At 44.8% G+C, this 115343-nt stretch carries 118 protein-coding genes and 2 pseudogenes (2 of these 120 running past the window's edge); 88 read left to right on the top strand and 32 right to left on the bottom strand.

The genetic code is table 11. The features are described from left to right. The 3 genes from BTA30_RS03945 to BTA30_RS03935 form a co-directional block, all read right to left on the bottom strand. Window positions 1-254 carry the beginning of a solute symporter family protein gene (locus BTA30_RS03945; protein WP_076759545.1) on the bottom strand. The gene continues 1285 nt to the left of window position 1, outside the view, so the window shows 254 of its 1539 coding nt (coding positions 1-254); it begins with the start codon at window positions 252-254; the stop codon falls past the left edge of the window. Beyond that, entirely contained in the window at window positions 251-565 is a 315-nt protein-coding gene (locus tag BTA30_RS03940) for a DUF485 domain-containing protein (protein WP_076759543.1), read from the bottom strand. Before BTA30_RS03940 ends, BTA30_RS03945 begins: the two co-directional genes overlap by 4 nt. 174 nt (window positions 566-739) lie before the next feature. Next, entirely contained in the window at window positions 740-1303 is a 564-nt protein-coding gene (locus tag BTA30_RS03935) for a flavodoxin family protein (RefSeq protein ID WP_076760250.1), read from the bottom strand. Window positions 1304-1536: 233 nt separating this feature from the next. Here BTA30_RS03935 and BTA30_RS24070 point away from each other — a divergent pair, with 233 nt between their 5' ends. Next, window positions 1537-1659, top strand: coding sequence for a hypothetical protein (locus BTA30_RS24070; protein WP_275666916.1), 123 nt, complete (start codon window positions 1537-1539; stop codon window positions 1657-1659). 251 nt (window positions 1660-1910) lie between these two features. On the opposite strand, the gene BTA30_RS03930 is transcribed toward BTA30_RS24070, so the two are convergent. Continuing rightward, on the bottom strand, window positions 1911-2060 hold the full coding sequence (locus BTA30_RS03930) for an anti-repressor SinI family protein (protein WP_076759541.1): 150 nt from the start codon (window positions 2058-2060) through the stop codon (window positions 1911-1913). An 853-nt stretch (window positions 2061-2913) separates the two neighbouring features. Between BTA30_RS03930 and galE the strand changes: the two genes are divergently transcribed. From galE to qoxD, 5 genes are all read left to right on the top strand, one after another. After that, the gene (galE, locus tag BTA30_RS03925) at window positions 2914-3903 is read left to right on the top strand and encodes a UDP-glucose 4-epimerase GalE (RefSeq protein ID WP_076759539.1); all 990 of its coding nucleotides are present in this window, start codon (window positions 2914-2916) and stop codon (window positions 3901-3903) included. A gap of 480 nt (window positions 3904-4383) precedes the next feature. Further along, window positions 4384-5361, top strand: coding sequence for a cytochrome aa3 quinol oxidase subunit II (gene qoxA / locus BTA30_RS03920; protein WP_094777295.1), 978 nt, complete (start codon window positions 4384-4386; stop codon window positions 5359-5361). Between the two features lie 17 nt (window positions 5362-5378). Beyond that, a complete protein-coding gene (gene qoxB / locus BTA30_RS03915) occupies window positions 5379-7328 on the top strand; it encodes a cytochrome aa3 quinol oxidase subunit I (RefSeq protein ID WP_076759535.1) in 1950 nt (649 codons plus the stop codon). A 14-nt stretch (window positions 7329-7342) separates the two neighbouring features. Continuing rightward, window positions 7343-7957, top strand: a complete 615-nt coding sequence (qoxC, locus tag BTA30_RS03910; protein WP_076759533.1) for a cytochrome aa3 quinol oxidase subunit III — start codon at window positions 7343-7345, stop codon at window positions 7955-7957. Next, complete coding sequence (gene qoxD, locus BTA30_RS03905; protein WP_076759531.1) at window positions 7957-8322, top strand: cytochrome aa3 quinol oxidase subunit IV; 366 nt, start codon at window positions 7957-7959, stop codon at window positions 8320-8322. Before qoxC ends, qoxD begins: the two co-directional genes overlap by 1 nt. A gap of 154 nt (window positions 8323-8476) precedes the next feature. On the opposite strand, the gene BTA30_RS24370 is transcribed toward qoxD, so the two are convergent. Continuing rightward, window positions 8477-8593 (bottom strand): lariocidin family lasso peptide, encoded by a 117-nt coding sequence (locus BTA30_RS24370; RefSeq protein WP_434061754.1) that lies wholly within the window; start codon window positions 8591-8593, stop codon window positions 8477-8479. A 169-nt stretch (window positions 8594-8762) separates the two neighbouring features. On the opposite strand from BTA30_RS24370, the gene BTA30_RS03900 reads away from it, so the two are divergent. From BTA30_RS03900 to BTA30_RS03865, 8 genes are all read left to right on the top strand, one after another. Beyond that, window positions 8763-9395 (top strand): response regulator transcription factor, encoded by a 633-nt coding sequence (locus tag BTA30_RS03900; protein WP_076759529.1) that lies wholly within the window; start codon window positions 8763-8765, stop codon window positions 9393-9395. Between the two features lie 380 nt (window positions 9396-9775). Next, entirely contained in the window at window positions 9776-10048 is a 273-nt protein-coding gene (locus BTA30_RS03895) for a PqqD family peptide modification chaperone (protein ID WP_076759527.1), read from the top strand. Then, window positions 10048-10512, top strand: coding sequence for a lasso peptide biosynthesis B2 protein (locus BTA30_RS03890; protein WP_076759525.1), 465 nt, complete (start codon window positions 10048-10050; stop codon window positions 10510-10512). The genes BTA30_RS03895 and BTA30_RS03890 overlap by 1 nt, the downstream gene beginning before the upstream one ends. Continuing rightward, a complete protein-coding gene (locus BTA30_RS03885; protein WP_076759523.1) occupies window positions 10509-12515 on the top strand; it encodes an asparagine synthase-related protein in 2007 nt (668 codons plus the stop codon). Before BTA30_RS03890 ends, BTA30_RS03885 begins: the two co-directional genes overlap by 4 nt. A 34-nt stretch (window positions 12516-12549) precedes the next feature. After that, complete coding sequence (locus BTA30_RS03880; protein WP_076759521.1) at window positions 12550-14472, top strand: ABC transporter ATP-binding protein; 1923 nt, start codon at window positions 12550-12552, stop codon at window positions 14470-14472. A gap of 2 nt (window positions 14473-14474) precedes the next feature. Beyond that, entirely contained in the window at window positions 14475-16271 is a 1797-nt protein-coding gene (locus tag BTA30_RS03875) for an ABC transporter ATP-binding protein (protein WP_239693579.1), read from the top strand. 15 nt (window positions 16272-16286) lie between these two features. Beyond that, on the top strand, window positions 16287-16742 hold the full coding sequence (locus BTA30_RS03870) for a GNAT family N-acetyltransferase (RefSeq protein ID WP_076759517.1): 456 nt from the start codon (window positions 16287-16289) through the stop codon (window positions 16740-16742). A gap of 17 nt (window positions 16743-16759) precedes the next feature. Beyond that, on the top strand, window positions 16760-17950 hold the full coding sequence (locus BTA30_RS03865; protein ID WP_076759515.1) for a clostripain-related cysteine peptidase: 1191 nt from the start codon (window positions 16760-16762) through the stop codon (window positions 17948-17950). 78 nt (window positions 17951-18028) lie between these two features. Here the strand turns inward: BTA30_RS03865 and ywcE are convergent, their stop codons facing one another. Beyond that, window positions 18029-18289, bottom strand: a complete 261-nt coding sequence (ywcE, locus tag BTA30_RS03860; protein WP_076759513.1) for a spore morphogenesis/germination protein YwcE — start codon at window positions 18287-18289, stop codon at window positions 18029-18031. A gap of 251 nt (window positions 18290-18540) precedes the next feature. On the opposite strand from ywcE, the gene BTA30_RS03855 reads away from it, so the two are divergent. Continuing rightward, window positions 18541-19704 (top strand): GNAT family N-acetyltransferase, encoded by a 1164-nt coding sequence (locus tag BTA30_RS03855; RefSeq protein WP_076759511.1) that lies wholly within the window; start codon window positions 18541-18543, stop codon window positions 19702-19704. A 42-nt stretch (window positions 19705-19746) separates the two neighbouring features. On the opposite strand, the gene BTA30_RS03850 is transcribed toward BTA30_RS03855, so the two are convergent. Continuing rightward, window positions 19747-21102, bottom strand: a complete 1356-nt coding sequence (locus BTA30_RS03850) for a YjiH family protein (RefSeq protein ID WP_076759509.1) — start codon at window positions 21100-21102, stop codon at window positions 19747-19749. Between the two features lie 296 nt (window positions 21103-21398). Here BTA30_RS03850 and BTA30_RS03845 point away from each other — a divergent pair, with 296 nt between their 5' ends. Both BTA30_RS03845 and BTA30_RS03840 read left to right on the top strand, forming a co-directional pair. Further along, the gene (locus BTA30_RS03845; RefSeq protein ID WP_076759507.1) at window positions 21399-22583 is read left to right on the top strand and encodes an FtsW/RodA/SpoVE family cell cycle protein; all 1185 of its coding nucleotides are present in this window, start codon (window positions 21399-21401) and stop codon (window positions 22581-22583) included. A gap of 130 nt (window positions 22584-22713) precedes the next feature. Beyond that, complete coding sequence (locus tag BTA30_RS03840; protein ID WP_076759505.1) at window positions 22714-23883, top strand: FtsW/RodA/SpoVE family cell cycle protein; 1170 nt, start codon at window positions 22714-22716, stop codon at window positions 23881-23883. Window positions 23884-23914: 31 nt separating this feature from the next. On the opposite strand, the gene BTA30_RS03835 is transcribed toward BTA30_RS03840, so the two are convergent. Further along, window positions 23915-25090: a M20 family metallopeptidase gene (locus BTA30_RS03835; RefSeq protein ID WP_076759503.1), complete on the bottom strand. Its 1176-nt coding sequence runs from the start codon at window positions 25088-25090 to the stop codon at window positions 23915-23917. Window positions 25091-25235: 145 nt separating this feature from the next. Here BTA30_RS03835 and nfsA point away from each other — a divergent pair, with 145 nt between their 5' ends. Then, on the top strand, window positions 25236-25985 hold the full coding sequence (gene nfsA, locus BTA30_RS03830; RefSeq protein WP_076759501.1) for an oxygen-insensitive NADPH nitroreductase: 750 nt from the start codon (window positions 25236-25238) through the stop codon (window positions 25983-25985). A 269-nt stretch (window positions 25986-26254) separates the two neighbouring features. Next, a pseudogene (locus BTA30_RS03825) lies at window positions 26255-27260 on the top strand (LLM class flavin-dependent oxidoreductase). Here the strand turns inward: BTA30_RS03825 and BTA30_RS03820 are convergent. Both BTA30_RS03820 and BTA30_RS03815 read right to left on the bottom strand, forming a co-directional pair. Then, complete coding sequence (locus BTA30_RS03820; RefSeq protein ID WP_076759499.1) at window positions 27257-27505, bottom strand: hypothetical protein; 249 nt, start codon at window positions 27503-27505, stop codon at window positions 27257-27259. The pseudogene BTA30_RS03825 and the gene BTA30_RS03820 sit on opposite strands and share 4 nt — an antisense overlap. Before the next feature lie 132 nt (window positions 27506-27637). Next, entirely contained in the window at window positions 27638-30043 is a 2406-nt protein-coding gene (locus tag BTA30_RS03815) for a S8 family peptidase (RefSeq protein ID WP_411813139.1), read from the bottom strand. A gap of 498 nt (window positions 30044-30541) precedes the next feature. Here BTA30_RS03815 and BTA30_RS03810 point away from each other — a divergent pair, with 498 nt between their 5' ends. From BTA30_RS03810 to BTA30_RS03790, 5 genes are all read left to right on the top strand, one after another. Further along, on the top strand, window positions 30542-30829 hold the full coding sequence (locus tag BTA30_RS03810; RefSeq protein ID WP_076759495.1) for a hypothetical protein: 288 nt from the start codon (window positions 30542-30544) through the stop codon (window positions 30827-30829). A gap of 42 nt (window positions 30830-30871) precedes the next feature. Beyond that, a complete protein-coding gene (locus BTA30_RS03805) occupies window positions 30872-31702 on the top strand; it encodes a PRD domain-containing protein (RefSeq protein WP_076759493.1) in 831 nt (276 codons plus the stop codon). A gap of 246 nt (window positions 31703-31948) precedes the next feature. Beyond that, window positions 31949-33331 (top strand): sucrose-specific PTS transporter subunit IIBC, encoded by a 1383-nt coding sequence (locus BTA30_RS03800; protein ID WP_076759491.1) that lies wholly within the window; start codon window positions 31949-31951, stop codon window positions 33329-33331. 15 nt (window positions 33332-33346) lie between these two features. Beyond that, entirely contained in the window at window positions 33347-34783 is a 1437-nt protein-coding gene (locus BTA30_RS03795; RefSeq protein WP_076759489.1) for a sucrose-6-phosphate hydrolase, read from the top strand. A gap of 89 nt (window positions 34784-34872) precedes the next feature. Continuing rightward, entirely contained in the window at window positions 34873-35145 is a 273-nt protein-coding gene (locus BTA30_RS03790) for a hypothetical protein (RefSeq protein ID WP_076759486.1), read from the top strand. Window positions 35146-35186: 41 nt separating this feature from the next. On the opposite strand, the gene BTA30_RS03785 is transcribed toward BTA30_RS03790, so the two are convergent. Both BTA30_RS03785 and BTA30_RS03780 read right to left on the bottom strand, forming a co-directional pair. Further along, window positions 35187-35999 carry a bifunctional hydroxymethylpyrimidine kinase/phosphomethylpyrimidine kinase gene (locus tag BTA30_RS03785; protein ID WP_076759483.1) on the bottom strand — a complete coding sequence of 271 codons (813 nt, stop codon included), beginning with the start codon at window positions 35997-35999 and terminating at the stop codon, window positions 35187-35189. Window positions 36000-36170: 171 nt separating this feature from the next. Next, window positions 36171-36851: a DUF421 domain-containing protein gene (locus tag BTA30_RS03780; RefSeq protein ID WP_076759480.1), complete on the bottom strand. Its 681-nt coding sequence runs from the start codon at window positions 36849-36851 to the stop codon at window positions 36171-36173. 239 nt (window positions 36852-37090) lie between these two features. Here BTA30_RS03780 and BTA30_RS03775 point away from each other — a divergent pair, with 239 nt between their 5' ends. Further along, on the top strand, window positions 37091-37909 hold the full coding sequence (locus tag BTA30_RS03775) for a glycosyltransferase family 2 protein (protein WP_076759478.1): 819 nt from the start codon (window positions 37091-37093) through the stop codon (window positions 37907-37909). Between the two features lie 14 nt (window positions 37910-37923). Continuing rightward, on the top strand, window positions 37924-38601 hold the full coding sequence (locus tag BTA30_RS03770; protein WP_076759476.1) for a uracil-DNA glycosylase: 678 nt from the start codon (window positions 37924-37926) through the stop codon (window positions 38599-38601). Between the two features lie 67 nt (window positions 38602-38668). Here the strand turns inward: BTA30_RS03770 and BTA30_RS03765 are convergent, their stop codons facing one another. Further along, window positions 38669-40051 carry an aldehyde dehydrogenase gene (locus BTA30_RS03765; RefSeq protein WP_076759473.1) on the bottom strand — a complete coding sequence of 461 codons (1383 nt, stop codon included), beginning with the start codon at window positions 40049-40051 and terminating at the stop codon, window positions 38669-38671. 282 nt (window positions 40052-40333) lie between these two features. Here BTA30_RS03765 and BTA30_RS03760 point away from each other — a divergent pair, with 282 nt between their 5' ends. The 8 genes from BTA30_RS03760 to BTA30_RS03725 all read left to right on the top strand — a co-directional run bounded on the left by BTA30_RS03760 (window position 40334) and on the right by BTA30_RS03725 (window position 47678). Next, window positions 40334-40639, top strand: coding sequence for a YwdI family protein (locus BTA30_RS03760; RefSeq protein WP_076760249.1), 306 nt, complete (start codon window positions 40334-40336; stop codon window positions 40637-40639). A 38-nt stretch (window positions 40640-40677) separates the two neighbouring features. Then, window positions 40678-41979, top strand: a complete 1302-nt coding sequence (locus tag BTA30_RS03755; RefSeq protein ID WP_076760248.1) for a purine/pyrimidine permease — start codon at window positions 40678-40680, stop codon at window positions 41977-41979. A 65-nt stretch (window positions 41980-42044) separates the two neighbouring features. Then, the gene (locus BTA30_RS03750) at window positions 42045-42416 is read left to right on the top strand and encodes a DUF423 domain-containing protein (protein ID WP_076759470.1); all 372 of its coding nucleotides are present in this window, start codon (window positions 42045-42047) and stop codon (window positions 42414-42416) included. A 168-nt stretch (window positions 42417-42584) separates the two neighbouring features. Then, window positions 42585-43226: a response regulator transcription factor gene (locus BTA30_RS03745; protein ID WP_076759467.1), complete on the top strand. Its 642-nt coding sequence runs from the start codon at window positions 42585-42587 to the stop codon at window positions 43224-43226. A 13-nt stretch (window positions 43227-43239) separates the two neighbouring features. Beyond that, window positions 43240-44346 carry a sensor histidine kinase gene (locus BTA30_RS03740; protein ID WP_076759464.1) on the top strand — a complete coding sequence of 369 codons (1107 nt, stop codon included), beginning with the start codon at window positions 43240-43242 and terminating at the stop codon, window positions 44344-44346. A gap of 110 nt (window positions 44347-44456) precedes the next feature. Then, a complete protein-coding gene (locus BTA30_RS03735) occupies window positions 44457-45392 on the top strand; it encodes an ABC transporter ATP-binding protein (protein WP_076759461.1) in 936 nt (311 codons plus the stop codon). Window positions 45393-45408: 16 nt separating this feature from the next. Next, window positions 45409-46533: an ABC transporter permease gene (locus tag BTA30_RS03730; protein WP_076759458.1), complete on the top strand. Its 1125-nt coding sequence runs from the start codon at window positions 45409-45411 to the stop codon at window positions 46531-46533. Continuing rightward, window positions 46533-47678, top strand: coding sequence for an ABC transporter permease (locus BTA30_RS03725; RefSeq protein ID WP_076759455.1), 1146 nt, complete (start codon window positions 46533-46535; stop codon window positions 47676-47678). The genes BTA30_RS03730 and BTA30_RS03725 overlap by 1 nt, the downstream gene beginning before the upstream one ends. Before the next feature lie 52 nt (window positions 47679-47730). Here the strand turns inward: BTA30_RS03725 and gerQ are convergent, their stop codons facing one another. Then, window positions 47731-48258, bottom strand: a complete 528-nt coding sequence (gerQ, locus tag BTA30_RS03720) for a spore coat protein GerQ (RefSeq protein ID WP_076759452.1) — start codon at window positions 48256-48258, stop codon at window positions 47731-47733. A gap of 222 nt (window positions 48259-48480) precedes the next feature. Further along, entirely contained in the window at window positions 48481-49827 is a 1347-nt protein-coding gene (locus tag BTA30_RS03715; RefSeq protein WP_076759449.1) for a TrkH family potassium uptake protein, read from the bottom strand. A gap of 461 nt (window positions 49828-50288) precedes the next feature. On the opposite strand from BTA30_RS03715, the gene bslA reads away from it, so the two are divergent. Next, entirely contained in the window at window positions 50289-50828 is a 540-nt protein-coding gene (bslA, locus tag BTA30_RS03710; protein ID WP_307894811.1) for a biofilm surface layer hydrophobin BslA, read from the top strand. Between the two features lie 42 nt (window positions 50829-50870). Here bslA and hemQ read toward each other — a convergent pair whose 3' ends face one another. Further along, complete coding sequence (hemQ, locus tag BTA30_RS03705; protein WP_076759446.1) at window positions 50871-51635, bottom strand: hydrogen peroxide-dependent heme synthase; 765 nt, start codon at window positions 51633-51635, stop codon at window positions 50871-50873. Between the two features lie 145 nt (window positions 51636-51780). Then, complete coding sequence (locus tag BTA30_RS24295; RefSeq protein ID WP_350339425.1) at window positions 51781-51933, bottom strand: isochorismatase family protein; 153 nt, start codon at window positions 51931-51933, stop codon at window positions 51781-51783. A gap of 603 nt (window positions 51934-52536) precedes the next feature. Between BTA30_RS24295 and pta the strand changes: the two genes are divergently transcribed. Beyond that, window positions 52537-53508 carry a phosphate acetyltransferase gene (gene pta / locus BTA30_RS03690; RefSeq protein WP_076759442.1) on the top strand — a complete coding sequence of 324 codons (972 nt, stop codon included), beginning with the start codon at window positions 52537-52539 and terminating at the stop codon, window positions 53506-53508. Between the two features lie 39 nt (window positions 53509-53547). Here the strand turns inward: pta and BTA30_RS03685 are convergent, their stop codons facing one another. Continuing rightward, a complete protein-coding gene (locus BTA30_RS03685) occupies window positions 53548-54498 on the bottom strand; it encodes an amidohydrolase family protein (RefSeq protein ID WP_076759440.1) in 951 nt (316 codons plus the stop codon). 21 nt (window positions 54499-54519) lie between these two features. Next, window positions 54520-55299, bottom strand: coding sequence for an IclR family transcriptional regulator (locus BTA30_RS03680; RefSeq protein WP_076760246.1), 780 nt, complete (start codon window positions 55297-55299; stop codon window positions 54520-54522). A 209-nt stretch (window positions 55300-55508) separates the two neighbouring features. Here BTA30_RS03680 and BTA30_RS03675 point away from each other — a divergent pair, with 209 nt between their 5' ends. The 7 genes from BTA30_RS03675 (at window position 55509) to lipL (ending at window position 62483) form a co-directional block, all read left to right on the top strand. Next, window positions 55509-56978, top strand: a complete 1470-nt coding sequence (locus BTA30_RS03675) for an aldehyde dehydrogenase (protein ID WP_076760245.1) — start codon at window positions 55509-55511, stop codon at window positions 56976-56978. A 14-nt stretch (window positions 56979-56992) separates the two neighbouring features. Further along, on the top strand, window positions 56993-57778 hold the full coding sequence (locus BTA30_RS03670; RefSeq protein WP_076759437.1) for a 2-keto-4-pentenoate hydratase: 786 nt from the start codon (window positions 56993-56995) through the stop codon (window positions 57776-57778). 13 nt (window positions 57779-57791) lie between these two features. Then, complete coding sequence (locus BTA30_RS03665; RefSeq protein WP_076760244.1) at window positions 57792-57983, top strand: 4-oxalocrotonate tautomerase; 192 nt, start codon at window positions 57792-57794, stop codon at window positions 57981-57983. Window positions 57984-58008: 25 nt separating this feature from the next. Beyond that, window positions 58009-58860 carry a DODA-type extradiol aromatic ring-opening family dioxygenase gene (locus tag BTA30_RS03660; RefSeq protein ID WP_076759434.1) on the top strand — a complete coding sequence of 284 codons (852 nt, stop codon included), beginning with the start codon at window positions 58009-58011 and terminating at the stop codon, window positions 58858-58860. 41 nt (window positions 58861-58901) lie between these two features. After that, a complete protein-coding gene (locus BTA30_RS03655; RefSeq protein ID WP_076759432.1) occupies window positions 58902-60272 on the top strand; it encodes an MFS transporter in 1371 nt (456 codons plus the stop codon). A gap of 20 nt (window positions 60273-60292) precedes the next feature. Beyond that, window positions 60293-61498: a 4-hydroxybenzoate 3-monooxygenase gene (gene pobA, locus BTA30_RS03650; protein WP_076759429.1), complete on the top strand. Its 1206-nt coding sequence runs from the start codon at window positions 60293-60295 to the stop codon at window positions 61496-61498. Window positions 61499-61637: 139 nt separating this feature from the next. Beyond that, window positions 61638-62483 carry an octanoyl-[GcvH]:protein N-octanoyltransferase gene (gene lipL, locus BTA30_RS03645; RefSeq protein ID WP_076759426.1) on the top strand — a complete coding sequence of 282 codons (846 nt, stop codon included), beginning with the start codon at window positions 61638-61640 and terminating at the stop codon, window positions 62481-62483. 32 nt (window positions 62484-62515) lie between these two features. Here the strand turns inward: lipL and BTA30_RS03640 are convergent, their stop codons facing one another. Beyond that, the gene (locus tag BTA30_RS03640) at window positions 62516-62848 is read right to left on the bottom strand and encodes a YjdJ family protein (RefSeq protein ID WP_076760243.1); all 333 of its coding nucleotides are present in this window, start codon (window positions 62846-62848) and stop codon (window positions 62516-62518) included. Between the two features lie 106 nt (window positions 62849-62954). Next, the gene (locus BTA30_RS03635) at window positions 62955-63755 is read right to left on the bottom strand and encodes an RsfA family transcriptional regulator (RefSeq protein WP_076759423.1); all 801 of its coding nucleotides are present in this window, start codon (window positions 63753-63755) and stop codon (window positions 62955-62957) included. A gap of 215 nt (window positions 63756-63970) precedes the next feature. Between BTA30_RS03635 and BTA30_RS03630 the strand changes: the two genes are divergently transcribed. From BTA30_RS03630 to BTA30_RS03620, 3 genes are all read left to right on the top strand, one after another. Continuing rightward, the gene (locus tag BTA30_RS03630; RefSeq protein WP_076759420.1) at window positions 63971-64195 is read left to right on the top strand and encodes a YuzB family protein; all 225 of its coding nucleotides are present in this window, start codon (window positions 63971-63973) and stop codon (window positions 64193-64195) included. A 263-nt stretch (window positions 64196-64458) separates the two neighbouring features. Beyond that, window positions 64459-65757 carry an HD domain-containing protein gene (locus BTA30_RS03625; RefSeq protein WP_076759419.1) on the top strand — a complete coding sequence of 433 codons (1299 nt, stop codon included), beginning with the start codon at window positions 64459-64461 and terminating at the stop codon, window positions 65755-65757. A 30-nt stretch (window positions 65758-65787) separates the two neighbouring features. Further along, on the top strand, window positions 65788-66288 hold the full coding sequence (locus tag BTA30_RS03620; RefSeq protein WP_076759416.1) for a YwgA family protein: 501 nt from the start codon (window positions 65788-65790) through the stop codon (window positions 66286-66288). A 196-nt stretch (window positions 66289-66484) separates the two neighbouring features. Here BTA30_RS03620 and thmT read toward each other — a convergent pair whose 3' ends face one another. Next, window positions 66485-66670: a 2-hydroxymuconate tautomerase gene (gene thmT / locus BTA30_RS03615; RefSeq protein WP_076759414.1), complete on the bottom strand. Its 186-nt coding sequence runs from the start codon at window positions 66668-66670 to the stop codon at window positions 66485-66487. Window positions 66671-66753: 83 nt separating this feature from the next. Here thmT and BTA30_RS03610 point away from each other — a divergent pair, with 83 nt between their 5' ends. Together BTA30_RS03610 and BTA30_RS03605 are read left to right on the top strand one after the other, a co-directional pair. After that, a complete protein-coding gene (locus tag BTA30_RS03610) occupies window positions 66754-67437 on the top strand; it encodes a site-2 protease family protein (RefSeq protein WP_076760242.1) in 684 nt (227 codons plus the stop codon). A gap of 13 nt (window positions 67438-67450) precedes the next feature. After that, a complete protein-coding gene (locus BTA30_RS03605; protein WP_076759411.1) occupies window positions 67451-67966 on the top strand; it encodes a YwhD family protein in 516 nt (171 codons plus the stop codon). A 49-nt stretch (window positions 67967-68015) separates the two neighbouring features. Here the strand turns inward: BTA30_RS03605 and BTA30_RS03600 are convergent, their stop codons facing one another. Both BTA30_RS03600 and BTA30_RS23655 read right to left on the bottom strand, forming a co-directional pair. After that, the gene (locus BTA30_RS03600; protein WP_076759408.1) at window positions 68016-70088 is read right to left on the bottom strand and encodes a transglycosylase domain-containing protein; all 2073 of its coding nucleotides are present in this window, start codon (window positions 70086-70088) and stop codon (window positions 68016-68018) included. Between the two features lie 103 nt (window positions 70089-70191). After that, complete coding sequence (locus BTA30_RS23655; protein ID WP_239693573.1) at window positions 70192-70920, bottom strand: hypothetical protein; 729 nt, start codon at window positions 70918-70920, stop codon at window positions 70192-70194. A 274-nt stretch (window positions 70921-71194) separates the two neighbouring features. Here BTA30_RS23655 and speE point away from each other — a divergent pair, with 274 nt between their 5' ends. The 4 genes from speE (at window position 71195) to argS (ending at window position 75203) form a co-directional block, all read left to right on the top strand. Beyond that, window positions 71195-72025, top strand: a complete 831-nt coding sequence (speE, locus tag BTA30_RS03590) for a spermidine synthase (RefSeq protein WP_076759406.1) — start codon at window positions 71195-71197, stop codon at window positions 72023-72025. A 51-nt stretch (window positions 72026-72076) separates the two neighbouring features. Continuing rightward, the gene (gene speB, locus BTA30_RS03585) at window positions 72077-72949 is read left to right on the top strand and encodes an agmatinase (RefSeq protein ID WP_076759403.1); all 873 of its coding nucleotides are present in this window, start codon (window positions 72077-72079) and stop codon (window positions 72947-72949) included. A gap of 158 nt (window positions 72950-73107) precedes the next feature. Beyond that, window positions 73108-73536 carry a YwiB family protein gene (locus BTA30_RS03580; RefSeq protein ID WP_076759401.1) on the top strand — a complete coding sequence of 143 codons (429 nt, stop codon included), beginning with the start codon at window positions 73108-73110 and terminating at the stop codon, window positions 73534-73536. After that, window positions 73533-75203, top strand: coding sequence for an arginine--tRNA ligase (gene argS / locus BTA30_RS03575; protein WP_076759392.1), 1671 nt, complete (start codon window positions 73533-73535; stop codon window positions 75201-75203). The genes BTA30_RS03580 and argS overlap by 4 nt, the downstream gene beginning before the upstream one ends. Before the next feature lie 179 nt (window positions 75204-75382). Here the strand turns inward: argS and BTA30_RS03570 are convergent, their stop codons facing one another. The 5 genes from BTA30_RS03570 to BTA30_RS23635 all read right to left on the bottom strand — a co-directional run bounded on the left by BTA30_RS03570 (window position 75383) and on the right by BTA30_RS23635 (window position 76756). Further along, complete coding sequence (locus tag BTA30_RS03570) at window positions 75383-75649, bottom strand: general stress protein (protein WP_076759389.1); 267 nt, start codon at window positions 75647-75649, stop codon at window positions 75383-75385. 86 nt (window positions 75650-75735) lie between these two features. Beyond that, a complete protein-coding gene (locus BTA30_RS23650; RefSeq protein ID WP_239693572.1) occupies window positions 75736-75885 on the bottom strand; it encodes a phospholipase D-like domain-containing protein in 150 nt (49 codons plus the stop codon). Between the two features lie 198 nt (window positions 75886-76083). Next, window positions 76084-76218, bottom strand: a complete 135-nt coding sequence (locus tag BTA30_RS24065; RefSeq protein ID WP_275666915.1) for a hypothetical protein — start codon at window positions 76216-76218, stop codon at window positions 76084-76086. Between the two features lie 12 nt (window positions 76219-76230). Then, a complete protein-coding gene (locus BTA30_RS23640; RefSeq protein ID WP_239693570.1) occupies window positions 76231-76461 on the bottom strand; it encodes a hypothetical protein in 231 nt (76 codons plus the stop codon). Between the two features lie 94 nt (window positions 76462-76555). Further along, window positions 76556-76756, bottom strand: a complete 201-nt coding sequence (locus BTA30_RS23635) for a hypothetical protein (protein ID WP_239693569.1) — start codon at window positions 76754-76756, stop codon at window positions 76556-76558. A gap of 151 nt (window positions 76757-76907) precedes the next feature. Between BTA30_RS23635 and BTA30_RS03560 the strand changes: the two genes are divergently transcribed. From BTA30_RS03560 to pyrG, 7 genes and pseudogenes are all read left to right on the top strand, one after another. Further along, window positions 76908-79022, top strand: coding sequence for a (Fe-S)-binding protein (locus BTA30_RS03560; protein WP_076759387.1), 2115 nt, complete (start codon window positions 76908-76910; stop codon window positions 79020-79022). Between the two features lie 94 nt (window positions 79023-79116). After that, a complete protein-coding gene (locus tag BTA30_RS03555; RefSeq protein ID WP_076759385.1) occupies window positions 79117-80295 on the top strand; it encodes an acetyl-CoA C-acetyltransferase in 1179 nt (392 codons plus the stop codon). Then, window positions 80277-81167: pseudogene (locus tag BTA30_RS03550) on the top strand (3-hydroxybutyryl-CoA dehydrogenase); the annotation flags it as partial. The gene BTA30_RS03555 and the pseudogene BTA30_RS03550, both read left to right, overlap by 19 nt. 17 nt (window positions 81168-81184) lie before the next feature. Continuing rightward, on the top strand, window positions 81185-82315 hold the full coding sequence (locus tag BTA30_RS03545) for an acyl-CoA dehydrogenase family protein (protein WP_076759379.1): 1131 nt from the start codon (window positions 81185-81187) through the stop codon (window positions 82313-82315). Between the two features lie 24 nt (window positions 82316-82339). Further along, window positions 82340-83482: an acyl-CoA dehydrogenase gene (locus tag BTA30_RS03540; protein ID WP_076759376.1), complete on the top strand. Its 1143-nt coding sequence runs from the start codon at window positions 82340-82342 to the stop codon at window positions 83480-83482. A gap of 298 nt (window positions 83483-83780) precedes the next feature. Next, window positions 83781-84314: a DNA-directed RNA polymerase subunit delta gene (gene rpoE / locus BTA30_RS03535; RefSeq protein ID WP_076759373.1), complete on the top strand. Its 534-nt coding sequence runs from the start codon at window positions 83781-83783 to the stop codon at window positions 84312-84314. A 255-nt stretch (window positions 84315-84569) separates the two neighbouring features. Beyond that, window positions 84570-86177 carry a CTP synthase gene (gene pyrG, locus BTA30_RS03530; protein WP_076759371.1) on the top strand — a complete coding sequence of 536 codons (1608 nt, stop codon included), beginning with the start codon at window positions 84570-84572 and terminating at the stop codon, window positions 86175-86177. Window positions 86178-86314: 137 nt separating this feature from the next. Here the strand turns inward: pyrG and BTA30_RS03525 are convergent, their stop codons facing one another. Further along, complete coding sequence (locus tag BTA30_RS03525; protein WP_076759369.1) at window positions 86315-86845, bottom strand: DUF2529 domain-containing protein; 531 nt, start codon at window positions 86843-86845, stop codon at window positions 86315-86317. A 175-nt stretch (window positions 86846-87020) separates the two neighbouring features. On the opposite strand from BTA30_RS03525, the gene BTA30_RS03520 reads away from it, so the two are divergent. The 10 genes from BTA30_RS03520 to BTA30_RS03475 all read left to right on the top strand — a co-directional run bounded on the left by BTA30_RS03520 (window position 87021) and on the right by BTA30_RS03475 (window position 97801). Continuing rightward, window positions 87021-87398 carry a response regulator gene (locus BTA30_RS03520; RefSeq protein ID WP_094777285.1) on the top strand — a complete coding sequence of 126 codons (378 nt, stop codon included), beginning with the start codon at window positions 87021-87023 and terminating at the stop codon, window positions 87396-87398. Between the two features lie 207 nt (window positions 87399-87605). Next, the gene (locus tag BTA30_RS03515; protein ID WP_076759362.1) at window positions 87606-88463 is read left to right on the top strand and encodes a class II fructose-bisphosphate aldolase; all 858 of its coding nucleotides are present in this window, start codon (window positions 87606-87608) and stop codon (window positions 88461-88463) included. 225 nt (window positions 88464-88688) lie between these two features. Continuing rightward, window positions 88689-89324: a fructose-6-phosphate aldolase gene (gene fsa / locus BTA30_RS03510; protein WP_076759360.1), complete on the top strand. Its 636-nt coding sequence runs from the start codon at window positions 88689-88691 to the stop codon at window positions 89322-89324. A gap of 252 nt (window positions 89325-89576) precedes the next feature. Beyond that, window positions 89577-90866: a UDP-N-acetylglucosamine 1-carboxyvinyltransferase gene (murA, locus tag BTA30_RS03505; protein WP_076759356.1), complete on the top strand. Its 1290-nt coding sequence runs from the start codon at window positions 89577-89579 to the stop codon at window positions 90864-90866. A gap of 66 nt (window positions 90867-90932) precedes the next feature. Continuing rightward, the gene (glpX, locus tag BTA30_RS03500) at window positions 90933-91898 is read left to right on the top strand and encodes a class II fructose-bisphosphatase (RefSeq protein WP_076759353.1); all 966 of its coding nucleotides are present in this window, start codon (window positions 90933-90935) and stop codon (window positions 91896-91898) included. A 474-nt stretch (window positions 91899-92372) separates the two neighbouring features. Next, on the top strand, window positions 92373-93656 hold the full coding sequence (rho, locus tag BTA30_RS03495; RefSeq protein WP_076759350.1) for a transcription termination factor Rho: 1284 nt from the start codon (window positions 92373-92375) through the stop codon (window positions 93654-93656). Window positions 93657-93782: 126 nt separating this feature from the next. Further along, the gene (gene rpmE / locus BTA30_RS03490) at window positions 93783-93983 is read left to right on the top strand and encodes a 50S ribosomal protein L31 (RefSeq protein ID WP_003151132.1); all 201 of its coding nucleotides are present in this window, start codon (window positions 93783-93785) and stop codon (window positions 93981-93983) included. Window positions 93984-94062: 79 nt separating this feature from the next. Beyond that, the gene (locus BTA30_RS03485) at window positions 94063-94647 is read left to right on the top strand and encodes a thymidine kinase (protein WP_076759347.1); all 585 of its coding nucleotides are present in this window, start codon (window positions 94063-94065) and stop codon (window positions 94645-94647) included. 323 nt (window positions 94648-94970) lie between these two features. Continuing rightward, entirely contained in the window at window positions 94971-96674 is a 1704-nt protein-coding gene (gene malS / locus BTA30_RS03480) for an oxaloacetate-decarboxylating malate dehydrogenase (protein ID WP_076759345.1), read from the top strand. Between the two features lie 167 nt (window positions 96675-96841). Next, the gene (locus BTA30_RS03475) at window positions 96842-97801 is read left to right on the top strand and encodes an AEC family transporter (RefSeq protein WP_076760240.1); all 960 of its coding nucleotides are present in this window, start codon (window positions 96842-96844) and stop codon (window positions 97799-97801) included. 50 nt (window positions 97802-97851) lie between these two features. Here BTA30_RS03475 and racA read toward each other — a convergent pair whose 3' ends face one another. Continuing rightward, a complete protein-coding gene (gene racA / locus BTA30_RS03470; RefSeq protein ID WP_076759343.1) occupies window positions 97852-98403 on the bottom strand; it encodes a chromosome-anchoring protein RacA in 552 nt (183 codons plus the stop codon). Window positions 98404-98556: 153 nt separating this feature from the next. Beyond that, entirely contained in the window at window positions 98557-98940 is a 384-nt protein-coding gene (gene gloA2 / locus BTA30_RS03465; protein ID WP_076759340.1) for an SMU1112c/YaeR family gloxylase I-like metalloprotein, read from the bottom strand. A gap of 124 nt (window positions 98941-99064) precedes the next feature. Between gloA2 and prfA the strand changes: the two genes are divergently transcribed. From prfA to atpD, 19 genes are all read left to right on the top strand, one after another. Then, a complete protein-coding gene (gene prfA / locus BTA30_RS03460; protein ID WP_076759336.1) occupies window positions 99065-100135 on the top strand; it encodes a peptide chain release factor 1 in 1071 nt (356 codons plus the stop codon). Window positions 100136-100137: 2 nt separating this feature from the next. Next, on the top strand, window positions 100138-101004 hold the full coding sequence (gene prmC / locus BTA30_RS03455; RefSeq protein WP_076759333.1) for a peptide chain release factor N(5)-glutamine methyltransferase: 867 nt from the start codon (window positions 100138-100140) through the stop codon (window positions 101002-101004). 156 nt (window positions 101005-101160) lie between these two features. Beyond that, complete coding sequence (gene spoIIR, locus BTA30_RS03450) at window positions 101161-101808, top strand: stage II sporulation protein R (RefSeq protein ID WP_076760237.1); 648 nt, start codon at window positions 101161-101163, stop codon at window positions 101806-101808. Window positions 101809-102194: 386 nt separating this feature from the next. Continuing rightward, the gene (locus BTA30_RS03440; protein WP_076759327.1) at window positions 102195-102638 is read left to right on the top strand and encodes a GNAT family N-acetyltransferase; all 444 of its coding nucleotides are present in this window, start codon (window positions 102195-102197) and stop codon (window positions 102636-102638) included. Window positions 102639-102796: 158 nt separating this feature from the next. Continuing rightward, window positions 102797-103840: an L-threonylcarbamoyladenylate synthase gene (locus tag BTA30_RS03435; RefSeq protein ID WP_076759324.1), complete on the top strand. Its 1044-nt coding sequence runs from the start codon at window positions 102797-102799 to the stop codon at window positions 103838-103840. A gap of 75 nt (window positions 103841-103915) precedes the next feature. Next, a complete protein-coding gene (locus tag BTA30_RS03430; protein ID WP_076759321.1) occupies window positions 103916-104476 on the top strand; it encodes a manganese efflux pump MntP in 561 nt (186 codons plus the stop codon). 150 nt (window positions 104477-104626) lie between these two features. Beyond that, entirely contained in the window at window positions 104627-105079 is a 453-nt protein-coding gene (locus BTA30_RS03425; protein WP_076759317.1) for a low molecular weight protein arginine phosphatase, read from the top strand. Window positions 105080-105227: 148 nt separating this feature from the next. Continuing rightward, window positions 105228-105677, top strand: a complete 450-nt coding sequence (gene rpiB / locus BTA30_RS03420; RefSeq protein ID WP_076759316.1) for a ribose 5-phosphate isomerase B — start codon at window positions 105228-105230, stop codon at window positions 105675-105677. Between the two features lie 15 nt (window positions 105678-105692). After that, window positions 105693-106235: a TIGR01440 family protein gene (locus BTA30_RS03415; protein WP_076759315.1), complete on the top strand. Its 543-nt coding sequence runs from the start codon at window positions 105693-105695 to the stop codon at window positions 106233-106235. A gap of 234 nt (window positions 106236-106469) precedes the next feature. After that, window positions 106470-107717, top strand: coding sequence for a serine hydroxymethyltransferase (glyA, locus tag BTA30_RS03410; protein WP_076759313.1), 1248 nt, complete (start codon window positions 106470-106472; stop codon window positions 107715-107717). Between the two features lie 131 nt (window positions 107718-107848). Next, window positions 107849-108478, top strand: coding sequence for a uracil phosphoribosyltransferase (gene upp, locus BTA30_RS03405; protein ID WP_076759310.1), 630 nt, complete (start codon window positions 107849-107851; stop codon window positions 108476-108478). A gap of 401 nt (window positions 108479-108879) precedes the next feature. Continuing rightward, a complete protein-coding gene (locus tag BTA30_RS03395; RefSeq protein ID WP_076759308.1) occupies window positions 108880-109263 on the top strand; it encodes an ATP synthase subunit I in 384 nt (127 codons plus the stop codon). Window positions 109264-109270: 7 nt separating this feature from the next. Beyond that, on the top strand, window positions 109271-110002 hold the full coding sequence (gene atpB / locus BTA30_RS03390) for a F0F1 ATP synthase subunit A (protein WP_076759305.1): 732 nt from the start codon (window positions 109271-109273) through the stop codon (window positions 110000-110002). Between the two features lie 48 nt (window positions 110003-110050). Then, the gene (gene atpE, locus BTA30_RS03385) at window positions 110051-110263 is read left to right on the top strand and encodes a F0F1 ATP synthase subunit C (RefSeq protein ID WP_020453260.1); all 213 of its coding nucleotides are present in this window, start codon (window positions 110051-110053) and stop codon (window positions 110261-110263) included. A gap of 173 nt (window positions 110264-110436) precedes the next feature. Beyond that, window positions 110437-110955 carry a F0F1 ATP synthase subunit B gene (atpF, locus tag BTA30_RS03380; protein ID WP_076759302.1) on the top strand — a complete coding sequence of 173 codons (519 nt, stop codon included), beginning with the start codon at window positions 110437-110439 and terminating at the stop codon, window positions 110953-110955. After that, window positions 110952-111506 carry a F0F1 ATP synthase subunit delta gene (locus BTA30_RS03375; protein WP_076759299.1) on the top strand — a complete coding sequence of 185 codons (555 nt, stop codon included), beginning with the start codon at window positions 110952-110954 and terminating at the stop codon, window positions 111504-111506. The genes atpF and BTA30_RS03375 overlap by 4 nt, the downstream gene beginning before the upstream one ends. A 7-nt stretch (window positions 111507-111513) precedes the next feature. Next, the gene (gene atpA, locus BTA30_RS03370) at window positions 111514-113022 is read left to right on the top strand and encodes a F0F1 ATP synthase subunit alpha (RefSeq protein ID WP_076759297.1); all 1509 of its coding nucleotides are present in this window, start codon (window positions 111514-111516) and stop codon (window positions 113020-113022) included. Window positions 113023-113111: 89 nt separating this feature from the next. Continuing rightward, complete coding sequence (atpG, locus tag BTA30_RS03365; protein WP_076759293.1) at window positions 113112-113966, top strand: ATP synthase F1 subunit gamma; 855 nt, start codon at window positions 113112-113114, stop codon at window positions 113964-113966. Between the two features lie 25 nt (window positions 113967-113991). Further along, window positions 113992-115343, top strand: the 5' portion of a protein-coding gene (gene atpD / locus BTA30_RS03360; RefSeq protein WP_076759290.1) for a F0F1 ATP synthase subunit beta. 70 nt of this gene lie beyond the right edge of the window; only the first 1352 of its 1422 coding nucleotides appear in the window; it begins with the start codon at window positions 113992-113994; its stop codon lies beyond the right edge, outside the window.

Below are 115343 nucleotides of genomic sequence, written 5' to 3'. Positions count from 1 at the left end.
AAATATGCCACGAGAAAACCGATGCTGTAAAAAAAACCGTCAAAGCCGTTCAAAGCGATCATCCCCGCAATTCCTAAAAAAGAAGCCGCTGACATGTAATCTCCCGCAATAGCCAGTCCGTTTTGAAGGCCGGTAAGCCCTCCTCCTGCTGTATAAAACTCATTGGCCGTTTTTGTCCGCCTTGCTGCGAAGTACGTAATGACGAGCGTGAGGGCTACAATGGCAAGAAACAGAATAAAGGCTGTGGCACTCATGATTCAACCCCTCCAATTTCCTTTTTGAAGTCGTTTGCCATCCGGTCGAATTGATCGGCTTTTTTAGTATAGAGAATACAGAGCGTCCACGTCATGACAAATTGAGCAACCGCGAAGAGCCAGGCCCATGAAATAGCACCGGCCGCCGGCTGATTCAAGAATGTGAAATAGGATGTCATAATCGGCAGAAGGAAGTAAAAGAGCAGAAAGAACACCGTCATCGGCACGATAAAAGCGCGCTTTCGTTTCAACAGCTGCTGGAACGCCGGAGATGCTGCAGCCTTGCTGTAATCTATTTCATTTTTATTCATTTGTTTTTCGTCCCTCCTTATATTTGTCTGAAAAGATACAACAAAGGTATGTAACAAGCTCCGGTTTTATTCTTCAAATTTCATATGCCGCTTATTTATATAAGATGAAAGACCTGACAATCTCCAAAAAATATTTTCTCCATAGCGCGTACCGGCTGTCCGCTTTTTCTTTTGTCATACTTTTCGCCTCTTTTCATATGCCGCTAGTTTTTGCCTCAATTCATTTACGGAAAAAAGTGCAGAGGAGTCGTTCAAAATACTGCCGGGCTGATTTCCTTTGCCAATTATATAACCGCCGAATGTCATGTTCATAAAATCAAATATATATTGAAACTGCTGAATGAGCGGCAGCCCTTTAATATGCGGCTCGTCATCACCCACTGCGATGACATATCCTGTTTTCCGCGACATTTGCTGTGTAAAATCATCTCTCCCTTTTTCAATTAAGGTTTGGGACCAACGGTCAATAAAATTTTTCATCAGTCCTGACATGCCGTACCAATAGATTGGAGTGGCAAAAATGATGATGTCTTTTTCCGCGACCCGGCTTAACAGATCCCTGTAGTCATCATCGGGATAATACGGACGTGTTTCGCTGTGCCGGAAGTCAGATACCGGCCGGACATGGAAATCGCGCAAACAGATTTTATCCGCACCAAGTCCGTCTATTAATTGATCCGCAAGCGCTTCTGTATTACCGTTTTTTCGTGAGCTTCCGCATATAACTGCAATCCCCATCATGATCCTGCCTCCTGTTTGTAATGATTCAATATCAGTTTATAATGAGGATTATCGATCAGTAAAATTGATAATTTAGATTTTTAACATCGGAAAATTCGATTATTAAATGCTGAAAATGAAAAGATAGTGAATTTGCTCGGCAATACGGTTGCAAAAACGAAGAATATGAACCGGAAAAATGTATATAAGAAAGAAGGATGATACCTATGAGGTTGGGAGAATGAAAAGTATTGCGGATCGTCCAGATTAAACCGACTCTGCCGGCGGGAATGGGAAGCGGGTCCCCAGGCTATACATTTATCAAAACAGCCGGAATCAGCATTGACAGTGAGTACCTTGCAAGCGCTATATAAAGGCATCCCGTCAATGCCCTAAAGGATTGTTTATGTAAAATGGCAAAGGATAAGCTGCTCTCTCAAACATCATGCGAAACCGTTCAGGGAGCAGATAGAATCTATACACAGGCCGTATCCTGCACCTGAAAACATACGTCATTATCAATTTTTTAAACACTCTTTGAAAACAGCCGGTTGGATCGTCTTGAAACTTCAAGATTCAACAGAACCGCCTGTTTTATGAATGAATGGTCGATGCCTTGTAAGCCCTACTGTCTTAGCTGTCTGTCAGCATCTTTGCGTTTGGACTGAGCGCGAAGAAAATCCTTTATATCTTCAACATGCAGCCCCATTTTTTTCGCCTCCTTCATCAAAATCACCCAATCTTTGTCCAGCTTGTGTTTCGTTTGAGTATTCATAGATTCCTCCAATATGATAAGACGTTGTTCATCTCAAGGAAGAAAAACTGTTTTTGCCTTGAGATGTATTAAAGTTATAAAACAACACGTATGAAAACAATGACAAATTTCATAAAAAGTTCACATAAGCAGGTTGATTCAACCTACCTATTCCCTAAATAACTGACTAAAAAAACCAAAAAATCTTAGATTCTTACTTATAATAATAAACAATCAATTACTGACTGGATAGTATTCAAATAAAAATGATTACTTTTCCCTATTAAGAATTTCTCAATTACAGCCGAGTATCCTTTGAATTTTCAAAAAACAATAGAGAAAATAGAGTTGAAAAGAACAAATTTAGAGACGGAAAAAGCAGTGTCTTCAAGGGATTAGGGGAGAAAAACAAGGAGATGGGCGACGGGGTTCTTTATACTTATTTAAAGAGTGGGTTAAAGACGGATAATCCGATCATACTATTAAAATGTTTATTAAGTGGAAAAAAAGAACTTTGTTTTCAAAAGCAGTGAGAAAAGTATAGAATTTGGACGATTTTCGGCTCGTTTCGCTGGCAAAAAACCTTTGATATAATGGAAAATCCGAACTATTCTAAGAGAGGAACAAATTGGGATTGTGAAAAGAGTTTGCGTTCTCTTTGTTGGTTTTATGAAAATATTTTGACAATACAAGCTGAAAAAGCTGGAAGATGGTAAAATAAAATCGCCTGATGAATGAATCCTAAAATTTGCTGCAATGGAATCCGCTGTATATTGAAATGGTTGATCTGTTGCAGAAAGAATCATATGGGCAGAAAAATGGAATGTGGAGCATGATGCCATATATCTGGCATCGGTGAAGGGAGAGAAATGAATTGGCAATTTTAGTGTGCGGGGGCGCGGGTTATATCGGCAGTCATGCTGTGGCAGAGCTGTTAAGCCGTAATGAAGAAGTCGTTATTATTGATAATCTGCAAACAGGACATGAGGAGGCGGCTCTGTCCGGGGCATCTTTTTATAAAGGAGATTTACGGGATGAAACATTCCTAAGGGAAGTGTTTCAGGAAAACACGATCGAAGCGGTCATGCATTTCGCTGCCGATTCATTGGTCGGGGAAAGTGTAACAGATCCTCTTAAATATTATGATAACAATGTTTATGGCGCTGTCTGCCTATTAAAGGTGATGAGGGAATTTGATGTGAAGCAAATCGTTTTCTCGTCAACAGCGGCTACATACGGGGAGCCTGACCGTGTTCCTATTATGGAAACAGATGTGGCAAACCCGACAAATCCGTATGGAGAAACAAAACTTGCAATTGAAAAAATGTTGAAATGGTCGGAAAAAGCGTATGGCATCCGCCATGTCGTGCTGCGCTATTTTAATGTAGCCGGAGCACATGTAAAGGGTCTGATTGGCGAAGATCATCAGCCTGAAACACATCTGATTCCGATCATTCTGCAGACTGCACTTGGCAAACGTGACAAAATCATGATTTTTGGAGATGATTATCCGACTCCTGATGGTACGTGTATCAGAGATTATATCCATGTGATGGATTTGGTCGATGCGCACATCCTTGCTGTAGAAAGATTCAGAGATGGAGGAGAAAGCGCTGTTTACAATCTTGGAAACGGGACAGGCTTTTCAGTGAAAGAAGTCGTTGAGACAGCCCGTCAAGTAACTGGCCGCCCTATTCCTGCTGAGATGGCCGAACGGCGTGCTGGAGACCCGGCACAGCTTATCGCCTCATCTGAAAAAGCGATGCATGAGCTCGGCTGGAAACCGAAATACAATGACTTGGAAACGATCATTGAAAGCGCATGGAATTGGTTTAAAGAACACCCTGACGGTTATCAGTCATAAAAAAATAAAGTGGAACGAACGACTGCAAAAAGAGCTTTCTGATTTTGAAAGCTTTTTTTCATGGGAATTTTTCGTTTTTTGAAGTTTAACGCCGCTTGGCATACGGGAATTGTCATAAGGGAAGACAGACAGTAATTAACCAAAGAAAAATTTAACAATGTTAAATTAATGATTGACCAATGTTTTTTATTGTGGTAAACCTAAATTTGACAGATTTTTTGATTGGGAGGGTATTGTCAGTTCTTACTTTGTGTGTAAAAAGAACTAAGAAATTACCAGTGAATTTCCTTCGTTATTCATATTAATATGAATAAAATTTGACGATTTTATGACATTTGGGTGAAAAAAGGGTGAACTTTCGAAAAAAATAAGGCTAATTGGTGAAGATTTTGATAGCATAGCAAGGTAGAAGAAAAAGTTTTTCAGAATCCTTTTATCTTAGATATTCTGACCAAATTTATACATCATTAAGGAAGGATGGTGATCCTCTTGTTCAGAGCATTCAAACCACTGATTCTGCTTGGACTGCTTTCATCCGTATTTTTATTGGGCGGCTGCAGTCAAATTGCGGTATTAGATCCTAAAGGGCCGGTTGCTTCACAGCAAAGAGATCTTATTTTATTATCGATTGGATTTATGCTGTTTATCGTAGCGGTCGTTTTTGTCCTTTTTACTGTGATGATCGTTAAATACCGTGAACGTAAAGACAGAAAGTCTCCTTACAAACCGGAAGTAGAAGGCAATACGTTTTTAGAAATTGTCTGGACAGTGGTTCCAATTTTAATTGTTATTGCGCTGTCTGTACCAACAGTGCAAACAATTTATTCTCTAGAAGAGGCTCCAAAAGCATCAAAGGATAAGGAACCTTTGGTTGTTTACGCTACATCTGTCGATTGGAAATGGGTATTCAGCTATCCTGAGCAGGATATCGAAACGGTCAACTACCTGAACATCCCGACAGACAGACCGATCTTGTTTAAAATTGCATCTGCTGATTCAATGGCTTCACTATGGATTCCGCAGCTTGGCGGACAGAAATATGCGATGTCCGGAATGGAAATGGAGCAATATCTCCAGGCGGATCATGAAGGAACATATAAAGGCCGCAATGCAAACTTCACAGGCGAAGGCTTTGCGGAACAAACATTTGATGTTAAAGCGGTATCTCAAAGCGACTTTAATGATTGGGTGAAGAAAACACAGAAAGAAGCTCCTAAGCTGACGAAGAGCCAGTACGATGAACTGATGCTTCCTCAGCATGCGGATGAAATGACGTTCTCATCTACGCATCTGAAATACGTCAATCACGGAAATGATGCGGAATATGCCATTAAAGCCCGCGAAAGATTAGGTTATAAACCAGTATCACCGCATTCAAAATCAGATCCGTTTGGAAATGTGAAGACAAACGACAATCAAAAACAATCTGATCAATCTAAAGACCACGATTCCCACTAGGAAAGGAGGAAGCTTGCATGAATTTGAAATGGGACGAATTCATAATTACGGGTGATCCATTAATTCTCGGAGCACAGATTTCCATTTTACTTACATCCATTGCAATCGTATTTGTGTTGACATATTTTAAAAAGTGGAAATGGCTTTGGAAAGAATGGATTACCACCGTCGACCACAAGCGTTTAGGAATCATGTACCTTATTGCCGCAGTGATTATGTTTTTCCGCGGCGGTGTCGATGGATTAATGATGCGTGCCCAGCTCACGCTTCCTGATAACAGTTTTTTAGATTCAAATCACTATAATGAAGTATTTACAACACACGGTACGATCATGATCATTTTCATGGCGATGCCGTTTCTTATTGGTTTAATGAACGTTGTCATACCTCTTCAAATCGGTGCGCGCGATGTTGCATTTCCGTATTTGAACAACTTGAGTTTCTGGACCTTCATGGTCGGAGCGATGCTGTTTAATATTTCTTTCGTGATCGGGGGATCACCGAGTGCAGGGTGGACAGCCTACATGCCTCTGGCAGGCAATGAGCTGAGTCCCGGACCGGGGCAGAACTATTACTTGCTCGGTCTTCAGATCGCAGGTATCGGAACGCTGCTTACCGGGATCAACTTCATGGTCACCATCTTGAAAATGCGCACAAAAGGCATGACGCTTTGGCGGATGCCGATGTTCACATGGACAACGCTGATCACTTGTCTGATTATCATTTTCGCCTTCCCTGTACTGACAGTGGCCTTGGCGCTGATGACATTTGACCGCTTGTTCGGAACAGCCTTTTTCACTTTGGCAAACGGCGGTATGCCGATGCTTTGGGCGAACCTGTTCTGGATTTGGGGACATCCTGAAGTTTACATCGTTATTTTACCGGCTTTCGGTATTTTTTCAGAAATTATTTCGACTTTTGCAAGAAAGCAGCTGTTCGGCTACAAAGCAATGGTCTATTCCATTGTGGCCATTTCGCTTCTCAGCTTTCTTGTTTGGCTGCACCACTTTTTCACAATGGGCAACAGCGCTGCAGTCAACTCGTTTTTCTCGATTACGACGATGGCGATATCGGTGCCGACCGGGGTTAAAATATTTAACTGGCTGCTGACGCTGCATCGAGGCAGAATCAAAATTACAACTCCGATGCTGTGGTCGCTTGCATTTATTCCTAACTTCGTTATCGGCGGGGTTACGGGCGTCATGCTGGCGATGGCTGCTGCGGACTATCAATATCACAACACATACTTCCTCGTATCACACTTTCACTATGTGCTGATTGCGGGTACTGTGTTTGCGTGCTTTGCCGGACTGATTTTCTGGTATCCGAAAATGTTCGGCCATAAATTGAACGAACGGATCGGAAAATGGTTCTTCTGGCTGTTTATGACAGGCTTTAACATCTGTTTCTTCCCAATGTACTTCTTGGGACTGCAGGGAATGCCGCGCCGTATTTACACATACGGAGCAGATGACGGCTGGACTGCATTGAACATGGTTGCGACATTTGGCGCATTGCTGATGGCTGCTGGATTCATCGTTCTTTGCTACAACATTTTCTACAGTTTCCGTCATGCGAAACGCGAGGAAACCGGTGATGCTTGGGGAGCAGGCCGTACGCTTGAATGGGCTACGTCTTCTGCGATTCCGCCGCATTACAACTTTGCGGTTCTTCCTGAAGTAAAATCGCTTGACGCTTTCTGGCAAATGAAAGAAGACAAAGTCGATATTCATCCTGAAAGCCAATTTAAAAAGATTCATATGCCAAGCAATTCAGGACGTCCGTTTATGATGTCCCTGTTCTTCGGCTTTGCAGGTTTCGGACTTGTCTTTGAATGGTATTGGATGGGAATCGTCGGTCTGATCGGTGTATTCCTCTGTATGATTCTTCGTTCATTTGAATATGACGACGGCTACTATGTAAGTGTTGAGGAAATAAAAGAGACTGAACGAAAGAATGCCAAGTAAAGGAGGCGTGACTGATGGAACATGCAGAACATAGCAATTCAAACGCTCCTATGGAATATCGCTCTGAAACAGGAAGATTGAACATCCTTGGCTTTTGGATCTTTCTTGGAGCAGAGATTGCGTTATTCTCTACGCTGTTTTCGACCTACGCTGTTCTTCATAACAGAACAGCCGGAGGCGTATTGCCGGCAGAGCTGTTTGACGCCAAGCTCGTTATAATCATGACGTTCCTGCTGCTAACGAGCAGTTTCACATGCGGCATCGCCGTACATGAAATGCGTCGGGGAAGCTTAAAAGGTGTGATGATCTGGATGATCATTACACTCCTGCTCGGTGCAGGCTTTGTTGGCTACGAGATTATGGAGTTCACACATTATGTACATGAAGGTGCCACATTATCAACAAGTGCTTTCTGGTCTGCGTTCTTCGTCCTGCTCGGGACACACGGACTGCACGTGTCGATCGGTATCTTCTGGATCATCGGTATTTTATTGCAGACGAAAAAACGCGGGTTGACACCGCAAACTTCTTCTAAATTGTTTATTTCAAGCTTATATTGGCACTTTTTAGACGTGGTATGGATCTTCATCTTTACCGGAGTCTATTTGATAGGGTTGGTGAATGTATAATGACGACAAAACAATCGGCTGAACACAGCCACTTTCCTTGGAAGCATCTTGTCGGTTTCTTGTTGTCCATTGTGCTCACCTTATTGGCCCTATGGGTGATTTACACTGATTTGAGCATGTCTGCGAAGCTGTGGATTATTTTTGGTTTTGCCATCGTCCAGGCTGGATTGCAGCTCTTGATGTTTATGCATATGACTGAAAGTGACAGCGGCACAATCCAAGTCGGAAACACGCTGTTTGCAGCATTTATTGGAATTGCGATTGTAGCCGGTTCTATTTGGATCTTCGCAGCTCACACCCATCACGGAGACAACCCAGAAGGCGGTTCTCCGGGTGAACAACACTCTGAGCATAGTGGACATTAATTGAATTGAATAAAGCTTAAGCCGTCTTGTTTCAATACAAGCGGATTGGCTGTTTTTAAAAGAGTGCGGTTTCTTAAAAATCCGCACTCTTTTTGTTTATCGTTTCATGCAAAAAGGAAAGAGAGCCAAGAACAGCTCTCTTTCTAGTCTTTTCTTATCCTCGTTTTACACCTCGGCCGAATTTTCCGTCACCCGGTTTGCTCTTTTTAGAAAGAGTGACTGCTAAAAATGCACCATAGTTTTTCACTTTAGCCATTTCAAGTTTACGCATAGTATCACCTCCTTATTACTTCCAGTTGATTACATATTTATGCTATCATAGAATTAAGTGGTAAAAACCACAAAAAGATACTAAAAAGCCGACATGATTCTTCAATTCTGTTCATGAGCTGTTATTGCGGCTTTTATTCGTGGAGATTGACTTAAGGAGAGTGTTGCTGATGGTTCGAGTGTTGCTAGTAGACGACTACAGGGTGATGACTTCAGGAATGAAGGAAATACTGAAGAAATACAATATGGATGTGATCGTTTGCCATAAAGGTAATGAAGCTCTCGACCTTTTAAAAAATTCGAGGCAAAGCATAGATATTTTTCTTTATGATTTAAATATGCCGCAAATGAATGGATTGGAATTATCACTGAAAACTTTGGAAATCGTTCCTCAAGCTAAAATCATCATTATGTTTTCAGGAGATGAGATTCAAGCTTATTTTAATAAGCTGATAGAAGCCGGAGTGAAAGGGTTTATTGATAAATCATATACAGACAGCATGATTGTCTCAAGTATCATTCTATGTTTAAAAGGGGCTGTTCTATTTCCCGACACTCTTCTGAAAAAGCTGCGATTGGATTCCGAATTAAGCGTGGACGAGCATTTAACAAACACCGAACTGGATATTTTGCAGCAAGTAGCAGCTGGAAAAACAAATAAAGAAATTGCAGCAAACTTGCAAATGTCGACGAGAAACGTTGAATATCACTTAAGCAAAATATACAAAAAACTCAAAGTAACATCACGCTACTCCGCTGTTAAAAAGGGGAAAATGCTTAATTTGATCAAACAGAAGGTTTAGATGAGGATGCTAGGACTTTTATAATACAATCGTTTCCTTGATAAATAAGAGAGCCGCCGGCTCTCTTTTCTTATTTTGCTCCTCCGAATAAATCCCGCAATAATCGCCCATTAAGAAAGTTGAATGATTCTGTCGGTTTTCAGTACTTTTTTGTGGTTTATGAAGTATGATCCTGTGATAATCTGTTTCTGTAATCGATTGGAAAATTAGGGGGACTAGAATTTGTACGCAGGATTTTTAACATACTGAAGTGGCATGTCTATTTCGCCTAAAAAACAGCCTTTTGGAGGAAAAAAGGAAGAAGACAGTGTGTAAAGAGAGCTTATTGGCTCTCTTCTCATTTTATATCTCTGAAACATACACACTAGGAGGAGGGTACTTTGAAAATTACACGAATTCAAGAGACGGCGACTACTGTTTTGGAGAATGAATGTATCGTTCTGAACCTGGACAATGGGCAGTACTTCGGATTGGAGGGCGCATTAAAGGAGCTCTGGTTAGAAATTCAAAATGAACGGAAGGACACAAAAGACATTCTTATAAAATGGAAAACGGAATTTGATCAGACGGAAGAAGAACTATCAATCATTTTAATTGAGGCGATTCAAGAATTGACACAAAATCAGCTCATAAAAATAGAGGATAAAAGCTGATGGACAAAAAGGCTTTAGAAAAAAAACACGAATATTTTACAGCCGTTCATGCTTTCGTGCGCATGATGTTGCTAAATCATGAATTTGAAGAGGCTTATGAAAAAATTGCAGTTCATATGTTCCCGCTGTATGCAAGCGCAAAGCAGAGAAATGCCGCGCGTTTAAATACGCATGACCTGCAGGAGCATGGTAAACAGTTGTATTCATTAGATGAAGCGGATCATCTTGTCACTTCATGCGTTTCAATCGCACTTACCATTCAATCCATCTTATTTAGTAATGGATGCAATGCTGACTTATTAATTGGAGTTAAAAAAATTGATGACAAGCTGTTTTCTCATGCATGGGTGCAGCTGGAAAACGGCGATTCCATCGATCCCAATAATAAAAATAAGGATTTGAGAGTTTTACAGACATATAACATGACAGATTATGCGGAAAGGTGGGTGTTATCTCTAATATGAAGCTTTGGTTCGGAATGCAAGGAGAAAACACTGATATATGGAAGAAGTGGTTTGCTTCTGTAAAGCAATGGGGAAGGACAGAAGACGTCCGTTGGATAAGCGGCGGAAACATGAATATGGCTGAAGCATGTATTCAATATGATGAAACGATTCTTAAACATTCTGACCAAGCAAATCTTCCATACCCGGTCATCCTGGATGGATGGGTAAGCGGAAAGCTTCATGCAAAATCAGATGGCGCCATTATGTTTTTTAAACACTATGAAGCTTTGTGCACTGCATTGAGACAGGATAACAAGGCTGAATTGCTTTCTCGCTCACATGGTGAATTCACACTGTGTTGGTGGGATGAAAGCTTGGAGAGTCTGGTTTTGGCGACTGATATATACGCGACTCGCCCGATTTATTATTGGATCGGTCCTGAAGGGGAATGGTTTGCAGCCAATGATCTGCGCATCCTTTTGCTTGTGCCTGACATTCCTTTTGTTATAGATGAAGAGGTGTGCAAAACATTTCCAACTTCGGGTTTTGCTGTGGGGGAGAATGGATTTGAAGACCGCACGTTTTTTAAAGGGATATACAAGGTTCCGGCAGCTTCCTACGCTTTTCTTGCTCAACGTTCAGTAAAGGTGCACAGTTATTGGGGAATGCCGCAGCTTTTAAAACAGAAGGATCTCACTGAAGATGCTGTTCCCCATTTTCGGGAACTGTTTCGGGAAGTCACTGCAGATCGTTTGAAAGATCAAAAACATATTATCGAATTAAGCGGCGGATTAGATTCGGCCACTGTCACTGCCGCCGCGATTTCGGGAGGAAGCAGGGAACAGCTTTTGGCCGTCAATATTTCATTTGCAGATCCGGATATGATATTAAGCCATGACAGGGAACTTGTGAAAAATATGATGAAGGATTTGAACATCCCTGGCTTGATCATTCTTGGAGATGGCACAGCAAAGATTCCAAACGCTGAAATTGGCCGGGATCCGCTTTGGTTTGTAGACGGTCCTGATCCGAGAGCCAATTCACTTGTCAATGAAACATTTACAGTGATTGCCGAGGAGTTTGGGGCATCATCTGTTCTGACAGGCGAGGGCGGAGATTTTATATTCAGCGGCGAAGTGGCTGTTATTGATTCCCTGATTCGCCAGAAACGCTTTTCTGAGGCAAACAGGCTGCTTCGGGAATGGTCCGGCGGCCGCCCTAAAGAGATGATAAAGCTTGGGTTTCGATATGGGATCGCACCTTTTGTCCCTTATCTTGGCGAAAAGCTCTACTATGATTTGCTTTGGTCAGATACAGAGTATGAGCTGCCCGAATATTTTACTGAAGAACATATACTGAGAGAAAGGGAGATTAATAGGGAAGACCATTTGCGCTATCGAAAAAGCCGAAAATTATCATCCTGGGGAAAAAGGTTTCATTTTGATTTTTTATGGCCGAGGGCGAGATATATGGATTCTGTCGGTGTGAGTTTGCCGGCGTACCACCCTTTTTTGGATCGGCGGCTGATTGAATTTTCCTTCTCTGTACCGCCTGAACAGCATTTTGATGTGTTAAAAGGGTGTGTGGAGAATTATGCAGGTTCGAAAATGCTTCTTCGCAAATCGTTTACTGATATTTTGCCTTCATATGTATACAACAGATCAACTAAAACGACATACGCCCATATGGCAAGAAAAAGCTTCTTGAACGATAGAAGACATATCCTTCAATTGTTTGAGCCAGGGGAACGCGTGCTGGTGGATGAACTTGGAATTATTAAACGGGATGTGTGGTGGAAACACTTGCTTTCTATGGCTATCCGCTCCGAAGATCCGAATAATGATTTAGGAATGGGCTATCAATACATGAGATCTGTGATTGATTTAGAAATTTGGCTGAGGGAAGCAAGTAAAGGGAAGCGGCACCTTCTTGAACGCAGCCGGCCGAAAAAACCGCGGGTCCTGGCTGACATAGAAACCGTCAATATGACGGAAAAAACAAGATTGTATTCATATCAATGACATCAATAATCTCGCAAAAGGTGAAAAAATGAAGATGAAGCATATCAAAGAGCCGCTTCAAACTGGAAGGCTGCTCGGCAAAATGGTGTGGAAATCCGGTCCGTGGCTGTTGATCAGTATTATTTTCTTCATTTTGATCGAAGCCATAACTCCTTTGCTGCAATTGTACGCTTCAAAACAAATGATCGACGGCATTGTGGAACAGGATGCCTTCACCCATACTGAAATATGGGCTGTTGTTTATGCATGCAGCTTGGTGATGATCGGTGCTGTAAAGTCTCTGGAAAAATGGGTAAAGGCGCTGCTTGCGGAGAAATCTATGATGACTGTTAACTGTTTATTAATCGACGCTTTTGAACGTATTCCAGGCATGCGTTTTTTTGAGGATCCGAAATACAGGGACCGCCTTGAGACATTGCGGGATCGTTCTACTTGGCTTCCCACTCAATTTATCAATATAAGCTCAAACTTGCTGACAGCAGTTGTTTCTTTGGCAGGCGTCGTTTTGGTGATAGCCTATTTGTCTCCTGTCCTGGCTGTCATTCTCATTTTGTCAACAGCGCCGTTTGCATTTGTGCATAATCATTATAATGAAATGGAGTGGGAATACAACAAAGAATATGCTCCAGTAAGAAGAAAGGCCGCGTATACCCGCCATATTCTGCTCAGCAGGCGGTCTGCAAAAGAAGTGCGCTTGTTTGGGCTGGGAGATTTTTTTATAAATTTATATCAATCCAATTTTAAAAATTTATATTCTGTGCTAAAAAAAATCCAAATCAGGAGTTCACGCTGGTCTGTTTTAACAGGTTTCTTATCAGGAGCCGGGACAGGTTTGGGCTATTTTTGGATTTTATCCCAATCGGGTTCAAATCACTTTTCAGTAGGTGATATTTCTTTGTATTTAGGAGCGGTCTTTCAATTATCAACAGCCCTCAGGGATATAGCCAAAGAAGGTGCGGATACAATGGATATTTGGAGAATGGGGAGAGACTTTTTTCTATTTATGAACGCGAAAATAGATATCTCGCTTCCTTCAAAAGGCAAGCGCATTGCGTCAAAGGGAGCAATGGCTGTCGAATTCAAAGATGTGAGCTTCCGATATCCTTTCCAAGAGATGTCCGCCGGCCATCAAGTGTATGACACTGAATTGGAAGACGAAGATTTTGACTTATACGATGATTTGGAAGATGAAGACTTGAGAGAGCACCATCACTCTGAATCTGACGGCCGGTGTACGGAATATGTTCTGAATCGCGTCAGTTTTTCGATATCACCGGGTGAGAAAGTTGCGATTGTAGGAGCGAATGGTTCGGGAAAAACGACGCTTATGAAACTGCTTTGCCGTTTTTATGAATATCATGAGGGCGAGATCAAGGTTAATGGGATCAACATTCGGGATATGGACCTGCATGGGCTGAGAAGCAGAATGTCGGTTGTGTTTCAAGAATTCGGCAAGTATGAATTGTCGCTCCGAAATAATATAGGGCTAGGTGATGTAGAAGCTTTGAATGATGAAGAAAAGCTTCACCGCGCAGCACAGGCCGCCCAGCTCGAATACGTCATCAACGATCTGCCCGAAGGAATGGATACCATGATCGGTCCTGAATGGGGCGGAACGGACTTTTCGGGAGGCCAATGGCAGCGGATCGCTTTAGCCAGATCGTTTGTGAAAGATGCCGGACTCGTCATATTGGATGAACCAGCCGCATCTTTGGATATTCGGGCGGAGTATGAAATTTTCCGGCAATTTCACAGCTTCACAGAGGGAAAAACAGTGATCATGATCTCCCACCGGTTCAGCACGGTGAAAATGGCAGACCGCATATTGGTGTTGAAAAACGGAAAAATCATAGAAGAAGGAAGCCATGAAGAACTTATGAAGCAAGATGGAGAGTACAACAAAATGTTTCGTTTGCAGGCTCAATCTTTTCAAGGGAAGGATGAGGTTCATTGCTGAAAATGTATTTGTTTTTAAAAAAACTGCCTCAAACTTCTTCCCTGATATTTTATGGTTTAGCATTATTTTGGCGCTGTGATCCTTTAAAGACGTCAATCCTGTTTTTCATTACGCTGCTGAACGCTTTGCTTGGACCGCTGCTTGTATGGCTAAGCGCAGAAGTGATCGACGAGATTTCGCGATCGCCATTCGAACTGTCTTCTTGGAATACACTGGTTTGGGCAGCTATAGCCTACATTGGTTTTACGCTCATAGTTGATGCTCTTCAGCCGGTGGCGGAAATGCAAAAGAGGCTGCTTACTGCAAAACTGGAGGCATACCTTGACGAACAGCTCATGAAAAAAGCGGTTTCCATTCCCGATATCGCCGCCTTTGAAGATGCGTCTTTTCATACCAATACTCAAATCATTCGCTATAATGAATATTTTGTTACAATGTGGGTGACGATTGTTTCCCAAACGTTGAGCGGGATTGTAATGATTGCCGCCGGCAGCCTGATGATTGGAATGTTTGCTCCATGGGTGCCGATTCTGTTTCTTATTTTGGCCGTGCCTAAATTGTATTGGGAGGCTAAATTAAACAATGCCACTTTTGAAGGGCGCAAAGAAGTTCAGGATCTAAGAAGGCGTGCAGAATACTATGCGGGTGTTCCCCTCATTCCCGAAACAGCCGGGGAAGTCAAGATGTACAACCTTGTTCCTTTTTTTAAAACTTCTTATAGAAACACTTCCATGAAGCTGCTTCATACGCTTTCCAACGATCAAAAAAAATTGGCTTTGTACCAGCTTTTTTGGTCTGTTTTACAATCCTTGGCTACCGGAGCCGTTCTGATTTACATCGTGCGCCAAGCTCTTCAAGGCGCTGTGTCGGTTGGAGATTTATTGCTCTTCATCGGGGCTGCCGTTCAATTTAACGAAGGAATCAATGAAATGTTCGCGGCCTTTGCAATTGGAGCAAGAGAAACAAGACATTTAGGAAACATACATTCCTTTTTACATAGCAAAAATTCCATGGAAAACGGGGAAACGATGCTTCCAGATCAGAAGAGTGAGGGGTTTGCATTTGATCATGTATTGTTTTCCTATGACGGGGACAAAACGGTTCTTGATATTGAAAAACTTGACATTCCATTGAATAAAACGACTGTACTCGTAGGGGAGAACGGATCGGGAAAAAGCACGCTCATCAAATTGCTCTTGCGCTATTTTGATCCAAATCAGGGCGCCATTTTTTATAACGGCATGCCGCTGAAAGCATACGACATTGAACATTTCCGCTCTCATGCAACAGCCGTCTTTCAAGATTTTTTGAAGTATGAAATGACTCTTAAACATAATATTGGAATGGGGGACATCTCGTCTTGCGGCGATTTATCAAAAATAGAAAGCGCTTCAATGTTTGGTGGTGTTGACCTGTTTCTTCATAAACTTGAAAACGGCTACGAAACAGAGCTGGGCAGACTCTTCGGCGGAAGAAACCTATCCGGGGGAGAATGGCAGCGCGTCGCCATATCACGCGCTTTTATGCGTGACGAATCAGCAGATATTCTAATATTTGACGAGCCGTCATCTGCGCTGGACGTGTTTATTGAAGAAGAAATATTCAACAAACTGAACAGGCTTACACAAGGCAAAACAGTCATTATCGTCTCTCACCGGTTGAGCACAGCCCGTTTTGCCGACCACATCGTGTTTTTGGAAAAAGGGAAAGTCGCAGAGACCGGAACACACGATGAATTAATAAAAAACCAAGCCCAATACGCAAACTTATACCGTTTGCAAGCTGAAAAGTATGTTTAATAAAGGAGAATAGCCGTGAATAAAATCGATGAGTTCCGTTTATTTCAAAAAGAGGATATTGAATGGCTGCAAACCTGGTTTGAAGATGGAGAAGTGCAAAAGCGCCTTGAAGGCATGATGCCGCTGCACGATTGGTACGATTTCGTCGAAGAAAATGAGAACTACCAGGTATGGGCTGCTCTGCAAGGCGGAAAACCTGTTGGAGCGGTGATGGTCGAGGTGGAGGAAGATTTCACCGGGAATATTGCTCTTTTGGTTGATCCTTTCTTGCGTTCAAAAGGATATGGTAAAGCGATCATAAAAAGGACTGTGCAATTGCCTGAAATGAGCCGGATTAAAAAGTGGTTTGCCGGAATTGAAGAGGATAACCATGCTTGTTTAAGATGCTTTCAATCCATTGGATATTCTTTTGAAAGCGATCAGCCTGATGAGGATGGCTACTACTCTCTTATTTATTTTACCGAATACTAAATAAGGAGATTATAATGATGAAATGGATGAAATGGATTGTAATTTCTGTTCTATCATTTGCTTTTTTCCAGCCGGCGTCCGCAGCCGGATTCAAAAAAAAGGACGACTATACCATTCTTGTATACATGATCGGGTCTGATATGGAAAGCGATTTTCAAATGGCGAGCGATGATATTAAAGAAATGATGGATGCCGGTTCATCTTCAAACATTAATGTTGTTCTTCAGACAGGGGGAGCAAAAAAGTGGGCGAATCCTTCCATTAAACATACGACGAATCAAAGGTGGAAAGTCGACCATCAAAATCTGAAGCTCCTTGATGAAATCGGGAATCAAAATATGGACAGCCCCAGCTCTTTATCGGACTTCATCACATGGGGAGTCAAAAAATACCCAGCCAAAAAATATGTTCTCATCTTTTGGGGCCATGGGTTGGGATCTGTTGACGGCTATGGTGGTGACGAAAACTTCGGCAATAAGAAAATGAAAATAAGCGAGCTCCAGTCGGGGATGAAGCAGGCATTTGCAAAAACAAATAAAAAGTTTGATTTAATAGGTTTTGACAATTGCAAGATGGCTGGGATTGAAACAGCTTATGCTTTAAAAGATTTTGGGAAATACATGCTGGCTTCTGTCGATTATACAAACCAGAATGGCTGGGACTACACAAGGGCATTGCAGGCTGTGCATGATCAGCCTGCAATCAGCCCGAAAGAGCTGGCCAGGGAAATAGCGCAAGGGTATGTCAAGCAGTCAAAAGAAAACGGTGAAACAGAAGACTTGCAGCAATCTTTGATTCATTTGAACAAAGTAAAAGACGTAATGTATGCATTGGACAAACTGAGCGTAAAAATGAATCGCGCTTTGAAGAATCCTGATTCAAAACTCTTACTCCACTATGCACGTCTAGCCGCCGAAGATTATGCCGATGAGTCGGATATGGTTGATTTGGCGGATTTGGCAGGGTTAATCGGCCTGCAGATCGACGCCCGAAAAGAAGCAAAAGAGATTGCCAAAACCGTCGGCAGAGCCGTCGAATTTAACATGAAATCTCCCGAACATCCTAGAGGGAGCGGAATATCTGTATATTTTCCAGCCAGAGATCAGGGCAGGTTTGTGGAAAAGTCGCAAATTTACCAGCGCCTTGATTTCAGCAAACGCTATAAAACGTTCATCCATCATTATTCAGAGACATCATTTGATCTATAGACTGAAAGAAAGCAAAACGCTAAAAAAGGCCGACTTTAAAACCGGCCTTTTTTAGAGGATGCCATTTGGTTTTTTTCATTACCGGCTCATGTGTTTTCTAATCAATGGGAGTCCGTAAATCAAGAAAGCTGCGATATGGGCAATGACGACGTTAAGAATGAAGACTGCGATCATGAGGGAGTGTCCTGTTGGAGAAAGACTGCTTGTCATGTAGAAAAAGAAGAATACCCACATTAAAATGATTGGCGGTATAGACGAAAGTGCAACTTTCTTATTGTCCAGCCATAAAAATAATGGAGTGGCGCTTGCAATCAGCAAGTAAGCAAAAAACATATCCATACGTTTTCAGCCCCTTTCGATAATGATAGCGCTGTCAAAAGTAGCGGAGTCAAACAGAAATTGTGTCTAATTGAAGAATATTTTGTGAACATTCTGTTACATTTATTATACCACGTTATTCGAAAAATGATACATCCTGGAAAACATTTTCCGCTCCAACTATCTGCTCAATTTTCGTGATGATTCAGTAGGAAAAAATGGGTAAAAAAGAGAATATGTGATCATTAAATATTTTCCTGAGGAGATGGATGATGCGAAAATTGGTCAGGATCACAGCAGAAGCAGACATTCTCAGAGCGATCAGCCTTTCAGAATATGCTTTTCAGAGAAAGCTTTCTGAAGAAGAGCTGGAAAAAGCAAAACTGCATTATCAAAAGCATGAAGTGATTGGCATAACAGAAGGTGAAAAGCTCCTTTCAAAGCTGAACATCATTCCGTTTGAAGTCCAAATTGAAAATTGCAGCATGAAGATGGGAGGAATCGCCGGTGTTGCGACTTGGCCCGAAGAAAGAAGAAAAGGCACCGTCAGGCAGCTTTTAAAGGCTTCCTTAAACATAATGAGAGAGAATCAGCAGCCCATCAGTTTTTTATATCCTTTTAAAATCTCTTTTTACCGCAAGTTTGGCTGGGAATTAACATTTTATCAAAAAGTGATCTCCATAAAGCGTGAGCAGCTCACACCTCTTGAACAAACGGAAGGCTTTGTACGCAGGCTTGAGAAAGCTAAAGGGCCGGATGAGGCAGGAATGCTCTATGATCAGTTCCGAAGCCGGCATAATGGTTTATTAAAGCGAGGGGCCGACTATTGGATGACAAATATTTTAGAAGACTCGGTGATACCGGCCGTTTACTATGCAAAGAATGGCGTTCCGCTCGGGTACATTTTGTACACAATAAAAGACAAGAAAATGACGATTGAGGAACTGATCTGTATTCGGCATGAAGCACGAGCAGGGCTTTGGAACTTTGTTTGTCAGCATGACTCGATGATCGAAGAGCTTGAAATGACAGTCGATCCCCAAGACGGCATCGATTTTTTCCTTGATGATCCAAAAATCAAGCAGGATATTCAGCCTTACATGATGGCGAGAATAACAGATGTCTATTCTTTTCTTGAGCAATACCCGCTGAGGCGGCATATCGAAGAGCCATTTGTTTTTCGAGTCAGCGACGACATCGCTGAGTGGAATAATCTAACGCTCAAGGTGGGCAGACATGGTGTTGAGGCCGCAGATGAAGAAAGTGCCGCAAACCCTCTCATGATCGATATTCAGTCGCTCACGGCATTTCTGCTTGGCGCCCGAACTGCCCGGTTTTTTTATAAAGCCGGCAGACTGGCGGGAAGTGAAGAGGAAGTGAGCAGGCTGGACAGCACGATAAGGCCGCAGACTCCTTGGATCAATGATTTTTTCTGAATAAAAAGCCCTTGGATTTGACACCAAGGGCTTTTGTTATGCTTAAAAAATAAAGTGAGCACACACTACGATGACAGGCAGTGTAATTAATGTCCGAACGATAAAAATCAAGACCAGATCAAGGAATGTCACCGGAATTTTAGAACCGAGCAAAAGGCCGCCGACTTCCGACATATAGATTAATTGAGTAACGGATACGCAGGCGATGATGAACCTGGTCATCTCGCTTTCAATACCGCTTCCAAGCACAGACGGAAGGAACATGTCGGCAAACCCGACGACGAGCGTCTGTGAGGCCTCAGCGGCTTCTGGGACCTGCAGCAGTTCAAGCAGCGGAATGAACGGCATGCCGAGCCATGTGAAAACAGGCGTGTACTCGGCGACAATCAGTGCAGCAGTGCCGAGCGCCATGACGACAGGAGCGACGCCCATCCACATATCGAGTACGTTTTTGGCCCCGTCCTGCAGAAACCCTTTAACGCCCGTATTCTGTTTTGCTTTCGCGACAGCCTGAGTGAGGCCCCATTTGAACGGAGTGAACCCCTCCGGAATCTGTTCTTGATCGTGATCGCCATTATCTGTAATATACGTATCAGCCTTTCTTGATAAAGGCGGAATCCGCGGACTGATCACGGCCGCGACGGCTCCGGCCAGCAAGATGGTTAAATAAAACGGAACAAACATATGACCGAGGCCTACCTGCGAGATAATGACGAGGCAAAAAGTAATAGAGACGACTGAAAAAGTCGTGCCGATGATCGCGGCTTCGCGCTTCGTGTAAAACCCTTCTTCATATTGTTTGCTCGTCAGAAGAACGCCGATCGTTCCGTCTCCAAGCCATGAAGCCATACAATCAATCGAAGACCGCCCAGGAAGCTTAAAGATGGGCCTCATCAGCTTTTTCATCAAGGCCCCGCATAATTCGAGCAGACCGAAATTCAAAAGAAAAGGAAGAAAAAGACCGGCAAACAAAAAAACGGAAAAGAGAACGGGCAAGAGATCAAACAATAACGTTCCGCCCGTACTGTCGGCAAATACCGCTTCCGGTCCAATCTTAAAATACGTCATCACTGCGAAAATCATTCCGAGCAGGCGAACGAGATACCAGAATAAAGATACATTCATCAGATTATAGAAAAATTCGCTTTTTTTTATGAAAGATGGATGAAATGTTTTGGTGATAAAGGTTAAGATAAATGTTGCGGCGACGATCATCATCATGATGAATGGCAGCTGCTGATGAAGCAGCTCCTGCAGCGCATTGGAAAAAACCGCGATCGGTATCGTTAAATTTCCTTCAATTTTAACTGGAATCATAAATAGGATAATTCCGATAAGCGAAGGGATCAAAAATTTTATGAGCTCAAGCCTTTTACGCTTTTGAAGTGCTTTATCCAAATGAAAAACTCCTTATGCTTTGGTGATGATGCACCAATTTCGCCGGTCTTTGCATATATGCCGGCAAAAATTTAATTTTATGCAACATTACTCATTTTAATACAAATCAATCAAAAATCAATGACTTTATCCAATTCGACAATAGTTGGAAAAATCCTTTAAAATAGAGAAGGAATTTTTTTGTGCGTGATTAATTCGAAACATTTTGGTTGTTTATACGTCATATCATTTGTGAGGAAGTCGATACTGTCTTCTTATACCATTTCATCGTGTCAGAAATAAAGGCGGGATTTCGAATGAGTCAGAAAAAAAATATAACAAATCCCTTTTATCAAGGCGATTTGATCTTTGTATTTATTGTCTTTTTTGCCATCAGCATTGTGGCGGTTTACGCCGCTCAGCAGTTTAACCAATACAATGAGCCTTTTGCGATGAAGCAGGCCCTTTACTATTTGCTCGGGGCATTGATCATCATTCTGTTTCTTTATTTTGATTTGGAACAGCTTGAAAAGCTCAGCTTTTATTTTTACCTGCTCGGCATCATCATGCTGATTGTTTTAAAACTCAGTCCGGCATATATAGGGTCCTACCGATTTGCTCCGGTGATCAACGGGGCGAAAAGCTGGTTTATGCTTCCCGGCTTTACATTGCAGCCTTCTGAGTTTATGAAGATCGGTCTGATCATGTACTTGGCATCCTTTATGTCAAAACACAGTCCGACAGGTAAACGAACATTTAAAGAAGACTGGATATTTCTATTGAAAATCTTCGGAATCATTATTGTGCCCGCAGGGCTCATTTTAGAACAGGATACCGGTACGGCGGGCATTGTCATGTTTGTGATTCTTGTGATGATTTTCCTTTCAGGTGTAAACTGGAAGCTCATTACGCTGATAGTCGGTTCAGGCCTCACCGCGGCCATTTTGATTTTATACGTCATCATTAGATTCCCGGATGTTGCGGGTGCGGTCGGAATTGAGAAATATCAGATTAACCGTGTCATGACCTGGGTCAATCCGAGCGAACAGACGGCTGATGATAAAATGCAGGTTGAAAGGGCGCAATTGGCCATCGGTTCCGGAAAAGTGTTTGGCAATGGTGTAAGCGATCTTCAAGTCTATGTTCCTGAAGCCCAAACCGACTTTATTTTTGCCGTCATCGGTGAAAGCTTCGGGTTCGCGGGCTGTGCATTTGTCGTTATCATGTTTTTCTTCTTCATTTACAGACTTGTCGTTTTAATAGATCGCATCCATCCGTTTAGCAAATTCGCCTCATTTTTCTGTGCGGGATTTACGGCTTTAATTGTCATTCATACCTTTCAAAATATCGGGATGAACATCGGAATTATGCCTGTAACAGGAGTTCCCCTCCTTTTGGTCAGCTATGGAGGAAGCTCAATTGTCGCCACATTAATCGGTTTTGCAATCGTCTATAATGCGAGCTGCCAATTAACAAAATATCAAAGGTATATGTTTAAATAACGGCCCGAACATTCAGGGCCGTTATTTTATTGAGTGCCGGGGAAGTAATCAACCCTTTTCGTGCATTCTCCGACATTGTTCATGTATAATGAAAGATAGTGTTTTTGATGAAGAAATAAGGCGGGGTATAATGGGTCAGAAGAAAAATATAACAAGTCCCTTTTATCAGGGTGATTTGATTTTTATATTAAGCGCGTTTTTTATGATCAGCATTGTTGCTGTGTATGCAGCGGAGCCGTCATTCGCTTTGAATGGCTATCCAGTGAAACAATTGATTTTTTATATGCTCGGCATTTCAGTGATTGTCTGCTTTCTTTATTTTGATTTGGAGCAGCTTGAAAAGCTCAGCATCTATGTATATATATTCGGTATCTTATCATTGATCGTTTTGAAATTCAGTCCGGAGTCCATTGCACCGATTAAAAACGGGGCGAAGAGCTGGTTTCAATTTGGGACGATCACTTTGCAGCCGTCGGAATTCATGAAAATCGGTTTGATCATGATGCTGGCTTCCGTGATTTCCAAAGCAAGTCCAAAGGGTTCCCGTTCCATGGAGGAGGATGTTCATCTCTTGCTGAAAATCGCCGGGATATCTGCGGTTCCAGTCGGCTTGATTTTGATGCAGGATGCGGGGACGGCGGGAATCTGCATGTTCTTTGTCGCCGTCATGGTTTTTTTGTCGGGTGTGAATTGGAAGCTGATTTCCATTATTGCAGGCTCAGGTGTCGCACTTGTTTTGCTCGTTTTATTTTTGGTGATTAATTTTCCGGAATTTTCGGAGCAGACGCTGCATATTAAGCAATATCAGATCAACCGGGTGATAACGTGGGTCGACTCAAGCCAGCAGACTGCCAATGAAACCTATCAAACGGAAAAAGCCGTTACGGCGATCGGTTCTGGAGAGATTTTCGGTACGGGTATTAACCATTTGAAAGTCTATGTTCCAGAAGGCCAAACCGACTTCATCTTTGCCGTCATCGGCGAAAGCTTTGGCTTTATCGGCTGTACATTTGTGGTCATCATGTTTTTCTTTTTCATCTACAGGCTTGTCGTCCTGATCGACAAAATACATCCGTATAACAGGTTCGCGTCGCTCTTTTGCGTCGGCTATACCGCGCTGATCGTGATCCATACATTCCAAAACATTGGGATGAACATCGGACTGATGCCTGTTACAGGTGTTCCTCTGCTGTTTATCAGCTATGGGGGGAGCTCGGTTCTGTCCGCCCTTATCGGTTTTGCGATCGTCTATAACGCGAGCTGCCAGTTAACCAAATACCAAGGTTATATGTTTAAATAAACGCTGAAAAGACAGCCGAGTCAGGCTGTCTTTAATGTTGATTTAAAAATTCGAGGGCTGCCGACACAAGGATCTTCGCCGCGTTCAGCATGCCTTTTTCATCGATGTCAAATTTAGGATGGTGATGCGGGTAGACGGCGCCCGCCTCCTGATTTCCCGCTCCGGTAAAAAAGAACGCTCCGGGGACTTTTTCGAGATAATAAGAAAAATCTTCACCGATCATATTTGGCTCAAGTTCAATGACAGATTGTTCGCCAAGGACGTTTTTCGCGCATTTTCTAACGATGTCTGTCTCTTTTTCATGATTGAAAACAGGGGGATAGCCTTTTTCATAGTCCAGTTTAAAAGCTGCCCCATTGCTGTCACATACACCTTTAATGACGCGCTCCATCTCGGTGATGATCGTTTCTTGAACCTGTTTGGAAAACGTACGGACCGTTCCTTCAATTACGGCTTCTTCAGCGATGATGTTAAAAGCCTGGCCGGAATGAAATGTTCCGATCGAAATGACTGCTGCATCTGTCGGATCTATTCGGCGGCTTACGATTTGTTGAAGATGGTTCACGACGGAAGCAGCCGTTACTAAAGCGTCTGTCGTTAAATGAGGCGCGCCTCCATGGCCGCCCCGGCCTGAGACCGTGATTGTGAATTTGTCCGCTGCCGCCATCATTGCACCTGACTTTACACCTGCTTGCCCCACTGGCATTGGCGCCCATATGTGGGTGCCGAAGATGGCGTCCGCCCCGTCAAGGCAGCCGTCCTCAATCATCGGCTTTGCCCCGCCCGGTGTGACCTCTTCGCCAAACTGATGAATCAATACGACATTGCCTTTCAGCTCTTTTTTGTGTCTTGCCAGCACTTTTGCTGCGAGCAAGAGAGCCGAAGTATGTGCGTCATGACCGCATGCATGCATGACGCCGGGGACAGTTGACCGATAGGGAACGTCTTTTTGATCCTGTATTGGAAGTGCGTCAAAGTCAGCTCTTAGGGCGACTGTCTTCCCGGGAAGGCCGCCTTTAATCAAACCGACCACCCCTTGCCCGCCGACATTCGTTCTTACTTCAACTCCGAGGTTTTCCAAGTATTTGGCGATGGTCAGCGGTGTGTTGACTTCTTGATGGGAAAGCTCGGGATATTGGTGAAAATGCCTCCTGAGTTCAACCATTTCCGGATATCGTTCATCTAATTCTTCAATTAAGGAATTCACCGCAATCTCCCTTTCGATTTCAAAAATATTAAAATGATTCTATCATTTTACCATATGAAAATGAACTCTTTTTCAAGCTGAAAAATCGTTTTGCTTTAGAGATCAATAAATATTGGATATGATAAAAGCATGAGGAGGTAAAGTGATGAATAAAACGATTGAAACCATTTTAAATCACCGTTCGATCAGGTCTTTTACAGAACGGCTCTTAACAAAGGAAGAGATCCGTTTACTCGTGGAAAGCGCCCAAAGTGCATCGACTTCAAGCTATATTCAGGCCTATTCCATTATCGGGGTTGACGATCAGAGCAAAAAGCGAGAGCTTGCAGCATTGGCAGGCCATCAGCCATATGTCGAAAAAAACGGTCACTTGTTTGTGTTTTGCGCAGACCTTTACCGGCATCACAAAATGGCCATGGAAAAAGGGGAAGACATCAAGGAGTCTCTTGAAGGAACCGAAACATTTATGGTCAGTGTCATCGATGCCGCGCTTGCCGCACAAAACATGTCGATTGCGGCTGAATCGATGGGGCTGGGCATCTGCTATATCGGAGGTATCCGCAACGCTTTGAACGAGGTCTCAGAAATCCTTGAAACACCTGAATATGTACTGCCGCTATTCGGTCTTGTCGTCGGCCATCCGGCCAATCCGTCCGCTAAAAAGCCAAGGCTTCCGCTGGAGCATATCTATCATGAAAATACTTATCAAGTGGACGAAGCGGATATCCATAAGCATTTGAACGCATATGATGAAACCATTTCAAATTATTATCATAACAGAACGAACGGCAAACGGGCCGACAAATGGACTGAGCAGATCACCCAAAGCCTGAAGCAGCCGAAGCGAACGTATATGCATGAATTTGTGAAAGAAAAAGGTTTCAACAAAAGATAAAGTAAAACCCCCTTCGAAACGGAAGGGGTTTCTTCATATTTATGATGTGAAAATATATTTGAGGAAAAGATAAAACATGCCCCAGAATGGAAGACTGAAAAGGATTCCGAATAAACAGCCTTTTGCAAAGTTTTCTTGTACGACTGGAGGGTGCGTTTTTTGTTTCGGCTTTTGCTCATTCATCAGTCTTGGCGCTCCTTTAATTTTTAGCATGATACTATTATTTCTTTTTACACCGGAAAAGTAAACGAAGAATTGGAGGGAAGAACATGTTGGCGTTAAGTATATTGGATCAGTCGCCTGTTTCTGAAGGAAGCACACCTGAAGCGGCTCTTCAACAAACGGTAGAGCTTGCGCAAACGGCCGAAAAGCTTGGCTATAAAAGATTTTGGGTGTCTGAGCATCACTTCTCAAGGAATTTGGCAGGCTCAAGCCCTGAGGTTCTGATCAGCTATATTGCGGCGAAGACAGAAAAGATCCGCGTGGGATCGGGAGGCGTCATGCTTCCTCATTACAGCGCCTATAAGGTGGCTGAAAATTTTCGTGTATTGGAAGGTCTTGCACCCGGGAGGATTGATGCGGGAGTCGGCCGGGCGCCGGGGGGGATGCCGATCGCTTCAATGGCTCTTCAAAATGGAGGCAGACGTATGACTGACCAGTATCCGGGGCAAATTCGCGATCTGATCACATATCTATATGATCAAGCTGACGAACATCACCGTTTTCCGAATTTAACAGCATCCCCGAATGTCGGTTCTGCTCCGGATATTTGGCTGCTCGGCTCATCAGGGGAAAGCGCCAGACTGGCCGCTCAATTCGGCGCTTCTTATACCTTTGCCCAGTTTATCAATGGTGAAGGAGGGGGATGCGGCAAGACAATATATAGAAAGATACCAGCCTTCGGTTTTGGGGGAAAAACCGAAAGTGACGGTCGCAGTATTCGTGATTTGCGCCGAGACTGAAGAAGAAGCCGAGCGTCTCGCCAAAAGCCTTGATTTTTCTTTGCTGGCGAACGAGCAGGGAATGGAGACGAAAGGCTTCCCATCTTTAGGAACGGCGCTGTCATACGATTATTCTCCTTATGAAAAAAGGAGAATCGCAGATAACCGAAAACGTATGGTGATCGGAACGCAGCAGCAAGTGAAAGAACAGCTGCTTGAATTGGCGGGCGCTTATGGAACGGATGAAATCATGGCGGTCACCATCACATACGATTTCCAAGATAAGCTGAATTCATACCGTCTTTTAGCTGAGGCGTTTCAAAACGAAATTTAGCGTTTCTGCTGAAATACATCAAGCAGATAACGGATGGGGAGAAAGATGAACAGGACGCAAATGTATAAGGCGGTAAACAGCCAGCTGAGCGGCACAAGAAGTATGGTGTCCACTGTTTGCTCGGCAGCTTTTTGAAATGGGTTCGGCTGTTGTTTTTGCAGGTTGATGGTGAAATACAAAATCGTGAAAAATATAAAGCAGACCGTCATGAAGGATAAGCCGAATAATACGAGAAATGACAGCATATATACGAAGTCCTCCGATTGCTTTTTTCACGTTTTGAAGAGAAGGGCTTCTCCTGTGAACGCGAGGGGTTTCAATTATCCGTATTTTAACATAAAAAAGCCTTGTTGAGTGATTCTCAACAAGGCTTGTCATTATTCGACGATAAACGGATCTTCTGTCAGGACATAGCTTGATTTTCCTTTAGAAGAGGCATAAGCGAGCATATAATATTTGCCCGGTTTGAGAGCGGCTGAACCATTGATCTGTCCACTCCACTGATAGGATTGATAGCCTTTTCCCTGATTTTTATAAACGCCGGCCTGTCCGAGAAGCTCCAGGTTTTCGTTGTAGACGAGAAATGCGAGCTCCTCAGCCCCGCCAGGAAGATAGGCTTCGACCGTAAATGTTCCCTGCTTTGTTCCCGGTTCAACGGTTACAGATGTGACACGCGGGTAGTCGGGCTCTTTGACGATCAAAAGGGTAGGAATTTCGGCAACTTTTCTGCCTCCCTCGCGGACATATACGGTACCTTCATATGTTCCCGCTTTTGTTTTGGCGGAGTTGACCGTCACCTTCGCAGTTGCTTTTCCAGTTTTCTTGGCAGGTATCACGACTCGCTCGGTTCCTTTTACCGAAATGCCTTGGCCTTTGAAAGAGTACTCGAGCTGATAGGCTTTTCTGTAGGATGAAAGGTTTTCAATTGTAAATGATTGTTTCTTTGTTTGTTTCCCTTTGTCCTTCATGAATGTTCCGAATGAATGGCTTCCCGGACTTACAATGGATGAAGTTTTCAATGCATCCATGATCCGGATGCTGCCGGCCCCTTGCGCACTGTGAGGGAACGGCTTTCCATTTTCATCCGTTAATTTTTCCGCTGTATTCATCAGTACGGCTTTCATTTGTTCAGGCGTCCACTCAGGCTTAGCCTGTTTTAAAATGGCCGCAGTGCCTGCAACATGTGGCGAAGCCATGCTTGTTCCCTGCTTTGAGCCGTAGCCGTGAGGGTTTTTCGGATCATGTGTAGGGATTGTACTGACGATATTGACACCTGGTGCTGAAACGTCGGGCTTGATCATCCAAGTGTCCATGACAGGTCCCCGTGAGGAGAAAGATGCGATCGTTTCACCCAGCTCCTTTTCCAAATGAAAAGAAAAGACAGCGGTGCGTTTACCTGCTTTCATCTGCTGAACAAGCTCTTCCCCTTCTTCTTTCGACAGCTTGACGGTCGGTACGGCCATGCCCGCCACGTTCGCCTCAATCTCCCCGGATACATTATTGTAAATAACGGCTCCGATGGCACCGGCATTTTTAGCGTGTTCGGCTTTATCCACAAATGGGATGCCGCCTCTTTGGATCACTGCGATTTTGCCTCTCACATCTTTGCCCTCAAAATCGTCAGCTTGTCCTATTCCTGCTTCAACAAGCTCAACTTCTTGATTGTTCAATGCCTGAACGTCTTTTTCTTCATCATACCCCATCACTTTTGCCGTAGAATACGAAGCAAACTTTACTGCATACTCATTATACGGAAGCTGTGAGGCGCCGACGGAAATCGCTTCTCTTGAGGTTCCCGGCGATCCGACCGTCCAGTTTTCAGGCCCGCTGTTGCCGTTTGATGTAACGGCGGCTACGCCTTCAGACATCGCCCAGTCAAGTGCAATGCTCGTTGCATAGTCAGGGCTGTTTAGTGAATTACCAAGGGAAAGATTCATGACTTTTGCTCCGTCCGCGACGGCTTTTTCAATCCCTGCGATGACATTTTCGGTTGTTCCTGACCCGCCTGGTCCGAGTACACGATAGGCGAGAAGAGTCGCTTCAGGCGCTACCCCTTTAATCTGGCCGTTTGCGGCAATTGTGCCTGCAACATGTGTACCATGATCAGTTGATTCTCCCCGCGGGTCCCCTGTCGGCGTCTCTTGCGGATCATAGTCATTATCGACAAAGTCATATCCTTTGTACAGTCCGAAGTTTTTCTTCAAGTCAGGGTGTGTGTAATCAACACCTGTGTCAATGACGGCGACCTTGATGCCTTTGCCGGTGTATCCCGATTTCCAAGCCTGATCCGCTCCAATATACGGAGCACTCTTATCCATCTGTGGATAAAAGGCGTCAGCGGCAAGCGTAACGTCTTTTCCCTTTATACTGTCAGGTTTGTATGTCGCGTTCGGATAAACAGCTTTAACTTCCTTGACAGCGAGGAGCTTTGGAATCTCGCTGGCCGGCAGTTTCATTGAAAATCCTGAAAAAACGCGGTCATATTCCCGCTTAATTTTTGCCTTTTTAATCGTTTTCTCCGCTTTGTTTTTCACTTTACTGCGCTCCGCTTTTAAGGAAGCCTTCGTTTGCTTTTTGCCTTCCGCCTTTGCTTCCGCTAATGATTCTTCTTTTAACTCAACGATGACGGTTGTCTGTTTATCTGATGTTACATCAATATCTCCGTAAATCTCCGCTTTCTCCAGTTCTGGAGATTCCTGTTTAGGAGATGATTTTGCCTGTACTCCTGTAAGGAATGTGGATAAAGTGAATAATAGAATAAAAGCAAAAATGGAAAAGCGCATAAGACGTTTCTTCAAAATGTTTTCCCCCTTTTGAGATAAGTGCTGTCCTTCTTAATCTTTAGAGTTTCGAACTTTTAAAATATTCTCTCATTTAAAAAGAAATCCTTCTATATATAGAAATAATTTTCAAAGATTCAATGTATTGGGTCGGTTTATTCAAACTTATGCACAAATTACTGTGAATAAGTTAATAAAATTGTGTATAGATGTAGTGGGGAATATATGTTCCTGCACTAAATATTGAATGATTATGTGGATATGTGGATATTTATTGTGGGTAATATGTGTTTATCCTTAGGATAATCTGTGAATAAGTCTTCGAGTCTGTTTTTCGCATGATTTAAAGGCGATTCCATCAGTTTTCAACAAAACTTCTAAAAACTAGAATCATTTTGCACACACATTGTGACAAACATTTTCATTTTACTGCGATAAGATAGAGCCAGAAAGTTTAATAGACTTGCTAGGTTTTAAAAATTTGAAATTGGAGGGATTTGTGTGAAAGGCTTTATCTCATTTATGAAATTATGGGCAGCCGTGCTGCTGAATTGGGTGATGCCTGTCAGAGAGAGTCAGGTGAAGGCTTTAACTTCAGCTGGCATTACATATCAACAAGCTGAAGCTTTTTCTGGCGGCTTTTCTGAAGCGGTTGTGGAGAAAGAAGAACGGTCTTCAAAATATCAGAGAGAGAGGATCGGCGGTTTGCGAAAAGATAGAATTCAGGAGGGCTGTAAAAAAGCGGTGAAAAGGGTGAGAGCCGGACCCGCACTTTACATGTGCGCATAAACAAGGTAAAATCCCACTCATAATGGGAAGTGGGTGAAAGCCTTGAAAATCTATAAAGTATTAAACAACAATGCAGCAATCATAAAGGAGGAGGGTCAGGAGAAAATTGTCATGGGGCCTGGAATCGCTTTTCAAAAAGGTAAAAATGACACCATCTTGAGAAATAAGGTAGAGAAGATTTTTACCATTCATGAAGAAAATGAAAAGTTTAAACAAATCCTCGAAACACTTCCGGAAGAACATATTGAAGTTGCCGAAGAGATTATCAGCTATGCGGAAGGGCAGCTGTCCGCACCGCTGAGCGATCATATCCACATCGCCCTTGTGGATCATTTATCATTTGCAATTGAACGAATCCGCAAAGGATTTGTTGTTCAAAATAAATTATTAAATGAAATTAAAGCGCTTTATAAAAAAGAATATGAGATCGGACTCTGGGCAATCGATTTAATCAAAGAAAAATTGGATATCGATTTGCCTGATGATGAAGCGGGTTATATCGCACTGCATATTCATACCGCAAAAATGGATGCGGAAAACATGCAGAAAACGCTGAAATACACGAACATCATCAAAGAACTGATAGAAAAAATCGAATGCTGCTTCAATCAGAAGATTGATGAAAACAGCATCTCATATCAGCGTCTTGTCACACATCTGAGGTATGCAATCAATCGGCTGGAATCAAATGAAGCGTTTCACGTAATGGACGATGACATGCTTTATTTCATCCAGCAAAAGTATCCTGAATCATACCGATGTGCGGCAGGGCTGGCGGATTACGTAAAAACTGAATATGACCTTCATCTTCCGGAATCAGAAGTCGGATATATTACGCTGCATGTCCAGCGTTTAAATGATTCCTATAGGTAATACCGCCTGATAACGCGCGATCAGGCTTTTTTTAGATCAATTTTCACAGAAAATGAAAAAAACAGTTGACGAAAGCGTTATCACATAATAAAATGAAAGCGTATTAAAAATAAATACCGGGGATTGTGACTGGTAAAGCAGGCAAGACCTAAAATTTGCTTATATGAATGGGGATCTTTAGTCCCGAATTCATTGGTGAATTTTAGGCCTTTTCTGCTTTTTTTTAAACAAAAAGGAGGAGTCATCATGAATCACAAAGAAATTGCCGAACGTCTCATTCAGCTACTTGGCGGAGAAGATAACATCATCAGCGCTGCACATTGTGCGACGAGGCTGCGTTTAGTGATAAAGGACGAAGCGAAGATCGACCAAGAAAAGGTTGAAGAGCTTGAAGGCGTCAAAGGAGCTTTTTCCAGCTCAGGTCAATACCAGATTATTTTTGGGACAGGGCTTGTCAATAAAGTGTATGAACAGTTTGCCAAAGAACTGAATCTTGATCAAAAAGAAACAGTTCAGCACAGTGAAGCTGCAAAGGGTAAAATGAATCCTTTAGCACGGTTTGCGAAAACGCTGTCAAATATTTTTGTACCGATTATTCCGGCAATTGTTGCAAGCGGTTTATTGATGGGTCTGTTGGGAATGATGAAGGCGTTTAATTGGGTCGACCCTGACGCAGCACTATATATCATGCTCGATATGTTCTCAAGTGCGGCATTTATTATCCTTCCGATCTTGATCGGTGTCAGTGCTGCGAAAGAATTTGGCAGCAATCCTTATTTAGGGGCTGTTCTCGGAGGGATTTTAATTCACCCGAGCTTGTTCAATCCTTGGGGGTTGGCAACTGCGTCACCAGATGTGATGAATTTTTACGGTCTCAATATTGAGATGCTTGGCTATCAAGGAACCGTTGTTCCCATTTTGCTTGCCGTGTATGTGATGAGTAAAATCGAAAAAGGAGTAAGAAAGATCGTTCCAAATGCGATCGATCTTTTAGTAACACCATTTGTAACCATTATTTCAACAGGATTCATTGCGTTTATTGCGATTGGTCCTTTAGGAAGACTGCTTGGTACAGGGATCACAAACGTCTTAACTTCTGTGTATGATTTTGCTGGACCTGTCGCTGGACTTGTATTTGGAGGGACTTACTCGCTTATCGTTTTAACTGGTGTTCATCATAGTTTCCATGCGATTGAGGCCGGCCTTATCGCTGATATCGGACGAAACTACTTGCTTCCGATCTGGTCTATGGCCAATGTCGCGCAAGGCGGAGCTGGGCTTGCCGTATTCTTTATGGCAAAACGTGCGAAAACAAAAGAAATTGCTTTACCTGCTGCTTTCTCAGCATTCCTGGGCATTACTGAACCTGTTATTTTCGGTGTCAATCTCCGTTACCGCAAGCCGTTTATCGCCGCAATGGCGGGGGGAGCACTAGGTGCAGCATATGTTGTCTTTATGAATGTTGCTGCAAATGCCTACGGTTTGACAGGAATTCCAATGATTGCGATTGTCGCTCCGCTCGGAATGGGCAACCTCATCAATTATTTAATCGGAATGGCCATTGCCGTTTTTGTTGCCTTTATCACAGCCTTTTTCTTAGGTATTAAAGAAGACGAGAAAAAGAGCTAATGGAGGGTTAATATCATGAATCAAGATCAAGAACTTCGCGAGAAAGCGATGAATCGGGTTAAGGAATATCAGGATATTGTCAACCTTGACCCCTACCGGCTGTATTATCATATCATGCCTCCTGTCGGACTGCTGAATGATCCAAACGGATTCATTCAGTGGAAAGGGGTTTACCACCTGTTTTATCAGTGGATGCCTTTTAAAACAGGACATGGGGCAAAGTTTTGGGGTCATTATTCCTCTGAAGACCTTGTCAACTGGCGTCACGAAGAGATCGCCCTCACACCGAGCGATTGGTATGACAAAAACGGATGCTATTCAGGGAGTGCGGTTGCTGAAAACGATCTGCTGCACGTTTTCTACACAGGAAATGTCAGGGATGAAGAGGGGGGCCGTGAAACCTACCAATGCCTCGCCGTTTCCAAGGATGGCATCTCTTTTGAAAAGCAGGGGGTTGTCGCAAGGCTTCCCGAAGGGTACACGGCTCATTTCCGCGATCCGAAGGTTTGGAAAAAGAACGGGCGCTGGTATATGGTGCTCGGCGCACAGACAGAACGCCTTGAAGGCCGGGCGGTTCTATTTACTTCAACGAACCTGAAGGAATGGTCATTCCTTGGCGACATTACCGGTTCAAATACAGAACAGCTTGATGAATTTGGATATATGTGGGAATGCCCGGATGTGATATCGCTTGGCGGCAAAGATGTCTTGATTGTCTGCCCGCAAGGTTTAAAAGCGGAAGGCTTCCATTATCAAAACGCTCATCAGTCGGGATATTTTGTAGGAGAATTAGATGAGCGGAAACCAGAGTTTAAGCATGGAGAATTTGAAGAGCTTGACCGGGGTTTTGATTTTTATGCGCCTCAGACAACAAAGGACGAATCAGGCCGGCGGATTTTAGTTGCCTGGATGGGCGTCCCTGATCAGAATGAACAGCATCACCCGACAATTCCGAACCAATGGGTTCATTGCATGACATTGCCCAGGGAATTAACTTTAAACAATGACAAGCTGATTCAAAAACCGATTCAAGAGCTCAGAACGCTGCGCCGAGATGAAAAAAATACTAAAGTCTCACTTCATCAAGCTGCCGAAAAGCTGGACATCGACCATCCTGAAAAAACAGAGTTGTTCATCACCCCGCAACTGATTGAAGAAGGGTTTGAGGTTTCCTTTAGAGGGGCGGCCCGCCTGATATACAACAAAGCGGACGGTACTCTCACACTGGAAAGAAACAGCTGTGTTGATGAAAGTACGGAAGTAAGGCATTGCCGTTTGAATGAGCTTCGGGATTTAAACATCTTCTTAGATTCGTCTTCGATTGAAATTTTCGTCAATGGCGGGGAAGAAGTATTTTCTGCGCGATATTTTCCTTACCCGGGAAATAATCATGTTTGGATCATCGCCAGAAAAGACATCATAATAAATGTAACTTCCTGGACGATGTCTTAAAGGGGAAACCAGCCTCTTCCTATTTCCTGTACAATCCCTTTGTGATATGCTTTTTTTAGATACTGTGCAGTTGTAAAGGGGTTGTTTTTTTGGATCAAGATCATCAGAAGTTGACAGTAATGGAGCTAAAAAAAATAGCAGATCATATTGAGGATACGAGGGAAGAGTATCGTGATTTGCTCCTTCAGGTGAAGAAGCTGATCAGCGACATTGAAGATAAAACAATTCCGAATGATGAACAAGTGCAAAAAAAGCTTTCAAACACTTATGAACAAATGAAAGAATACGCTCTTTTTGTTGAATCAATTGAGTCTTTTTTAAGATCCTCGGCCAGAAATCTAAAAACAAAACGGGAAAGCTGAAAGACCCCTTTTACTTAAAAAGTGAAAGGGGTTCTTTTTGCTCACTTGCCGCTAAGCCGCCAAGCGGAGTGTTTCGTCGGTCCGATGTATTCATTTAAACGGAACGATTCGCGGATCGCCTCCGTTATAAATTCTTTCGCTGAATAAATGGCCTTCTTCACACTGGAGCCTTTGGCGAGTTCAGCCGTGATGGCCGCAGAGTAAGTGCAGCCCGCTCCATGGGTGTATGGAGTATCAATTCTTTCCCCTTCTAAGACTTCGGCATCTTGGCCGTCAAATAAAACGTCGACTGCATGTTTATGTTCGAGTTTGCCGCCGCCTGTAATGAGGACATGTTTGGCGCCAAGGCCATGAATGGCTTTAGCCGCTTCCTTCATTTGTTCAACGGTTTTAATTTCGCCGAGGCCGCTGAGCTGGCCAGCCTCAAAAAGGTTTGGCGTAATAACGGTAGCAAGAGGGGCCAGAAGTTCCCGCAAAGCCTTCGCATGTTCCGGATACAGCACTTCGTTTGCTCCTTTGCATACCATGACAGGGTCGATGACGACATTTTTCATGTTGTGCTCTTTGATCGTTTTTGCCGCCAGCTCAATAATGTCAACGGTTGGAAGCATTCCCGTTTTCATCGCATCAACTCCGATTCCGTCCACGATGGTAGACAGCTGGGCGCGAATGACTTCTGTATCAACTGGGAATACCTGATGGTTCCAATTGTTTTCAGGGTCCATGGCGACGACAACCGTGAGGGCCGTCATTCCGTATACGTTCTTTTCCTGGAATGTTTTTAAATCTGCCTGAATCCCGGCACCTCCGCTTGAGTCAGAGCCGGCAATTGTCAGCGCTTTGTGCATTGTCATGTTCAGTCAATCCTCCACCATAAGAGATTCCATCCATAGATTGGTTTAGTTTTTATTATAGACAGCTTTTCATATGATCACAAATCATGGATACCAGGTTTCATTTATTCCAAGGTTTGCAATAGACTTGATTATTTGGCTGAATTGTACTGCGGATGATCAGCTGTATCCTTATTTGAAAGTTTGTACTAAAAGTCCGTCGCCTTCCAACCATTCAGCTAAAAAAATATTTTGATAGTCAGGTGAAACACCTTGAGATTTGATTTGCGATTTTAACCAAGCTTCAGTAAAGTCTAGATCATTTAATTCCTCCCATAGGACTTTGCCGTCTCGTATTAGAGTGACTGGTACATGAACGGGTTGTAAAGGCATATTGAAGTCTTCCTGAGTTGTTTTTTGATATTTTGACTTTTTTAAGATGCTGATTGAACCATTAGCCTCTAAATAACAAAAAGCGACTTCCCGAATCGAAAACGTTTCACTTTGCCGAAGCAAGCTTTGCAATTGGTTGATATTCATTCGGTTTTTTTTCAGTTCTTCACGATCGACTTTCCCATTTTTAATAAGAGCAGACGGCTTTCCCTCGAATAATCTGCGAAAAGATAGAAACTTTTGTGTAAGAAATTCGGTCGCAAAGAGTAAGAGACCCCATAACGCCATTGAGTAAATGACATAAAAAACGCCGGTTTGACTGTCGTATAATGCATTTCCCAGCAATTCCCCCAACACAACAGATGCGATAAAAGTGAAGGGTGTAATCTGATCGATGATTTTCTTGCCGACAAATTTGATGATGATAAAAAGAAATATAAATCCTGTTATCAGTTCAATCGTAAGATCGATGATTTTCATATATTGAAATACCCCAATCTGTTCTGCTAATGATTAACTTTTATATTTCCAATTGTTTATTCATTTCATACCTAATCCTTTTTGGCTCGTTTGGATAGCATCATATTTCATACTAAATATCCATTTAAGTAAAAAATGAGGAAATTTTAAAATGTCCTACTTTGGTTCATATCAAATTGTTCGTTTTGTGATTTATAATGGGAAAAGAAATGATGTAAGAAGGAGCGCATATTGCAAACATGAAGATATCGATCGTAATCGTAACTCACAATCGGATTCCCGCTTTGTGTGAATTGCTTGAATCCATTGCAAAACAGTCCATGAAACCATTTGAAGTCATCATCGTAAATGATGCGGGCGAGAAAGTCGACATTGTTCAGCGGCTTTATTCCGACCTGCCGATCAAGGTGCTCCATCTCGATGAAAATGTGAAACATGTGAAAGCGAGAAATATAGGGGTGAAAGAAGCATCAGGAGATGTTATTATGCTGTGTGATGATGATGATTTTTTCACTCCGTGTCATATGGAAAGAATGGCAAAGGCGCTGGAAACGGCTGATTTTGTATATTCAGACGCTGAAATTGTCTCTTTTGATGAAAAAGAAGATACAAGGATTCCGAAAAACAGGCACCTTTTTGCCTACTCTTTTGATTTGAAGGAAATGAGAAAATTTTCTACATATGTTCCTTCTGGAAGCATGTATAAACGTTTGCTTCATAGTGAAATCGGCTATTTTGATCCGGATGTGCACAATTATTGGGACTGGGACTTTTTCCTGCGTGCAGCTGAACAGTTTACAGTGAAAAGGGTTCCTGCCGCAAGCGTGATATATGCTTTTTCACAGCAAGGGGACAATCAATCCAGCGACCTTGGCGGCAAGAGACAGTATTATTTGGATGTCTTGAGTGAAAAGCATCAGCTTGGAAAGCTGCCGACGAAAAATTTTTTTGTGCTTCTTGAAGAACCTGCAATGAGGAAGAGGGAAGCGGAAAGTAACATTGTATGGGACGGCAAGCCTGTCGTCTCCAGACTTGTTCACGAACGCCAATTTCATTAAAGGAGGCTTAACCGTTGAAACAGATTTTGAATGACAGCTGGTGGGGACAGCTGGAAAATGAGTTTGAAAAGCCCTATTATCAAGAGCTTAGAGAAATGCTGAAAAGAGAGTATGCGGAGCACACCGTATATCCCGAGCCAAACGATATTTACAATGCTTTGCATTACACTTCCTATGAAAAGGTCAAAGTCGTCATCCTTGGCCAGGACCCGTACCACGGGCCGGGACAGGCGCATGGCTTGAGTTTTTCCGTAAAACCTGGAGTGAATCAGCCGCCTTCTCTAAAAAATATTTTCATAGAATTGCAAAATGATATTGGAGCGGATATACCCAATCATGGTTCGCTGGTCAGCTGGGCCAAACAAGGCGTCCTGCTGTTAAACACCGTTCTCACTGTCAGGCGGGGACAGGCGAATTCCCATAAAGGAAAAGGCTGGGAGCAGCTAACGGACAGTGTCATTGATGTTTTAAACAAGAGAGAAAAACCGGTTGTCTTTATTCTTTGGGGACGGCACGCTCAAATGAAAAAAGAGAGAATCGATACTTCAAAGCATTTCATTATCCAGTCGCCTCACCCAAGTCCTTTTTCGGCTAGAAACGGATTTTTCGGAAGCAGGCCGTTCTCAAAGGCAAATCAATACTTGGAAAAAATCCATGAAGAGCCGATCAACTGGACGATTCCTAACATGTGAAATCTGGAGAACCGCTAAAGCTTGGCGGTTCTCAGCTTGTTTAGGAATGTAAAGGAGCGCTGGAAATTTATTTTAGCAGTTTTTTGATAATCCTCAGTCCGTTCTTAGATGAGGGGTAACGGAATGAAACATCAAACCGGTTCGTCTGTTTTACAATGCTTTTTTCGTGGGAAAATGTTTTAAAACTGTTATGGCCGTGGTAATTTCCGATTCCGCTTTCACCCACGCCTCCGAATGGCAAATACGGAGTAGCCGCATGCATCAGCGTATCATTTATACACCCGCCGCCAAAAGAAATTCGGCTGATGACCTGCCGCTTTACCGATTTGTCATTCGTAAACAAATAGAGAGCAAGCGGTTTTGGCCGGCTCTGAACCAGATCAATGACATCTTCGATTGTTTCATACCCGATAACAGGTAAGATTGGTCCGAAAATTTCCTCCTGCATGACAGGGGACTCCCAATCCGCTTCATTAATAATGGCCGGTGCAATTTTGAGTGTGTCCTTGTGATATGTTCCCCCGGTCACTACATTTTCATTGTGGAGCAAGCGGATTAAACGCTCAAAATGCCGTTCATTCACGATTTTTCCGTATGCCGGATTGTTTTCCGGCGCATTGCCGAAGAACCGCTGAATCGCTTGCTTTAAGGCTTGAAGCAGCTCGCGTTTTATATCTTTGTGAACGAGCAGATAGTCAGGTGCAATGCACGTCTGTCCGGCATTTGTCAACTTGCCGAAGACGATCCTTGCAGCCGCCAGTTTTAAATCGGCATCCTTGTGAACAATGCAGGGGCTTTTTCCGCCGAGTTCGAGCGTGACGGGAATCAGCTGCTTGGCAGCCGCTTCCATGATAACTTTGCCGACGGGAACGCTTCCTGTAAAAAAAATATAGTCAAAAGGCTGCCGCAAAAGCTCTTGGTTGGCTTCAATTCCGCCTTCAATGACAGTTGCACATTCAGGCGGAAACGCTTCCTTGATGATTTTGGATAAGACGCCTGAGACTGAGGGAGCCAGCTCAGATGGCTTGACAACGGCTGTATTTCCCGCCGCAAGAGCGCCAATCAGCGGCGAAACGGCAAGCTGAAACGGATAGTTCCACGGTGCGATGATCAAGACTGTTCCATAGGGCTCGGGAATGATCATGCTTTTTGAACCGATGTGAGAAAGAGCGGTTTTCGCTTTTTTCGGCTTTGCCCACTTTTTTAACCGTTTGCTGATGAAGCGGATCTCTTCCAATACAATGCCGATTTCCGTCATATAAGCTTCATGCTCTGATTTATTGAGGTCTTTGTGCAGAGCCTCGAGAATGTCATGCTCATATTTTTTCAATGAATGTCTAAGGATGTCGAGCTGTTGAAGACGTTTTTTTATATCGAGCGTTTCCCCGCTTGAAAAATATTGTTTTTGTTTAGCGATGATCGCTTCGATTCGATTTGCACACTCTGCCATGCTCTGTTTCCTTTCATTTTTAGAAATAGAGGCTGCTTTTTAAGCTAAGTTTTTTTCATTATGTGTGAAGGCTTGTTCCGCTGTCAACTTCTCAACCTGCAAGGAAAAAGGGTTTTCATGCCGTTTAGCGGGCGGTTTCTTTGTTTTGCAAACGGCAGACAAGCATGGTCTGTATGGAAAAGAAATTTTTCAGGGACTAAAATAGAAAAGTGTATTCAGCATGAGAGAATGGAATTTGTTAAAATGAAATGGAAATCGAATACGGTTTGGAGGATCGAATTGATGAACATACATATATCAAGCTTGCTACAGAAGATGGAGGATGAGTTAAAAAGGGCGAAGGAATGCCAGCAGGAGAACGATTTAAAAATGCACGTTGCGGTCATTCGCTCCCTTTGCGACGTCATCGTTGAGCCGCAGAGTCCGGCCGTTCAGTCTTCCCCATATGTTCAAACGACAAAAAAGCCTTCGAGCGACCAGTTGATGCTGGAAAAAATGATGGGATCCGCCGGGGCGGAACAATATCAAAAAAAAGAGAAACAAAAACATGATGAAGACGGCAACGGAGACTCAATTTTTGATTTCTAGGAGCCGTTTGCTTTTTTGAAAAAGAGAGGTTGATGAACTTGAAACTGCTTTTTGGGGCTTTACAATGGACGGCATTTATTATTGCGTCTGCTATCGTGGTGCCCATTGCGATCGGGCAGTCGTTTGAGCTGAATCAGGCGGAAACGGCAGGACTGATTCAAAGCACGTTTTTCGTGTTGGGCACAACCGCCTTTATTCAATGCTTGATGGGGCATCGTTTGCCGATTAATGAGAGTCCGGCCGGGCTTTGGTGGGGAGTATATACGATTTATGCGGGGCTTACAGGAACTGTATTCGCAGCTTATGCTGAGACCCTTCAGGCGCTTCAAGGGGCAATGCTGCTGAGCGCGGTATTCTTTTTTATCTTTAGCCTATTTAAGATTATTGACAAGCTGGCAGTGATGTTTACACCAGTGGTGACGGGGATTTACTTACTGCTTTTGGTTATTCAGTTAAGCGAACCGATTGTAAAAGGAATCATGGGGATCGGCTACCGGAAAAACGAGATGGATGTTCCCGTCTTTTTGCTTGCGTGTGTTATTATGCTGGCAACGTTTCTGATGAGCAGGTCGAACGTTCCGTTTCTTAAGCAATATTCGATTTTAATCGCACTGTTTGGCGGCTGGATCTTATTCGCCGTTTTTGGAGCTGCAAAGCTGCCGGTACACACGGATGAGCTATTTCATTTGCCTGGTATCTTTCCTTACGGGGTTCCGCTGTTTGACAGCGGATTAGTTGTCACTTCTTTGTTTATTACAGTTTTATTAATTGTCAATATGCTGGCCAGCATTCGGGTGGTCGAAGGAGCCGTTAAGCAGTTTGAGAAGCTGGAAGAAAGAAAGCGGGCTCGACCGGCGGGGTTCATCGCCTCTGTCAGCCATTTGCTAAGCGGCCTGCTTGGAGCCGTAGGAACGGTGCCGATTTCTGGAGCGGCCGGTTTTATTCAGACGACGAGAATTTCCTCGAAAAAACCGTTTTTACTGGGGAGTCTCATCGTCATTTTGATCAGCTTTTTTCCGTTTGTCATGAACGCGTTTGCAAGCCTCCCGTCCCCGGTCGGCTTTGCCGTTAATTTCGTTGTGTTCTCGACGATGGTTGGGATGGCATTTTCCGAATTTGACTCTTATGGCAAGAGTGAGGCCGGCCGTGTCCGCTTTGTCATAGGAATTGCGCTGCTTGCCGGGGTCGGTGTCATGTTTGTTCCTGAAAGCGCCCTGGAAGGCATGCATCCTGTTTTTGTTTCCATTTTGAGCAATGGACTTGTATTAGGGACGATCATTGCGATTGCGGCCGAACAAATGCAGCTTAGAAAAAAGAAATTTGACAAAATCGTGTCATGATGCTGTGAAAGTTGAAATCTTGAGCGTGTACGCTATGATGAGTAGAGAAAGGCGGGCGATTGATCATGAAATTATTTTTAATTTTAGGTTCTATAAATGCAATGCTTGCAGTTGCTTTAGGGGCATTCGGTGCCCATGGGCTTGAAGGGAAGATTCCGGAAAAGTATCTTCAAATCTGGCAGACCGGCGTACAGTATCATATGTACCATGCGCTCGGGTTAATTGCCGTCGCCCTCATTGCGGGCAAACTTACTGGCGCGGGTAGTGTAACAGCTGCGGGTTGGCTGATGTTCGCAGGTATTATCTTGTTTTCCGGCAGTTTATATGTCCTCAGCCTCACGCAAATCAGCGTCCTCGGCGCCATCACTCCGCTGGGAGGCGTAGCGTTCATCGCGGCATGGATCATGGTTGCCGTATCCGCGGTCAAATACTTATAAACAGATTTTTAAATCCAATCCGGTTAAAAGGATTGGATTTTTTATTTTAACGGATACCGTTTCATGATAAATTTAATGGTATTAACAAGTGCGGAGACCCGGCTCGGCATTTTGATATTAGGGAAGGGATGTGCACGTGCGGAGCACCCGATCTCCGCTTAAAAAGCAATGAAAATCAATGTGATCATAGCGGATGACAATTCATTCATAAGAGAAGGCATGAAAATTATATTGAGTACGTACGATGAATTTGAAGTATTGGCAACAGTCGAGGATGGCCGCCAAGCTGTTGATTACTGCAGCGCCCATCATGTGGACATCGCATTGCTGGATGTCCGCATGCCGAATATGAATGGGGTTGAAGCTGCGAAGCTGATTTCCGGACAAACGGGGGCAGCGCCGTTAATCTTAACGACGTTTGATGATGATGAATATATTTTGGCGGCTATACAGAACGGTGCGAAAGGCTATTTGTTGAAAAATACCGAACCGGAACGAATCAGGGATGCGATTAAAAGCGTATATCACGGCCATATTGTCATGCAGGATGCTGTGCTTGACAAAATTAAATCAAATTTAAAAGAAAATAAAGAGCCGGAACTCAAGGTTGACCGAAGCCTATTTACTGAAAGAGAACTCGACATTATGGGGTTTATCGCCAAAGGGCTTTCAAATAAAGAGATTTCAAAAGAGCTCTTTATATCAGAAGGAACGATTGCAAACTATATTTCATCGATTTTGGGAAAAACGGGGCTGGATCATCGGACGCAAATTGCCATCTACTACTTAACGGGAAAAACAAACTTTTAACTGAGGGAAAACAATGGAATTGCGAATCATGTCAGGCAAGCTTATTTTAATGGGATTTATCATATACAGCTATATACAATCAGAAGCCGTCAATTTATCGTGGCTTGTGTTTTGCCTTCTGGTTTATTTCTGTGTCAATCTTGCCATTGCGATTTTTAAAAAAGGAATGGCGAAAAAGGTTTTAATCATCCTGTCCATTATGATTTCGGCTGTTTCATTCCTTGAAGTCCATTCTTTATTTATTTTATTGCTGCCTCTTAATCTCTATGAATGTGCAGAAAATATGCCGCGATCAAAGTGGGCCATGCTTGTTGTATCAGTCATTCCCGTTTTTTTCATTGGCGGGCACATTGCAGCTGTCTACGGATTAACGGCCGCTTTTCATTTTTTGCTGTTTTTAATGGCGGAACACGATGCAGCCAGAATCGAAAAGCTTGAAAATCATATCGATCAAACGAGAAAAGATATGCAAACCTTATCAAAGACTTTACATGAAAACGAAGAGTATATCAGACAGTCTGAATATACTTTTAAATTGGAGGAACGCAGCCGGCTGTCTCAGGAAATACATGATAAAATCGGTCATTCAATGACAGGTGCACTCATCCAGCTGGAAGCGGCGAAGCGGCTGCTTCATACAGACAAAGAGAAAGCTTCTGAACTGCTGCAAAACGCGATTAATATTTCAAAAGACGGAATCGAAAAGATCAGATTGACTTTAAAAAATATCAAGCCGCCTCCGGAACAGATGGGCATCCACAGACTGAAGCTATTGCTAGATGAATGTGCGGCCCGGCATCAAATCCCTATTTCTTTCGTTCATTATGGCGATTTGGATGCGATTTCTCATATTCAGTGGAAAATCATTTTTGAAAATATTACGGAGTCGCTGACGAATACGATGAAGTATGCCAAGGCGACACATGTATCGATCGAGATCCATGTCCTGAATACGCTTATTAAAACCGAAGTAAAAGACAATGGGAAGGGACAGGAGAAGATCAAGAAAGGCATGGGGATCATCGGAATGGAAGAACGGGCTGCATCTGTTAACGGTCAGGTCATCGTCGACGGTTCAAACGGATTTTCCGTCAACACACTATTGCCGAAACATGAATGATGTCATTTTTAAAATATGAATATTCTCATGTTCAAAAGGTGAATTGCTGCACTGCCGCGGGATTCATCTTTTTTTTATAATGGTTTCGTAAAGCAAAATGAGGTGAAAATATGAATGTATTAGAAATCAAAAATCTGACGAAAAAATTTGGCGATTTTGTTGCTGTTGACAATATATCATTATCAATAGCGGAGGGAGAAATATTCGGATTTCTCGGCGCAAACGGCGCCGGCAAAAGCACCACCATTAATATGATCTCAAGTTTGCTGCGAAGCAATGAAGGCGAGATTGATATTCTTGGCAAAAACATCGCTGAAAATCGAAAATACACGAAAATGAATATTGGTATTGTTCCTCAGGATTTGGCTATTTACGAGGATTTAACGGCGTATGAAAATGTAAAGTTTTTTGCGGGGCTCTACGGACTGCGGGGCTCCCAACTGCATGAACGCGTTAAGGAAGCATTGCGGTTTGTCGGATTGAGCGATAAACAGAAAAGCTTTCCGAAAAACTTTTCAGGCGGGATGAAAAGAAGGCTGAACATCGCCTGTGCCATCGCCCACAGGCCAAAGCTGATTATCATGGACGAACCGACGGTGGGCATCGACCCCCACTCAAGAAATTATATATTGGAATCGGTCAAAAAATTAAATGCTATGGGCTGCACGATGATTTATACGAGCCACTATATGGAAGAGGTTGAAGAAATCTGTTCACGGATCGCTATCATCGATCACGGAAAAATTATCGCGGAAGGGACGAAGAAACAGCTGAAAGCGATCATCACCAATACGAAAGATATTTGGATTGCTGTCAAATCCGCGGAGAATATCGATCTTGGCGAGTTAAAAACCATCAGTGGAGTCGAGGCGGTTTTACTTGAAGAAAATCTGATAAAAATCAACTCGGCTGCAGGCGTCAACAATTTAAACCAGATCATAGAGCAGCTGATGGCCGAAGGCGTTGAAATCCGCTCATTGGAAGAAAAAGCGCCAAACTTGGAAACCGTATTCCTAACACTGACTGGAAGGAATTTGCGCGATTAGAAAGGAGATTCATGGCTTGAATATAATCATCATTGCTAAAAAAGAAATCGTATCGGCATTTCGGGACAGAAGAACGCTCCTATTGATGCTGGCGTTTCCAATCGTGCTGATTATGATTTTGGGAACCGCACTGACGAACGTCTTCGATGATGAAGTTTCTGTCGGTGATATCCATGTTTTATATAAAGATCAATCGGATGGGGAATTTTCACAAGGTTTTAAAGCATTCACAAAGGGAGCGAAAACATCCGGTGTTCATTTCGAAAAAGTGTTAAGCGGTATGGACGGAAAACAAGAAGTCGAGCAAGGTCATTACGATGCTTACCTTGAAATCGCCGGCAGCAGCGGAATCATGCTCTACCAAATGGAGAAAAACAGTGTTAAAAACAGCATGATTCAAGGAATGCTGACTGCGTTTGCGAATCGGTACAACGCCGTGGCGGAGATCATCAAAGTGAGCCCTAAACAAGCAGGCGAGGCGTTTGCAAACAGTTCCCATGACGATTATATCAAAGAGACTTCACTCAACTCAGACAAACACCCCGGCTCTATGGACTATTACGCGGTTACGATGACCACGCTGATCGCGCTTTACGGGGCTTTACACGCCAGTTACTTAATCCGCGGGGAACGACTCGGAAAAACGGCTGACCGGCTGATCGCAGCCCCTGTTCATAAGGCTGAGATTTTTGCTGGAAAGCTGATTGGCGGGCTTGCGGTAAATCTGATTTGTATTTTGATTGTCGTTGCCGTCAGCAAATTTTTGTTTAAAGCAAACTGGGGAGAGCACTTCGGCCTTGTGCTGGCCGTGCTGTTCAGCGTCGTGCTGTTTGCCGTCAGCCTTGGACTCGGGGTCAGCTATTTGACGAAAACGGGAGAAGCGGCAGTTGCAGTTATTAATGTGTTGATTCCGCTCGTTGCTTTTGTTGGGGGCGCTTATTTTCCTATTGATGATGCGGCAGCTGTTTTTGCTTTCATCAAAGATCTTTCTCCTCTCACATGGACGAACGAAGCCATTATAAAAATCATATATACAAATGATTTAGCGGCGGGATGGCCCGCGATCTCTCTGAACATGGGTTTATCTGTATTGTTCCTGCTGATCGTCGTTGTCTCATTACGAAGAAGGGAAGGGCTTTAATGAAGGAAATGCTTTGGTTAGTGAAAAATACATTGAATGTAACTTTTAAAAAAAAGATCAATATCATCTTGTTTCTGTTTCTTCCGCTAATTGGCATTTTTATATCGCTCTTGATGAACGACGTCGGTGAAAAGACAAATGTGACGGTCGGAATAGTCGATTATGACGGCAGTCAGCTCACCGCAGACACGGCTGCTTTTTTGAAGGGGCTGGATCATGTTAATGTGAGCAAGGTCAATGCTTCTAAAGCGAAAAGTCAAATTGCCTCGGGAGAGCTTGATTGTGTCATTACATTTGATAAAGGATTTACTCAAAGCGTGATTGACGGAAAGCCTGATCATATCGGGATTGCATCTATCAAAGGCGCTGAAATCACAGGGTTTGTGAAGTCGTTTTTATATCATTATATTGACAATATCGCTGCAATCGGCAAAACTGCTCAAGGAGATCAACAGCAGTTTAAGAACATGTATACAAACTACCAGAACTCCAAAGTATCGTTGACATCCCACAAGCTTGAAGATTCGGAGAAAAACAAAAGCATGACGGATCGAACGGTTGGTTTTCTCCTGATGGCCATGCTCTTTTCAGCAGGAAGTTTGACTGAACTGCTAGTGAAAGAAAAAGAGAACAGAACTTATTTCAGGCTGTTGACTACACCGATTACGGCAAAGCAGTACGTCTTGTCAAATATAGCGGTGAGTATGCTTGTGATCACATTCCAAATCTTTTTTACACTAGTGATGATGAAATATGTTTTTTATATTGAAACGGGTATTCCATTTTGGGAAATGGCGGCAATTTTGCTGATATTTGCGTTAAGCGCCGTCGGACTGGCGTTAATCACGGTCGTCTTTGCGAGCAGTTCCAAGTCCGCCGGAGCTTTGCGGAATTTAATCTTCATGCCGACGATTATGCTTTCCGGCTGTTTTTGGCCGATTGAGATCATGCCGTCATTTGTACAGCGAATCGCCGATTTCTTTCCGCAAAAATGGGTTCTGGAAACATTTGCGAAATTGCAGGAAGGCCAGCATCTTCCAAGCTTATATTTGAATATCATGGTATTGTTTGCCTTTGCGGCTTGCTTTTTCTTAATCGTCATTTACAAATTTCAACGCAATAATGATGTGAGAAACTTTGCTTAATGTTCGCTGGAAAAACAAAAAAAGGGTTCGGTTTTATCATAAACCGAACCTTTTATCTTGGTGTATATGAGGCCATTGAATATGGGTAATCGTAAGTAATCGGTTCATCAAACGTAATGTAGTCAAGATAGACCATCAGAAGCAAATAGCGGGTCCCCGTTTTCCTGTCGCTTAAAATGATATGGTCGCGGCCGGCGGCTTCAATTTCTCCCCGAAAGACTTTTGCATTCCATTCCGGGTTGTTTTCAAATGTCATATATACCGTTGCAACTTTCCCTCGGTTGAGGCGCAAAATATTTTCAATATACGATTGCTCAAGCGGCAGCATGCCGGGAACACTTGGAGCAGTCGGCTGGCCTGTAGGCATTGTCGGAACCTGGACTCCTGCCGGCTGCGGCTGACTCAGCTGTACGGCGGGCTGCTGATAGGTTTGCTGACCGCCCATTTGTGTGTACGGCTGTGCTTGCTGCTGATACATGTGCCCTCCCATCTGCGGATAAGGGTTGGCGCCCATTTGCTGCCGGAAATCCGGCATTTCAAGCTCTTGGAGCGGCTGAAATTGATTTTTTTTAGGTTTCATTTCGTTCCTCCTCATTTCATTGAGTCAAAATCATACCTTCCAACGGGTACATGTTTAAGACAGTCTGCTATAAACACGGTTGGGGGTCTGATGTTAGGATGATAGATCAACAATTCTCATCCCTTTAACAGTATGAGGCGGGGGAATGGAATATGACGACTCATCATCTGAGGGAGAAAAAACAAAAATACCGCTCTATATCAGAGCGGTATTTCATCCATTTTAACCTGTAATGACTTCATCCTCGGGATGGCGGATCGGCGCTTTCTTTGGCTTGGCTAAAGTAAATGCCATGGTCAGCGGACCGACCCGGCCGATGAACATCATCATCATGATGACAGCTTTGCCCACAGTTGTTAACTCAGGCGTCAGCCCCATCGACAGTCCGACTGTACCAAAGGCGGAAACGACCTCAAAGACGATTTCCAGAAATGGCGCATTCTCTGTTATTGTTAAAACGAATAATGTGAAAAGCACGAATAAAAAACTGATGACGATAATGGCCAGTGCTCTCAATATGGTTTTCATTTTGATGGCCCGTTTAAACACGACCGTCTCGCTTTTCCCCCTTAGAAAGGTGATCGTTGCTAAAATCATCACAATAAACGTTGTCAGCTTGATTCCGCTTCCCGTTGATGCGCTTCCCGCACCGATAAACATCAGAACGATGATCAGCAGGAGGGACGGGGTCGTCAGATGTGCAATATCCAGAGTGTTGAAGCCGGCTGTTCTTGGCGTGACACCCTGAAAATAGGCGCCCCATATTTTATCTGCCAAGGACAGCCCCCCCAAGGTGCCCGGATTGGAGTACTCTAAAATAAAAATCGTCAGTGCGGATACTGTGTTGATAATCAATGTTCCGACGATCATTAATTTTGAATGGAGCGACAGTTTTCTAAAGTTTCGTTTTGTCCATAAATCTAAAAGTACGGTAAACCCGATTCCTCCGGTAATAAAAAGACCTGTAATGACAAGGTTGACGATCGGATCACCTACATATTGCGACAGGCTGTCCGACCACAGGGAAAAGCCCGCGTTATTGAAGGCTGAAATCGTGTTAAACAAACTATGAAACAATCCTCTTTGCAAGCCGTATTCAGGAACCCATCTAATCGAAAGAATAAGAAAAGCGACAAACTCAATAATGATCGTAAAAATAAACAAATGCTTAACTAAACGGACAAGCCCTCCCAAAGAAGTCTGGTTAAAAGCTTCCTGAACGAGAATTCTCTGCTGGAGGCCAATTTTTTTGCCGATCATCATGACGACTAGAACGGCAAACGTCATTAAGCCCAATCCGCCAATTTGAATCAGGCACATGATGACGGTTTGCCCGAAAACCGTATAATCTGTCCCGGTGTCTACGACGACCAAGCCTGTTACAGTGGTTGCCGAAGTAGCCGTAAACAGAGCATCAATCCAGGAGACATAGGTTGTTGAGGCGATTGGCAGCTTCAATAAAAACGCGCCGACTGCAATGATAATTAAAAAACTGAGCGCCAGTGTCTGCGGCGGACTGATATTGATCATTTTACCTTTTGCAAGATTTGTAGAAACCAATTTAGGCATTTTTTTTATCCTTTCTCCGCATATCCTTTCAAAATCATGAACAGCAATAGACGGCTGAAGAACGCGAGAATCCAATCCATTTCGCTAAAAAGCCGTCAGATCCTGATGTTTTAAATAATGTCAATAATGTACTGCTCCTTTGCCTGGTTGTCAATATAAAAAACGAACGCTTTGATTCGGCGAATTTCATTGAAAAACGTGTAAGTAGGGCATTAGCCCTTTTGTGGAGAAAATCGGAAGAAATCACGAGGAACAGCGCATAGTTAAATTTTATTATTTTGGATTTATTTTAAAAATATGCCATGGAAAACATTTACTATCTATTTAAAAAATGATAGTTTTTAATAGAAACAACCAAAGTGCAGTGTTTGTGGAAGGAGCGGGCTGTTCTTTTCGTCTTTTTTGTCCGCTTCAGGTGCTGTTTCAATTCTAAAATATGATGATCAGGGGGAATTACTGTGTTGAAATGTATGTTTCGTTCTAAACTATCGATCTTGACGTTCAGTCTTGTGATCGTGGCATCGATTTTTCTGCCATCGTTTCAAGCCAATGCCCAAGCTTTAAAAACTGAATCGGTCAACCGCCCGGCTGCGAGCGCCTCTTTATATTCGATCATAACTGGCGAGAGCAAGCAGGAGTGGTCATTTTCTGATATTGAGCTAACTTATCGTCCAAATTCGATTTTAGCGCTGGGAACGGTTGAATTTACACTGCCTTCAGGCTTTTCTGCAACAACGAAAGACACGGTTAATGGAAGGGCGCTGAGAACCGGGCAAATCTTAAACAACGGAAAAACGGTCAGACTGCCGCTTACGATTGATTTATTGGGCATCGCGGAGTTCAAGCTTGTACTGGCCAATAAAACACTTCCCGCTGCCGGAAAGTATACATTCAGAGCGGAAAACAGAGTGCTGGGTCTTGGGTCGACTTTCTATGCTGAATCCTCCATTGAGGTGCAAAAAAGAGCGACTCCGCCTACACAGCCGTGTCATTGTCAATAAACAAAAAAGCTCCAAAGACGATGTCTTTGGAGCTTTTTACATTTAGACATATAAAAATGCTGGCAGCTGTTCAGTTGAAAGGCGGTTGCCGACAAAGAAAGAGCCGAATTCACCGTATCGTGCACTGACTTCATCGAAGCGCATTTCATAGACAAGCTTTTTGAATTGAAGGACATCATCGGAAAACAGCGTTACGCCCCATTCATAGTCGTCAAACCCGATGGAGCCCGTAATGATCTGTTTGACTTTGCCCGCATATCCGCGGCCGATCATGCCGTGGCTGCGCATCAAATTCCTTCGCTCTTCCATCGACAGCATGTACCAGTTGTCATTGCCCGCTCTTCTTTTATCCATCGGATAGAAGCAGATGTATTTGGCGTTAGGAAGCTCTGGATAAAGGCGCGCACGCACTTGCGGATTTTCATAAGGGTCTCCGTCTCCGCTTCCCATATAGTTGCTGAGCTCGACGACAGATACGTAAGAATAAGCGGGGATCGTGTATTCTGCCAGTTTTGATTTATTAAATTCAAGTTCGATTTGGTTTAATTCCTCCATTGTCGGACGCAAAATCATCAGCATGAAATCCGCTTTTTGGCCAACGATGCTGTACAATGTGTGGCTTCCGTTCCAGTCTTTTTCTGCGGCGCCCCATTTTTCAAGGAGTCCGGTAAATTCGCTGATGATGATCTGTCGTTCGTCGCTGGAAAGCATCTTCCAGGCAGACCAGTCCATCGTCCGGAAATCATGAAGGGCATACCAGCCGTCAAGCGTTTGTGCGGCTTCGTTCGTTTTTTGCTGTTCGCTCATTTTGCATTCACTCCCAATTCTTATGTAATTGATTTCATCATATCATAGTTTATCCTTTTTCATCTGTTTCAAAGTCCTGAACAATCAATCATCGCAAGATATTCTTCACAGGAAAGGACAGACGCATATGTCGAGTCCAATGCGCTCAAAAACGCGGGATGCACATGCTCGGCAGGTACAGAATGGCCGTTGCACAGTCCGCAATAATCGTGCACTCATAACCAAAGCCTTTCACAGCAAGCGTTTTTGCATCAATGCACATGTGAGTCATCATACCGCAGATGACAAGGTGTGTGATCTGTTCATGCTAAAGATATTCCATGAGGCCTGTTTCTATAAAAATGTTTGGAACATGCTTTTTGATCAGCTGCTCCTCTTTGATTGTCTGAACCACCTGAAAGATACCGCAAAATGGAGGCTGATCAAACAGATTTGGCAATCCTTTCTTTGTTGAAAAGACATTCGAAGATAAAGTGGAAAGAAATAGGGGAATCATTCATTAAACGGGTCAGGCGGTTGGAAGCCGAATCAGGAAAGTGGAGCAAAATTGTTTGGGTTTTATCACAGTTTTTATGAAAACGAATGATCACTCGCGTTTTCTGCCGAACATGAAACGATCATTGAAGCTCACCGTATAAGCGGGGAAGGCTGTTACATACTAAACATGAACACAGCCTCAGGCAAGAAGCTGAATGAACGACTAAATGAAATCCTGCATTCCGCCAACTATCGGCGCGATATTTCGATTGACCAAGTGAAATAATTGCCGCTTAAATTAATTTAAAAAAAGCGTTTTTAACATGTAAGCGTTATAATTAAGGCTGAAGGATTGAATTTATATCTCAATAGAGTATGCTAAGTAGAGAAGTTTTTTGCAACACTTCAAGGAGGGTATATAGTAGTGGCAGACTTATTTTCAACAGTGCAGGAAAAAGTAACAGGTAGAGGAGTTAAAATCGTATTTCCGGAAGGCTTGGATGAACGCATTCTGACAGCGGTAAACAATCTGGCCGGAAATAAGGTGTTAAAGCCGATTCTCGTAGGAAACGAGGAGGAAATTACGGCAAAAGCAAAAGGATTGAACTTAACACTCGATGGTGTTGATATATATGATCCTCGTACATATGAAGGAATGGAAGACCTTGTTCAGGCTTTCGTTGAACGCCGTAAAGGAAAAGCGACAGAAGAACAGGCCCGCCAAATTCTTTTAGATGAAAACTATTTTGGAACGATGCTTGTTTATAAAGGCCTTGCCGACGGCCTTGTCAGCGGTGCGGCTCATTCAACAGCAGATACGGTTCGCCCGGCGCTGCAAATTATTAAAACAAAAGAAGGCGTTAAGAAAACATCCGGCGTCTTCATTATGGCTCGCGGCGATGAGCAGTACGTATTTGCCGACTGCGCGATCAACATTGCACCTGACAGCCTGGATCTGGCAGAAATCGCGATCGAAAGCGCCAACACGGCCAAAATGTTCGATATCGAGCCTCGCGTGGCGATGCTCAGCTTTTCAACAAAAGGCTCAGCAAAATCAGATGAAACCGAAAAAGTAGCCGATGCGGTTGCAATCGCCAATGAAAAAGCGCCTGAGCTTACACTTGACGGCGAATTCCAGTTTGATGCAGCATTTGTTCCGTCTGTTGCTGAGAAAAAAGCGCCGGATTCCGTGATTAAAGGTGATGCAAACGTGTTTGTTTTCCCAAGCCTTGAAGCGGGGAACATCGGCTACAAAATCGCACAGCGCCTCGGCAATTTTGAAGCGGTCGGACCGATCCTGCAAGGGCTCAACATGCCTGTAAACGATCTGTCCAGAGGATGCAATGCTGAGGATGTATATAATCTTGCCCTTATTACGGCAGCCCAAGCGCTGTAATACTAGAGAAGGTGAACCTTATCTTAAGGTTCACCTTCTTCATGCTTCAATTTTCACACTTAGCAAAGCTTCAGCCCCTTTATGCCCGACGTCTGCGGGCGGCCACTCGCAAAGATCAAAAGGATAATCAGAACCCGGTACGATCCTTTCTTCTCCGACAAGGTTTTTCAAATAGGCCGTACTCTCTTCATGCCATAACACACTGTCATACCAAAACCTTCGCAGATATTCGTCCGGTGCAGCCGCGATAGAAGCGGAAACATCGGCCCATTTTTCATACCCTTTGTTCAGTCTGCCGATCTGATATGGAAGATAGCCTCCTCCATGGGCCAAAAGAATTTTTACATTCGGAAACCAGTCTGTCACGCCGCTTAGTAATAAATCAGCTGCACAGACGGTCGTTTCCCACGGGACACCGATCAAATTGGGCATCATTTTGCGGCGCAGCCGCGGATCTTCGGATAGGAGCGGGTGGATAAATATAATCGCTTTTCGCCTGTCGGCTTCCTCCCAAAATGGCGTGAATACTTCATTTGAGAGCAGCTTATCAGATGCGCCGGGGCCGATGATCGCCCCTTTTAATCCTAAGTCCATGGCTTCACTTAAACGCTCGCAAGCTTTCGAAGGACTGTTGAGCGGAATGGTCCCGAGCCCTGATAGACGATTGCTGTGTTTTTCTGTCCAAATGGAGAGCGCTTTGTTATAAACAAAAGCCAATTCATCGGTCATTTCTTCGGCAAGGTCGTAAAGGAAAAGCTGGGGGACGGGTGACGCCAGTGAATGGGAGATTCCAGCTTTTCTTTGCTCTTTCAAATATAATTCTTCTTTAAAAAACGAGTCTTTTAATTCAAACCCCCATTTGTGATTAACGGTCAAAAATTCGGCCCGATCGGGTGATCTTTTTTCCCGGACCGCGTGCACTGACTTTTCATTGTCCTTAAGCCACAGCAGGACATCGTTTGGGATGAAGTGTGTGTGAAAATCAAACAAAGCTTATTCCCTCCATTCTCTTTATGGCCTCTTCCAATAACCGAGTTTTTCTGAAATTTCACAGGCCGCTTGTTTTACTTTATGTACGATTGTTGTTTGTGAGGTCTTCATGCGTTTTGTGGGGCCTACGACACTGACGGCATATATCACTTGTCCCAGGTAATTTCTGATAGGTGCGGAGATGGATGTGACGCCATCGATGAATTCTCCATGGCTGATGTCGAATCCGTTTTCTTTCACGGCTTCAAGCGTATCCTTCAGTTTTTTCTCGTCTGTAATCGTTTGATTTGTACAGCTTTCCAAGCCTTGTGTAAGATAACGGTCCAATAAACCGTCGTTGTCGAAAGCGAGCAGCACTTTCCCCGAGCTTGTACAATGCATGGGATTCTGCCGTCCGATGTATGAAAGGATTTCAACAGGACAGGGGCTTTCCTTCCGATTGATATAAACGACGCTGAAATCACCGCGTACTGCAATGTGGGATGTTTCCCCGGTTTCTTCAGTCAGCCTTTCAAGAATCGGCTGGGATTCCCGGTTGATTTCAAGAGTGGAGTTGACAATGGTGTTTAACTGCAAGACGGATAACCCTAACTTGTATCTTTTCGATTCCGGATCCTTCATGACAAATCCTTCGCTTTCCAATGTGGTCAAGAGGCGTGAGACCGTGCTTTTTCCGAGGCCGAGCGATGAGGCGAGTTCGGTTGCTTTCTTCTCCGGTGTATCCAAGGTAAACGATTGAAGCAGCCGAAGTGCATTTTTTACTGAACCGAGCAGGTAATGCTGCTTTGTCTCCACAGTCATTGTTTCCTCAACTCTTTTCATTGTTTTTGGTGCCTTTTATTCCATAATATAACATGGTCTAAAAAGGAAATGAATAAAAAAACGAAAAATATCAAATTTTCGGAAAAAATTTCTCATTTGTTCCGCATAGAGGAACAATGCGGTTTTCATGTTATATAAAATCATTTAATTTAATGGAAAGGTTTTGAAAAGGAGGATGTTTATTGAATATGAGTGTTCAAACTTCATCGGCAAAGCTCGTGTTTGACTGTCAGCATTTTATTAACGGCAGATATTTCTCTTCAGAAGATGGGAGAACGTTTGACAACATCAATCCGGCTACACGGGAAGTCATCGGAAAAGTGTCTGAGGGGGGCAAAAAAGAAATTGATCTGGCTGTCGCGGCGGCAAGGCGCGCATTAAATGGACGCTGGAAAAACATGGCGTCTGATGAAAGGATTCAAATCATCAGAAAGGTCGGCGACCTTATTCTTGAGCGAAAAGATGAGCTGGCAAGGCTTGAGACATTGGATACGGGAAAGCCGCTCTCACTCTCAAGCACTTTGGATATTCCCCGCTCTGCTTTTAACTTTCATTTCTTTGCAGATTTTCTGAGAGGAGTCGGAACGGAAGCCTATCAAACTGATGATACGGCAATCAATTATGCCATCCGCCGTCCGGTCGGTGTCGTCGGGCTCATTAATCCGTGGAACTTGCCGCTCCTTTTATTGACCTGGAAATTAGCGCCTTGCTTGGCGGCAGGAAATACCGCCGTCATCAAACCGGCCGAGCTGACGCCGATGACGGCAACGCTTTTGGGGGAGATCTGCCAAGATGCAGGCGTGCCTGACGGAGTCGTGAATATTGTTCACGGATTTGGACCTGATTCCGCTGGTGCTGCGCTTTCAGAACATCCCGATGTCGACGCGATTTCCTTCACCGGTGAAACGACAACTGGAAAAATCATTATGGAAGCTGCTTCAAAAACATTGAAAAAACTTTCTTTTGAATTGGGCGGGAAAAATCCCAATATCATTTTTGCGGATGCCGACATGGATGAAACAGTAAGCACCACCTTGAAATCAAGCTTTATCAATCAAGGAGAAGTATGTATGTGCGGGTCCCGCATCTATGTCGAACGGGAAGCATATGATGAGTTTTTGGACAAGTTTATTGAGAAAACGAAGGGGCTCAAGGTTGGAGATCCTTTTGATCCGAATACGAATATCGGAGCCTTGATTTCGGCCGAACATACTGAGCGTGTGATGGACTACATAGCATTGGCGAAAAAAGAAGGCGGTGACATTTTAACCGGGGGAAAGCGTCCTGAAGGCCGAGAATCCGGCTGTTATCTTGAACCGACGATTATTTCAGGGCTCTCCCGGCACTCCAGAGTCGTCAGAGAAGAAATCTTCGGGCCGGTCGTGACGGTGATTCCATTTGATGAAGAAGAAGAAGTCATCGCACAGGCAAATGATACACATTACGGTCTAAGTGCAACCGTATGGACAAACGACCTCCGCCGGGCACACCGTGTTGCCGGACAAATCGAATCAGGGATGGTTTGGGTTAATGCTTGGTTTCTCCGTGACTTACGGACGCCGTTTGGAGGGATGAAACAAAGCGGACTCGGGCGTGAAGGAGGCATTCACAGTTTTGAGTTTTTCAGTGAATTATCAAATATTTGCATCAAGCTGTAAGGGGGAAGAGCGGAATGAACGCCACGGCATTAAAAGAAACGGCACGGCTGTTATATTTTGCTGAAGCGGAAAACCGGGAGATCGAAAGAATGACAAGCGACTATCCGGATATGACGGTCGAAGATGCCTATCGAGTCCAGGAAGAGCTGATTTCACTGAAATTGAAGCACGGCAGCGGGATCATCGGTCCGAAAATGGGCTTAACGAGCCGGGCGAAAATGCAGCAAATGAATGTGGAAGAACCGATCTATGGTTATATCTTTGAAGATATGATCGTGCCCAACGGCGGACATATCAATATGGATAAGCTGATCCACCCAAAAGTCGAAGCAGAGATTGCTTTTTTGCTGGGGGAGGATATTGAAGGTCCTGGCATTACGGGTGAGCAGGTTCTCGCCGCGACCGATTATTTCATACCCGCCTTAGAAATCATCGACAGCCGCTATAAGAATTTTTCTTTTACACTGCCTGACGTCATCGCGGATAATGCGTCTTCTTCAAGGGTCGTGTTCGGTGAAAGGATCAAAAAGCCGGAAAATCTGAAACTTGAGTCAGCCGAAGTTTCTTTAATGATCAACGGTGTGGTCAAAGAGCAGGGGACAGGCGCCGCTGTTGTAGGACATCCCGCCAATTCGGCAGCGATGCTCGCCAATATGCTCGCAAGGAAAAAACAGAAGCTAAAAGCGGGGAGCATTATTTTGACAGGCGGTGTAACGGGAGCTGTCATGCTTAAGCCTGGTGACAGCGTTTCAGCACAAGTTGAAGGGCTCGGAGACGTTTCATTTGCAGTCTGTTCATAAGGGAGGAGATATTTTGCCGATCGTTCACATTCAACTATTAGAAGGCCGGCCGCCGGAAAAGGTCGAGGAGGTCATTCAACATGTGACAGAAACAGTGAGCATCACTTTGGATGCTCCTAAAGAAAACGTTCGCGTTCTCGTCACAGAGATTCCGAAAAGCCACTGGGGAATAGGCGGAATCCCGGCTTCAAAAGCGAAACCGTAAAAAAAGGGTTATGGGAGGAATAAACATGTCGATTGAAATGGCAGCACTTGTTCCGCATACACCGAGAATGTGCTTTGAAGAGAAAACGCCTGAATTTCAAAAGGAGCTTGTAAAAGGAATGAAGCGCCTTTCCGGAATGATCGAAAAAATACAGCCTGACGCTGTTGTCATGATCTCCTGCCACTGGACGTCGAGCTTCGATCATCTTGTGGATGCGGCACCTGATCATCGAGGGGTTTTGACAGCGCTTGAATGTCCGAATTTAATATCCGATGTTCCGTATTCTTATCCGGGAGACAATGAACTGGCGGTGCAATTGGCGGAAGCAGGCGTAAAAGGAGGGCTTCCCGTCATCCCTGTAAACGATCCCGTTTATTGCTGGGATTACGGGACCGTCGTTCCGCTCCGCTATCTCGTTCCAAAAGGCGATATTCCGGTTATCGATTTATCGGTAACATTGGCCGCGAATTTGGAAGAAACGTTTTTGTGGGGACAGCTTGCCGGAAGAGTGCTGAAAGAAAGCGGGAAGAAAACCGTATTTATCAGCAGCGGCGCTCTCAGCCATCACTTGGTGAGGGGGCCGGAATGCATGCCGACTTTGGCGGAGCAGGCCCTTGATGCACAATTTTTAACCTATCTAACGGACAATGATCTGGTATCTGCAAAATTGATGCTTCCTCAATATGCCAAAAATGCCGGACTCGAAGCCGGCGGCCGTCATATTGCGATGCTTTTGGGCGTGCTTGAGGATGGCTGCAAAAGTACATTTTACGGGTATGGCCAATCATCAGGCAGTTCCAATGTCGTCATGGCTTTTGAACCGATGTGTTCAGCTGCCCGATCTGTCAGGCTCACTGAAAAAGATACTGTGCGTTAATCTGTTCTTCATATCAATTTATCATGAGATGGAGGAAAAAAATGAGAAATCGTTCAATCCATCCTGGAGAAGTCATGGCAGCCAGCAAATTGAACAAAGTCCATATGACTGTTTTCTTCTGGTGTTTTTTCGCCATCGCCTTTGATGGATATGACATTGCCATGTACGGCGTCAGCCTGCCGTGGCTGATGGAGGAATGGAATTTAACAGCAATTCAAGCCGGGGCGATCGGCAGCTATACTTTGATCGGCATGATGCTGGGGGCACTGATCTTTTCGCCGGTCGCCGATCAATTTGGCCGCAAAAAGGTGCTTGGCATCTGCATTTTTCTATTCAGCCTGTTTACTGCAGGTTCGGGAATGATTGATTCTCCGCTGCTATTTACAGTCATGCGTTTTATTGCAGCGCTTGGAATGGGCGGATTGATGCCGAATGCCATTTCACTGATGACCGAATATTCACCGAAAAAAAACAGAGCGGTTATTGTCGCCGCCATGTATTGCGGTTATTCCGCAGGCGGAGTGCTGGCTTCCCTCATCGGCATGCTGGCAGTGCCCCACGCGGGCTGGAGGGTGCTGTATTTGATCGGCGCCGTTCCTTTGTTTGTACTGCCTTTCTTTTTCAGGCAATTTCCTGAATCCCTTTCTTTTTACATGCTGACAAAACAGACAAAAAAGCTGGCCGAGATTCTCAACAAAGTACATCCTGACGGACAATATAGAGAAAGCGACAATTTTCAGTTATCCGGCCATGCAGACCAAACGAAAGGCTTTCCTGTTAAAAAGCTGTTCCAACAAAAACGCGCCGCCAGCACATTCGCTTTCTGGCTGTCTGTATTCAGCTGCCTCATGATGGTCTATGGTTTAAATACATGGCTGCCAAAAATGATGCAGGCGTCGGGCTATGGAGTATCGTCAAGTTTGTCGTTCAATCTCGCGCTGTGCATCGGCCAAGCCGCCGGCGCTTTAATCGGCGGCAGGTTGGCGGATAAGGCCGGCCATAAAAAAGTGCTGGCCGTTATGTATATGCTTGGGGCTTTTTGTTTTGCAGCCTTTGGTTTAACGGTGAATCCTTATGTTTTGTACCTGCTGATTGCGCTGGGCGGAGCTTGTACTGTAGGTACGCAGAATATTGCCAATCCTTATATTTCCGAGTATTACCCGAAAGAAATCAGAGCCACCGGAATCGGCTGGGCGCTTGGAATCGGCAGAATCGGAGCCATCATCGCGCCTTCCCTTTTCGCATTGATCCTTGCTTCCGGCATTGATCCGAAGCAGTCGTTTATGATCTTTGCCGTCCCAAGCCTTTTTGCTGCACTCGGCATCTTGCTGGTCCAAGAGAATCATGCGAAATTTGACTTCATTCCTGCCGAAAAGCGCCGGAGTCAAATGAGAAGCGAATTAAAAATCTAAACCAATGGGAGGAAGAGATATTGCGGACACATGTGGGAATCATCGGAGCGGGGCCGGCGGGGCTTATGCTGGCCCATCTGCTTCACCGCAAGGGGATCGAAGCGGTCGTCATCGAATGCCGCTCCCGGCAAGAGATTGAGAAGACAATCCGGGCCGGCGTTCTTGAACAGATGACCGTTGATTTGCTGAATGAAACAGGCGCCGGGGAGAGAATGATGAAAATGGGCATGTTTCATAAAGGGATTGAAATCCGCTTTAACGGCAAACGGCACCGAATTGATATGCATCGGCTGACGGGAGGAAAAAATATTACGGTCTATCCCCAGCATGAAGTGCTGAAGGATTTAATTGCCGCCCGGGTAAAAGCGGGAGGGGAAATGTTTTTTAATGTTTCTGATGTGCGCCTGTCTGATCTTGATTCATCTGAGCCCAAAATCCACTATCAAAATGAAAATGGAGAAAGAGAAGAGCTGATCTGCGATTACATTGCGGGCTGCGACGGCTTCCACGGTCCAAGCAGGCAAAGCATTCCACAGAAGATTCGCAAAGAATACCAAAAAACGTACCCATATGGCTGGCTTGGCATTTTGGCGCAAGCGCCGCCATCTGCGCCTGAGCTTGTCTATGCGCATCATGAAGACGGTTTTGCCCTTCTCAGCACCAGAACGCCGGACATTCAGCGCCTTTACCTGCAAGTCAACCCGTCAGACTCTATGAATGACTGGCCGGATGAGCGAATATGGGAAAAGCTTCGGCTAAGGCTGTCGGCTGATGACGGGTGGAAGTTGATAGAAGGTCCGATTATTCAAAAAAACATCGTGTCGATGAGAAGTTTTATATGTGATCCGATGCAATACGGAAGGCTGTTCTTGGCGGGGGATGCCGCGCATATTGTGCCGCCGACCGGGGCAAAAGGTCTAAACCTTGCCATGGCGGATGTACAGCTGCTCGCAAAAGCGCTTCATGACTATTATGCAGCAGGTGAAACTGAACGGCTCGGCCGGTATACCGCAGCATGCCTCCGCCGCGTCTGGAAAGCAGAGCGTTTTTCCTGGTATATGACTTCTATGCTGCATCGTCACCATGATTCCACCCCCTTTGACTATCAAATTCAATTGGCGGAATTGGATCATGTCACGACATCGAAAGCAGCTGCTCAAAGTCTGGCAGAAAATTATGTCGGTCTTCCGCTAGAGCTTGAAGAACCGTCTTTAAGCATCATATAAGAAAAGAACCTCTTAAGCTCTTCGGTTTAAGAGGTTTTTTGGCTGAAAACGGCAGGAGGCAGAAAATCTCCACACCGCCTTCGGCTAGATGGTATAATAGGTATAGCTGAAATGCATAATGAAAGGGTTTGCAACATAAATGGCAAAGCAACTGATAGATCTACTGATCCAGCCGAAATGGAGAATCATTGACCAATCCAGTCTCGGCCCATATTTTGACGCAAAACAATCGTTCGCGATAGATGACACGCTGTGCGCCTCTGTCGGAAAAGGAGTGTCTCCTGCGACCGCCCGTTCCTGGGTCCACCATGACACGATCGTGCTCGGTATTCAGGATACGAGGCTTCCTTATTTGGAGGAAGGCATTTCATTTCTTGAGGAATCGGGTTATAAGGTCATCGTCCGCAATTCAGGCGGACTTGCAGTCGTGTTGGACAGCGGAGTATTAAATGTATCGCTGATTTTTCAGGACAAAAAAAACGGCATCGACATTGACCGCGGCTATGAAGCGATGTTTGAGCTGATCAAAAGAATACTGTCACCGTATGGCAAAGAGGTGAAAGCTTATGAAATCACAGGGTCCTACTGTCCGGGCAGCTACGATTTGAGCATAGGCGGCAAAAAATTTGCCGGAATTTCACAAAGGCGGCTGAGAGGCGGAGTGGCGGTCCAGATTTATTTATGCGCCGACTGTAGCGGCAGCAAACGTGCAGAGCTCATTAAACGTTTTTATGACATCTCATTAAAAGAGATGCGGGGCAAAACGAAAGCCGTTTACCCGGATATCCGCCCCGATTCGATGGCGTCGCTTTCAGAGCTTCTCAACAAAGAAATCTCGGTTCAGGATCTGATGCTCGCCCTTTTGACAGAGCTGAAAGAACTGTGCGGAGACATTTTTCAGGCACCTCTCTCAGCTGATGAAGAGACCGAGTATGAGAAAAATCTGCTCCGTATGATCGAACGGAATGAAAAGGTGTTTGGATAGAAAAAAAGCTCCGGAGAAAATCCGGAGCCTTTTTATGCTTTGTGCAACGCGCTTTTTCGGCGTTTTAAATAGGTTTTTAGGAGAAGACAGCAAGCCAGTATCATGATATAAATCAAGCTTACAGCCATTAAAACGACGGAAGCAGGCGTGTGCTTAGCTGCGTAAACGAAAAAATCAAGCTGTGAAATATCCCCCGCGTTTTGTATGGAATCCGCTCCATACATCAGTTTCGTAAATTTGGCTGAATATTTCCATTCCCATGGAACGTTTAAAAGCTCGCTGCCCTGATACCAGCTGACAAATGCGGAAAATAAAAACAAAAGAGCCGCTGTGCCGAACTGGACAGCATATACCACAAATTTCATAATCATGATTACCGCCTTATGAATTGCTATCACTATTATGAAATTTTTGTCATATAAAATCAAGGTTTTTAAAAGGAAATCCCCCCTATTTTAGAGGGGGGGAGAGCTATTCAGCCATTTTTTCCAAATTTCCATTCCGGTCCATTTTAAATGCCGGAGCGGCGTGCTCGTCTTCTTCAAATAAAACTAGCTTTCTTGCACGGTTCATGATTTTGACGAGCGTTTCGTAGTCTTCCTGGATCGTTGTTTGGTCTTTTTCAAGCTTTTTGACTTCAGCTTCGAGTTTTTCCACTTTTTTCGTCAAGTCTTCATTTTCCCTTTTTAAGCGGTCGTTTTCCATTTTCAATGCGGCAGTATGCTCCTGGTTCCCGGTATATTCTTGCAAAAAGCGAATGACATCATCCATCGTCAGTTTTGCAGGTGCAGCGGGGGTTTGTCCGGCATTCTCCTGTTTTGGCGATAGAAGGTGTGATAAGCTAGCTAACTCTTCTTTAAAGCTTTCATCTACATAAGGCAGATGCTCGTTTGCGATCGTCGTTTGCGGCTGGCTGGTTTCCTCATGTCCGCTTTTTTGCTCGACGGATGTTTCGGCCGGCGGTTCAGCGTCTATTTCTGCTGTTTCGACAGGCGGTTTATACAAAAGTCGTTTCTTTGCAGGTTGACCGTTTCCGAGGGCGCGCATTCTTTGCTTCCTCTGTTTTTTTGCCAGCTGCAGGGCTTTTTCATATTGGTGGCGGACGACCGCGTTCCATCTAAAACCGCAGGCGGCCGATGTCCGATTCAGTTTGTCTCCGACTTCTTCAAAGGCATTCAGCTGTGTGCTGCCTTCTCTGACATGCCTTAGAACGGTTTCGGCCAGCAATAAATCGTTTTCCTCAGACCAGGCGTCTTGTCTTTGTTTCATCACTTCTCAACTCCCAATGTTAGTATTGGTATTAGATTGTCCAATTTGGAAATATTTATACAAGTTTGCTAAAAGAATAGGAAGTGATTTTTTTAGCAGCCGCCTTGCAGGAATGAAAGAATCCTTGTAAAATGAAGAACGGTGTCATTTTTAATGCTCGGCACAATTTTAATGCCTTCCATAAAGACAGATGAACAAAACGAAAGGAAGCGTATGAAATGGCTAATGAATTTCGAGTGTGTGACGATTGTCAGGCCACTAATTTAAAAACGCTTTTGCCCCGTCTGAAAGAAATCGATCCGGATGCGAAAGTGGAAATCGGCTGTCAGTCTTACTGCGGTCCGGGACGGAAAAAATCGTTTGCGTTTGTCAATAATCGTCCGCTGTCAGCTCCTGATGAAGATGAGCTGATCGAAAAAGTGAAAAAGAAAGTCAAAAAATAACCGCCTCCCCTATGGGTCAGGCGTTTTTGCTTGTTTGCCGGCATTTTTGCAGTTTGGAACAAATTCGCCGGCAAATTCAAGGATGTTTTCAAAAAAACAGACCCGATATAATAGAAACAGACCTTAAAAAAAAACAAGCTGATCGGGTAATACTGCAATCTATAGAGAACGCTGAATTTAGTTTTTCCGAAACACATGTTGACGAAATAGAGACGGATTGGCAGCAATCAGTTTGCCTCACGTTTAAAAAAAGAGGGACAAAAATGGCGTATCCAAACGGAAAATTATCAGAAGAAAAAGTGTTTAAAGATCCTGTTCACCGCTACGTCCATGTGCGGGACAAGCTGATATGGGATTTGATCGGCACCCGTGAATTTCAAAGGCTGCGCAGAGTCAAGCAGCTGGGCACGACTTATTTGACATTTCACGGAGCCGAGCACAGCCGTTTCAACCACTCTCTCGGCGTCTACGAAATTGTCAGAAGAATGGTTGACGACGTTTTTAAAGGCAGGGAGGAATGGGACGACAGCGAACGAGACCTATGTTTGTGTGCCGCGTTATTGCACGACTTGGGGCATGGACCGTTTTCCCACTCGTTTGAAAAAGTTTTTCGCCTTGATCATGAAGACTTTACGAGAGCGATCATTTTAGGCGATACAGAGGTTAACAAGGTGCTCGGAAAGGTGAGTCCGACATTTGCCAAAGACGTTGCCGAAGTCATCGCGAAAACCTATCAAAATAAACAGGTCGTCAGCCTGATTTCAAGTCAGATCGATGCTGACCGAATGGACTATCTCCAGCGCGACGCATACTACACCGGCGTCAGCTACGGCCATTTTGACATGGAGCGGATTCTCCGCGTCATGCGTCCGCGTGAAGACCAAATCGTCATTAAGCAAACCGGAATGCATGCTGTTGAAGATTATATTATGAGCCGCTACCAAATGTACTGGCAAGTCTATTTTCATCCGGTGACAAGAAGCGCAGAAGTGATTTTGACGAAGATCCTCCACCGCGCAAAACAGCTTCATCAGGACGGTTACATTTTCTCGCACGCTCCTGTCCACTTTTATTCGATTTTTGAAGGCAGTGTCACACTTGAGGACTATTTGAGTCTTGATGAATCGATTATTCTATATTACTTTCAGGCTTGGGAAAATGAAGAGGATGAGATTCTGTCCGATTTATGCCGCCGTTTTATCAATCGCAGGCTGTTCCAGTATGCTGAATTTAATCCAAATGAGGAGATGGCGACTTACTTTGAACTGACCGCACTGTTTAAAAAATCAGGCATAAATCCCGATTATTATCTTGTGGTGGATTCCTCCTCAGACCTTCCATATGACTTCTACAGACCGGGAGAGGAAGAAGAGCGCCTCCCGATCCAATTGCTGACCAATAGCGGCCAGATTAAAGAACTGTCGCGGCAGTCTGACATTGTTGACGCCATTTCCGGCAAGCGGAGAACAGACCATAAACTTTATTTCCCGCTTGACCTTATTGAAGAATTGCCTGACGGGATGCACGCAAAAAGAATGAAAGAACTGCTCGGACTGACATAGAAAGAAAAGGATGAAGGAGATGTCGGGGATTTGTTAAAAGAACATGCAAAGCTGATGAAGGTCTTCTCAGATTCGGGAGAAATTATCGGGCGAAAAAAGCTGCAAAAAATCATTTATATCGCTAAAAAATTGGATCTTCCCTTTTATGAGAAATACGACTTCCATTTTTACGGGCCGTACTCGGAGGAGCTGACGCTTCAGGTTGAAGAACTTTGCAATCTCGGGTTTCTCCATGAAGTTAAAGAGAAAAAAGGCGGGTATTACCAATACCGGTATTCTCCCACAGAGGCGGGAAGCCAATTCCTCAACCAATGTGAGCTGGACATGCAGGATATTAAAGCCTATATAGATGATGTCAACCGCCAGTCTTCGCGGTTTTTGGAATTGGTTTCTACGATTCTTTATTTTGAAGGATTGGATCAGAAAGAGATCAGGGACAAAGTGTTTACAATCAAAAGCAAACAGCGATATACAGACGAAGAATTTGATGAGGCTGTCGCTTACATCAAAAATCTCAGAGACCTTTGTTAAAAGACCTGTCGAATGGACAGGTTTTTTTGTTTTGCTTTTTTGTAAAAGGCTGGGAAGGGAAGCGGAATCCGCTGCATGATAGACGATGAGTGCACATATTCAGTCGATGTCTGGGATGAAGAAGATCGAAGGAAACAAAGCTTGGTATAAACAATCTGAAAAGGCGTCCCGCATCAAGCGGCAGACGCCTTGCTGATTAAATGTCGCTCATGCGTTTGCCGGCGACCCCGTAGTTTTCCTTTTTCATTTCCTCGATAATGACCGCGATTTTTTCCTTCGGTGCACCCGTTGTTTCAGAGACGGCATCGGTCACTTTTTTCACGAGGTCTCTTTTTTGCTCGTCAGTACGGCCTTCCAGCATTTGTACAGTTACGTATGGCATGTTTTTTCCTCCTTTTAAAAAATACTCGTTCACTTTAGGATCAGTTGCTCTTATAGTATACTGAAGATAGTAAATCTTTGTATATGAGAAAGAGGGAAAATCCAATTTTAGATCGGTTTCTTATTTATCCGCTGGAAATGATTCCATATGTTGTATTGACGCTTGCTGCCGCATTTACTGTGCATGAAGTTGCCCATGCGTATGTGGCATACAAATTTGGCGATGAAACGGCCAAACGGCAGGGAAGGCTCACTTTAAATCCACTTAAACACCTTGATCCGTTTGGGACGATTTTGATTTTCTTAATGGGATTCGGCTGGGCGAAGCCGGTGCCCGTCAACCGCTTTTATTTTAAAAAGCCAAGGCTTGCCGGGGTTCTCGTATCGATAGCCGGCCCAATCAGCAATCTGATTCTTGCTTTGCTCGGTTTTATTTTGATACTGTTATCTGCAAAGCTGTCTTCAGTGCTGCCTTCCGGTTTTTATCTCGGATTGGTTCAGTTCCTTACAATTTGGATCAATTTAAATCTGCTTTTATTTCTTTTTAATTTGCTGCCGTTTCCGCCGCTTGACGGATTTCGGGTCATACAGGATGTTGTCGCGCCTGACTTGCGGGCGAAGCTGACGAAATATGAAGCTTACGGCTCCCTCGTTTTTCTGATTATCGTCATTACACCGCTCGGGCAATATGTATTCTGGCCATTTTTGAATGACGGGCGGGAATTGATTATTTCGATTTTCAACAGCGTTTTTCGGCCGCTGATGTAGGAGGTATTTTTTGATGGAACAAGGAAAAAAGAAAAAAACAATCGGATTCAATATCATTAAAAGCGATCCGACGGATGGACACGGAGGATTTGGTGCAGGCGCTTTAAGCCTTGATAACATATCCCCCGTCTTTGTCGACGTTCTAGAGAAAGAAGCATTCGTTGATATCGGTGCCATGCATGCCCGCAGCACTGTAGAAAAAGGAATTAAATTTCTTCCGAATAAAGAGGATGTGCCGAACGGCAAGCCTTACTGGCTCGTCTGGGTAACCATCGACCGCAGGGAAGAAGGGCCTTATTACGCTGGTGTGACCGCTTGTGAAATGACGGTCGACAGAAGCATCCGCCGCGGCTACAAGTCGCTTCCCGAACATGTCAATTTCATGGATAAGTCCATGAAACGGAAGATTATCGTCGATCACATGGATGACGATTCAAAGCGCGTCCTTGCCGATTTCCTGAAAAACCACGATCAGGGGCTTTGGGATCGTTCGTCTGATGAGCTGAAAAAAGGATTGCTGCAGGAATAGAAAAATCCCCGGATTTCCGGGGGTTTTTATTTATTTTAGGTTAGGAGTCTTATTCGTCATTCCTAAACCACTTTTCCCACCATTTCTTTCGCTTTTCGGGTTTCGCCGGTTTTTTCCGTTCTTCTTTCTTGTCTTGATAGGTCTCCTTTCCATAGCAGACCTGTTCAGGTTCTGTTCCCTCGATAAAATAAGCGAGGTGTTTGGATGGACAGCTTGGTGCGGCCGCATAGCCTGTTGCAGGATCGATATACAGGCTTTTCACGCCTTCTGGCGGGATTAACGCTGCCGCAGGTTCGTCTTCAAGCGCCCTTTCCATAAAATCTGCCCAGATTTGTTTAGCATAGTTTTTTTCGGCTACGGCATCGATTGTCCGCTCTTTATCATAACCGGTCCATACACCGGCGGCGAGGCCGGGATAAAAGCCGATCATCCAGCTGTCTGTACTGGTCGTTCCCGATTTTCCGGCATATTGGCGTGACAGTTTATCAGCAATCATTCGGCCGGTGACTGATGTGTAGCCGTTAAGGGATTTGTCAAACATTCCGGTCATCATGTCCGCCGTAATAAAAGCGGCTTTAGGATCAAGGACCTGTTTGTGCCGTTTCGGTTTTTCGTAAAGCACCTTTCCGTTTGGATCAGTGATTTTCGTAATGAAAGAAGGTTCGACTTTTTTTCCGCCGTTTGTAAACATCGCGTACCCGTTTACCATTTCAATCGGCTTCACGGGAGATGTTCCGAGAGCCAGTGAAGGCACTTTTTGCAGGGGGCTTGTGATGCCGAACCGCTTGGCGGCGCCGACCAGTTTGTCCATGCCGAGAAAGAGGTGTGTCTTCACCGCGTAAATATTATCCGACAGGGCCAAAGCCTGCAAAAGGGTGATGGGACCGTCCGCATAATAGCCGTGATAATTGCTTGGAGAATAGGCGCTGCCCTGTCCGAGCTCAAATGTCGTTTCAGCGCTCTTCATCCGTGTTGAGGGCGTAAATCCGTTTTGGATGGCCGAATAATACAAAAAAGGCTTCATCGTTGACCCGGGCTGTCGTCTTGCCTGTGTGACACGGTTAAATGGGCTTTTTTGATAATCGCGACCTCCGACAAGCGCAAGAACGCTGCCGTCATATGGATTGACCGCGGCAAATCCCGCTTGGATATCGGACTCTGAGTCGACTGTATTCTCGATCGTCTGCTCGGCGATTTTCTGCAGGCGGGGGTTTAGCGTTGTGTAAACCTTATAGCCGCCGCTTTCCACTTGTTCTGGTGTCAAGTGAAGTACCCGGGCAATTTCCTTTACGGCTTCGTCATAGAAGTATGGAGCTGTTTTCTTCGTGTCTTGCTCAGCCTGCTTTTGATAAGAGAGCGGCATTTTTTTGAGCGCTGCCGCCTCCTTTTTCGTCAGCTTTTTTTCTTTTCCCATGATCGTCAGGATCATTTCCTGCCGCATTTTCGCTTTTTTTTCATTAGCAAATGGAGAATAAACCGACGGCCCTTTTGGAATGCCGGCAAGCAGCGCAGCCTCCGCCGTACCTAAATCCTTGGCCCGTTTTCCAAAATACAAACGGGAAGCGGCTTCTATTCCGTAAGCCCCGTGCCCGTAATAAATCGTATTTAAATAGCCTTCCAGAATGTCTTTCTTTGAATAGTTTTGTTCGAGGCGTATCGTATAAAAAGCTTCATTCCACTTTCTTTTCCATGTTTTATCATGCCCGAGATAGAGGTTTCTCGCATATTGCTGGGTAATGGTGCTGGCTCCTTGAACCTTGGACATTGCTTTCAGATCGGCAATGACGGCTCCGGCCATCCGCACATAGTCAAAACCGTGATGCCGGAAGAAGTTCCGGTCTTCAACGGCAAGCGTCGCATCAATGACGGCTGGATTTATGTCCTCCAGCGATACCCAATACCGTTTTTGTCCATAATGGGTTTCACCCATTTGTTTTCCGTTTCCGTCATAAAGTACGGTGGATCTTGGCACTTGGATGGAAGGGGCGCCTTGCCATTTGGCGGCCAGCACCACCGTCATGATGATGATTGAAAGGAAGATCAGCAGCAATGCTCCCATGAACAAAAAAGCCCGTATCGTCTTGATGGTCAAACGGACCCGCTTGTCCGTCATCATGTCCATGCTAAAATCTCCTCCCAGAAAAATAAAATGTTCTTATCATTATGAGGAAAAAGAGGAGGATTTAAACAAGCCTAAAAGAAAAAACGCATGTTAACATGCGTCTTTATCTTCCGTTCTCAATGACCCGATATAAAATACACCATAAGATCAGAACGGCTCCTTCGTTTGCCGACATGATCATCAATAGCGAGGCTCCGTTTGCATGGATGGACAGCAGCATTCCTTCCGCAGGCAGCAGCCCATTAAAGGAGACATTTAGTTTGAAAAGGGCTAATAAGCCGCTGGTCCATAACAGCGGCAGCCATAATGAGAGCAGTCTTTTTTTGGAGGCCAATGCCCCCGAAAGCCCCAGAAAAATCAGAAAGCAAAGCGACCACCAATCAATGAACAAACGGGATGCAATCAATAAAACAGGTGAGCTTGCTAATTCAAAAAAGGGGTGAATATTTGCTGAGCCGTACCCGTTAAATTTAAACCAGCCAATCATGACGCTCCAAAACAATAGACTGATGATCACAAAAGCGGCGGTGAATGTCCCGAGGGAGACGTATGCCAAAAACAGTCTGCTGCGCTTCGCCGCCGATAAGATGCCGGATGAACTCAGCCATTGTGTGGCGCCGAAAAATAATAATACTGCAGCCAAAACAGCGATCACATGGAGCAAAAAGAGTGAGCCGCTCACTTCCAGCAGCCAGTCGAGCAATGATGGAGAAGCGGAATGCCCGATATAAACAGGCTCAAAAAACCAAAGGCTTGCGCCAATCAGCAAAAAAGCGGAGAAAAACCTTTTTCGCCGATCGAATATATACCGTGTCAAAACATGTTTGATCATAAAAGCAATACCCCCAAGGAGCTTATGAATAAAGGGGCTTCCCCCTTTGTCACATACTGTTGATAAGCTTAGCCATTATAAATGAAAAAAGAACCAATGGGAATATTTTTATCACAAGACAACGGATTGACATGGGACGATCTGTCTTTACAATTATCCTTAATTCCTCTATACTTTCTCCTTAGGTAAAACCGATGCTGCAGGCAGAATAATCGTCGCTTTGGACGAGAAAAATAGATGGAAATACAGCTTAACATGAAAGGAAGATGACGCTTTGAGCGGACTTTGGTATACAGAGAAGCAAACGAAAAATTTTGGCATTACGATGAAAATCAACAAGACTTTACATACAGAGCAAACAGACTTTCAAAAACTCGAAATGGCGGAGACGGAGGAATTCGGAAACATGCTGTTTTTGGACGGCATGGTTATGACATCTGAAAAAGATGAGTTTGTTTATCACGAAATGGTGGCCCATGTTCCGCTGTTTACGCATCCGAATCCGGAGCAGGTGCTTGTTGTCGGCGGCGGAGACGGAGGCGTTATCAGAGAAATTTTAAAGCATCCGGGGGTTAAAAAAGCGACGCTTGTCGATATCGACGGCAAGGTTATTGAATACTCCAAAAAGTTTTTGCCTTCCATTGCCGGCAAACTTGATGATCCGCGCGTTGAAGTGAAAGTCGATGACGGCTTCATGCACATCGCCAAATCGGAAAATGAGTATGATGTCATCATGGTTGACTCTACGGAACCGGTAGGGCCTGCTGTCAACTTATTTTCAAAAGGCTTTTATGCAGGAATTTCAAAAGCGCTGAAAGAAGACGGCATCTTCGTCGCCCAGACGGACAACCCTTGGTTTACGCCTGAACTGATTACAAATGTTCAGCGTGATGTAAAGGAGATCTTCCCGATTACAAAGCTGTATTTGGCCAACATTCCGACATATCCTAGCGGTTTGTGGACGTTTACAATCGGTTCGAAAAAATACGATCCTCTTGCAGTGGAGGACAGCCGCTTCTTTGATATCGATACGAAATACTATACAAAAGAGATCCATAAAGCGGCATTCGTTCTTCCGAAATTCGTCAGCGACTTAATCAAATAAAAACAGTTTGCGCAGAAGACGATTCTGCGCTTTTTTCAGGAGGTTCATGAGATGAGATTTGATGAAGCATATTCCGGCAAAGTATTTATTGCAAGCCGTCCTGATTGGGAAGGGGCGGACGCCATCCTTTACGGGATGCCGATGGACTGGACGGTCAGCTATCGTCCAGGCTCCCGCTTCGGGCCGGCAAGAATCCGCGAGGTGTCCATCGGCCTTGAAGAATACAGCCCTTATTTGGACAGAGAGCTTGATGAGGTTCATTTCTTTGACGCCGGCGACATCCCGCTGCCTTTCGGGAATCCGCAGCGCAGCCTTGACATGATTGAAGAATATGTCGACAGCATCTTAGAAAAAGGAAAGTTTCCGCTCGGAATGGGAGGAGAGCACCTCGTTTCATGGCCGGTCATGAAAGCGATGTACAAAAAATATCCCGACCTTGCCATCATCCATATGGATGCGCACACAGACCTTCGCGTCGAATATGAAGGAGAACCGCTCTCACATTCAACACCGATCCGAAAGGCGGCGGAATTGATCGGTCCGGAAAATGTTTTTTCATTCGGAATCCGCTCCGGGATGAAAGAAGAGTTTGAATGGGCGAAAGAAAATGGCATGCACATCTCCAAGTTCGAAGTGCTTGAGCCGCTGAAAACCATTCTGCCAAAGCTCGCCGGCCGCCCTGTTTATGTCACGATCGACATCGATGTTTTAGATCCGGCCCATGCGCCTGGGACGGGAACGGTTGACGCAGGAGGCATCACTTCCAAAGAGCTGCTCGCTTCGATTCATGAAATTGCCCGTTCCGACGTCAAAGTCGCAGGTGCCGACTTGGTAGAAGTGGCACCGATCTATGACCATTCAGAGCAAACCGCAAATACGGCAAGCAAGCTGATTCGCGAAATGCTGCTCGGCTGGGTAAAATAAGACAAGCTGTCCTTTTTGAGGACGGCTTTTTTCTTAGAAAAATTGTTTACCTTCTATAACGTTCTGTTAAGATAGTATATAAGGAACCGCGGTTGAACTTTTTTTGTTGAATGATTATACTAATCAAGTCAAATCGGATCAAAAAAGGAAGTGTCGGAATGGATCAGGAGACACCCGTAAAGATTCATGTGAGATCTGTTATCCAGGAAGGATCGGAAGCTGAAACGATTGAATTCCGGACAACAGGATTTTATTATATGAAAAAAGATAAAATATATCTTACCTACCATGAAGAGCATGAAGCAGGGAAGGTCAAGACGATCGTCAAAGCAAGTGAAAACGAAGTTCTGGTCATGCGTTCCGGCGCTATTGAAATGAAACAGCGCTTTAGGCCGGAAAGCCGCACCACCACTCATTATAAATTGCCTTTCGGAAAGCTCGAGCTGGGGGTTGATACAAAGGACATTTCAGTCAATCATCAGGCGGCAGAGGGAAAGATCAGCATAGAGTACGATATGATTGTAAACGATGACCAAAAGCATTTACATAAAATGTCGATTTCGTATAGAGGAGGACATGATTCATGAACATAGTCGAACAAATGAAAGATGTGCTGAAGCAGGAAATCAAAGAGGCCGTCATCAAAGCCGGGCTCGCCGAGGAAAAGGACATTCCCGAAGTCGTATTAGAAGTGCCGAAAGATAAATCTCATGGGGACTACTCTACCAATATGGCGATGCAGCTGGCGAGAATTGCGAAAAAAGCGCCTCGGAATATTGCCGAGGAAATCGTCTCATCTTTTGATAAAGGAAAAGCATCGATTGATAAGATGGATATTGCAGGGCCGGGGTTTATCAATTTTTACATGGACAATCAATATTTAACGAAACTGATTCCCGCTGTGCTTGAAGCGGGAGAGGCTTATGGTGAAACAAGCATCGGCGGCGGAGAACGCGTACAGGTGGAATTCGTTTCGGCAAACCCGACAGGCAACCTGCATCTTGGACATGCCCGCGGCGCTGCAGTCGGCGACTCGCTGTGCAATGTTCTTGAAAAAGCGGGTTATGATGTTAGCCGCGAATACTATATTAATGATGCAGGCAATCAAATCAACAATCTTGCTTTATCTGTCGAGGCCCGTTATTTTGAGGCGCTGGGCAAAGAGAAGCCGATGCCTGAAGACGGATACCGCGGCGAGGATATTAAAGAAATCGGCAAAAAACTTGCTGAAGAGTTCGGCGACCGTTTTCTCCATGAAGATGAAAGCGAACGCCTCTCATTTTTCCGTGAATACGGTTTGAAATATGAATTAGGCAAGCTCCGCAAAGATCTTGAAAACTTCCGTGTGCCGTTTGATGTTTGGTATTCAGAGACATCACTTTACCAAAACGGCAAAATTGATCAGGCGCTCGAAGCCCTCCGTGAAAAAGGGCACATCTATGAGGAAGGCGGTGCGACATGGTTCCGCTCAACTGCATTTGGCGACGACAAAGACCGCGTGCTGATTAAAAAGGACGGATCTTACACCTATCTTCTGCCTGATATCGCCTATCACAAAGACAAGCTTGACCGCGGCTTTCAAAAATTAATCAATGTATGGGGGGCCGATCACCACGGCTATATCCCGCGTATGAAGGCGGCTATTGAAGCGCTCGGTTATAATAAGGAAACGCTTGAGGTCGAGATCATCCAGCTTGTCCATCTTTATAAAAACGGCGAAAAAATGAAGATGAGCAAGAGAACTGGAAAAGCCGTCACAATGCGTGATCTCATTGATGAGGTCGGCCTTGACGCAGTTCGCTATTTCTTTGCGATGCGCAGCGCCGACACACACATGGACTTTGACCTTGACCTTGCCGTCTCGACATCAAATGAAAACCCTGTTTACTATGCGCAATATGCACATGCGAGAATTTGCAGCATGCTGCGCCAAGGCGAAGAAAAAGGGCTTTCTCTTGATGAGGATTTAGCTCTGGCAAAAATCAGCTCTGAAAAAGAATACGATTTGTTAAAAGCGATCGGCGCATTCCCTGAAGCAGTCGCCGATGCTGCTGAGAAGCGGATTCCGCACCGCATTACAAACTATATTTTTGAGCTGGCATCCGTTCTCCATAGCTTTTATAATGCTGAGAAAGTGCTTGACCCGGCTGATGAAGAAAAAAGCCGCGCGCGCTTATCCTTGATGAAAGCAACGCAAATCACTTTAAATAATGCGCTGAAACTGATTGGTGTTTCAGCACCTGAAAAAATGTAAAAATGATCCCTCATCCATTGGATGGGGGATTTTGCTTTCTTCTATGGTAAAGTAGCTGCAGTGTGATAAAGGAGGCGGTGCCTGGATATGGGCGCCGCAGAAAAAAGTTATGGACTTTAATAGGCCGTTCGCTGATTCATATTCCAGCACACAAAAGGAAGGGTTTTCGCCGCCCTTCCTTATTGCATTTGAGTTTCAGAAAGAATGCACTTCGCCTTTTGTATCAGAGCCTGCGCTTCTCTCCCCTCAATGACAATCAGGCATTCCTTCTCCCGATTGGCCATTCTGAACATTTCCAGCTCGATTAGATCTTTAATTTTACACACCGTTTTTTTGGAACATATATAAAGATGATGTCTGGCTGATCGGCAAAGGCGGTAAAGCTCGATCAGGTTTTTCAAGGTTATTGACTGAGTGCGCAGTTTGATGGATTCTGCTTGATTCATCGTGCATCCCCCTCCGTATGTAGTTTTCACTTTGGTGAATTGTTACCCGCAAGACAGACAGGGTAAACATGTTTTCGGCGGTGATTTCATAAAAAGTATGCAATGGATTTTGCCAGCCATTCTACAGGCCGCTGCATCACCGGCCGCTTTGCATACCGCTCCTTTGTCAGAAGCTGAGCATGTTCAATCCTTTCCTCAAAGAATTGTTTCGACCAATCCTTATCATGAATGATCACATTTACTTCATCATTGAGAACAAGCTTCGCTTATCAAAGTTTGATGTCCAGATCATCACATGCCGGTCATCAACGATCAATGCTTTCGCATGGTGTAAAACCGGTAAATAAAACATCCATTTCTAAAAGTGCACGAAAGTACGTATTGGCAGCTTCTTTGACAAGCGGGGCCAGAATCGAAATGATCACGCCCCATATTCAGGCTGAGAGAACGGACTCCTGCAAAGCAGGGCTCGTAATGTAGTATGGCGTGCAAATCATGATTCTTTCCTTCGCCTCTTCAATAAACGAAATGTATGTTATCTCAAGCGTAAATCCTCTGATCGCATGCATGCGACGGCCCCTTTAGGCAATGGAGGGAACACGTCGCTTTTCAGTTTTTGCCAAAAGTGCTCCTCTCTTTGAGTCCGTTAAAAAAATGTGCTGCAAATCGGTGACACCTTCACCCGTAAATGGTAGTCTTTCCACGGTCCGAACTCTGTATTCTTTTGCGATATTAAAAGCCGCCCAATTTTTAAAATGGACTTGCACCCCGCTTTCTTCAAGGCCGCGCAATGTTTTCCGCTTCACTTTCATGCGCGGATCCGGTCGATCAGCAAATAAACGGGAATGCCCGCTTCAGCTTTGTCCTTTAGCAGATATAGAAATTCAAGGCTGATTGCATCATGTTTCATAATATAAAACATGACATGGACCAATGATCGGTTTGCCGAATATCATTCATCAGCTGCTCGCACAAGTCCTCTCCATTGTGAATCAGTTCAATGTCGCTTCGTTTTCCAAGGGAAATTTGCTGAAAAGCTTTGCGGTCGAAATGAAAATCGAGCGCCAGCAGCAGAGTGAGCATAAACAGCATGATCGTAAGCGTCATCAATGAAGACACTCCCTTTTAGCATGTAAAAAAATAGTGTCCCCATAATTGCCGGCATTTATGAAAAAACATTGACTGAATACTCATTCATTATTTAAGATAAAGGTAGTACGAGGGATACCAGGTTGGGAAATGAAAGGGGGAGCAGCTGTTGAATGACTTGCTGTGGTTGAATTTCATTGCATTTTTAGGTGTAACCGCTTACGCCGTTTACCTGTTCGTCTATCTGATCAGAACGAGAATCAGTTACATTAGGCTCGGGCAAAAAGAGGATTTTGATAAGCGGATAAAAGAACGCCTGCAAAGGATATGGGAGAACGTGTTCGGCCAAAAGAAACTGCTCAAAGATAAAAAGAGCGGAATCATTCATGTGATGTTTTTCTATGGTTTTATTCTTGTTCAGTTTGGGGCGCTCGATTTTATTATCAAAGGCATGGTGCCGGACGGGGGACTGCCTCTTGGGCCGGTGTATCCGGTGTTTACGTTCTTTCAGGAAATCGTAACCCTGCTGATTCTGATAGCGGTGGTCTGGGCTTTTCACAGGCGTTATATAGAAAAACTGGTCAGACTGAAACGAGGCTTTAAATCAGGACTTGTCCTTCTATTGATCGGCGGGCTGATGCTCACCGTTCTTTTAGGAAACGGCATGAATATTGTATGGCAGCATCATGAATTATCATGGCGCGAACCGATGGCCTCTGTGATCGCATTTGTTTTCGGCTTTATGGGAGAAACCCCTGCCGCAGTCGTGTTTTATGCCGCATGGTGGGCCCACCTTTTGATTTTGCTGACATTTTTAGTTTATGTTCCGCAGTCCAAACATGCTCACTTGATTGCCGGACCGGCAAACGTGTTTCTCAGCCGTCTGACAAATCCGGGCAAACTCGAAAAGATTGATTTTGAAGATGAATCAAAAGAGACATTTGGAGTCGGGCGAATTGAGGAATTCAGGCAGTCTCAGCTGATCGACCTTTACGCATGTGTGGAATGCGGCCGCTGCACTAATATGTGCCCGGCGACAGGCACTGGGAAGATGCTCTCGCCAATGGATCTGATTTTAAGGCTCAGAGACCATTTGACAGAGAAGGGTGCCGCCGTGACTTCGAACACCCCTTGGGTTCCTGCGGCGTTTTTCCAGCATACAAAGGGCAACCAGCTTGCCATGGCTGCCGGTGGTGAAGGATCGCGGGAAGCAGCTGCATCAGAACTTTACAATCCAAGCTTGATCGGCGACATTATCACAGAAGAAGAAATTTGGGCATGCACAACCTGCCGGAATTGTGAAGATCAGTGTCCGGTTATGAATGAACATGTTGATAAGATCATCGATCTCCGCCGCTATCTCGTGCTTACGGAAGGGAAAATGGATACCGATGCCCAGCGCGCCATGACAAGTATTGAAAGGCAAGGAAACCCTTGGGGATTAAACAGAAAAGAGCGTGAAAACTGGCGCGACATCAGGGAAGACGTCAATGTGCCGACGGTCAAGGAGCTAAAGAAAAAGGGCGAGACATTTGAATACTTGTTTTGGGTCGGGTCGATGGGGTCATACGACCGAAGAAGCCAAAAGATCGCGATGGCTTTCGCGCGCCTTCTCAATCAAGCAGGTGTTTCCTTTGCGATTTTAGGCAATAAAGAAAAAAATTCCGGTGATACGCCAAGACGGCTTGGCAATGAATTTTTATTTCAGGAGCTCGCCGCTAAAAATATTGAAGAATTTGAGAAAAACAATATTCAAAAAATTGTAACGATCGATCCTCATGCATACAATATTTTTAAAAATGAATATTCTGATTTTGGTCTGAAAGCGGATGTTTATCATCATACAGAAATTCTCGCCGGGCTCATTAAGGAAGGAAAGCTCAAACCGGGGTTTCCGGTTGATGAAACCGTGACCTTTCATGATTCATGCTATTTGGGCCGCTACAACGAGGTCTATGATCCGCCGCGTGATATTCTTCGTTCGATATCTGGCATCCGCTTAGTAGAAATGGAGCGCAGCCGTGAAAATGGGATGTGCTGCGGAGCCGGCGGCGGTCTAATGTGGATGGAGGAGGAAACAGGTGCGAGAATCAATGTTGCAAGAACAGAACAGGCGCTCAGCACTTCCCCTTCAGTCATCAGTTCGGGATGCCCGTATTGCCTTACAATGCTTGGAGACGGAACGAAAGCAAAAGAACTGGAAGATCAGGTCGGCACATATGATGTTGCAGAGCTGCTTGAACGCGCTGTATTTGGTTCAGAAGAGAAAGAAAATGCTTCCTAGGCAGTTTTTCAGGTTTTGAATAAAAGAAGGTGTGAGCTGTATCTCCGCCTTCTTTTATCGTAAATATTCAAAACAGAAGCGGGGAGAGGATGTCATGGTCAGAACAGTCATTATCGACGGGGCGCGAACACCTTTCGGAAAGCTGGGAGGTGCGCTTCAGTCAAAAACGGCGGCCGAACTCGGAGGCATCGCCATCAAAGAAGCGTTAAAACGGTCTGGAGTCAGACCAGAGGATATCGATGAAGTCATCATGGGCTCTGTTCTGCAAGGAGGCCAGGGACAGCTGCCGTCAAGACAGGCGGCGCGGTATGCGGGGCTTCCGTGGGATGTCAAGACGGAGACGATCAATAAAGTATGCGCATCCGGTTTAAGAAGTGTAACAATGGCTGATCAAATCATCCGTGCAGGTGACGCGGAAATGATAGCCGCAGGCGGAATGGAATCGATGTCAAACGCTCCTTATGTGCTGCCAAAAGCGAGATGGGGGTTTCGGATGGGAGATGGCGCGGTTCAGGACTTGATGATCGCCGACGGTCTGACATGCTCATTTACGGGCGTGCATATGGGTTCGTACGGAAATGCCGCGGCAAAAGAGTTAGACATTTCGAGAGAAGAACAGGATCGGTGGGCGCTGTCTAGCCATATGCGGGCTGTTCGGGCATCCGCTTCAGGAGCGCTTGGAGAAGAGATTGTTCCGGTCAAGATTCCGCAAAAGCGGGGCAGCGAACTGACTGTTGAACAAGATGAATCACCGCGCAGTGATACATCAATCGAACGGCTCTCAACACTTTCACCCGCCTTTGACAAAAACGGCACTATAACAGCGGGAAATGCGCCGGGTGTGAATGATGGGGCATGTTCATTCATCCTCATGAGCGAAGAAAAAGCAAAAGCCCTGAATTTGAAGCCCGTCGCCGTCATAACGGCTCATACATCGATTGCCGTTGAAGCGAAAGACTTCCCGAAAACGCCAGGGCTGGTCATTCAGGAGCTGTTGAAAAAAACGGGGGCGCAGCTTTCTGACATCAGCCTGTTTGAAATCAATGAAGCCTTTGCCGCGGTTGCTTTGGCAAGCGGGAAGATTGCGCGTCTTGATATGGAAAAAGTCAATGTCAATGGAGGCGCCATTGCGCTCGGACATCCGATCGGCGCCAGCGGAGCAAGAATCATTCTAACGCTCATGTACGAATTAAAACGGCGCGGCGGCGGAACAGGTATCGCAGCCATTTGCAGCGGAGGCGGCCAGGGAGATGCCGTTATGATAGAAGTTTAAAAGGGGGTATTACCATGAGAAACGACACGGTCATGGTCATCGGCACAGGCCAGATGGGATCGGGAATCGCCCAGGTCTGCGCGCAGGCCGGCTACAATGTTTACATGCATGATGTATCAGCGGAGCAAATTCAAAAAGGAATGAAGCGAGTTTCCGACCAGCTTGTCAAACAGGCGGAAAAGGGGAAAATGCCGCATCAAGATGTTAAGCAAATTTATCAGCGATTGTCTCCCTCGGCATCACTTGAAGATGCAGGGGAAGCCTTTCTCATCATAGAAGCCGCCGTGGAGCAAATGGACATCAAAAAAGAGATTTTCAAGCGTTTGGACGACATAACCGGACATTCAGCTATATTGGCGTCCAATACATCATCCTTGTCGATAACAGAGCTCGCGTCTGTTACGAATAAACCGCAGAACGTCATTGGCATGCATTTTATGAATCCGGTGCCTGTCATGGAGCTGGTCGAAGTGATCAGAGGCTTGGAGACGAGCGATCAGACTTATGAAACCGTCGTCGCGGCGGCGGAGAAGCTGAATAAAGTTCCTATAGAAGTACATGATTTTCCGGGGTTTATCTCCAACCGAATTTTAATGCCGATGATTAATGAAGCGGTTTTTGCGCTTTACGAAGGAATCGCTGAAAAAGAAAGCATTGACGGGATTATGAAGCTCGGAATGAATCATCCGATGGGTCCGCTCGCCCTTGCCGATCTGATAGGCCTTGATACGTGCCTGTATATTATGGAGACGCTGCATAAAGGCTTTGGAGATGATAAATACAGACCGTGTCCGCTCCTTAAACAATATGTCAGCGCGGGGCGGCTTGGAAAGAAAACGGGCAAAGGGTTTTATACGTACGAAGCAACCTGAGAAGGAGGGACCTCAAATTGAACCTTCATTTGACAGAAGAACAATGCCGCATGCAAAAGCTGGTCAGGCAATTTGCCAAACAGGAGGTTGCTCCCTTTGTACTGGAAATGGAAAAAGGCCGTTTTCCGACAGCTATTTTAAGGGAAATGGCAGAACGCGGCTGGATGGGGCTTCCGATTCCGGAGAAATACAATGGGGCGGGTCTGGACTTTATTTCGTACATTATGACGATACATGAACTGTCAAAAGAAAGCGCCGTTGTGGGTGCGATTTTATCGGTACACACATCAATTGTCACGATGCCCATTCTTTTATACGGAACTGAACAGCAAAAACAGCAATACGTTAAAAAGCTCGCATCGGGTCAATATCTGGGGGCTTTTTGTTTAACGGAGCCAGGTGCCGGCTCCGATGCCGGGAACTTAAAAACAAGGGCGGAAAAACGCGGGGATGCCTACGTTTTAAACGGAACCAAGGTTTTTGTCACAAACGGCGGAGCGGCAGATATTTACCTCGTATTTGCCTTAACAGATCCCGGGGCGAAAACAAGGGGCATTTCGGCATTTATCGTTGAAAAAGACACACCAGGCTTTCGCCTCGGAAAAAATGAGGAAAAAATGGGGCTGCATGGGTCGCAAACCGTCACTTTGAATTTTGATAACGCTGTCATTCCTTCGCGGCAGCTTTTGGGAGAGGAAGGCAAAGGATTTAAAATGGCCTTGGCAAATCTGGATACAGGCAGGATCGGCATCGCCGCGCAGGCGCTTGGAATAGCAGAAGGAGCGCTTTCTGAGGCTGTTGCCTTTTTAAAAAAGCGATATCCGGACGGAGAACTGAATAAAAACCGGCAGGGAATGGCCTTTAAGCTGGCTGACATGGCAACCAGAACAGAGGCGGCCAAACTTCTCGTTTATCGGGCCGCTTCATTGAAAGAACAAGGATTGAAAACCAGGCAGGCGGCATCAATGGCCAAACTGTTTGCATCAGAAACGGCGATGTATGTCGCAGATGAGGCGGTTCAGCTGCTCGGCGACTTCGGCTATACGAGAGATTTCGGCGTTGAACGGTATTTCAGAGATGCGAAAGTATCCGAAATCTATGAAGGCACAAGCGAGATTCAGCGGATTGTCATCAGCAAGCATTTATAAGGTTGCCAGAGGGGGGAGAGAAATATGATCTTTACACTGTCTGAAGAACATCAAATGATTCAGAAAATGGTGCGTGACTTTGCAAAACATGAGGTGGAGCCGACAGCGAAGGAGCGGGATGAGGAAGAAAGGTTTGACAGAGATCTGTTTACAAAGATGGCGGAGTTAGGGCTGACGGGCATTCCGTGGCCTGAGGAATACGGGGGGATCGGCAGCGATTATTTGACATACGTGGTTGCGGTAGAGGAGCTTTCCAAAGTCTGCGCCTCTACAGGTGTCACTTTGTCGGCACATACGTCGCTTGCCTGCTGGCCGGTTTATACTTTTGGGACAGAAGAGCAAAAGCAAGAATACTTAAAGCCGATGGCGCGGGGCGAAAAAATCGGTGCGTACGGGTTGACGGAGCCGGGGTCAGGATCTGATGCCGGCGGGATGAAAACGACCGCCGTCAAAAACGGTAATGAATACATTTTAAATGGAACGAAGATTTTCATTACCAACGGAGGAATCGCCGATTACTATATTGTGTTTGCCGCGCTTGAACCGGATAAAAAACATAAAGGAACAACTGCATTTATCGTTGAAAAGGATTTTGCGGGCTTTTCCGTCGGTAAAAAAGAAAAAAAACTGGGGATTCGTTCATCCCCGACAACGGAAATTATATTTGAGGACTGCCGCGTGCCCTTGAAAAACCGGCTCGGTGAAGAAGGGGAAGGCTTTAAAATTGCGATGATGACGCTTGATGGAGGCAGAAACGGAATCGCGGCCCAAGCCGTCGGCATAGCCCAAGGCGCGTTTGAGGCCGCAACAGCGTATGCGAAGGAACGAAAACAATTCGGTAGGCCGATCGCCGAACAGCAGGGCATCAGTTTTAAGCTGGCGGATATGGCGACGGCGATTGAAGCATCAAGGCTTTTAACCTATCAGGCGGCCTGGCTGGAATCAGAAGGCCTGCCTTACGGGAAAGCATCCGCCATGTCAAAGCTTTATGCCGGAGATGCGGCGATGAAGGTGACGACAGAGGCCGTGCAGATCTTTGGCGGTTACGGCTACACAAAGGACTACCCGGTCGAACGTTATATGCGGGATGCGAAAATCACCCAGATTTACGAAGGAACACAAGAAATTCAGAGAATCGTGATTTCCAGAATGGTGATGCAATCATGACTGCGCAGCTTTGCGATATGCCGGCGGACATGCTGCCGGCATCTGCCTCCTAATCAAATCTCCGGGCTCCCAAAACAGGCTTCTTTTCACGCCTCTTCAAAGCTTCAGCTTGACCGCTTGTTTTTTTCCCGCCCATGTGGTAAAAATTATTGAATGAACGGGAATAATGGTGGCATAAAGTGATTTCTTTTGTTTATAATGAGAGGTATGGTTTGTCGTAAAGACAGAAATTACATGCTTATTTTCTATGACAAAGATAGTAGATACATACATGAAGATAGAAAGGGAGTGTCCGGCGATGAGTTTGAAACAATACTCAGAGGAACAGCTAAAGGAAATGGCTTTAGTTGAAATCGCATACGAAATTTTCTTAGACAAAAAGAAATCAATTACCTTCCAGGAGCTTACAGATCAAGTGGCTTCACTGCTTGGAGTGGGGAAAAAAGAGCTGGAAGACCGGTTAGCCCAGTTCTACACAGATTTGAATATTGACGGCCGCTTTTTGGCGCTGTCAGACCAAACGTGGGGTCTTCGCAGCTGGTATCCGTATGATCAGCTTGATGAAGAAACACAGCCGACCGTAAAAGCGAAAAAGAAAAAAGCGAAAAAAGTTGTTGAAGAAGACCTTGATCTTGATGAATTCGAAGAAGTTGATGAGGATGATATTCTCCTTGATGATGTTGAAGAAGATATTGCCCTTGACGCCGATGAATTCGATGATATCGATGAAGCGGACGATGATGAGCTAGAAGATCTTGAAGACGAGATCTTGGATGACGAAGAAGAAGAAGAAGAAGAAGAAAATTTTAAAGCTGAGGAAGACGAAGATTAATTTTTGTCTTAAGCAGTATTCATTTTTAAATCGATCTTGACTTTCACAGGTGAACTAGGTAGTATGTATTTTGGGCTCTTCAAAAAGAAGAGATTCAAGTGATACGGACTATCAGCTCCCTTTCAAGAAATTGAAAGGGAGCTTTCTTGTTTTTCCGCCTCCTAATCATTTAAATCATTTAGAAAAGATCTAAATGATTTTTCATAAACAGAGCATTTTAAGGAATAAGTGTTAATTGAAGAGAGGGGTACAGTAATGACAAAATATATCTTTGTAACCGGAGGAGTTGTATCCTCGCTTGGAAAAGGAATTACGGCATCTTCACTCGGCCGCCTGCTGAAAAACAGAGGTCTGAGCGTCACCATCCAAAAATTCGATCCGTATATCAATGTGGATCCCGGCACAATGAGTCCGTATCAGCACGGTGAAGTATTCGTAACCGATGACGGTGCAGAAACGGATCTCGATTTAGGGCACTATGAGCGTTTTATCGATATTAATTTAAATAAATACAGCAATGTGACAACCGGAAAAATCTATTCCGCAGTGCTGAAAAAGGAACGCAGAGGAGACTATTTGGGCGGCACCGTTCAGGTGATTCCTCATATCACAAATGAGATCAAAGATCGTGTTTTCCGTGCAGGAAAAGAAACGAACGCCGATGTGGTGATCACGGAAATCGGCGGAACGGTCGGCGATATCGAGTCATTGCCGTTCCTTGAGGCGATCCGCCAAATGAAGAGCGATATCGGGCGCGAGAATGTGATGTACATTCACTGTACGCTTGTTCCGTACCTGAAAGCTGCAGGAGAAATGAAAACAAAGCCGACACAGCACAGTGTGAAAGAGCTCCGCAGCCTCGGTATCCAGCCGAACGTCATCGTTGTGAGAACGGAAATGCCGATTTCTCAAGATATGAAAGACAAAATTGCGCTGTTTTGCGATATCGACCCTAAAGCCGTGATTGAAGCAGGAGATGCGGATACACTATATTCCATTCCTCTTGATCTGCAAAAACAGGGACTTGACAACCTTGTCTGCAATCATTTGAAGCTGGAATGCAAAGAAGCAGACATGGAAGAATGGAAAGAGCTTGTCAATAAAGTGCAAACCCTTTCTAAAACAGCGACAATCGGCTTGGTCGGCAAATACGTCGAACTTCCGGACGCCTATATTTCGGTGGTTGAATCGCTTCGCCATGCTGGATATGCATTTGACTCAGATATTCAGATTAAATGGATCAACGCTGAAGAAGTAACGGAAGAAAACATTGCCGGCTTGGTGCAGGATGTAGACGGCATTCTTGTTCCGGGCGGATTTGGGGATCGCGGAGTCGAAGGGAAAATCGCCGCTGTCAAATATGCGCGCGAGCATAAAATGCCGTTCTTCGGCATTTGCCTCGGCATGCAGGTGGCATCGATCGAGTATGCAAGAAACGTTCTCGAACTTGAAGGAGCGCATTCTGCCGAAATCGATCCTTCCACACCGTATCCGATCATTGACCTTCTTCCTGAGCAAAAGGATATTGAAGATCTCGGCGGAACACTTCGCCTCGGACTGTATCCATGTAAGCTGCAGGAAGGTTCAAAAGCTTATGAAGCGTACCAGAATGAAGTGGTTTATGAACGCCACCGCCATCGCTACGAATTTAACAATGAGTTCAGACAGCAGATGGAGGAAGCCGGATTTGTCTTCTCAGGGACAAGCCCTGACGGCCGCCTCGTAGAGATCATTGAGCTGAAAGACCATCCATGGTTTGTCGCGTCGCAGTTCCACCCTGAATTTACTTCAAGACCGACAAGACCGCAAGCATTGTTCAGAGACTTTGTTCATGCTTCATTAAAGACTTCAGAGAAGCTGTAAAAAACTGAAAAAGCCTGCCGGCGGTTCATCTCCGGCAGGTTTTTTTGGCTCTTTCTGGTGATAATAACAGGCAGAACTGGTACTATATTCATAAGGCCCGCCTCATCCCCGGTTTATTACCTTCAGGCAACCTTTTTTCATTGGTATTCCTGAAGAATTTCCTTTAATGTAAATGACAGGGCATGATAAATATAGAGGCTGACCATCAGCGACGGAAAACCGAATCTTGTTCCGTCCTCACCGGGAAGAAGCGGCATTTTAAGCTTAGAATCAATGTGAACATCGGCGAATGTTGCAACGGGTGCGTCTTCTTTGCCGGAAGGGGATACGGCAACCAGTCCGATGCCTTTTTCATTCAGCCTTTTCGCAATTTCCAGATCGCTGTCATCTGAGGGATGCGAGCAAAACATCAGCACTTTATCTGCCGTTTGAAAAGCCGGCCAGTCTTCTTCATTCTGCGGCATCGGTTTGGCAGAGGGGAACGGCTCAGAGCTGTAAAGCGCTTCTTTCAAAATGCCCTCCAATTCATTTTTTCCATATACATAAATCGAATGGTCACTGATGACCGCCTGGGCCAGTAATCGGGCGCCGTCTTCAATCGGCAGGGCTTCACCCTCCTGAATCCGGTTGAAGATTCCTGACAATTGAGTGGTAAAAATTTTAAGCAAACTGACTCCTCCTTTTTTACTGACTATCATTATATAACAAAAGAGAATATTGGGAAAAATCCTCTAAATATGTCGCAAACTTAAATGTTTTAATTAAAGGAAAAGAGAAAATCAAAACAGAATAGATAAACTACTGCTTAATTTTGGCGAAAATTATAAAATATAGAGGTGTAGAATAATGAATGAGAAGATTTTAATCGTAGATGACCAGTACGGAATCCGGGTTTTGCTGAATGAAGTTTTCAATAAAGAAGGGTACAAAACCTTCCAGGCCGCTAACGGAATCCAAGCGCTGGACATTGTCAAAAAACAGCGTCCCGACCTTGTTTTACTGGATATGAAGATACCTGGAATGGATGGAATTGAAATCTTAAAAAGAATGAAAGTCATAGACGAGGAGATCCGCGTCATTATCATGACCGCATACGGTGAGCTCGATATGATCCAGGAGTCAAAGGAACTCGGGGCTCTGACTCACTTTGCCAAGCCTTTTGACATCGATGAAATCCGCGAGGCGGTCAAAACATACCTTCCGATTAAATCAAACGGCTGACGGGAACGAAAAAGTTTTTGATGTTGTCACAAGCGATGATGTTGCCGATTTGTCGATTAATTGTTATTCTATATAAGTAGAGAAAAGCTATCTAAAGTTTAAAAAACAAACATTTTACATATGGCAGGTTTTTCTGGTCATGCTAGGTAGGTGTGGAGAGCTTTTTTCGCAAAGAGCAAATCAGGCTACATAAGGAGGACTTTCGACATGCCTTTAGTATCAATGACGGAAATGTTGAATAAAGCAAAAGAAAACGGATATGCTGTCGGACAATTTAACTTAAACAACCTTGAGTTTACTCAAGCGATTTTACAGGCTGCTGAAGAAGAAAAATCTCCAGTGATCCTTGGCGTTTCAGAAGGTGCGGGACGTTACATGGGCGGCTTCAAAACAGTCGTTGCTATGGTAAAAGCACTTATGGAAGAATACAAAGTGACAGTTCCTGTCGCCATTCACTTGGATCACGGTTCAAGCTTTGAATCTTGTGCAAAAGCGATTCATGCAGGTTTCACCTCTGTCATGATCGATGCTTCTCACCATCCATTTGAAGAAAACGTAGAAACAACTTCTAAAGTTGTTGAGCTTGCTCATTTCCATGGAGTATCTGTAGAAGCTGAGCTTGGAACAGTCGGCGGACAAGAAGATGACGTTATCGCTGAAGGCGTAATCTACGCTGATCCTAAAGAGTGCCAAGAGCTTGTTGAGCGTACTGGAATCGACTGCCTTGCACCTGCACTAGGTTCAGTTCACGGCCCTTACAAAGGCGAACCAAATCTTGGCTTCAAAGAGATGGAAGAGATCGGAAAATCAACAGGCCTCCCGCTCGTTCTTCACGGCGGTACTGGAATTCCGACTGCTGACATCCAAAAAGCGGTCTCACTTGGTACAGCTAAAATCAACGTAAACACTGAAAACCAAATTTCTTCAGCTAAAGCTGTTCGTGAAACATTGGCAGCGAAGCCTGACGAATACGATCCTCGTAAATACCTGGGACCCGCTCGCGAAGCGATTAAAGAAACTGTTATCGGCAAAATGCGTGAATTTGGTTCTTCAAACAAAGCATAATGACACTTTGGAAAAGCACACCTGTTTCCCTTCAAGGGAAATAGGATGTTTTTCTGGTGTTTTAGGGAAGTGCTGTTAACACATGCCGTTTAAGCATGAGGCTCTTTTGCTTCCCGTTCAGTCAAAAAGCCGCCTGATAGCGACAGGCGGTTTTATCCATATCATCCGGAAAGCGCAAACAAGTTTCATAGTTCAGACATTTTCATGACAGGAGGTTTTATCAATATGCTGTTTTTTATTGATACTGCAAATTTAGACGAAATTAAAGAGGCCCATTCTCTCGGCGTGCTTGCGGGGGTTACGACAAATCCTAGTTTAGTAGCAAAAGAAAATATTTCGTTTCATGATCGTCTGCGTGAAATTACCGAGGTGGTTTCAGGATCTGTTAGCGCTGAGGTTATTTCTCTAAAGGCGGAGGAAATGATTGAAGAAGGAAAAGAGCTTGCCAAAATCGCACCTCATATTACGGTGAAAATTCCAATGACGTCTGACGGTTTGAAAGCTGTTAAAGCACTTACCGATCTCGGCATTAAGACGAACGTAACGCTGATCTTCAGTGCGAATCAGGCGCTTCTGGCGGCAAGAGCCGGAGCTACTTATGTTTCTCCATTCCTGGGGCGCTTGGATGACATCGGTCATAACGGACTTGACTTGATCAGCGAAATCAAACAAATTTTTGATGTGCACGGTTTGGATACGCAAATCATTGCCGCATCGATCCGTCATCCGCAGCATGTAACAGAAGCTGCACTAAGAGGGGCTCATATCGGCACTATGCCGCTGAAGGTCATTCACCAGCTGACAAAGCACCCGTTAACCGATAAAGGAATTGAACAGTTTTTAGCCGACTGGAATAAATAAAGCCCCAGGCTTCGAAGTGAGTGGCAAGTGGAGGGACCCCCTCTGTTTGTCACCATTTTGTCTTATAAAGAGAAATGAATGTTTTGCAGAAGAGAACCCTTGCCGCAGACAGCTTCGCTATTTTCTTCCTGATAAATTTTGAAATGTGTTGTATTCTTTCTCTTTTAATTGGATAGATTTTGAAATGAACCATTTATTTTGAGTTCTTATTATACGCTCCATTAGCTATCTTCTTTAAGGAAGGAGACGATCATGGAAAAGTTAAATATAGCTGGCGGCGATCCTTTGAATGGAACAGTACATATAAGCGGAGCCAAAAACAGTGCTGTCGCCCTTATACCCGCGACGATTTTGGCTGAATCGACGGTTACGCTTGAAGGCCTTCCCCATATATCAGACATTTTGACACTTCGCGATCTGCTGAGGGAGATCGGCGGACATGTTCATTTTGAAAAAGGAGAAATGGTCGTTGATCCTGCGCCGATGATCAGTATGCCTCTGCCGAATGGAAAAGTGAAACAGCTTCGGGCTTCTTATTATTTAATGGGGGCGATGCTCGGCCGCTTTAAAAAGGCGGTTATCGGCCTTCCAGGCGGCTGCCACCTCGGTCCGAGACCGATTGACCAGCATATCAAAGGTTTTGAGGCGCTTGGTGCCGAGGTGACAAATGAACAAGGCGCGATCTATTTGCGTGCAGAGGAATTAAAAGGCGCGCGCATTTATCTTGATGTCGTCAGTGTTGGAGCAACGATCAACATCATGCTTGCTGCCGTGCTCGCCAAAGGCAGAACCGTGATTGAGAATGCTGCGAAGGAACCGGAAATTATCGATGTCGCCACCCTTTTAACAAATATGGGGGCGAAAATAAAAGGAGCCGGCACTGATGTTATCCGCATCGAGGGCGTTGAATCCCTTCACGGCTGCAGACACTCGATTATTCCAGACCGGATAGAAGCCGGGACTTTCCTGATTGCAGCGGCATCCATGGGACAAGAAGTGCTGATTGACAATGTGATACCGACACACTTGGAATCGCTGTTAGCCAAGCTGCGCGAGATGGGGATCCGGATTGAAGAAAGCAGCGATCAGATTTTAATGATCGGCGGAAAAAAAGAGCTGAAACCGGTCGATCTCAAAACGCTTGTATATCCGGGCTTTCCGACCGATCTGCAGCAGCCGATGACTTCGCTTTTAACAAAGGCAAGCGGGACGAGCGTTGTCACTGACACCATTTACTCTGCCCGTTTCAAACATATTGACGAGCTCAGGCGCATGGGTGCATCGATGAAAGTCGAGGGAAGGTCGGCGATTATCACCGGTCCTGTCCCTCTGCAAGGCGCCAAAGTCAAAGCTAGTGATCTGAGAGCGGGAGCTTGTCTCGTAGTAGCTGGGCTCATGGCAGATGGGATTACCGAAATTACCGGTCTTGAACATCTTGACAGGGGATACAGCCTGCTTGAAGAGAAGCTGACGAACCTTGGCGCCACCGTCTGGCGTGAAAAATTGACAGACCAAGAAATTGAACAGCTGCAAAATTCCTAGTGGACAATTGCTTGCAATGATCAAACATAAACCGATTTTAAATTGGCGAGAGGAGATTAGATAGCAATGGAAAGAAGCTTATCGATGGAACTTGTACGTGTGACAGAGGCGGCTGCGCTTAAGTCGGCACGCTGGATGGGAAGGGGAAAAAAAGACGAAGCCGACGACGCTGCGACAAGCGCAATGAGGGATGTATTTGATACCATTCCGATGAAAGGGACAGTTGTCATCGGTGAAGGCGAAATGGATGAGGCCCCTATGCTCTATATCGGAGAAAAATTGGGGAACGGCTACGGACCGCGGGTAGACGTAGCAGTCGATCCTCTCGAAGGCACGAACATTGTCGCAAGCGGCGGCTGGAATGCCCTTGCCGTTATCGCTGTTGCGGACCATGGAAATCTGCTGAATGCACCTGACATGTATATGGATAAAATCGCCGTCGGTCCAGAAGCCGTCGGATGCATCGATATTGAGGCGCCGGTGATTGATAATTTGAAAGCCGTGGCCAAAGCCAAAAATAAAGATGTAGAAGATGTTGTGGCAACCGTTTTGAACCGTTCCAGACATGAGCGCATCATCCATGAACTCCGGGAAGCAGGCGCAAGAATCAAGCTGATCAATGATGGTGATGTGGCCGGAGCGATCAATACAGCTTTTGATCATACTGGAGTTGATATTTTATTCGGATCAGGAGGCGCTCCGGAAGGTGTTTTATCCGCTGTGGCGCTGAAGGCGCTTGGAGGAGAAATCCATGGCAAGCTGCTTCCGCAAACCGAGGAAGAACTGAAGCGTTGTGAAAAAATGGGTCTTGATACGGCGAAAGTGCTGCGAATGGAGGATCTCGTCAAAGGAGACGACGCGATTTTTGCCGCAACCGGTGTGACGGACGGAGAGCTGCTGCGCGGCGTACAATTTAAAGGTTCTGTCGGAACAACGCACAGTATTGTGATGAGGGCAAAATCCGGCACTGTCCGCTTCGTTGACGGAAGACACAGCCTCAAGAAAAAACCAAACTTAGTGATTCGGCCTTAAAGGAAAGAAAAAGCGGGGACTGTGTGACCCGCTTTTCCCTTGTATTTGACCGTCTTATGGATTGAACAGATTTCATTGTTCTGATACAATTGCATACAGCTTGCATCTCCTTGACAAGCTTCTGGCACTTTTCAAAACAGAGTCATCTCTATCAATTTCATGTCAAATTACAAATGAAGTTGAATATGAACGTCAAATGAGGTAAAAATAAAGAGTGCTGCGAAATTTTCTGCGCATCTGGTTCTTAAGGAGAGCCTAAATTCCTGCCGCATCGATTAGATATGCGATATTCTTCTCTTGTTATGTCCTCGCTTCTTTCTCGACTCATACTTATAATCCTTTTCAATACGTCGATATATATGGGTGGAAGCGTTGCCGATAGAAGCTGAATCGGCAGTATAAATCAAGCGTCTCCGTTTAGCTTATGAGACAAAGTAAAATATTATATTTGATTAGAAAAGAGTGGTGTTCTTTGTGAAAGATGTATCCATTTCATCTTTGGAAAATATGAAATTAAAAGAGCTGTATGAGCTTGCAAGGCACTATAAAGTCTCGTATTACAGCAAACTGACAAAAAAGGAACTGATTTTCGCCATTTTGAAAGCAAATGCCGAACAGGAAGACCTTCTGTTTATGGAAGGCGTTTTGGAAATTATCCAGTCAGAAGGGTTTGGTTTCCTCAGACCGATTAACTATTCTCCGAGTTCAGAGGATATCTATATTTCTGCTTCCCAAATCCGCCGCTTTGATTTGAGAAACGGTGATAAAGTATCCGGGAAAGTCCGGCCTCCAAAAGAAAATGAGCGATACTACGGTCTGCTTCATGTTGAAGCGGTTAACGGAGATGATCCTGAATCTGCAAAAGAACGGGTGCACTTCCCGGCTTTAACGCCTCTTTATCCAGATCGCCAGATGGTGCTTGAGACGAAGCCGAATTACTTGTCAACGCGTATCATGGACATGATGGCGCCGGTTGGCTTTGGACAGCGCGGTTTGATAGTCGCTCCTCCAAAAGCAGGTAAAACAATGCTTCTCAAAGAAATCGCCAACAGCATTACAGCTAATCACCCGGAAGCGGAGCTGATCGTGCTTCTGATAGATGAAAGACCTGAGGAAGTGACAGATATCGAACGCTCTGTTGCGGGAGACGTTGTCAGCTCGACTTTTGATGAGGTGCCTGAAAACCATATAAAAGTGGCCGAGCTTGTGCTGGAACGGGCGATGAGACTCGTCGAGCATAAAAAAGACGTCATCATTTTAATGGACAGCATTACAAGGCTGGCGCGTGCTTACAACTTAGTCATTCCGCCAAGCGGCAGAACATTGTCCGGGGGAATTGATCCCGGAGCATTCCACCGTCCGAAGCGGTTCTTTGGAGCGGCGCGGAACATTGAAGAGGGCGGCAGTTTGACGATATTGGCAACCGCATTGGTTGATACAGGCTCGCGTATGGACGATGTGATCTATGAAGAATTTAAAGGAACCGGTAACATGGAGCTGCATCTTGACCGCTCTCTTGCGGAAAGAAGAATTTTTCCTGCCATTGATATTCGCCGTTCGGGTACGCGTAAAGAAGAGCTCCTTGTTCCGAAAGAACACCTTGACCGTCTGTGGTCCATCCGCAAAACCATGTCTGATACACCGGATTTTGTGGAGAAATTTATGAGGAAAATGAAGAAGACCAAAACAAACCAGGAATTCTTCGATATTTTGATTCAGGAATGGAAGCAGGCCAATATGTCGGCTGCGAGACGGTGATTACAACTTTAGTTTGCAAATCGTCCGAATCGCTGTTATAATTCTATCATGTGCGTTCCGGAGGTTTTGTCCCGGAATATTAACTCTGTTTCCGAATTGGATTCAGGGCGGAAGGAGATGACAGACATGAAAGCAGGAATTCATCCTAATTTCAAAAAAGCAACAGTCAAATGCGCTTGTGGAAACGAATTTGAAACAGGTTCAGTAAAAGAAGAGGTACGCGTTGAGATTTGTTCTGAATGCCATCCGTTCTACACTGGCCGCCAAAAATTCGCTTCTGCTGATGGTCGTGTTGATCGCTTTAACAAAAAATACGGTCTTAAGTAATAATAGATATGATAAACAGGCAGGAATCTTCTTGCCTGTTTTTTACATGCCATAAACTGCTCGAGAGGGGTTAAAGAGGATGTACATCATGAAGCAAAGCGGCTGGCTTGAACTCATATGCGGAAGCATGTTTTCGGGCAAATCAGAAGAGCTGATCCGCCGAGTCAAAAGAGCAACATTTGCCAAGCAGGAAGTCAAAGTGTTTAAGCCTGCCATTGACAATCGTTACAGCAATGATTCGGTTGTGTCGCATAATGGGGCCTCCATTGTGTGCCATGCCATTACATCTCCGCAAGAAATATACAAATACATAAGTGTCAAAACAGATGTGATCGCTGTCGATGAAGTGCAGTTTTTTGACAAAACGATCATCGGTACTTTAACCGCTCTGGCTGATCAAGGCTATCGAGTGATTGCCGCAGGGCTTGATCAAGATTTTCGCGGAGAACCATTCGGCGTCGTTCCGGACTTGATGGCTTTGGCGGAAACGGTGACTAAACTGCAAGCGGTATGTTCTGTCTGCGGTTCCCCGGCAAGCCGGACACAAAGACTGATCAACGGAAAACCGGCTTCATATGATGATCCGGTCATTTTGGTGGGGGCTTCTGAAGCATATGAAGCACGCTGCCGTCATCACCATGAGGTGCCCGGAAAACCTGAATAAATCGCAAGTAAAAAGCGCCTTAAAACACTTGGTAAAAACAAGTGTTTTTTTTATTGGGTTCTTTTTTTAGAAATTAATGTAATTAAAAAACTTAATTAAGAATACGAAAAAATTATCTAATTTTCATCGCTTGAATTTTGACAATAGCAGGCATAAAATGACTTACTGTAGTCAGAAAAAATGTAAAGAGGTTTTCGGTATTGTTCAGATTTTTGTCAAAAACGCGCGTACATATTTGACAAATCAATGCAAGAAGGCAATGTCTTAATCATTTATCGTAATTATTTCACCTTATTAACATTTTAAGAAAGAAGGTAATTAGTGTGAATAACATGAAAAAAACGAAGGAAGGAAATTTGGAAACTTCTTTAAGAGGAAAAGATGTTTTATCAATTCCTGCTTTAAATAAAGGGGTGGCATTTTCTCTTGAAGAAAGAAAGAACCTCGGCCTTGAAGGACTGCTGCCGCCGACTGTTCTCAGTCTTGACCAGCAGGCGGAACGGGCTTACGATCAATTTTCAGCTCAGCCTGACCGCCTTCGCCAAAACGTATATTTAAACGACCTTCAAAACAGAAATGAAGTGCTTTTCTATAAATTATTGCAAAATCACCTTCGTGAAATGCTTCCTGTCGTTTACACACCGACTGTCGGTGAAGCGATTCAGGAGTACAGTCATGAATACCGCAGACCGCACGGACTCTACTTGTCTATTGATGATATAGAAGGAATCGAAACGGCGTTTCGAAATCTCCAGGCATCAGAAGATGACATTGATCTGATTGTTGCAACCGATTCTGAAAGCATTCTTGGCATCGGCGATTGGGGTGTCGGAGGCATCAACATTGCGATTGGTAAACTGGCTGTTTATACGGCAGCGGCAGGAATCGATCCTAAGCGCGTCATTCCGGTTGTCTTGGATGTCGGAACAAATAATGAAAAGCTTCTTAACGATCCGCTGTACATCGGAAACCGTCATCCGCGAGTTGAAGGTGAGCGTTATGATCAATTCATCGACGCTTATGTCGAAACAGCATTAAAATATTTCCCTACAGCACTTCTTCATTGGGAAGATTTCGGAAACAAAAACGCCCGTAACATTATGGGTAAATATAACCATAAAATCCCGACGTTTAATGATGATATCCAAGGAACTGGAGCGATTACGCTGGCTGCGATTTTAGCGGCTGTTAAAAAGACTGGAACATCATTAAAAGATCACCGCGTCGTCATTTTCGGACCTGGTTCAGCGGGAATCGGCATCGCTGATCAAATCCGCGACACCATGGTTCTTGAAGGGCTGTCGGAAGAAGAAGCAAACAAAGCGTTCTGGACAGTCGATTACAGAGGTTTATTGATGGAAGGCATGGACAATATTCTCGATTTCCAAAGACCATACTTGCGCAGTACAGAAGAAGTGAAAGATTGGAAACGCAATGAAAAAGGAGAAATTTCTTTCGAAGAAGTCGTTCGTCAAGTGAAGCCATCCATTTTGATCGGAACGTCAGGTGTTGCCGGCGCCTTCACAGAAGAAATTATTAAGGAAATGGCGGCTCATACCGATCGCCCGGTTATTTTACCGATGTCCAATCCTACTCCGCTTGCTGAAGCTGTTCCTGAAGACCTGTTCAAATGGACGGATGGAAAAGCATTGGTTGCGACTGGAAGCCCGTTTGAACCTGTTGTTTACAATGGCGTATCGCATGAAATCGGACAATCAAACAACGCTTTTGTTTTCCCTGGATTAGGACTTGGCACAATCGTTTCACAAGCAAAAGAGATCACAAACGGAATGTTTGCTGCATCCGCAAATGCGGTTGCCAATATGGTTGACCATGAACAGCCTGGTGCAGGACTGCTTCCGAAAATTGATGATCTTCAAGACGTATCTGTTCAAGTGGCGATTGATGTTGTGAAAGCAGCCATTAAAGACAGAGTGGCGCGCGTTCAGCCGGATGATGTCGAAAAAGCAGTACGGGATGCAATGTGGCGTCCTGAATATAAAACGATTGTGGCAAAGCGCGACTAATATTTCAGGCTGAGGAAACGATAAAAAAATGGCGGCCGATGGCGGAGGTGAAAGAGCCCGCAGGCCGCAGCGATAAACTGGGGGCCGGCGGCTCAACCGAACGTTCCATACAAAGCCGCCGACATCATGTCCTGAAAAAATGGGACAACATAGAGGAGGAAACAGCTTTGAGCTTTTTAAATATTTTAATCCTCCTTGCGCCAATATTTTTCGTTATTGCGCTGGGATGGTTTGCAGGTCATTTTGGAAGTTATGATGCTAAATCAGCAAAAGGGGTAAGCACACTCGTTACGAAATATGCGCTGCCGGCTCACTTTGTGTCAAGCATCTTGTCAACGCCAAAGGATAAATTTTATAGTCAGATTCCATTAATGGTATCGTTGGTTATTGGGATTGTAGGATTTTACGTTATTATTTTGATTTTTTTAAGATTTTTATTTAAGTATGATCTAACGGATGCTTCAATGTTTTCATTGAACTCTGCACAGCCGACATTTGCCTTTATGGGAATTCCGGTATTGGGAAGCCTTTTCGGCATGCAGGAGGTAGCGATTCCGATCGCGATCACAGGAATCGTCGTCAATGCAATGCTCGACCCATTGGCGATCATTGTAGGTACTGTAGGCCGGTCATCATCTAAAGACCAAAGCGAACAAAGCGAAAGCATTTGGAAAGTGACAGGGAAATCCATTTTGCACGGTTTATCAGAGCCGCTTGCATTTGCGCCGCTCGCAAGTATTATTCTCGTTTTATTCGGTCTGCAAATTCCTGAACTGCCGCAGAAAATGCTTAACATGATCGGAGATACGACTTCTGGGATCGCCCTTTTCGCAGTCGGGGTGACAGTCGGTATCCGCAAAATCAAATTCAGCGTGCCGGCTTTGAGTATCGCCTTGTTGAAGGTTGCTGCCCAGCCAGCATTAATGTTTGTGATTGCGATGGCTGTCGGTTTGTCTTCCGCCGACTTGACAAAAGCGGTTCTGCTCGTAGCATTCCCTGGTTCCGCCGTAGCGGCGATGATCGCTACAAACTTTGAAAGACAGGAAGCGGAAACGGCGTCTGCATTTGTTATCAGTGCGGTTCTATCCATTATTTCACTGCCGATTTTAATAGCCATCACCGCATAAGAAAAAGCTTGCAAGTTGCCGTTTCGACAGCACTTGCAAGCTTTTTGTGTTTAAAAAGAGAAAATGGATTTGAATTTGCTTTTCGGTTTTTCTTCTCTTTTGACAGCTGGTTCTTTCTTGTCTTTGCTGTTTTCCAATTCACTGATTTTTCGCTCAAGATTTTTAATTTGCTGCCGCTCTTCTTCAAGCTCGCGTCTTTGCTGAAGCAGCTGATAGGAGACGACTTCATCCGCTTTTTGCTCCAGCTTCCTTTCCAGCTCGGCGATTTTTTTTTGAAGCAGCTCGCGTTCAAGCTGTTCATGCTGCAAGAACTGCTCCAGTTTTTCTTCGATTAACGCGTTCAAATGCTCCGGGGCTTTCGCTTGGACAGTTTCATTTTTCTTGATGAAGAAGGATTTTTTCGGCCGTGCAACTGTGACATTCTGCATTGGGGTTCCCTTTTTCAGCTGCTCCTTGACTTCCTTTAAAACGGCGATGTCTTCGTCTGTGAAGAAGTAGTGTCCAAGCTCATTCCGTGAAGCGGGCAGTTGCAGCTGTTTGACCCAGCGCTGCACCGTTTTTGTGGAAACGCCGAGTTTGTTTGCCGCATCAGTTGTATTCATTTTGGATACCTCCTTTTAACCTGTAACTAAAACATCTAAAAGGGGTATTCGACCCGGATCGAAAGCTTCCTTCCTGTTAGACAAAAGAAGAAGGGATTCGGCAAAGAAAGCGATATTTCCCCAGACTGCCCGCTCAACACGTATAATTTAGCGTTATGGTTCATAAAGCTCTAAAGGCAGCCCGTCGGGATCGGAGAAAAAAGTAAACCGCTTACCAGTTCCCGGGTCGATGCGGACCGGCTCTGTCGATACGCCTTTTTCGCGAAGCTTGCTGACGGCATGATCAAGGTCGTTTACGGTGAACGCCAAATGGCGGAGACCAGCTGCCTCCGGCCTGGTAAGGCGTTTGGGCGGATTCGGGAACGAAAACAGCTCAATGACGTACCGGCCGTTTAAAGAGAGGTCCAGTTTGTATGAATCCCGATCCTTTCTGTAGGTTTCGCTGAGGATCTCAAGGCCGAGCTTGTCGACATAAAATGATTTGGATGCTTCATAATCTGAGCAGATGATCGCAGTGTGATGGATCGATTCAAGCATATAGCGGCAAACTCCTTTTTTCTTAAAAGTATACTAAAAAGCGCAATCTGCCAAGTTGTTTTGACTGGGAGCAGTCCCTATACTATAATTAGAATGTTACGCACAGCAAACAGAGGTGAAGACCGTGTTAGACCGTTTAAAATCGATAGAAGATCGGTATGAAAAATTAAATGAGCTCTTAAGCGACCCGGAAGTTGTCAATGATCCGAAGAAGCTTAGAGAATATTCAAAAGAGCAATCTGATATACAGGAAACAGTTGAAGTATATAGACGTTATCGGAGCGCAGCAGAGCAGCTTAATGATGCAAAAGCGATGCTTGAAGAAAAGCTCGATAGTGAAATGCGCGAAATGGTCAAAGAGGAGATTTCAGAGCTGCAGGAAGAAACCGAAACGCTGACAGACCAACTGAAGGTATTGCTTATCCCGAAAGATCCGAACGATGATAAAAACGTTATTATGGAGATCCGCGGGGCGGCAGGCGGCGAGGAAGCGGCATTATTTGCCGGAAACCTTTACCGGATGTACAGCCGGTATGCCGAACTGCAGGGCTGGAAAACAGAAGTGATGGAAGCCAATACGACAGGCACAGGCGGCTATAAAGAGATTATTTTTATGATTAATGGAAACGGTGCATACTCAAGGATGAAATACGAGAACGGTGCGCACCGCGTGCAGCGCGTACCTGAGACGGAATCCGGCGGGCGCATCCATACGTCGACGGCTACGGTTGCCTGTCTGCCTGAAGCAGAAGAAGTCGAAGTTGAAATACATGAGAAAGATATTCGCGTCGATACGTTCGCTTCAAGCGGTCCAGGAGGGCAAAGCGTAAATACGACGATGTCCGCCGTGCGGCTGACACACCTTCCGACCGGTGTTGTCGTTTCATGCCAGGATGAGAAATCACAGATTAAAAACAAAGAAAAGGCAATGAAGGTGCTGCGCGCAAGAATTTATGATAAATTTCAGCAGGAAGCACAAGCTGAATATGATCAAAACCGAAAATCAGCCGTCGGTACAGGAGACCGCTCTGAGCGCATCCGCACGTATAACTTTCCGCAAAACCGCGTGACAGATCACCGGATCGGTTTAACGATCCAAAAGCTCGACCAAATACTTGAGGGCAAGCTTGATGAAGTCATTGACGCACTGATCGTAGAAGATCAGTCAAGCAAGCTTCAGCATGCGGAGAGCTAAAGATGAAAACGATTTTCGAAGCCCTTCATTGGGCTTCTTCTTATTTAACTGACGCGGGAAGAGACCGAAATGCCGCAGAAATTTTGCTGGCTGACCAGCTTAAAATGGAACGCAGCAAACTGTTGGCCAGCTTTCATGATGCGATGCGTGAAAACGATTTTCTGCAATTTAAAAAGTCTGTTGAGATGCACCAATCAGGTGTACCCGTTCAATATATCACCGGAAAGGAATGGTTTTACGGCCGGGAATTTTTAGTCAATGAACATGTTCTGATTCCCCGTCCTGAAACGGAAGAAGTCGTTGAAGCCGTCCTTTCTGAGGCCCATCAGGTTTTTCCTGAAAAGGAATGCCTTGAAACCATCGACGTCGGTACGGGGAGCGGAGCTATCTCCGTTACCCTTGCACTGGAGAGCAAGCGCTTCTCCGTAACGGCCACAGACATTTCTGAAGAAGCGCTGAGAACAGCGGAGAATAATGCAAAAAGGCTCGGAGCAAAAGTGGATTTCATCTGCGGCGATTTGCTGCAGCCGCTGATGATGCAAAGCAAAAAAGCGGATGTCATCGTTTCGAATCCTCCTTATATATCAGAGGAAGAGATGCGGACGCTGTCAGATGTCGTCCGCCTGCACGAACCTGTCGGAGCCTTGACGGACGGAGCCGACGGCTTGCGGTTTTATTATCGCTTGATGAAGGAATTGCCCGAGGTCATTGCGGATAAAGCATTGATTGTTTTTGAAATTGGCTGGACACAGGGAAACGCCGTTCGGGATATGTTTCAACAGTTCTTTCCGAAAGCGGAAGTTCAGGTGAAGAAGGATCTCAATGGAAAAGACCGCATTGTATGGGCTGTAATCGAACATTGCAGCTGAAAAAGAACAGCCGGAGCCAGGCTGTTCTTTTTTGTTATCCAGTCAACTTAGTTTAAAAGCTTAATAGATTTTTTGCCGGACGCCGTTTAAACCGTTTCATTTTTGACCATAATGTGGCTAGAAAAGGTTGAAGAACGGAGAGGAACGGTGGGAAAAATGAAGAAATCATTTATGGCTTGTGTTTATATATTTCTTTTATTAATAGGAGCGATTGCCAACCTTGCGACAGAGGAGACGGCACAATCATCCGGCGGGGAGCCGGCCGTCATTCCGGACGAAGCGATTCGCTTGCGGATTTTGGCAAACAGCGACAGTGAGAGCGACCAAAACCTTAAACGCAAAATCAGAGATGAGGTCAATCAAGAGATCACGAAATGGGTAGAAGATTTGACTTCGATGAAGGAAGCGAGACAGGTCATCCGTTCAAAACTGCCTGAAATTAAAAAAATCGCAAAGGATGCCATGAAACGCGAGAATGCAAGTCAGTCAGTAGACGTCAACTTTGACAAAGTTTCATTCCCGACAAAATTGTACGGTAATATGGTCTATCCGGCCGGAGAGTATGAGGCTGTGTTAATTACGTTAGGAGAAGGTGAGGGAGCCAATTGGTGGTGCGTCCTGTTTCCGCCGCTGTGCTTTCTTGATTTTTCGAATGGAGAAGCCGTTAAATCACCTGATGAAGATCAAGCAGAAGAAGAAAAAACGACTGAAACGGATGCTTTGGCATTATCCGGTGAAGAAAAGGAAGAAGATAAAGAAGTGAAATTCTTTCTTGTCGAATGGTTTACAGGGCTTTTCTCGTGAAAAAGGCCGCTCCTTGCAGCTTAATCGGCAGGGGGACGGTCTTTGTTTTATTTGAACCATCTCAGTTTTTCAAGGATATTGATTTGTATGACGGGTGGTTATTCATGCGTATGCAATATGATATAATTTTCCAAAACGGCGTCGGGATTGAATTTGGCAGAGTCTATTCTTTGCATTTGCTGTGCGCCTTTCAATGACACGGCAGAAGCGAATGAAGGAATTTTAAGAAAATGGTTTAACAGCAGCGGAAATCTTTATTTGTATTTTCCAATGGTTCCTGCTAATCAAAATTGACATAAGGGTAGCCGGGTTTCTTGCGAATCAAAAGGTATATTTTACTGTCGCCCTCATAGATTGAATAGAGAAGCTAAAAACGGGGTGAAAAGATGTTCTATCAATTGAGGTTAGCAGAAGAGAAAGACATAAATGTGATTGAAGCTTTCTTAAAAGAAGCTGGGACGAGCCATAAAGGAATTGAGGAAAATAGGAGTCAGTTTATTATGATGGAAGATCCCCCAAACAAAATCGTCGCCTGCCTCGGAATGGAGGAATTAGAAAATGAAAAAGGGCTCTTGCGTTCTCTTGTCGTGTCTGACAAGCTGAGTCAAGGCCATATCGTCTCCCTGTTTCAAGGTATGCAGGTATTGTGCGAGAAGCGGGGGATTCATACATTATATCTGGTTGCCAACAACGGCACATCAATGGATTTCCTTGAAGTAATGGGGTTCAAGCGAGCAGGAAGCCTCCCTGAAGAACTTTGTGGATCTGAACACGTCTCAGATTCACTTAATGTAAGCGGAGCCGTTTTAATGGTGAAAACGCCGGGTTGACCATTTGACTTATACACAGAGATATCCACGGTTTCAAAAGCGTTATCCACAAAATGTGGACAACGCTTGTTTTCTTTTCCTTCATCTTTTATACTTTCAACAGGATTTACATGAAAAATTAACGTTTTTAGTGTTTTGTTAAGGGAGAATTGATGTTGATGAATACAAAGTTATGGACTGTGGATGTAAAAGAAGATTTGTCCACAAACTATCCACAAATTACACAAGCGGCCCGGCTGCTGCAGCAGAATGAAACGGTCGCATTTCCGACAGAGACCGTTTATGGGCTTGGGGCAAACGCGAAAAATAATGACGCCGTTGCCAAAATATATGAAGCCAAAGGGCGTCCGAGCGACAATCCCCTTATTGTCCACATTGCTGAAATCGGGCAGCTCAAAGAAATTGCAGAGGCGGATTCAGCTCAGGCTGAAACGCTTATGAAACACTTTTGGCCGGGGCCGCTGACAATTGTTTTACCTTGCAAGAAGGGCGTGTTATCCACAAGAGTGACAGCAGGTCTTGACACCGTGGCAGTCAGAATGCCTGATCATCCGGTAGCGCTTGAACTCATCAAAAGAGCCGGTGTTCCTGTGGCTGCTCCGAGTGCGAATTTATCAGGCAAACCAAGTCCGACCAAGGCGGAGCATGTCATCCACGATTTGAACGGCCGGATTGCAGGAGTAGTCGACGGCGGCCCCACCGGCGTTGGGGTGGAATCCACAGTTGTCTCCTGCACAGGAGATGTCCCGGTCATTTTAAGACCCGGCGGTGTGACGAAAGAGCAGCTCGAAGAAGCGGCTGGTCCAGTTTTAATTGATCAGGGAATCACGGACGAAAAAAAGGCCCCTTTGTCACCGGGGATGAAATATACTCATTATGCCCCGGAAGCGCCGCTCGCCATCATAAAGGGGAGCCTTAAAAACATACAGCAGCTGATTGAGCAATATCAGAAAGATGGAATGAGAGTAGGGATTCTCACCACTGAGGAGCGGGCCGGCGCCTACCGTGCGGATGTCGTGCGAATTTGCGGCAGGAGAGACCGCTTGGAAACCGTTGCTGCCGGACTATATGACAGTCTCCGCAGTTTTGATGAAGAGAAACCCGATTTTATTTTCGCTGAGTCTTTCCCTGAGGAAGGCGTAGGCCGTGCGGTGATGAACCGATTGTTAAAAGCGGCCGGGCACCGTGTGATCGAGGCGTAGGGCGCCCTTCGTTTGTTCTATCCCTCTTTGGACGTGCATAGGCTAGAAAAGCTGGCGTGTCCAAGGGGGAATCTCATGAATGTAGACGTGTTAATAGGTGAAATTCTGACACTGAGTATCATGGCCTTTGCACTTGGCATGGATGCTTTTTCAGTGGGACTTGGAATGGGGATGGCCAAGCTGAGAAGAAGTCAAATTTTTCAAATCGGCGTCATCATTGGGCTATTCCATGTCATCATGCCGCTTGGCGGTATGATTGCAGGACAGTTTCTATCTGATGCGCTTGGAGCGCTTGCGGGTTATATTGGCGGAGCACTATTGCTGGTGCTCGGCATTCAGATGATTGCCGCATCTTTGAATAAAAGCGGAGAGCAGATGATTTCTCCAAACGGTTTCGGCTTATTCATTTTTGCTGTCGGCGTCAGTCTAGACAGTTTTTCGGTCGGCCTCAGCCTCGGTCTCTACGGAACGAAGCCGATTTTAACGATCTGTTTATTCGGACTTTTCAGCATGGTCTTAACATGGGCGGGACTTTTGCTCGGAAAACAAGTCCAGTCATGGATCGGCGCATATAGTGAAGCGCTGGGCGGTGCGATTTTGCTCAGCTTCGGGCTGAAGCTTTTGCTGCCCATTTAAGCCGAATATGCGAAAGTCATCTTTCGTTTTGCCATAGTATAATGCAGACTCGGGAGAAGAGGGGGGGGAACCCCTCTTTTTATATTTCTGAAGCGGATTTTATTATTTTTTGTCCAAATCCATTATAATAAAAGAAAGGAGTGAACGAGATTGAACATCTTATTTGTCTGTACAGGAAATACATGCCGCAGTCCCATGGCTGAAGTGCTTTTTAAATCGGCGGCATCCCGCAAAAAATTGGATGTCTCTGTCAAATCCGCCGGATTGTTTGCTCCTGAAAACGGAAAAGCTTCTTTATATGCAGTCGAGGCCCTTTTTGAGAAAAATATTGCCCTCAATCATTCATCGGCGAAGCTTTCTAAAGAAAAGGTCGAATGGGCTGACCTTGTTCTGACGATGACAGAGCAGCACAAACATTTGGCTGAACAGGAATATTCGGAGAGCAAAGACAAAATCTATACGCTGAAAGAGTATGTCAAAGGCGAAAACGGGGATATCTCTGATCCGTTTGGCGGCTCGCTCAGCGACTATCAAAAAACAAGGGATGAGCTTGGGCATTTATTAGAGGAGCTGGCAAAAAGGCTGTCTCGGAAATCAAAATAAAAGAAGCAGGTCAGGCAGCGTTTGCAAATCAAACTGCAGCGGGTAAAATAGACTTAATCAAAAATGAAGTCAGAGACGTTCTCAGACACAAGCTGCGAACAGTCTCCGCAGACTCTTGGCGGCACATAAAACAAGGAGGAGTCATCCCATGAAAGTACTCATAGCTTCAGATCACGGCGGAATCAATATCAGAAAAGAAATTACTACTTTAATGGACGAATTGAACATTGAATATGAAGATTTAGGGTGTGAATGCGGTTCAGGGTCTGTGGACTACCCGGATTATGCATTTCCGGTCGCTCAAAAAGTAGCAAACGGGGAAGCGGACAGAGGCATTTTAATTTGCGGCACAGGAATCGGCATGAGCATTTCCGCCAATAAAGTAAAAGGCATCCGCTGCGCTCTTGTCCACGATGTATTCAGCGCCAAAATGACGAGAGAGCATAATGACACAAATGTTTTGGCGATGGGTGAAAGGGTAATCGGTCCGGGGCTGGCCCGGGAGATTGCGAAGGTTTGGCTTACCACGGAATTTTCTGCAGGGCGGCATGCCGTCCGCATCGGAAAGATCGCTGATTATGAAGACAAGAATGTATAAAGGGTGTCATGAAACATGGAAAATCTCGAACAGACATGGCGTTCTATTTTAGAGGAATTTGATAAAGAAGCGAATTTGCGTGCCGGTCAGATTACTGTCATCGGATGCAGCACAAGCGAGGTGGCCGGAAGGCATATCGGTACATCCGGAAGCGAAGAAATCGCAGAAACGATCTACAAAGGCCTTGAGGAGCTTCAGCAAAAAACGGGTGCTGCGCTTGCTTTTCAATGCTGCGAACATTTAAACAGATCGCTGGTTGTTGAAGAAGAAACGGCCGCGGCTTGGGGCCTTCCGATCGTTTTTGCCGTTCCGGTGCCGAAGGCGGGAGGATCGATGGCTTCATACGCGTATAAACATATGAAAGCTCCGGTGCTTGTCGAGCGGATAGAGGCTGATGCAGGCATCGACATAGGGGATACGTTCATAGGCATGCATTTAAAACCTGTGGCAGTTCCCGTCCGCGTATCAGAGAAGCAGCTTGGTGAAGCTCATGTGACACTTGCGCGGACAAGGCCTAAACTGATTGGCGGGGTGCGCGCCGTATATGAAGCGGAGTAGCTGAAAACGCCGAATGCGGAAAGAGAGTCGGTTATCCGGCTTTTTTCTTTTTTGAAATAATATTCTTAAAAAATGATATATCGAACTATATGAATCGTATAATCTTTTAATATTCGGTTTTTATCAAAATAAAAAACGATTTTCAAAAATAATCCCTTACATTTGCATGAAAAACCGTGTACAATGAGATGGTATAATAAACGAAATGGAAACAGATAGGAGAGGATCTCGCTGATGAAACATTTACCTGCGCAAGATGAACAAGTATTTAGCGCCATTCAAGATGAGCGGAAACGTCAACAGTCGAAGATTGAGCTGATTGCTTCGGAAAACTTTGTAAGTGAAGCGGTCATGGAAGCTCAAGGCTCCGTCTTAACAAATAAATATGCAGAAGGATATCCCGGGAAGCGTTACTATGGCGGATGTGAGTATGTAGACGTCGCAGAGGACATCGCACGGGACCGCGCGAAGCAAATTTTCGGCGCTGAACATGTGAACGTCCAGCCTCATTCCGGTGCACAAGCGAACATGGCCGTATACTTTACCATTTTGGAACACGGAGATACTGTGCTGGGAATGAATCTTGCCCACGGCGGACATTTAACGCACGGAAGCCCTGTTAACTTCAGCGGTGTCCAATACAACTTCGTAGAATACGGCGTTGACAAAGAAACGCAATATATTGACTACGATGATGTCCGCGAAAAAGCGCTTAAACATAAGCCGAAGCTTATCGTTGCCGGAGCGAGCGCATATCCTCGCACCATCGATTTTAAAAAGTTCCGTGAAATCGCAGACGAAGTCGGAGCCTATGTGATGGTTGACATGGCGCATATCGCCGGACTCGTGGCTGCAGGTCTTCACCCGAATCCTGTTCCTTATTCTGACTTTGTGACGACAACTACCCATAAAACACTGCGCGGACCGCGCGGCGGTATGATTCTTTGCCGTGAAGAGTTCGCAAAGAAAATCGATAAATCGATCTTCCCTGGAATTCAAGGCGGACCGTTGATGCACGTCATCGCGGCGAAGGCTGTTTCTTTTGGCGAAGCCTTAAAAGACGAATTCAAAACATACGCGCAAAATGTCATCGACAATGCGAAGCGCTTGGCTGAAACATTGAAAAAAGAGGGCGTTCAGCTCGTATCAGGCGGCACAGACAACCATCTTGTGCTGATCGACTTGCGTTCTCTCGGCCTTACAGGAAAAGTGGCCGAAAATGTGCTTGATGAAGTCGGGATTACCGTCAACAAAAATGCGATTCCGTATGACCCTGAAAAACCGTTTGTAACAAGCGGAATCCGTGTCGGTACAGCGGCGGTCACAAGCCGCGGCTTTGACCTGGAAGCAATTGAAGAAGTGGGAGCCATTATCGCGCTCGCTCTTAAAAACTACGAAGACAAAGCAAAGCTTGAAGAAGCAAAACAGCGTGTAGAAGCATTGACAGACAGATTTCCTTTATATACTGGATTAGATTATTAAGAAGAATTCCGGCCGCTCCTTGTGATAGGGGCGGCTTTTTGTCATAAATTTGCATCTTGATTTTTGTTGAAACCTGCCGTTTTTTTATGTAAAATCAATAGAAGTGTGAAAAAAAGGAGCTGAAAACGGATATGGGAAAGGTATACGTGTTTGATCACCCTCTTATACAGCATAAGCTTACATATATCCGGGACGTGAAGACCGGAACAAAAGAATTCAGAGAGCTTGTTGATGAGGTTGCAACACTGATGGCTTTTGAAATTACGCGCGATCTTCCGCTCCAGGAAGTCGATGTGGAAACGCCTGTTCAAATGGCTAAATCAAGCGTGATCGCCGGGAAAAAACTTGGGGTTGTTCCGATTCTCAGAGCCGGGCTGGGAATGGTGGACGGAATTTTGAAGCTGATTCCTGCAGCAAAAGTCGGCCATGTCGGACTTTATCGTGATCCTGAAACATTGAAGCCTGTTGAATACTATGTCAAGCTTCCATCCGATGTCGAAGAACGTGAATTCATCGTTGTCGATCCGATGCTTGCAACCGGCGGTTCAGCAGTAGAAGCGCTGAACAGCTTGAAGAAACGCGGCGCGAAAAATATCCGTTTTATGTGCCTGATTGCTGCCCCGGAAGGTGTGGACGAATTTCAGAAGCATCATCCTGACGTTGACATTTACATTGCAGCTTTGGATGAAAAACTAAATGAAAAAGGATATATCGTTCCCGGTTTGGGCGACGCCGGAGACCGGATGTTCGGAACGAAATAATCAAAAGAAAATCCTGAAAAAGGGTTTTCTTTTTTTGTGATTTATACCATAATTATACATGTGTGTCTTGAATAAGGCATATTTGTGAACATTTTGTGAGAAGCTGTCTGATTATGAATATTTTTTTAACTTTAAACAGATTGACACCTTAGGGGGGCTATTGTATGCTAAAATAGGCTATTATGATAAGGTTTTCATAGCGGTTATCATAATGACCAGTCCTCTGTGAAAAATCCTTTGAAAACCCCATATTGGCAGGCGACAGACAAAATATCGGCTCGTGCATTATCGGGTTGTGTGAAGTCTTGAACAGAACGCATTGTTCTGTAAAATGGTCAACCGCCTAGTTTACCGTAATCGTAAGATAGATTTTTAAAAATTTTACATCAGGAGCGTATTTGATGACCGATGCGAGTCTTTCATTCCGTAGGCAACAAAAATATATGATATATATTTTAGCAGTCTGCGTGTTAGGCTATGGAGTTTTGCCATACCAGGCGATTTTTTTAGGCTTGATTACCGGCACTGTTTTCAGTTATTTCAATCTTTGGCTGCTGACGAAAAGAATGCAGGCTTTTGATAAAGCAGTGGCAAAAGGCAAAATGATCCGTTCTCTCGGGACTGCCTCCAGGCTGTGCAATGCCATCATCGCGGCGGCCATTGCCTTTAAATATCCTGAATATATTCATTTGGCAGGCGTCATTGTGGGGTTGATGACAATTTATCCTGTCATTATGATAGATTCCTTTATCCAGCTAAAACGTTCATCAATGGAAGAGAGGTGAAGACCCTTTGCACGAATCAAGAGTTGTTAACTTTTTAGGCCTTAACTTTGATGTATCAAGTATCTTAATGATTACTGTGACAAGCATCATCGTCTTTCTGATAGCGGTGCTGACCACAAGAACACTCGCGATCCGGCCGACGAAAGCTCAGAACTTTATGGAGTGGATTGTCGACTTTGTTCGCAATATTATCGGCAGCACAATGGATCTTAAAGTCGGCAGAGACTTTCTCGCCCTTGGCGTAACACTGCTGATGTACATATTTGTTGCCAACATGCTCGGCCTTCCGTTTTCCATTACAGTAGGCCATGAATTATGGTGGAAATCCCCGACAGCCGATCCGGCGGTTACTTTAACCCTCGCCGTAATGGTTATGGGGCTCACTCATTATTACGGAGTAAAAAGAAAAGGGGTTGGGGAGTATACCAAAGAATTTTTCAGACCGATTCCATATTTAGTGCCGCTGAAAATCATTGAAGAATTTGCGAATACATTAACATTGGGATTGCGTCTTTACGGTAATATTTTCGCCGGCGAAATACTGCTCGGCCTTCTTGCCGGACTGGCAACCAACTTCTATTCTCAAAGCATTTTCCTGGGGCTGGTTGGAACCATTGGTGCGGTTGTGCCGATGCTTGCATGGCAGGCGTTCAGCTTGTTCATAGGTACAATCCAGGCATTCATTTTTACGATGTTAACGATGGTTTACATGTCCCACAAGGTTAGTCATGAACATTAAAAAAAAGACATATCCGATAAGGATAACAATTAAAGGAGGAACTTTTTCATGAATTTAATAGCAGCTGCAATCGCAATTGGATTAGGTGCACTTGGTGCAGGTATTGGTAACGGATTGATCGTATCACGTACAGTAGAAGGAATCGCACGTCAGCCTGAGGCTGGAAAAGAATTAAGAACGCTTATGTTCATCGGGGTAGCATTGGTTGAGGCCCTTCCGATTATCGCTGTTGTTATCGCGTTCTTAGCATTCTTCGGCTAAAAACTTATATAACTAGTAAAATGGCGAAGATCACTGCAAGAGGCCTTCGCCATTGCTTTATGGTTGCTTGAACTGTCATAACGGCCGGAAGAAACACCCTCCTGAAAAAAGAGGGAGAACATTTTTCGATGGCCTCGGAGAGATAATCTGCAAGAAGGGAGTTGCCGTATTCGATGTCTTTTTTACCACAGGTTATGGGTGCTGGAGTAGGGTTTAACGCCGGAACAATGCTGTTCCAGCTTGTTGCCATGCTGATTTTGTTAGCGCTCTTGAAGAAATACGCTTTAGGGCCGCTATTAAATATAATGAAAGAGCGTGAAGACTACATTACCGGAGAGATCTCCTCTGCCGAGAAAAAGAATGAAGAAGCGAAGAAACTCATTGAAGAGCAGCAGGCGCTTTTGAAAGAAGCACGTGTAGAATCCCATTCGCTGATTGAAAATGCGAAAAAACTGGGAGAACAGCAAAAAGATGAGATCATGAAGGCTGCGCGTCAGGAAGCTGAACGCATGAAAGAATCAGCGAGAAGCGAAATCGTCAAAGAAAGAGACCAGGCAGTCAGTGCCCTGCGTGAGCAGGTTGCTTCATTGTCTGTGATGATTGCTTCAAAAGTCATTGAAAAAGAACTGGACGAACAAGCCCAGGAAAAATTGATCCAGGATTATCTTAAAGAAGTAGGAGAAAGCCGATGAGTCAATCAGCTGTCTCCAAACGCTATGCAGCCGCTCTGTTTGACATTGCGCTTGAATCCAAGCTTGTCAATGAAATAGAGGAAGAGCTGACCGTCGTTAAGAAGATGTTTATTGATCATAAAGAGCTCAATGCCGTGCTGAGCCATCCTAAAGTACCGACAGAAAAGAAAAAGCAGATTTTGAAAGACTCGTTCGGATCTGTTTCGACCGCAGTCTTACATACACTTTATCTCCTTGTCGACCGCAGCCGCACGCCGATCGTCCCGGATCTGGCGGACGAATATGTCAAAATGGCAAACCGGTTCCGCCAGACGGAAGATGCGATTGTGTATTCTGTAAAACCGCTCAGTGAAGAGGAGATTTCCTCTTTTTCTAAAGTGTTTGCAAAAAAAGCCGGAGCCGCTTCCTTGCGCGTCAGGAATGAAGTGAATCCGGATCTCATAGGCGGAGTGAAAATCCGCATTGGAAACCGCATTTATGACGGCAGTATCAGCGGAAAGCTTGCCCGCATCGAACGTCAACTAGCAGGTGAAAATCGAAAGAAGGGGTGAAACCTAAGTGAGCATCAAAGCTGAAGAAATTAGCACTCTTATTAAACAGCAAATTGTAAATTATGAGTCTGAAATAGAAGTTCACGACGTAGGTACGGTTATTCAGGTTGGTGACGGCATCGCACGCGTACACGGCCTTGATAACTGTATGGCAGGTGAGCTTGTCGAATTTTCAAACGGTGTGATGGGCTTGGCTCAGAACCTTGAAGAATCAAACGTAGGTATCGTTATTTTAGGACCTTACAAAGAGATCCGTGAAGGCGATGAAGTCAAACGGACCGGCCGGATTATGGAAGTTCCTGTCGGTGAAGAGCTGCTTGGCCGCGTTGTCAATCCGCTCGGTCAGCCAGTAGATGGACTCGGTCCAGTCTTAACAAGCAAAACGCGTCCGATTGAAAGTCCGGCGCCGGGTGTTATGGACCGTAAATCCGTCCATGAACCGCTTCAAACCGGAATCAAGCCAATCGATGCGTTAATTCCGATCGGCCGCGGTCAGCGTGAGCTGATTATCGGGGACCGTCAAACGGGAAAAACATCGATTGCGATTGATACGATCCTCAACCAAAGAGATCAGGATATGATTTGTATCTATGTTGCGATCGGACAAAAAGAATCAACAGTCCGCGGTGTTGTTGAAACACTTCGCAAAAAAGGCGCTCTTGACTATACCATCGTTGTGACAGCTTCCGCTTCACAGCCTGCTCCTTTATTGTATCTTGCGCCATATGCAGGGGTAACGATGGGAGAAGAATTTATGTACAACGGCAAGCACGTTTTGGTTGTGTATGATGACCTTTCAAAACAGGCAACTGCATACCGTGAACTGTCCTTGCTTCTTCGCCGTCCTCCAGGCCGTGAAGCATTCCCTGGGGATGTATTCTACCTGCACTCCCGCTTGCTCGAGCGCGCTGCAAAACTGAGCGACGCAAAAGGCGGAGGATCTTTAACGGCATTGCCGTTTGTTGAAACACAAGCCGGCGATATTTCTGCTTATATTCCGACAAACGTCATTTCAATCACAGACGGACAAATCTTCCTGCAATCTGATTTATTCTTCTCAGGTGTACGTCCGGCCGTCAACCCTGGTTTATCGGTATCGCGTGTCGGGGGATCTGCGCAAATCAAAGCGATGAAGAAAGTTTCCGGTACCCTTCGTCTTGATTTGGCTTCTTATCGTGAGCTTGAATCATTCGCACAGTTTGGATCTGACTTGGATAAAGCGACACAGGCCAAGCTGAACCGCGGTGCCCGCACAGTTGAAGTACTTAAGCAGGATCTGAATCAGCCGCTTCGCGTTGAAAAGCAGGTCGCGATTCTTTATGCCCTGACAAAAGGATTCCTTGATGATGTGCCTGTTGAGGACATCAGACGCTTTGAAGAAGAATTCTTTATGTATCTCGATCAAAACCATAAAGAAATGCTCGATTCAATTGCGAAAACAGGAAACCTTCCTGCGGACGAGGAAATGACAGGTGCGCTCGAGGGCTTTAAACGCACATTTGCACCAAGCAACTAAAAAATAAGAAGTGAGAAAAAGATTTTCTTTTTCTCTCTTTTTCACGTAAATTCGAAGTGAATTTGAAAACAAAAAGGTGGTGAAACCTTTTGGCATCATTACGGGATATTAAATCCAGGATTACTTCAAATAAAAAAACGAGTCAAATCACCAAAGCCCAGCAAATGGTTTCTGCTTCAAAGCTGAACCGGGCTGAGAACAACGCTAAATCATTCGTTCCTTATATGGAAAAAATGCAGGAAGTCGTTGCGGATATTGCGCTTGGATACTCTGGAACACATCCGATGATGTCCAGCCGACCTGTCAAACGGACCGGCTATCTTGTGATCACATCTGACCGTGGCTTAGCCGGAGCTTTTAACGCAAACGTTCTCCGCAAAGCTTATCAAAAGATCCAGGAGCGTCATCAATCAAAAGATGAGTATGCGGTTATCGCCGTCGGAAAAATGGGCCGGGATTTCTTTAAAAAACGCGGGATTCCCGTCATCTCTGAAATAACAGGGATCAGGGACGAAGTTTCATTCCCTGAGATCAAGGATTTGGCAAACAGTACGGTACAAATGTTTATCGATGAAACCTTTGATGAACTGTATTTGTTCTATAACCACTATGTCAGCGCCATTTCCCAAGAGGTAACGGAGAAAAAACTATTGCCTCTAACAGATATTGCACCAAACAAGAAAAGGACTTCATACGAATTTGAACCGGACGAAGAAGAAATTTTGGAAGCGCTCCTGCCTCAGTACGCTGAGAGCTTGATTTTTGGCGCGATTCTAGACAGTAAAGCGAGCGAACACGCTGCGAGAATGACAGCGATGAAGAATGCGACGGACAATGCGAAAGAGCTTATCGCTGATCTTGAACTGTCATACAACCGCGCCCGTCAGGCGTCGATTACACAGGAAATCACGGAAATTGTCGGCGGTGCAGCTGCCTTAGAATAGAAAAAGTTTGTCAGGAGGGATAGAGATGAAAAAAGGACGCGTTAGCCAAGTAATGGGACCAGTCGTTGACGTTCGTTTTGAAGACGGTCACTTACCTGAGATTTATAATGCGATTAAAATTTCACATAAAGCGCAGAACGAGAATGAAGTAGATATCGAACTCACCCTTGAAGTTGCGCTTCATCTGGGTGATGATTCAGTACGTACGATTGCGATGGCTTCTACTGACGGTGTTACACGCGGGATGGAAGCAGTCGACATGGGAGAACCAATCTCCGTTCCGGTTGGAAATGTGACACTCGGACGCGTATTCAATGTCCTCGGAGAAAACATTGATTTGGATGAACCGCTCTCAGCTGATACTTCCAAAGATCCGATTCACAGAGAAGCTCCTACGTTTGATCAGCTCTCAACAGAGGTTGAGATTTTAGAGACGGGGATTAAAGTTGTCGACTTGCTTGCACCATACATTAAAGGCGGAAAGATCGGTCTTTTTGGAGGTGCGGGAGTTGGTAAAACCGTATTGATTCAGGAGCTTATCAACAACATCGCTCAAGAGCACGGGGGTATCTCCGTATTCGCAGGTGTCGGAGAGCGTACACGTGAAGGAAATGACCTTTACTATGAAATGAAAGACTCCGGCGTTATCGAAAAAACAGCGATGGTTTTCGGTCAGATGAACGAACCGCCTGGTGCGCGGATGCGCGTTGCCCTGACCGGATTGACAATGGCCGAACATTTCCGTGATAAAGAAGGCCAGGACGTATTGTTCTTTATCGATAATATCTACCGGTTTACTCAAGCCGGATCTGAAGTATCCGCTCTTCTTGGCCGCATGCCTTCAGCGGTTGGATATCAGCCGACGCTTGCGACTGAAATGGGTCAGCTTCAGGAACGGATCACATCTACCAACGTCGGTTCTGTTACATCCATTCAGGCGATTTACGTCCCTGCGGATGACTATACTGACCCGGCACCGGCTACAACGTTCGCTCACTTGGATGCGACGACAAACCTTGAACGTAAGCTGTCTGAAATGGGAATCTATCCTGCGGTTGACCCGCTGGCTTCAACTTCCCGGGCGCTTGCACCTGAAATCGTCGGAGAAGAGCATTATCAAGTGGCGCGTCAAGTTCAGCAAATCCTGCAGCGCTATAAAGAACTTCAGGACATCATTGCGATTCTCGGAATGGATGAGCTTTCTGACGAGGATAAGCTTGTCGTAAGCCGTGCGCGACGCGTACAATTCTTCCTTTCGCAAAACTTCCACGTAGCTGAACAGTTTACAGGACAAAAAGGTTCTTATGTCCCTGTCAAAGAAACTGTAAAAGGCTTTAAAGAAATCCTTGAAGGTAAGTATGACAACCTTCCAGAGGA

The organism is Bacillus swezeyi (assembly GCF_001969815.1).
GTDB lineage: Bacteria > Bacillota > Bacilli > Bacillales > Bacillaceae > Bacillus > Bacillus swezeyi.
Note: the sequence above shows the minus strand (reverse complement) of the source record. Positions and strands in the feature narration are given on the sequence as shown.

Coding starts and splice junctions, on each gene's coding strand:
- BTA30_RS03940 (WP_076759543.1), bottom strand. CDS start 565: ATGAATAAAAATGAAATAGATTACAGCAAGGCTGCAGCATCTCCGGCG.
- BTA30_RS03935 (WP_076760250.1), bottom strand. CDS start 1,303: ATGGGGATTGCAGTTATATGCGGAAGCTCACGAAAAAACGGTAATACA.
- BTA30_RS03930 (WP_076759541.1), bottom strand. CDS start 2,060: ATGAATACTCAAACGAAACACAAGCTGGACAAAGATTGGGTGATTTTG.
- qoxB (WP_076759535.1), top strand. CDS start 5,379: ATGAATTTGAAATGGGACGAATTCATAATTACGGGTGATCCATTAATT.
- qoxC (WP_076759533.1), top strand. CDS start 7,343: ATGGAACATGCAGAACATAGCAATTCAAACGCTCCTATGGAATATCGC.
- qoxD (WP_076759531.1), top strand. CDS start 7,957: ATGACGACAAAACAATCGGCTGAACACAGCCACTTTCCTTGGAAGCAT.
- BTA30_RS24370 (WP_434061754.1), bottom strand. CDS start 8,593: ATGCGTAAACTTGAAATGGCTAAAGTGAAAAACTATGGTGCATTTTTA.
- BTA30_RS03900 (WP_076759529.1), top strand. CDS start 8,763: ATGGTTCGAGTGTTGCTAGTAGACGACTACAGGGTGATGACTTCAGGA.
- BTA30_RS03890 (WP_076759525.1), top strand. CDS start 10,048: ATGGACAAAAAGGCTTTAGAAAAAAAACACGAATATTTTACAGCCGTT.
- BTA30_RS03885 (WP_076759523.1), top strand. CDS start 10,509: ATGAAGCTTTGGTTCGGAATGCAAGGAGAAAACACTGATATATGGAAG.
- BTA30_RS03880 (WP_076759521.1), top strand. CDS start 12,550: ATGAAGCATATCAAAGAGCCGCTTCAAACTGGAAGGCTGCTCGGCAAA.
- BTA30_RS03875 (WP_239693579.1), top strand. CDS start 14,475: ATGTATTTGTTTTTAAAAAAACTGCCTCAAACTTCTTCCCTGATATTT.
- BTA30_RS03865 (WP_076759515.1), top strand. CDS start 16,760: ATGAAATGGATGAAATGGATTGTAATTTCTGTTCTATCATTTGCTTTT.
- ywcE (WP_076759513.1), bottom strand. CDS start 18,289: ATGGATATGTTTTTTGCTTACTTGCTGATTGCAAGCGCCACTCCATTA.
- BTA30_RS03855 (WP_076759511.1), top strand. CDS start 18,541: ATGCGAAAATTGGTCAGGATCACAGCAGAAGCAGACATTCTCAGAGCG.
- BTA30_RS03845 (WP_076759507.1), top strand. CDS start 21,399: ATGAGTCAGAAAAAAAATATAACAAATCCCTTTTATCAAGGCGATTTG.
- BTA30_RS03840 (WP_076759505.1), top strand. CDS start 22,714: ATGGGTCAGAAGAAAAATATAACAAGTCCCTTTTATCAGGGTGATTTG.
- nfsA (WP_076759501.1), top strand. CDS start 25,236: ATGAATAAAACGATTGAAACCATTTTAAATCACCGTTCGATCAGGTCT.
- BTA30_RS03820 (WP_076759499.1), bottom strand. CDS start 27,505: ATGCTGTCATTTCTCGTATTATTCGGCTTATCCTTCATGACGGTCTGC.
- BTA30_RS03815 (WP_411813139.1), bottom strand. CDS start 30,043: ATGCGCTTTTCCATTTTTGCTTTTATTCTATTATTCACTTTATCCACA.
- BTA30_RS03800 (WP_076759491.1), top strand. CDS start 31,949: ATGAATCACAAAGAAATTGCCGAACGTCTCATTCAGCTACTTGGCGGA.
- BTA30_RS03795 (WP_076759489.1), top strand. CDS start 33,347: ATGAATCAAGATCAAGAACTTCGCGAGAAAGCGATGAATCGGGTTAAG.
- BTA30_RS03785 (WP_076759483.1), bottom strand. CDS start 35,999: ATGACAATGCACAAAGCGCTGACAATTGCCGGCTCTGACTCAAGCGGA.
- BTA30_RS03780 (WP_076759480.1), bottom strand. CDS start 36,851: ATGAAAATCATCGATCTTACGATTGAACTGATAACAGGATTTATATTT.
- BTA30_RS03775 (WP_076759478.1), top strand. CDS start 37,091: ATGAAGATATCGATCGTAATCGTAACTCACAATCGGATTCCCGCTTTG.
- BTA30_RS03765 (WP_076759473.1), bottom strand. CDS start 40,051: ATGGCAGAGTGTGCAAATCGAATCGAAGCGATCATCGCTAAACAAAAA.
- BTA30_RS03760 (WP_076760249.1), top strand. CDS start 40,334: ATGAACATACATATATCAAGCTTGCTACAGAAGATGGAGGATGAGTTA.
- BTA30_RS03750 (WP_076759470.1), top strand. CDS start 42,045: ATGAAATTATTTTTAATTTTAGGTTCTATAAATGCAATGCTTGCAGTT.
- BTA30_RS03745 (WP_076759467.1), top strand. CDS start 42,585: ATGAAAATCAATGTGATCATAGCGGATGACAATTCATTCATAAGAGAA.
- BTA30_RS03740 (WP_076759464.1), top strand. CDS start 43,240: ATGGAATTGCGAATCATGTCAGGCAAGCTTATTTTAATGGGATTTATC.
- BTA30_RS03735 (WP_076759461.1), top strand. CDS start 44,457: ATGAATGTATTAGAAATCAAAAATCTGACGAAAAAATTTGGCGATTTT.
- BTA30_RS03725 (WP_076759455.1), top strand. CDS start 46,533: ATGAAGGAAATGCTTTGGTTAGTGAAAAATACATTGAATGTAACTTTT.
- gerQ (WP_076759452.1), bottom strand. CDS start 48,258: ATGAAACCTAAAAAAAATCAATTTCAGCCGCTCCAAGAGCTTGAAATG.
- BTA30_RS03715 (WP_076759449.1), bottom strand. CDS start 49,827: ATGCCTAAATTGGTTTCTACAAATCTTGCAAAAGGTAAAATGATCAAT.
- hemQ (WP_076759446.1), bottom strand. CDS start 51,635: ATGAGCGAACAGCAAAAAACGAACGAAGCCGCACAAACGCTTGACGGC.
- BTA30_RS03680 (WP_076760246.1), bottom strand. CDS start 55,299: ATGACTGTGGAGACAAAGCAGCATTACCTGCTCGGTTCAGTAAAAAAT.
- BTA30_RS03675 (WP_076760245.1), top strand. CDS start 55,509: ATGAGTGTTCAAACTTCATCGGCAAAGCTCGTGTTTGACTGTCAGCAT.
- BTA30_RS03670 (WP_076759437.1), top strand. CDS start 56,993: ATGAACGCCACGGCATTAAAAGAAACGGCACGGCTGTTATATTTTGCT.
- BTA30_RS03660 (WP_076759434.1), top strand. CDS start 58,009: ATGTCGATTGAAATGGCAGCACTTGTTCCGCATACACCGAGAATGTGC.
- BTA30_RS03655 (WP_076759432.1), top strand. CDS start 58,902: ATGAGAAATCGTTCAATCCATCCTGGAGAAGTCATGGCAGCCAGCAAA.
- lipL (WP_076759426.1), top strand. CDS start 61,638: ATGGCAAAGCAACTGATAGATCTACTGATCCAGCCGAAATGGAGAATC.
- BTA30_RS03640 (WP_076760243.1), bottom strand. CDS start 62,848: ATGAAATTTGTGGTATATGCTGTCCAGTTCGGCACAGCGGCTCTTTTG.
- BTA30_RS03630 (WP_076759420.1), top strand. CDS start 63,971: ATGGCTAATGAATTTCGAGTGTGTGACGATTGTCAGGCCACTAATTTA.
- BTA30_RS03625 (WP_076759419.1), top strand. CDS start 64,459: ATGGCGTATCCAAACGGAAAATTATCAGAAGAAAAAGTGTTTAAAGAT.
- thmT (WP_076759414.1), bottom strand. CDS start 66,670: ATGCCATACGTAACTGTACAAATGCTGGAAGGCCGTACTGACGAGCAA.
- BTA30_RS03610 (WP_076760242.1), top strand. CDS start 66,754: ATGAGAAAGAGGGAAAATCCAATTTTAGATCGGTTTCTTATTTATCCG.
- BTA30_RS03605 (WP_076759411.1), top strand. CDS start 67,451: ATGGAACAAGGAAAAAAGAAAAAAACAATCGGATTCAATATCATTAAA.
- BTA30_RS03600 (WP_076759408.1), bottom strand. CDS start 70,088: ATGGACATGATGACGGACAAGCGGGTCCGTTTGACCATCAAGACGATA.
- BTA30_RS23655 (WP_239693573.1), bottom strand. CDS start 70,920: ATGATCAAACATGTTTTGACACGGTATATATTCGATCGGCGAAAAAGG.
- speB (WP_076759403.1), top strand. CDS start 72,077: ATGAGATTTGATGAAGCATATTCCGGCAAAGTATTTATTGCAAGCCGT.
- BTA30_RS03580 (WP_076759401.1), top strand. CDS start 73,108: ATGGATCAGGAGACACCCGTAAAGATTCATGTGAGATCTGTTATCCAG.
- argS (WP_076759392.1), top strand. CDS start 73,533: ATGAACATAGTCGAACAAATGAAAGATGTGCTGAAGCAGGAAATCAAA.
- BTA30_RS03570 (WP_076759389.1), bottom strand. CDS start 75,649: ATGAATCAAGCAGAATCCATCAAACTGCGCACTCAGTCAATAACCTTG.
- BTA30_RS24065 (WP_275666915.1), bottom strand. CDS start 76,218: ATGCATGCGATCAGAGGATTTACGCTTGAGATAACATACATTTCGTTT.
- BTA30_RS23640 (WP_239693570.1), bottom strand. CDS start 76,461: ATGAAAGTGAAGCGGAAAACATTGCGCGGCCTTGAAGAAAGCGGGGTG.
- BTA30_RS23635 (WP_239693569.1), bottom strand. CDS start 76,756: ATGACGCTTACGATCATGCTGTTTATGCTCACTCTGCTGCTGGCGCTC.
- BTA30_RS03555 (WP_076759385.1), top strand. CDS start 79,117: ATGGTCAGAACAGTCATTATCGACGGGGCGCGAACACCTTTCGGAAAG.
- BTA30_RS03540 (WP_076759376.1), top strand. CDS start 82,340: ATGATCTTTACACTGTCTGAAGAACATCAAATGATTCAGAAAATGGTG.
- rpoE (WP_076759373.1), top strand. CDS start 83,781: ATGAGTTTGAAACAATACTCAGAGGAACAGCTAAAGGAAATGGCTTTA.
- pyrG (WP_076759371.1), top strand. CDS start 84,570: ATGACAAAATATATCTTTGTAACCGGAGGAGTTGTATCCTCGCTTGGA.
- BTA30_RS03515 (WP_076759362.1), top strand. CDS start 87,606: ATGCCTTTAGTATCAATGACGGAAATGTTGAATAAAGCAAAAGAAAAC.
- fsa (WP_076759360.1), top strand. CDS start 88,689: ATGCTGTTTTTTATTGATACTGCAAATTTAGACGAAATTAAAGAGGCC.
- murA (WP_076759356.1), top strand. CDS start 89,577: ATGGAAAAGTTAAATATAGCTGGCGGCGATCCTTTGAATGGAACAGTA.
- glpX (WP_076759353.1), top strand. CDS start 90,933: ATGGAAAGAAGCTTATCGATGGAACTTGTACGTGTGACAGAGGCGGCT.
- rpmE (WP_003151132.1), top strand. CDS start 93,783: ATGAAAGCAGGAATTCATCCTAATTTCAAAAAAGCAACAGTCAAATGC.
- BTA30_RS03485 (WP_076759347.1), top strand. CDS start 94,063: ATGTACATCATGAAGCAAAGCGGCTGGCTTGAACTCATATGCGGAAGC.
- racA (WP_076759343.1), bottom strand. CDS start 98,403: ATGAATACAACTGATGCGGCAAACAAACTCGGCGTTTCCACAAAAACG.
- gloA2 (WP_076759340.1), bottom strand. CDS start 98,940: ATGCTTGAATCGATCCATCACACTGCGATCATCTGCTCAGATTATGAA.
- prmC (WP_076759333.1), top strand. CDS start 100,138: ATGAAAACGATTTTCGAAGCCCTTCATTGGGCTTCTTCTTATTTAACT.
- spoIIR (WP_076760237.1), top strand. CDS start 101,161: ATGAAGAAATCATTTATGGCTTGTGTTTATATATTTCTTTTATTAATA.
- BTA30_RS03440 (WP_076759327.1), top strand. CDS start 102,195: ATGTTCTATCAATTGAGGTTAGCAGAAGAGAAAGACATAAATGTGATT.
- BTA30_RS03435 (WP_076759324.1), top strand. CDS start 102,797: ATGAATACAAAGTTATGGACTGTGGATGTAAAAGAAGATTTGTCCACA.
- BTA30_RS03430 (WP_076759321.1), top strand. CDS start 103,916: ATGAATGTAGACGTGTTAATAGGTGAAATTCTGACACTGAGTATCATG.
- rpiB (WP_076759316.1), top strand. CDS start 105,228: ATGAAAGTACTCATAGCTTCAGATCACGGCGGAATCAATATCAGAAAA.
- BTA30_RS03415 (WP_076759315.1), top strand. CDS start 105,693: ATGGAAAATCTCGAACAGACATGGCGTTCTATTTTAGAGGAATTTGAT.
- glyA (WP_076759313.1), top strand. CDS start 106,470: ATGAAACATTTACCTGCGCAAGATGAACAAGTATTTAGCGCCATTCAA.
- upp (WP_076759310.1), top strand. CDS start 107,849: ATGGGAAAGGTATACGTGTTTGATCACCCTCTTATACAGCATAAGCTT.
- BTA30_RS03395 (WP_076759308.1), top strand. CDS start 108,880: ATGACCGATGCGAGTCTTTCATTCCGTAGGCAACAAAAATATATGATA.
- atpE (WP_020453260.1), top strand. CDS start 110,051: ATGAATTTAATAGCAGCTGCAATCGCAATTGGATTAGGTGCACTTGGT.
- atpF (WP_076759302.1), top strand. CDS start 110,437: ATGTCTTTTTTACCACAGGTTATGGGTGCTGGAGTAGGGTTTAACGCC.
- BTA30_RS03375 (WP_076759299.1), top strand. CDS start 110,952: ATGAGTCAATCAGCTGTCTCCAAACGCTATGCAGCCGCTCTGTTTGAC.